The organism is Streptomyces sp. NPDC003393, assembly GCF_053589015.1.
In genome coordinates this window covers 1-105,618 of the sequence record NZ_JBSFRB010000029.1, presented here as the reverse complement: position 1 = coordinate 105,618, position 105,618 = coordinate 1, and the positions used below count along the sequence as shown (strand labels likewise).

General features: G+C 73.0%; 94 protein-coding genes, 1 tRNA gene and 3 pseudogenes. 46 read left to right on the top strand and 52 right to left on the bottom strand.

The annotated features are described in order from the left end of the window. Positions 1-137 precede the first annotated feature (137 nt). From mshC to ACWDUZ_RS25580, 4 genes are all read right to left on the bottom strand, one after another. Positions 138-1,367 (bottom strand): cysteine--1-D-myo-inosityl 2-amino-2-deoxy-alpha-D-glucopyranoside ligase, encoded by a 1,230-nt coding sequence (mshC, locus tag ACWDUZ_RS25595; RefSeq protein WP_451634143.1) that lies wholly within the window; start codon positions 1,365-1,367, stop codon positions 138-140. 112 nt (positions 1,368-1,479) lie between these two features. Beyond that, complete coding sequence (locus tag ACWDUZ_RS25590) at positions 1,480-2,340, bottom strand: SCO1664 family protein (RefSeq protein ID WP_451634142.1); 861 nt, start codon at positions 2,338-2,340, stop codon at positions 1,480-1,482. Beyond that, complete coding sequence (locus ACWDUZ_RS25585) at positions 2,304-2,894, bottom strand: DUF3090 domain-containing protein (protein WP_451634141.1); 591 nt, start codon at positions 2,892-2,894, stop codon at positions 2,304-2,306. Before ACWDUZ_RS25585 ends, ACWDUZ_RS25590 begins: the two co-directional genes overlap by 37 nt. Before the next feature lie 191 nt (positions 2,895-3,085). Continuing rightward, on the bottom strand, positions 3,086-3,772 hold the full coding sequence (locus tag ACWDUZ_RS25580; protein WP_451634140.1) for a histidine phosphatase family protein: 687 nt from the start codon (positions 3,770-3,772) through the stop codon (positions 3,086-3,088). 61 nt (positions 3,773-3,833) lie between these two features. Here ACWDUZ_RS25580 and corA point away from each other — a divergent pair, with 61 nt between their 5' ends. Further along, entirely contained in the window at positions 3,834-4,835 is a 1,002-nt protein-coding gene (gene corA, locus ACWDUZ_RS25575) for a magnesium/cobalt transporter CorA (protein ID WP_451634139.1), read from the top strand. An 86-nt stretch (positions 4,836-4,921) separates the two neighbouring features. Here corA and ACWDUZ_RS25570 read toward each other — a convergent pair whose 3' ends face one another. Both ACWDUZ_RS25570 and ACWDUZ_RS25565 read right to left on the bottom strand, forming a co-directional pair. After that, positions 4,922-5,710, bottom strand: a complete 789-nt coding sequence (locus ACWDUZ_RS25570) for a ferritin-like domain-containing protein (RefSeq protein ID WP_451634138.1) — start codon at positions 5,708-5,710, stop codon at positions 4,922-4,924. A 295-nt stretch (positions 5,711-6,005) separates the two neighbouring features. Then, positions 6,006-7,061: an LLM class F420-dependent oxidoreductase gene (locus ACWDUZ_RS25565; protein WP_451634137.1), complete on the bottom strand. Its 1,056-nt coding sequence runs from the start codon at positions 7,059-7,061 to the stop codon at positions 6,006-6,008. Between the two features lie 177 nt (positions 7,062-7,238). Between ACWDUZ_RS25565 and ACWDUZ_RS25560 the strand changes: the two genes are divergently transcribed. Both ACWDUZ_RS25560 and ACWDUZ_RS25555 read left to right on the top strand, forming a co-directional pair. Further along, positions 7,239-8,222 carry an aldo/keto reductase gene (locus tag ACWDUZ_RS25560; RefSeq protein WP_451634136.1) on the top strand — a complete coding sequence of 328 codons (984 nt, stop codon included), beginning with the start codon at positions 7,239-7,241 and terminating at the stop codon, positions 8,220-8,222. Continuing rightward, positions 8,219-10,618 carry a helix-hairpin-helix domain-containing protein gene (locus tag ACWDUZ_RS25555; RefSeq protein WP_451634135.1) on the top strand — a complete coding sequence of 800 codons (2,400 nt, stop codon included), beginning with the start codon at positions 8,219-8,221 and terminating at the stop codon, positions 10,616-10,618. The genes ACWDUZ_RS25560 and ACWDUZ_RS25555 overlap by 4 nt, the downstream gene beginning before the upstream one ends. Before the next feature lie 74 nt (positions 10,619-10,692). Here the strand turns inward: ACWDUZ_RS25555 and ACWDUZ_RS25550 are convergent, their stop codons facing one another. Continuing rightward, complete coding sequence (locus tag ACWDUZ_RS25550) at positions 10,693-11,481, bottom strand: hypothetical protein (protein ID WP_451634134.1); 789 nt, start codon at positions 11,479-11,481, stop codon at positions 10,693-10,695. Between the two features lie 47 nt (positions 11,482-11,528). Here ACWDUZ_RS25550 and ACWDUZ_RS25545 point away from each other — a divergent pair, with 47 nt between their 5' ends. Beyond that, complete coding sequence (locus ACWDUZ_RS25545; protein WP_027758838.1) at positions 11,529-11,717, top strand: DUF5703 family protein; 189 nt, start codon at positions 11,529-11,531, stop codon at positions 11,715-11,717. A gap of 127 nt (positions 11,718-11,844) precedes the next feature. Here ACWDUZ_RS25545 and ACWDUZ_RS25540 read toward each other — a convergent pair whose 3' ends face one another. From ACWDUZ_RS25540 to ACWDUZ_RS25530, 3 genes are all read right to left on the bottom strand, one after another. After that, positions 11,845-12,666 carry a chaplin gene (locus tag ACWDUZ_RS25540; protein ID WP_451634133.1) on the bottom strand — a complete coding sequence of 274 codons (822 nt, stop codon included), beginning with the start codon at positions 12,664-12,666 and terminating at the stop codon, positions 11,845-11,847. A 194-nt stretch (positions 12,667-12,860) separates the two neighbouring features. Then, positions 12,861-13,094, bottom strand: a complete 234-nt coding sequence (gene chpH / locus ACWDUZ_RS25535; protein WP_451634132.1) for a chaplin ChpH — start codon at positions 13,092-13,094, stop codon at positions 12,861-12,863. A 158-nt stretch (positions 13,095-13,252) separates the two neighbouring features. After that, complete coding sequence (locus ACWDUZ_RS25530) at positions 13,253-14,578, bottom strand: M20/M25/M40 family metallo-hydrolase (RefSeq protein WP_451634131.1); 1,326 nt, start codon at positions 14,576-14,578, stop codon at positions 13,253-13,255. A gap of 265 nt (positions 14,579-14,843) precedes the next feature. On the opposite strand from ACWDUZ_RS25530, the gene ACWDUZ_RS25525 reads away from it, so the two are divergent. Further along, positions 14,844-14,928: transfer RNA gene (locus ACWDUZ_RS25525), tRNA-Leu, on the top strand. Positions 14,929-15,024: 96 nt separating this feature from the next. On the opposite strand, the gene ACWDUZ_RS25520 is transcribed toward ACWDUZ_RS25525, so the two are convergent. Next, positions 15,025-16,332, bottom strand: coding sequence for a phosphoribosyltransferase family protein (locus ACWDUZ_RS25520; RefSeq protein ID WP_451634130.1), 1,308 nt, complete (start codon positions 16,330-16,332; stop codon positions 15,025-15,027). 12 nt (positions 16,333-16,344) lie between these two features. Continuing rightward, entirely contained in the window at positions 16,345-16,656 is a 312-nt protein-coding gene (locus tag ACWDUZ_RS25515; protein WP_451634129.1) for a dsRBD fold-containing protein, read from the bottom strand. 178 nt (positions 16,657-16,834) lie between these two features. Here ACWDUZ_RS25515 and ACWDUZ_RS25510 point away from each other — a divergent pair, with 178 nt between their 5' ends. Further along, positions 16,835-17,209 carry a YchJ family protein gene (locus tag ACWDUZ_RS25510; RefSeq protein ID WP_451634128.1) on the top strand — a complete coding sequence of 125 codons (375 nt, stop codon included), beginning with the start codon at positions 16,835-16,837 and terminating at the stop codon, positions 17,207-17,209. A gap of 78 nt (positions 17,210-17,287) precedes the next feature. Here the strand turns inward: ACWDUZ_RS25510 and ACWDUZ_RS25505 are convergent, their stop codons facing one another. After that, positions 17,288-17,989, bottom strand: coding sequence for a FadR/GntR family transcriptional regulator (locus ACWDUZ_RS25505; protein WP_451634127.1), 702 nt, complete (start codon positions 17,987-17,989; stop codon positions 17,288-17,290). A gap of 142 nt (positions 17,990-18,131) precedes the next feature. Here ACWDUZ_RS25505 and ACWDUZ_RS25500 point away from each other — a divergent pair, with 142 nt between their 5' ends. The 4 genes from ACWDUZ_RS25500 (at position 18,132) to ACWDUZ_RS25485 (ending at position 21,980) form a co-directional block, all read left to right on the top strand. Then, complete coding sequence (locus ACWDUZ_RS25500; protein WP_451634126.1) at positions 18,132-18,677, top strand: gluconokinase; 546 nt, start codon at positions 18,132-18,134, stop codon at positions 18,675-18,677. 73 nt (positions 18,678-18,750) lie between these two features. Continuing rightward, positions 18,751-20,148 (top strand): GntT/GntP/DsdX family permease, encoded by a 1,398-nt coding sequence (locus tag ACWDUZ_RS25495; RefSeq protein WP_451634125.1) that lies wholly within the window; start codon positions 18,751-18,753, stop codon positions 20,146-20,148. Positions 20,149-20,167: 19 nt separating this feature from the next. Then, positions 20,168-20,932 (top strand): SDR family oxidoreductase, encoded by a 765-nt coding sequence (locus tag ACWDUZ_RS25490; RefSeq protein ID WP_451634124.1) that lies wholly within the window; start codon positions 20,168-20,170, stop codon positions 20,930-20,932. Between the two features lie 22 nt (positions 20,933-20,954). Then, entirely contained in the window at positions 20,955-21,980 is a 1,026-nt protein-coding gene (locus tag ACWDUZ_RS25485) for an L-idonate 5-dehydrogenase (RefSeq protein WP_451634123.1), read from the top strand. 7 nt (positions 21,981-21,987) lie between these two features. On the opposite strand, the gene ACWDUZ_RS25480 is transcribed toward ACWDUZ_RS25485, so the two are convergent. From ACWDUZ_RS25480 to ACWDUZ_RS25465, 4 genes are all read right to left on the bottom strand, one after another. Beyond that, positions 21,988-22,614 (bottom strand): cytochrome b/b6 domain-containing protein, encoded by a 627-nt coding sequence (locus ACWDUZ_RS25480; RefSeq protein ID WP_451634122.1) that lies wholly within the window; start codon positions 22,612-22,614, stop codon positions 21,988-21,990. Further along, positions 22,598-23,323: a molybdopterin-dependent oxidoreductase gene (locus ACWDUZ_RS25475; RefSeq protein WP_451634121.1), complete on the bottom strand. Its 726-nt coding sequence runs from the start codon at positions 23,321-23,323 to the stop codon at positions 22,598-22,600. The genes ACWDUZ_RS25480 and ACWDUZ_RS25475 overlap by 17 nt, the downstream gene beginning before the upstream one ends. Positions 23,324-23,431: 108 nt before the next feature. Beyond that, a complete protein-coding gene (locus ACWDUZ_RS25470) occupies positions 23,432-24,979 on the bottom strand; it encodes an APC family permease (RefSeq protein ID WP_451634120.1) in 1,548 nt (515 codons plus the stop codon). Between the two features lie 63 nt (positions 24,980-25,042). Then, positions 25,043-25,993, bottom strand: coding sequence for a hypothetical protein (locus ACWDUZ_RS25465; RefSeq protein ID WP_451634119.1), 951 nt, complete (start codon positions 25,991-25,993; stop codon positions 25,043-25,045). 494 nt (positions 25,994-26,487) lie between these two features. On the opposite strand from ACWDUZ_RS25465, the gene ACWDUZ_RS25460 reads away from it, so the two are divergent. From ACWDUZ_RS25460 to ACWDUZ_RS25445, 4 genes are all read left to right on the top strand, one after another. Then, positions 26,488-27,381 (top strand): DMT family transporter, encoded by an 894-nt coding sequence (locus ACWDUZ_RS25460; protein ID WP_451634118.1) that lies wholly within the window; start codon positions 26,488-26,490, stop codon positions 27,379-27,381. A gap of 113 nt (positions 27,382-27,494) precedes the next feature. Further along, the gene (locus ACWDUZ_RS25455) at positions 27,495-27,998 is read left to right on the top strand and encodes an NUDIX hydrolase (protein ID WP_451634147.1); all 504 of its coding nucleotides are present in this window, start codon (positions 27,495-27,497) and stop codon (positions 27,996-27,998) included. Positions 27,999-28,007: 9 nt separating this feature from the next. Continuing rightward, positions 28,008-28,400, top strand: coding sequence for a YidH family protein (locus ACWDUZ_RS25450; RefSeq protein WP_451634117.1), 393 nt, complete (start codon positions 28,008-28,010; stop codon positions 28,398-28,400). Position 28,401: 1 nt separating this feature from the next. Next, positions 28,402-28,767 carry a DUF202 domain-containing protein gene (locus ACWDUZ_RS25445; RefSeq protein ID WP_451634116.1) on the top strand — a complete coding sequence of 122 codons (366 nt, stop codon included), beginning with the start codon at positions 28,402-28,404 and terminating at the stop codon, positions 28,765-28,767. A 22-nt stretch (positions 28,768-28,789) separates the two neighbouring features. On the opposite strand, the gene ACWDUZ_RS25440 is transcribed toward ACWDUZ_RS25445, so the two are convergent. The 3 genes from ACWDUZ_RS25440 to ACWDUZ_RS25430 are packed head-to-tail and all read right to left on the bottom strand — an operon-like array spanning position 28,790 to position 31,843. Next, positions 28,790-29,383, bottom strand: coding sequence for a TetR/AcrR family transcriptional regulator (locus ACWDUZ_RS25440; RefSeq protein WP_451634115.1), 594 nt, complete (start codon positions 29,381-29,383; stop codon positions 28,790-28,792). Positions 29,384-29,411: 28 nt separating this feature from the next. Next, positions 29,412-31,082 carry a class I adenylate-forming enzyme family protein gene (locus ACWDUZ_RS25435; protein ID WP_451634114.1) on the bottom strand — a complete coding sequence of 557 codons (1,671 nt, stop codon included), beginning with the start codon at positions 31,080-31,082 and terminating at the stop codon, positions 29,412-29,414. Continuing rightward, complete coding sequence (locus tag ACWDUZ_RS25430) at positions 31,079-31,843, bottom strand: SDR family oxidoreductase (protein ID WP_451634113.1); 765 nt, start codon at positions 31,841-31,843, stop codon at positions 31,079-31,081. Before ACWDUZ_RS25430 ends, ACWDUZ_RS25435 begins: the two co-directional genes overlap by 4 nt. A 211-nt stretch (positions 31,844-32,054) precedes the next feature. On the opposite strand from ACWDUZ_RS25430, the gene ACWDUZ_RS25425 reads away from it, so the two are divergent. Beyond that, on the top strand, positions 32,055-33,302 hold the full coding sequence (locus ACWDUZ_RS25425; RefSeq protein ID WP_451634112.1) for an exo-beta-N-acetylmuramidase NamZ family protein: 1,248 nt from the start codon (positions 32,055-32,057) through the stop codon (positions 33,300-33,302). 114 nt (positions 33,303-33,416) lie between these two features. Beyond that, positions 33,417-34,733: a serine-threonine protein kinase gene (locus ACWDUZ_RS25420; protein WP_451634111.1), complete on the top strand. Its 1,317-nt coding sequence runs from the start codon at positions 33,417-33,419 to the stop codon at positions 34,731-34,733. Positions 34,734-34,769: 36 nt separating this feature from the next. On the opposite strand, the gene ACWDUZ_RS25415 is transcribed toward ACWDUZ_RS25420, so the two are convergent. Then, the gene (locus tag ACWDUZ_RS25415) at positions 34,770-37,565 is read right to left on the bottom strand and encodes a penicillin acylase family protein (RefSeq protein WP_451634110.1); all 2,796 of its coding nucleotides are present in this window, start codon (positions 37,563-37,565) and stop codon (positions 34,770-34,772) included. Positions 37,566-37,864: 299 nt separating this feature from the next. Between ACWDUZ_RS25415 and ACWDUZ_RS25410 the strand changes: the two genes are divergently transcribed. Both ACWDUZ_RS25410 and ACWDUZ_RS25405 read left to right on the top strand, forming a co-directional pair. After that, positions 37,865-38,467, top strand: coding sequence for a hypothetical protein (locus ACWDUZ_RS25410; RefSeq protein ID WP_451634109.1), 603 nt, complete (start codon positions 37,865-37,867; stop codon positions 38,465-38,467). 59 nt (positions 38,468-38,526) lie between these two features. Further along, the gene (locus ACWDUZ_RS25405; protein ID WP_451634108.1) at positions 38,527-39,267 is read left to right on the top strand and encodes a 3-keto-5-aminohexanoate cleavage protein; all 741 of its coding nucleotides are present in this window, start codon (positions 38,527-38,529) and stop codon (positions 39,265-39,267) included. A gap of 18 nt (positions 39,268-39,285) precedes the next feature. Here ACWDUZ_RS25405 and soxR read toward each other — a convergent pair whose 3' ends face one another. Continuing rightward, positions 39,286-39,753, bottom strand: a complete 468-nt coding sequence (gene soxR, locus ACWDUZ_RS25400) for a redox-sensitive transcriptional activator SoxR (RefSeq protein ID WP_451634107.1) — start codon at positions 39,751-39,753, stop codon at positions 39,286-39,288. A 110-nt stretch (positions 39,754-39,863) separates the two neighbouring features. Between soxR and ACWDUZ_RS25395 the strand changes: the two genes are divergently transcribed. Then, the gene (locus ACWDUZ_RS25395) at positions 39,864-40,325 is read left to right on the top strand and encodes a MaoC family dehydratase (protein ID WP_451634106.1); all 462 of its coding nucleotides are present in this window, start codon (positions 39,864-39,866) and stop codon (positions 40,323-40,325) included. A 46-nt stretch (positions 40,326-40,371) separates the two neighbouring features. Here the strand turns inward: ACWDUZ_RS25395 and ACWDUZ_RS25390 are convergent, their stop codons facing one another. The 3 genes from ACWDUZ_RS25390 to ACWDUZ_RS25380 form a co-directional block, all read right to left on the bottom strand. Next, positions 40,372-40,995 carry a TetR/AcrR family transcriptional regulator gene (locus tag ACWDUZ_RS25390; RefSeq protein ID WP_451634105.1) on the bottom strand — a complete coding sequence of 208 codons (624 nt, stop codon included), beginning with the start codon at positions 40,993-40,995 and terminating at the stop codon, positions 40,372-40,374. A gap of 83 nt (positions 40,996-41,078) precedes the next feature. After that, positions 41,079-41,366 carry a YiaA/YiaB family inner membrane protein gene (locus ACWDUZ_RS25385; protein ID WP_030186598.1) on the bottom strand — a complete coding sequence of 96 codons (288 nt, stop codon included), beginning with the start codon at positions 41,364-41,366 and terminating at the stop codon, positions 41,079-41,081. 59 nt (positions 41,367-41,425) lie between these two features. Next, entirely contained in the window at positions 41,426-42,577 is a 1,152-nt protein-coding gene (locus ACWDUZ_RS25380; RefSeq protein WP_451634146.1) for an acyl-CoA dehydrogenase family protein, read from the bottom strand. A 142-nt stretch (positions 42,578-42,719) separates the two neighbouring features. Here ACWDUZ_RS25380 and ACWDUZ_RS25375 point away from each other — a divergent pair, with 142 nt between their 5' ends. The 3 genes from ACWDUZ_RS25375 (at position 42,720) to ACWDUZ_RS25365 (ending at position 45,280) form a co-directional block, all read left to right on the top strand. Next, positions 42,720-43,370, top strand: a complete 651-nt coding sequence (locus ACWDUZ_RS25375) for a TetR/AcrR family transcriptional regulator (protein WP_451634104.1) — start codon at positions 42,720-42,722, stop codon at positions 43,368-43,370. Positions 43,371-43,429: 59 nt separating this feature from the next. Then, positions 43,430-44,152: an ArsR/SmtB family transcription factor gene (locus ACWDUZ_RS25370; protein WP_451634103.1), complete on the top strand. Its 723-nt coding sequence runs from the start codon at positions 43,430-43,432 to the stop codon at positions 44,150-44,152. Between the two features lie 165 nt (positions 44,153-44,317). After that, entirely contained in the window at positions 44,318-45,280 is a 963-nt protein-coding gene (locus tag ACWDUZ_RS25365) for a DMT family transporter (protein WP_451634145.1), read from the top strand. 52 nt (positions 45,281-45,332) lie between these two features. On the opposite strand, the gene ACWDUZ_RS25360 is transcribed toward ACWDUZ_RS25365, so the two are convergent. The 8 genes from ACWDUZ_RS25360 to ACWDUZ_RS25325 all read right to left on the bottom strand — a co-directional run bounded on the left by ACWDUZ_RS25360 (position 45,333) and on the right by ACWDUZ_RS25325 (position 55,354). Further along, positions 45,333-46,415: a Zn-dependent alcohol dehydrogenase gene (locus tag ACWDUZ_RS25360; protein WP_451634102.1), complete on the bottom strand. Its 1,083-nt coding sequence runs from the start codon at positions 46,413-46,415 to the stop codon at positions 45,333-45,335. 14 nt (positions 46,416-46,429) lie between these two features. Beyond that, on the bottom strand, positions 46,430-47,818 hold the full coding sequence (locus ACWDUZ_RS25355; RefSeq protein ID WP_451634101.1) for an aldehyde dehydrogenase family protein: 1,389 nt from the start codon (positions 47,816-47,818) through the stop codon (positions 46,430-46,432). Positions 47,819-48,001: 183 nt separating this feature from the next. Continuing rightward, positions 48,002-49,351: an ABC transporter ATP-binding protein gene (locus tag ACWDUZ_RS25350; protein ID WP_451634100.1), complete on the bottom strand. Its 1,350-nt coding sequence runs from the start codon at positions 49,349-49,351 to the stop codon at positions 48,002-48,004. Between the two features lie 236 nt (positions 49,352-49,587). Then, positions 49,588-50,325, bottom strand: coding sequence for a class F sortase (locus tag ACWDUZ_RS25345; RefSeq protein WP_451634099.1), 738 nt, complete (start codon positions 50,323-50,325; stop codon positions 49,588-49,590). Beyond that, complete coding sequence (locus ACWDUZ_RS25340) at positions 50,312-50,995, bottom strand: hypothetical protein (RefSeq protein ID WP_451634098.1); 684 nt, start codon at positions 50,993-50,995, stop codon at positions 50,312-50,314. The genes ACWDUZ_RS25345 and ACWDUZ_RS25340 overlap by 14 nt, the downstream gene beginning before the upstream one ends. Positions 50,996-51,171: 176 nt before the next feature. Then, a complete protein-coding gene (locus ACWDUZ_RS25335) occupies positions 51,172-53,403 on the bottom strand; it encodes a molybdopterin oxidoreductase family protein (protein ID WP_451634097.1) in 2,232 nt (743 codons plus the stop codon). A 201-nt stretch (positions 53,404-53,604) separates the two neighbouring features. Then, positions 53,605-54,282 carry a TetR family transcriptional regulator gene (locus tag ACWDUZ_RS25330; RefSeq protein WP_451634096.1) on the bottom strand — a complete coding sequence of 226 codons (678 nt, stop codon included), beginning with the start codon at positions 54,280-54,282 and terminating at the stop codon, positions 53,605-53,607. A gap of 82 nt (positions 54,283-54,364) precedes the next feature. Then, positions 54,365-55,354 (bottom strand): hypothetical protein, encoded by a 990-nt coding sequence (locus tag ACWDUZ_RS25325; protein ID WP_451634095.1) that lies wholly within the window; start codon positions 55,352-55,354, stop codon positions 54,365-54,367. A gap of 157 nt (positions 55,355-55,511) precedes the next feature. Between ACWDUZ_RS25325 and hmgA the strand changes: the two genes are divergently transcribed. From hmgA to ACWDUZ_RS25305, 4 genes are all read left to right on the top strand, one after another. After that, a complete protein-coding gene (hmgA, locus tag ACWDUZ_RS25320; RefSeq protein ID WP_451634094.1) occupies positions 55,512-56,858 on the top strand; it encodes a homogentisate 1,2-dioxygenase in 1,347 nt (448 codons plus the stop codon). Positions 56,859-56,884: 26 nt separating this feature from the next. Beyond that, the gene (locus ACWDUZ_RS25315) at positions 56,885-57,634 is read left to right on the top strand and encodes a GntR family transcriptional regulator (RefSeq protein WP_451634093.1); all 750 of its coding nucleotides are present in this window, start codon (positions 56,885-56,887) and stop codon (positions 57,632-57,634) included. 43 nt (positions 57,635-57,677) lie between these two features. After that, positions 57,678-58,853, top strand: coding sequence for a type ISP restriction/modification enzyme (locus tag ACWDUZ_RS25310; RefSeq protein ID WP_451634144.1), 1,176 nt, complete (start codon positions 57,678-57,680; stop codon positions 58,851-58,853). A 130-nt stretch (positions 58,854-58,983) separates the two neighbouring features. After that, positions 58,984-60,180: a CaiB/BaiF CoA transferase family protein gene (locus ACWDUZ_RS25305; RefSeq protein WP_451634092.1), complete on the top strand. Its 1,197-nt coding sequence runs from the start codon at positions 58,984-58,986 to the stop codon at positions 60,178-60,180. Positions 60,181-60,286: 106 nt separating this feature from the next. Here ACWDUZ_RS25305 and ACWDUZ_RS25300 read toward each other — a convergent pair whose 3' ends face one another. The 3 genes from ACWDUZ_RS25300 to ACWDUZ_RS25290 all read right to left on the bottom strand — a co-directional run bounded on the left by ACWDUZ_RS25300 (position 60,287) and on the right by ACWDUZ_RS25290 (position 62,071). Then, positions 60,287-60,553, bottom strand: coding sequence for a hypothetical protein (locus tag ACWDUZ_RS25300; RefSeq protein ID WP_030178883.1), 267 nt, complete (start codon positions 60,551-60,553; stop codon positions 60,287-60,289). 115 nt (positions 60,554-60,668) lie between these two features. Next, a complete protein-coding gene (locus ACWDUZ_RS25295) occupies positions 60,669-61,535 on the bottom strand; it encodes an anti-sigma factor (RefSeq protein ID WP_451634091.1) in 867 nt (288 codons plus the stop codon). Beyond that, on the bottom strand, positions 61,532-62,071 hold the full coding sequence (locus ACWDUZ_RS25290; RefSeq protein ID WP_451634090.1) for a sigma-70 family RNA polymerase sigma factor: 540 nt from the start codon (positions 62,069-62,071) through the stop codon (positions 61,532-61,534). Before ACWDUZ_RS25290 ends, ACWDUZ_RS25295 begins: the two co-directional genes overlap by 4 nt. A 205-nt stretch (positions 62,072-62,276) precedes the next feature. On the opposite strand from ACWDUZ_RS25290, the gene ACWDUZ_RS25285 reads away from it, so the two are divergent. From ACWDUZ_RS25285 to ACWDUZ_RS25270, 4 genes are all read left to right on the top strand, one after another. Then, the gene (locus ACWDUZ_RS25285; protein WP_451634089.1) at positions 62,277-63,818 is read left to right on the top strand and encodes a DUF4331 domain-containing protein; all 1,542 of its coding nucleotides are present in this window, start codon (positions 62,277-62,279) and stop codon (positions 63,816-63,818) included. Positions 63,819-63,924: 106 nt separating this feature from the next. Next, positions 63,925-65,433 (top strand): tetratricopeptide repeat protein, encoded by a 1,509-nt coding sequence (locus tag ACWDUZ_RS25280; protein ID WP_451634088.1) that lies wholly within the window; start codon positions 63,925-63,927, stop codon positions 65,431-65,433. Further along, a complete protein-coding gene (locus ACWDUZ_RS25275) occupies positions 65,430-66,911 on the top strand; it encodes a nickel transporter (RefSeq protein WP_451634087.1) in 1,482 nt (493 codons plus the stop codon). Before ACWDUZ_RS25280 ends, ACWDUZ_RS25275 begins: the two co-directional genes overlap by 4 nt. Before the next feature lie 27 nt (positions 66,912-66,938). Then, entirely contained in the window at positions 66,939-68,567 is a 1,629-nt protein-coding gene (locus ACWDUZ_RS25270) for a protein kinase domain-containing protein (RefSeq protein WP_451634086.1), read from the top strand. A 4-nt stretch (positions 68,568-68,571) separates the two neighbouring features. Here ACWDUZ_RS25270 and ACWDUZ_RS25265 read toward each other — a convergent pair whose 3' ends face one another. After that, positions 68,572-69,378: an SGNH/GDSL hydrolase family protein gene (locus ACWDUZ_RS25265; RefSeq protein ID WP_451634085.1), complete on the bottom strand. Its 807-nt coding sequence runs from the start codon at positions 69,376-69,378 to the stop codon at positions 68,572-68,574. Positions 69,379-69,661: 283 nt separating this feature from the next. Here ACWDUZ_RS25265 and ACWDUZ_RS25260 point away from each other — a divergent pair, with 283 nt between their 5' ends. The 6 genes from ACWDUZ_RS25260 (at position 69,662) to ACWDUZ_RS25235 (ending at position 78,055) form a co-directional block, all read left to right on the top strand. Further along, a complete protein-coding gene (locus ACWDUZ_RS25260) occupies positions 69,662-70,099 on the top strand; it encodes a hypothetical protein (RefSeq protein WP_451634084.1) in 438 nt (145 codons plus the stop codon). Position 70,100: 1 nt separating this feature from the next. Beyond that, the gene (locus ACWDUZ_RS25255) at positions 70,101-71,195 is read left to right on the top strand and encodes a GNAT family N-acetyltransferase (RefSeq protein ID WP_451634083.1); all 1,095 of its coding nucleotides are present in this window, start codon (positions 70,101-70,103) and stop codon (positions 71,193-71,195) included. Between the two features lie 390 nt (positions 71,196-71,585). Beyond that, positions 71,586-72,407, top strand: coding sequence for a glycosyltransferase family 2 protein (locus tag ACWDUZ_RS25250; protein WP_451634082.1), 822 nt, complete (start codon positions 71,586-71,588; stop codon positions 72,405-72,407). Then, a complete protein-coding gene (locus ACWDUZ_RS25245) occupies positions 72,404-73,414 on the top strand; it encodes a glycosyltransferase family 2 protein (protein WP_451634081.1) in 1,011 nt (336 codons plus the stop codon). The genes ACWDUZ_RS25250 and ACWDUZ_RS25245 overlap by 4 nt, the downstream gene beginning before the upstream one ends. After that, the gene (locus tag ACWDUZ_RS25240; protein ID WP_451634080.1) at positions 73,411-74,214 is read left to right on the top strand and encodes a polysaccharide deacetylase family protein; all 804 of its coding nucleotides are present in this window, start codon (positions 73,411-73,413) and stop codon (positions 74,212-74,214) included. Before ACWDUZ_RS25245 ends, ACWDUZ_RS25240 begins: the two co-directional genes overlap by 4 nt. Next, positions 74,207-78,055 carry a lipopolysaccharide biosynthesis protein gene (locus ACWDUZ_RS25235; RefSeq protein ID WP_451634079.1) on the top strand — a complete coding sequence of 1,283 codons (3,849 nt, stop codon included), beginning with the start codon at positions 74,207-74,209 and terminating at the stop codon, positions 78,053-78,055. Before ACWDUZ_RS25240 ends, ACWDUZ_RS25235 begins: the two co-directional genes overlap by 8 nt. A gap of 40 nt (positions 78,056-78,095) precedes the next feature. On the opposite strand, the gene ACWDUZ_RS25230 is transcribed toward ACWDUZ_RS25235, so the two are convergent. Then, positions 78,096-79,523, bottom strand: a complete 1,428-nt coding sequence (locus ACWDUZ_RS25230; RefSeq protein ID WP_451634078.1) for a GH39 family glycosyl hydrolase — start codon at positions 79,521-79,523, stop codon at positions 78,096-78,098. A gap of 203 nt (positions 79,524-79,726) precedes the next feature. Between ACWDUZ_RS25230 and ACWDUZ_RS25225 the strand changes: the two genes are divergently transcribed. Further along, a complete protein-coding gene (locus ACWDUZ_RS25225; protein ID WP_451634077.1) occupies positions 79,727-80,821 on the top strand; it encodes a DUF5925 domain-containing protein in 1,095 nt (364 codons plus the stop codon). Positions 80,822-80,916: 95 nt separating this feature from the next. Further along, positions 80,917-81,696 (top strand): DUF72 domain-containing protein, encoded by a 780-nt coding sequence (locus tag ACWDUZ_RS25220; protein ID WP_451634076.1) that lies wholly within the window; start codon positions 80,917-80,919, stop codon positions 81,694-81,696. Between the two features lie 16 nt (positions 81,697-81,712). Here ACWDUZ_RS25220 and ACWDUZ_RS25215 read toward each other — a convergent pair whose 3' ends face one another. Continuing rightward, the gene (locus tag ACWDUZ_RS25215; protein ID WP_451634075.1) at positions 81,713-82,081 is read right to left on the bottom strand and encodes a GntR family transcriptional regulator; all 369 of its coding nucleotides are present in this window, start codon (positions 82,079-82,081) and stop codon (positions 81,713-81,715) included. Positions 82,082-82,263: 182 nt separating this feature from the next. Between ACWDUZ_RS25215 and ACWDUZ_RS25210 the strand changes: the two genes are divergently transcribed. Together ACWDUZ_RS25210 and ACWDUZ_RS25205 are read left to right on the top strand one after the other, a co-directional pair. Continuing rightward, on the top strand, positions 82,264-83,193 hold the full coding sequence (locus ACWDUZ_RS25210) for a GNAT family N-acetyltransferase (protein WP_451634074.1): 930 nt from the start codon (positions 82,264-82,266) through the stop codon (positions 83,191-83,193). After that, a pseudogene (locus ACWDUZ_RS25205) lies at positions 83,174-83,718 on the top strand (DUF402 domain-containing protein). Before ACWDUZ_RS25210 ends, ACWDUZ_RS25205 begins: the two are co-directional and overlap by 20 nt. A 24-nt stretch (positions 83,719-83,742) precedes the next feature. Here the strand turns inward: ACWDUZ_RS25205 and ACWDUZ_RS25200 are convergent. Then, a complete protein-coding gene (locus ACWDUZ_RS25200; protein WP_451634073.1) occupies positions 83,743-84,369 on the bottom strand; it encodes a class I SAM-dependent methyltransferase in 627 nt (208 codons plus the stop codon). A gap of 139 nt (positions 84,370-84,508) precedes the next feature. Here ACWDUZ_RS25200 and ACWDUZ_RS25195 point away from each other — a divergent pair, with 139 nt between their 5' ends. Together ACWDUZ_RS25195 and ACWDUZ_RS25190 are read left to right on the top strand one after the other, a co-directional pair. Next, positions 84,509-84,646: a hypothetical protein gene (locus ACWDUZ_RS25195; protein WP_358870447.1), complete on the top strand. Its 138-nt coding sequence runs from the start codon at positions 84,509-84,511 to the stop codon at positions 84,644-84,646. A gap of 469 nt (positions 84,647-85,115) precedes the next feature. Beyond that, on the top strand, positions 85,116-86,156 hold the full coding sequence (locus ACWDUZ_RS25190; protein WP_451634072.1) for a lytic polysaccharide monooxygenase auxiliary activity family 9 protein: 1,041 nt from the start codon (positions 85,116-85,118) through the stop codon (positions 86,154-86,156). 76 nt (positions 86,157-86,232) lie between these two features. Here the strand turns inward: ACWDUZ_RS25190 and ACWDUZ_RS25185 are convergent, their stop codons facing one another. From ACWDUZ_RS25185 to ACWDUZ_RS25160, 6 genes are all read right to left on the bottom strand, one after another. Then, positions 86,233-87,132, bottom strand: coding sequence for an esterase/lipase family protein (locus ACWDUZ_RS25185; protein ID WP_451634071.1), 900 nt, complete (start codon positions 87,130-87,132; stop codon positions 86,233-86,235). Between the two features lie 465 nt (positions 87,133-87,597). Beyond that, positions 87,598-88,566: a DNA polymerase Y family protein gene (locus ACWDUZ_RS25180; RefSeq protein WP_451634070.1), complete on the bottom strand. Its 969-nt coding sequence runs from the start codon at positions 88,564-88,566 to the stop codon at positions 87,598-87,600. Next, positions 88,563-92,150, bottom strand: coding sequence for a DNA polymerase III subunit alpha (locus ACWDUZ_RS25175; protein WP_451634069.1), 3,588 nt, complete (start codon positions 92,148-92,150; stop codon positions 88,563-88,565). Before ACWDUZ_RS25175 ends, ACWDUZ_RS25180 begins: the two co-directional genes overlap by 4 nt. A 227-nt stretch (positions 92,151-92,377) precedes the next feature. Then, the gene (locus ACWDUZ_RS25170; RefSeq protein WP_451634068.1) at positions 92,378-93,457 is read right to left on the bottom strand and encodes a S1 family peptidase; all 1,080 of its coding nucleotides are present in this window, start codon (positions 93,455-93,457) and stop codon (positions 92,378-92,380) included. A gap of 398 nt (positions 93,458-93,855) precedes the next feature. Then, positions 93,856-94,761: a S1 family peptidase gene (locus tag ACWDUZ_RS25165; RefSeq protein ID WP_451634067.1), complete on the bottom strand. Its 906-nt coding sequence runs from the start codon at positions 94,759-94,761 to the stop codon at positions 93,856-93,858. Between the two features lie 549 nt (positions 94,762-95,310). Then, entirely contained in the window at positions 95,311-96,585 is a 1,275-nt protein-coding gene (locus tag ACWDUZ_RS25160) for a DUF5685 family protein (protein ID WP_451634066.1), read from the bottom strand. A gap of 289 nt (positions 96,586-96,874) precedes the next feature. Here ACWDUZ_RS25160 and ACWDUZ_RS25155 point away from each other — a divergent pair, with 289 nt between their 5' ends. Continuing rightward, a complete protein-coding gene (locus tag ACWDUZ_RS25155) occupies positions 96,875-97,312 on the top strand; it encodes a cell division protein SepF (RefSeq protein WP_451634065.1) in 438 nt (145 codons plus the stop codon). Between the two features lie 55 nt (positions 97,313-97,367). Here the strand turns inward: ACWDUZ_RS25155 and ACWDUZ_RS25150 are convergent, their stop codons facing one another. Further along, positions 97,368-98,600: an acyl-CoA dehydrogenase family protein gene (locus ACWDUZ_RS25150; protein ID WP_451634064.1), complete on the bottom strand. Its 1,233-nt coding sequence runs from the start codon at positions 98,598-98,600 to the stop codon at positions 97,368-97,370. Positions 98,601-98,744: 144 nt separating this feature from the next. After that, the gene (locus ACWDUZ_RS25145; RefSeq protein ID WP_451634063.1) at positions 98,745-100,355 is read right to left on the bottom strand and encodes an MFS transporter; all 1,611 of its coding nucleotides are present in this window, start codon (positions 100,353-100,355) and stop codon (positions 98,745-98,747) included. A gap of 282 nt (positions 100,356-100,637) precedes the next feature. Here ACWDUZ_RS25145 and ACWDUZ_RS25140 point away from each other — a divergent pair, with 282 nt between their 5' ends. Together ACWDUZ_RS25140 and ACWDUZ_RS25135 are read left to right on the top strand one after the other, a co-directional pair. Continuing rightward, positions 100,638-101,933 (top strand): hypothetical protein, encoded by a 1,296-nt coding sequence (locus ACWDUZ_RS25140; protein WP_451634062.1) that lies wholly within the window; start codon positions 100,638-100,640, stop codon positions 101,931-101,933. Positions 101,934-102,187: 254 nt separating this feature from the next. Then, on the top strand, positions 102,188-103,213 hold the full coding sequence (locus tag ACWDUZ_RS25135; protein WP_451634061.1) for a phosphatase PAP2 family protein: 1,026 nt from the start codon (positions 102,188-102,190) through the stop codon (positions 103,211-103,213). 28 nt (positions 103,214-103,241) lie between these two features. Here ACWDUZ_RS25135 and ACWDUZ_RS25130 read toward each other — a convergent pair whose 3' ends face one another. Further along, positions 103,242-103,457 (bottom strand): I78 family peptidase inhibitor, encoded by a 216-nt coding sequence (locus ACWDUZ_RS25130; RefSeq protein WP_451634060.1) that lies wholly within the window; start codon positions 103,455-103,457, stop codon positions 103,242-103,244. 223 nt (positions 103,458-103,680) lie between these two features. Between ACWDUZ_RS25130 and ACWDUZ_RS25125 the strand changes: the two are divergent. After that, positions 103,681-104,175: pseudogene (locus tag ACWDUZ_RS25125) on the top strand (IS110 family transposase). A 56-nt stretch (positions 104,176-104,231) separates the two neighbouring features. Here the strand turns inward: ACWDUZ_RS25125 and ACWDUZ_RS25120 are convergent. The 3 genes and pseudogenes from ACWDUZ_RS25120 to ACWDUZ_RS25110 form a co-directional block, all read right to left on the bottom strand. Beyond that, a complete protein-coding gene (locus ACWDUZ_RS25120) occupies positions 104,232-104,990 on the bottom strand; it encodes a transposase (protein ID WP_451634059.1) in 759 nt (252 codons plus the stop codon). Between the two features lie 124 nt (positions 104,991-105,114). Beyond that, positions 105,115-105,287: pseudogene (locus tag ACWDUZ_RS25115) on the bottom strand (helix-turn-helix domain-containing protein); the annotation flags it as partial. Positions 105,288-105,347: 60 nt separating this feature from the next. After that, positions 105,348-105,618, bottom strand: a 271-nt coding sequence (locus tag ACWDUZ_RS25110) for a BBE domain-containing protein (RefSeq protein ID WP_451634058.1), incomplete at its 5' end; no start/stop codon positions are given.

Here is a 105,618-nt window from a genome sequence, read left to right as displayed (position 1 = left end):
GGGGCGATCACGTCCGCCGTGCCCGGAGCAGGTGCCTTCACCATGCTCTGTCCTTTCTCCTCTCTACGGGGTTTCGCGCTGTGCAGCGCGCCGCCCCTGATGGCGTGACCGGCCGGGTGCCGACTGCCGCAGAGCCGTCAGACGGCCACGCCCAGCAGGGCGTCCACGGCTCGTGAGACCAGGCCGGGCGCGCCGGTGTCGGTGCCGCCCTGCTCCTGCTGGAGCGCCACCCAGCGGTCGACCGCGGCGAGCGCGGCCGGGGCGTTCAGGTCGTCGGCGAGGGCGTCGCGGATCTCCTCGACCAGCGCGTCGGCGGACGGCCCGTCGGGCCGGGAGACGGCGGAGCGCCAGCGGCCGAGCCGGGCCACGGCGTCCCGCAGGACCTGGTCGGTCCATTCCCAGTCGGAGCGGTAGTGGTGGGCGAGGAGCGCCAGCCTGATGGCTGCGGGGTCCACGCCGTCGCGCCGCAGCTGTGAGACGAAGACCAGGTTCCCCTTGGACTTGGACATCTTCTCGCCGTCCAGCGCGACCATGCCGGCGTGGACGAAGGCCTTGGCCATGGGGAACTCGCCGGTGAGCACCTGGGCGTGCGAGGCGCCCATCTCGTGGTGCGGGAAGGCAAGGTCGGAGCCGCCGCCCTGGACGTCGAAGCCCATGCCGAGGTGGTCGAGGGCGATGGCGACGCACTCGATGTGCCAGCCGGGCCGGCCGCGGCCGAGCAAGCCGCCCTCCCAGCTGGGCTCGCCCTCACGGGCGGCCATCCACAGGATCGGGTCGAGCGGGTTCTTCTTGCCGGGGCGGTCGGGGTCGCCGCCGCGCTCGGCGGACAGCAGCCGCATCGCGGCGGCGTCCAGCCGGGAGACTTGGCCGAAGTGCGGGTCGGACTCGACGGAGAAGTAGACGTCACCGTCGAGTTCGTAGGCCGCGCCCAGTTCTCGCAGCCGTTCGACCAGCGGGACGATGCCGGGTATCGCCTCCACGGCGCCGATGTAGTGCTTCGGCGGCAGCATCCGCAGGGCGGTCATGTCCTCGCGGAACAGGGCCGTCTCCTGCTCGGCCAGCTTCACCCAGTCGACGTCGTCACGCTGCGCCCGCTCCAGCAGCGGGTCGTCGACGTCGGTGACGTTCTGGACGTAGTGAACCTGCCGCTTGGTGTCGAGCCACACGCGCTGCACGAGGTCGAACGCGTTGTAGGTCGCCGCGTGACCCATGTGGGTCGCGTCGTACGGCGTGATGCCGCAGACATAGATACGGGCGACGGGACCGGGCTGGAGGGTGACCAGACCCCCGGTCGCTGTGTCGTGGATCCTCAGGTCGCGGCCCTGACCTGGCAGGGCGGGGACCTCGGAAGCGGGCCAGGCATGCATGTCATGAGCGTAACCGGACCGTGGTCCCGTCTACGAACCGGACCGCTCCGGATGACCGGTAAGGCGCTCTTGCGGGATCCCGGCGCGTGTGCTGGGCCACGCGCCGGGGACCCTACACCGGTGGCCAGGGGATGGCCGGCCAGTCGCCGTTCGGTCCGGGGTGGGTGCCGGAGGCGAGGAGGGCCTCCACGCGCGCACGGGTGGCGTCGATCTCGGCCGGGGTGACCAGGTCGGCCAGCCGCAGGGCGAGACGGCCGCCGTCGCCCAGGGCGTCCTTGAGGCCCTTGAGCACGCCGAGGGCCTCCGCGGGCAGGGGCTCGCCCGCCCAGCCCCACAGCAGGGTGCGCAGCTTGTTCTCGACGTTGAAGGTGACGCCGTGGTCGATGCCGTACAACCACCCCTGCGCGGTGGGCAGCAGGTGGCCGCCCTTGCGGTCGGCGTTGTTGATCACCGCGTCGAGCACCGCCAGCCGGCGCAGCCGCTCGTCGTCGGCGTGCACGAGCAGCGCCGTGCGGCCCTCGCCGACCTCGGCGAGGCCGATCGCCTTCCAGCCGGGTCCGGGTTCCTCGGCGTCGACCAGCGCGAGCAGCCCGGCGTCGCCGTCGCCCTCACCGTCGCCGTCGGCGGCCGTCTCGATCCACAGCTGGACCATGCCCTCGCCGTACGGGCCGTCGCGCAGCACGGTGGGCGGGACCAGACCCCAGCCGGTCGCCTCGGAGACCTCGTAGGCCGCCACCTCGCGGCCGGCCAGGGTGCCGTCGGGGAAGTCCCACAGCGGGCGTTCCCCGGCGACCGGCTTGTACACGCAGGACGCCTCACGGCCGTCGTGGGCGATCGTGCAGAACAGCGCCGCGTTCGAGGCATCGCGGATGCGGCCGCGCACGGTGAGCTCGCCGTGGGAGAGCAGCTCGACGGAGGCCGCGTGGGTCGCGGGCGTCACGCTCCGCGGCGGTATCCGTTCTGGCGCGGACATACGTGTCCTTCCGGGTCCAGGGGCAGGCTGCACAGCGGGCACGGCGGCCGCCCGGCGTTGACGACGTCGAGGGCGCGTTTGGCGAAGGCTCTCGCCTGGGCGCCGGTGAGGCGGACCCGCAGCATCGGCGGGCCGTTCTCCTCGTCCTGGAGCAGCCGCTCCTCGGCCTCCGCGAGGTCCTCCTCGGACTCGGCGTCGAGCTCAACGAGGGCCTGCGCCTCGACGATCATGCGCTGCTCCTCGCCGTCCCAGGCGAGGGCCATGGTGCCGACGCGGAACTCCTCCTCGATGGGGGTGTCCAGCGGAGCGGAGTCGCTGATCTCGGTGGGCGCCACCGCGGGGACGGCGGCGTTGCCCCCGCTGCGGCGCACGACCTCGTCGAGCAGTTCGTCCATGCGCTCGGCGAGCGCGGCGACCTGGGTCTTCTCCAGGGCCACACTGGTCACCCGGGAGCCGGCGGTGGCCTGGAGGAAGAACGTACGGCGCCCGGGCAGTCCGACCGTGCCGGCCACGAAACGGTCCGGGGGGTCGTAGAGGAACACCTGACGGGACACGTCCTGTCTCCATGGGAATCGTGGGAATCGCGGAATCTGGGAATCGCCGGAATCAGGGAAGGCGATCGGGAAACGACGGAAAGGCACTGACGGGGGCGAGGAGGGTGAAGGTGACCGTCGCTGCGGGAGCGGGCGGACGTTTCGGGGTCGAATGGCCGACGGGGACCGCTTCACCCTACTGCGGCCGACGATCACGGTGCGCCCGCGCCGCCTCCGACCGGTGCGTCGTCACCGGGCGGCTGCTCGCGTGGCACCAGGGACCCGAAGTCACCGGTGTCGCCGAGCCGTACGAGGAAGGGCCGCAGCCGGGTGTAACGGATCGCGGTGACCGAACACGGTTCGACGGAGATCCGCTGGAAGAGGTCGAGGTGCAGACCGAGCGCGTCCGCGACGAGGGACTTGATGATGTCACCGTGGGAGCACATCAGGAATACCGCGTCGGCGCCGTGGTCGCGCTCCACGCGCTCGTTCCACTCGCGCACGGCCTCGGCGGCGCGGGTCTGCATCGCGCGCAGGGACTCGCCGCCGGGGAAGGCCGCCGCCGAGGGGTGCGCCTGCACCACCTCCATCAGCGGCTCGTCCTTGAGCTCGCTGAGCTTGCGTCCGGACCAGTCGCCGTAGTGGCACTCCCCGATCCGCTCGTCGGTGTGCACGGTCAGGCCGGGCCGGGCGTCCAGGAGCGGCTGTACGGTTTCCTGGCAGCGTTGCAGCGGACTGGTGACGACCTCGGCGATCGGCAGCCCGTCGAGCCGGGCGGGCAGTGCGGCGGCCTGCTCGGCGCCGCGTTCGTCGAGGGCGACGCCGGGCGTCCAGCCGGCGAGCAGGCCCGCGGTGTTGGCGGTGGAACGTCCGTGCCTGACAAGGATCAGCGTGGGCATGCCGCCAGAGTAGGCGTACGCGCGGCTCCGGCGTCGGCCGGACGAAAGGAGAACACACTCCGTGATCGTCGACTGTGGCATCTACCGTGACGGGCAGCGCACCGAGGGCCCGCGGGACTTTTCCGACGCCCTGGACGAGGCGCGGACGGCCGGGGGCTTTGTGTGGATGGGCCTGCACGAGCCGGGCGCGGAGGAGTTCGACCTGGTCAGCGCGGAGTTCGGACTGCATCCGCTGGCGGTGGAGGACGCGCTGAAGGCCCATCAGCGTCCCAAGATGGAGATCTACGACGACTCGCTGTTCGTGGTGCTGAAACCGGTGGTGTACGAGCCGCGCAGCGACGCCGTCTCGACCGGCGAGATCATGATCTTCCTCGGTGACGCGTTCGTGGTGACGGTCCGCCACGGTGACGATGTCGGGCTGAGCGCCGTACGGCGCCGCCTGGAGCGGGAGCCGGAGTTGCTCGGCAAGGGCCCGACGGCGGTGCTGTACGCGATAGCCGACTCGGTCGTCGACCACTACCTGGACGTGGCGACCGAGTTGCAGACCGACCTGGAGGAGCTGGAGGCGGAGGTCTTCTCCCCCGACCGGGGCAGCTCCCGGCACACCGCGTCCGGGATCTACAACTTCAAGCGCCAGATCACCGAGTTCCGGCGGGCCACGGGCCCACTGGCGCTGCCGATGTCCCGGCTCGGCGTCACGGGCCAGAGCGCCTTCGCCACGGCCGTCCCGTTCGTCGACGACAAGGCGCGGCCGTTCTTCCGGGACGTCAGCGACCACCTCACCCGCGTCAACGAGTCCGTGGAGAGCCTGGACCGGCTGGTCTCGGACATCCTGTCGGCGCATCTGGCGCAGACCAGCGTCCAGCAGAACGACGACATGCGGAAGATCTCCGCGTGGGCGGCCATGGCCGCGATTCCCACCATGATCGCCGGAATCTACGGCATGAACTTCGAGCACATGCCCGAACTGCACTGGATCTGGGCGTATCCGGCGGTGATCGCCGTGATGGCGGTCCTGGAGGTGCTGCTGTACCAGATGTTCAAGCGGCGGGGCTGGCTGTGACGGCGGGGACTGCCGTGACAGCAGGGATGTGTGTGACGGCGGGACCGCTGTGACGGCGGGGCAGGACGGAACCGTGGCGGCCGTGTTCAGGCGTACTCGGGCGCCGGGGTGCGGGGACCGCCGAGGGCGTCGCGCCGCTCGGGCATCGTGAGGGCGACCATGCGGTGCCAGCCGGCGAGGCGTTCGTGGACGTACATCGCGTGGATGCCGGCCGCCAGAAGGGCGGAACGCGTCCGTGACCAGCCGAGGATGCGGCCCATGTGGGCCATGACCGCCAGGCTCACGTCGCGGTGGACGCGGATCTCGGCGAGCGCGCAGGTGCGCAGGGTCCGCTGAATGGTGCGGCCGTGTCCGGCGGCGGCGAGGCGGAGCAGCTCCTCGTGGCAGTAGGCGAGGTGGTTGTCCTCGTCGCTCGCGATCACCTTCACGGCGCGGCCCAGTTCGGGATGGTCGCCGAAGTGCCGGCGCAGCAGGTCCATCTGTTCGGAGGCGCGCTGCTCGGTGACCCGGCTGTGCGCGAGGTAGACGATGACGTCGGTGTCGGTGAGCGGCCGGTCGGACCTCAGCCGGTCGTGCGCGAGGCCGATGCCCCGCCGTTCCAGGAGCATGGTGTAGTCGGTCTCGGGGGGCACCGCGACAGGGTCCAGGCCGCGTCTTCGCAGCAGGGCCCGGAAGATCCGGCCGTGTTTGTCCTCGTCCGCACCGTGGCGTGCGATCTTGGGGCCGAGTGCGCGGGCACTCTCCGGTACCAGCGCGGCGATCCGCCCGTTCTCCCAGCCGCCCTGCGCCTCTCCGCCGGCCGCGATCGAGCAGAACAGACGGAACGACTCGTCGTGCTCGAGGATCTCCCGGAACAGACCCTTGGGTGAGAGCATCGTGGGCCACCTCCCTGCCGGACCGCCGCACCGTCTGCAAAGGACGAGTCACGCCGAGTCAAGTGGGGGTGCGGGGGTGCCGCAACAGGTACGGGGGGCGGGCTGCGCCGAACGGGGCAGCGGCACTCGGGGCGGTCGCCCACTGCTGTTGCGACGGCAGGCCCCCCGGGAGCGTAACCGCACGGCCCCGAGCGCGTTGTTCTCGGTGACGGCCGTGGCGGGGAAGACCCCCGAGCCCCCACCACGGCCGCGGAAAGCCCACGGACCCGCCCCTGGACGTTCCGCTGGTCCGCCACTACGCCAGCCCCGCGCGCTCCAGGGCCTCGGTGCCGGCACGGAGCGCGGCGATCCGCTCCTCCAGGGTGAAGCCCGCGGGGGCCAGGGTGAGAGTGGTGACGCCCGCCGCCGCGTAGGCCTGCATCCGGTCCGCGATCCGGTCGACGGAGCCGAGCAGCGTGGTCTGGTCGATGAGCTGATGCGGGACGGCGGCCGCGGCGCCCTCCTTGTCACCGGCCAGGTACTTGTCCTGGATCTCGGCGGCCTCCTTCTCATAGCCCATGCGCTGGGCGAGCTGGTTGTAGAAGTTCTGCTTGCGGCTGCCCATGCCGCCCACGTAGAGCGCGGTGTAGGGGCGGAACGTGTCGGCGAGGCGGGCCACGTCCTTGTCCTCGCCGAGGGCGAGCGGCAGGGTCGGGCAGACGTCGAAGCCGTCCATGGTCTGCCCGGCCTTCTCCCGGCCGGCGCGCAGGTGCTTCAGGGCCGTCTCCTCGAGGTGGTCGGAGGAGGGGAAGATGAGCAGCGCGCCGTCGGCGATCTCGCCCGTCTGCTGAAGGTTCTTGGGGCCGATCGCGGCGATGTAGAGCGGGATGTGCTCACGCTGCGGGTGCACGGTCAGCTTGATCGGCTTGCCGGGGCCGCCGGGCAGCGGCAGCGTCCAGTGCTCGCCCTCGTAGGTCAGCCGCTCCCGGCTCATGGCCCTGCGGACGATCTCCACGTACTCGCGGGTGCGGGCGAGCGGCTTGTCGAACCTGACGCCGTACCAGCCCTCGGAGACCTGCGGGCCCGAAACGCCCAGGCCGAGACGGAACCGGCCGCCGGAGAGCGAGTCGAGCGTGGCGGCGGTCATCGCGGTCATCGCGGGCTGCCGGGCGGGGATCTGGAAGATGGCCGAGCCGACGTCGATGCGCTCGGTCTGCGCCGCGACCCAGGAGAGCACGGTGGCCGCGTCCGAACCGTAGGCCTCGGCCGCCCAGCACACGGCGTAGCCGAGCCGGTCCGCCTCCCGGGCGACGGCCAGATTGTCCGCGTCCATCCCGGCACCCCAGTACCCGAGGTTGATCCCGAGCCGCATACCGATCCCCTTACTCGCGAGTAACGTGTCCTGTGCGCCAGACACTAGCGCGTGGCCGTCGGCCGCGGCAGACCGCGACGCGGGTGTGACCGGCGCCTCGCCGGCGCGGGCGCGGGGGAAAAGCGGGTTGTCCACAGGCAACCCAAGCGCCAGTCGTGGCCAGTAATCTCGGCGTTCATGGAGCAGAGGCATCTCGGCCGTACGGGCCTGCGCGTGTCCCGCATCGGCCTCGGCACCCTGACCTGGGGCCGGGACACCGACGAGCACGACGCCGCGGACATGCTGAAGGCGTTCTGGGAGGCCGGCGGCACCCTCGTCGACACGGCCGACGTGTACGGCGACGGCGAGGCCGAGTACCTGCTCGGGCGGCTCATGGAGGGCCTGGTGCCCCGCCATGACCTGGTGATCTCGACGAAGGCGGGCAGTGTCCCGGACCCGGACCGCCGCTTCGACGGCTCCCGCGGCCATCTGCTGGCGGCCCTGGACGCCTCGCTCGCCCGGCTCGGCACCGAATACGTCGATGTCTGGCACGTGCACGCCTACGACCCGTGCACCCCGCTGGAGGAGACCCTCCAGGCCCTGGACCTGGCCGTCAGCAGCGGCCGGGTGCGCTACGCCGGGGTCTCCAACTTCTGCGGCTGGCAGCTGGCGAAGGCGGCGACCTGGCAGCTGGCCGCGCCGGGCACCCGTACCCGGCTGGCCAGCACCCAGATGGAGTACTCGCTGCTCCAGCGCGGAGTCGAGCGCGAGGTGCTGCCGGCCGCGCTCGACCTGGGTGTCGGACTGCTCCCCTCCTCCCCGCTGGGCCGTGGTGTACTCACCGGCAAGTACCGCAACGGGACCCCGGCGGACTCCCGGGGCGCCTCCGAGCACCTCGCGCCGTTCGTGGAGCCGTACCTGGACGACACCGCGAGCCGCATCGTGGACGCGGTGACCACGGCGGCGGACGGGCTGGCGGTGACTCCGCTCCAGGTGGCCCTCGCCTGGGTCCGGGACCGGCCCGGCGTGACCGCCCCGATCATCGGCGCGCGCACCACGCAGCAGCTCACGGCGGCATTGTCAGTGGAGGCGCTTAGTCTTCCTGACGAGATCTGCCGGGCGCTCGACGACGTGTCTGCGCCCGTGCACCGCTATCCCGATCACGACTGGAGCACGCTGTGAGCACGGAGCCGGAGACCACGGAGGGCACCGAGCCGGGGACCCCGGACGCCGCGTCGCAGGACGCCGCCCCGGACGACGGCCCGGCGGCGCAGGACGCCGGCCCGGCGGCCGAGGAGACCGACGCGGCGGCGGGTGACACCGAACCGTCGGCGGAGGTTCCGGACGCCGGCACCGACGGCGACGCCGGCGCCGACGAGGGCGCCGCCGGGAAGTCCGAGGCCGAGGCCGAACTCGCCGCCCAGCGGATCGAGCGGGAGCGGATCGAGCGCCGGAAGGCGGAGAAGAAGGGGCCGATCGCGAGCGGGAGCAAGCTCAGCGGCACGGCGGCCGATCTGCTCGCGGCGGTGCGGGCCGTGGAGAGCGGCGCGAAACCCGCCGCCACCCTCGCGACGCCCGAACCGGAACCGGTACGCCGCCGACCCGCCCCCGAACCGGAGCGGCGCCCCGGGCCGGTGTCGGCCGAGGCGGCGGCCACCGCGCCCACCGCGCCCACAGCCCCCGCGCCGCGGACCGTCCAGGCCGTGCGCCAGGTCCTGAGCGAGGGCGGCGCCCCGGAGGCACTGGCCCTCCCGGCGGCCGCGGCCCTCGGCGAGGGCGCCGAGGAGCGGCTGCGCGCCGACCCCTGGCAGTTGCTGCGGGTCACAGGCGTACGGCCGGAGCAGGCCGACGGCTTCGCACGGGCTGTGCTCGGCGCGGACAGCGGCCCCGACGACGAGCGACGCGGCCGGGCGTTCACCGTCTGGCTGCTGGAGCAGGCGGCCCTCGCCGGGCATACGGCCCTGGAGGCACAGGCCCTCACCGCCGCCCTGGCCCGGCGCGGGGTGCCCGACCCGGACGCGGCCCTCCAGGGCGCGGTCGCCGAGGGCGATGCCCTGGTGTTCCAGGACGCCCTCGACGAGCCGGACGCTCCCGCCGGCCGGGAGGGTGACGAGGACGAGTCGGAGGAGTCGGAGCGCCCGGTGCGGGTCCTCGTCGGCCTGGAGCGGTACGCGCTCGCCGAGGAGAGCCTCGCCGACGGGCTGGCCCGGCTGGTCAACTCGGTGCCGAAGGAGGACGGCGCGGGGGAGGACTGGGAGCGGGCCGCCGCCTCCGCCCGGGGTTCCGCCGCCGAGCTGATCCGCGCGGTCGCCGCGCACGGCCTGGTGCTGCACACCGGCGGCGAGGCGTCCCGCATCGAGCCGGCCCGCCTGCTGGACACGGCGCACCGTCTCGGGCTGCGTGCCTGGGCCGCCACCCACGGTCCGGTCGGCCGCGACGGCTTCGCGCAACTGCTTCGCCCGCGGACCGGGCGGACCGAAGGGCCCGCTCAGACCGGCGGAGGCGCGGAAGGCGGCAGGACCGGCGGGAGCGACGGGACCCCGGAGAGCTCCGGGACCGGGGACGGCGCCGGGACGGCCCGGGAGCGTGGCCCCGTGCCTGCCGACGGCCCCGCCGTCGTCACCGTGGCCGGGCTGCTGTCCGGTGCCGAGGGGCCCGGCCGGGACGCCGACGGCGCGGTCGACCTGGACCTGCTCGTCGTGCTCGACGCCCCGCAGCTGGACGTGGAGACGGCGGCGCTGCTCGTGGAGTCGCTGCCGGACGGGGCGCGGCTGGTGCTGGCCGGGGACCCGGCGGTGCTGTGGTCCGTGGGTCCCGGGCGGGTCTTCGCGGATCTGCTGGCGGCCCGGGTGTGTCCGCACGTCGCCTCGCGGGTGCCCGACCCCGGACCGCTGGGCGAGCTGGTCTCCGGCATCGGCGTCGGCGAGCTGAACCAGGTGGAGGCGCCGGGCAAGGAGGTCGTGATCGTGCCGGTGCGGGACGCCGGCGAGGCCGTGCACCGGACCGTACAGCTCGTCGCCGACTCGGTGCCGCGGGCGATCGGCGTACCGCCCGAGCAGACCGTGGTCATCACCCCCGGGCACGGCGGTGCGGCGGGCACCCGAGCGCTGAACACCGCGCTCAAGGAACGCCTCAATCCGGGACCCGGCCGTTTCGGCGGGTTCGACCCGGGCGACCGGATCGTCTACTCCCCCGTCCCCGGCCGTGTGCTGCCCGGGCAGGTGGTCGGAGCCGACGCCGAGGGCCTGCGTCTGTCGTGCTCCGGCGCCTCCGTGGTGGTGCCGAAGGAGCGCGTGGAGGGCCGGCTGCGGCACGGGTGGGCGCTGACCGCCCACCAGGCCCTGGGCGGCCGGTGGCCCGCCGTGGTCGTGGTGCTGCCCGGCGACGCGGCGAAGGCGCTCAGCCGGCCGTGGGTCTACACGGCGTTCGGCCGGGCGAGCCGACATCTGTCCGTGGTGCACGGCGTGGAGCAGGCGCTCCCGCGCGCCGTGGCCGAGGTGCCGGCCGCACCCCGCACGACCAGGCTGCCCGTCCTGCTGGGCACGCAGACGCACGCGCAGGCGCCCACGGGGGACTGAGACGAGGCAGCGCCCGGGCGTTGGTCACGGAACTCGCCTTCCGCGACCACCCCCCGGGCTCGACGCCGCCCTCCTCAGCGCTCGCGCGCCTCCAGCGGCTCCAGTTCCTCGTCGTCCAGGTCGTCGTCCTCGTCGAGTTCGGTGTCGAGGTCGTCGTAGTCCTCGTCCTCGTCGTCCTCGTCGTCCTCGACGTCGTCACCCTCGTCCGGTACGTCCTCGTCCAGGCCGTCCTCGTCCAGTTCGCCGTCGTCCTGTTCGTCGTCGAAGACCGCACTGACGTCGAAGCGGCAGACCACTCGCTGCGGATCGACGTGCTCGAAGGGTGCCTCGAGCCATTCGCCCGGCTCGGCGGGCTCGTCCGAGGCCGTGACCCACAGGGTGGAGTCGCCCTCCTCCAGGCCGAACTCCTTGTGCCGGGAGGCGATCTCGTCCGGCTCGAACTCACCGAACAGGGTGCCGAGCGCCCCGTGCACCGTGCCGGAGCCGCCCTCGCCGATGCCCGCGCCGGTCTCGGCCTCCGCAGCCTCCACACGCTGGGCCTGGGACAGCAGCCGCTGCGGCTCGACCACGGCGTAGTCGCGGCGGATCAGCACGCTGACCGCGTTCGGCTCCTCGGGCCCCGTGTACGGCGGCAGCGTGTCGTCACCGGGGATCTCGAAAGGTGTGACCTCGTCGTAGCGGTCGTAGAGCAGCTCGTCGTACGCCTCTGCGGCCGCGGCCAGCTGGTTGAACGCCTCGTAGACGGCCGGGTCGTCCTCCCCCGACCTGCGTTCGACCGCGGCGAGATGGCGGTCGAGCGCGGTCTTGACCGCCTCGGCGGCGGCGCGTACCTCGGCAGCGGTGGGCTGCGCAGCATCAGACATAGTGCAGACGCTATCCGTACCGGGCCCCAGGCCGCACAATAGATGCGATGCCGGAATACGAATTTGTCGACGTGTACGTACCTCGCGGGGTTTCCCGCAAGGAGACGACGCGTCTGCTGACGGACCACGCCGAGTACGGACACTGGGAGTTGTACCGCCTGAGCCTGCTGCGCGACGGCAGCCGCAGGGTGCGGTTGCGCCGGAGGATCATCCGCCAGGTGCGCGCCACGTGGTGAGCTGAGCAGGACCGGACGACCACAGCGGGCTCCGCGTGTGCGGAGCCCGCTGTGTCATGTACGCGCATGACGTGGCCGCCCGGGCGCGTCCGGACACCCGGCCCACCGGACCGGCGTCCTCCCGGGATCAGGCCGAGGCCCGCGCCTTGCGGTACAGCAGGGCGCCTGCCAGCAGGGCACCGGCGCCCGCCGGCAGGGCGAGGCCCATCGGCAGGTCACCGCCGGTGTGGGCGAGCTGGGCCCCGCTGCCGGGCGCGGTGACGGTCTGCGTGCCCGGCTGGTCGACCTGCGTCGAGCCGCCGGGCGTGTTTCCGCTCGTGGAGGGCGGCGTGTCCGGGGTACCGGGGTGACCCGGCGTCCCCGGGTGACCGGGCGTCCCAGGATTCCCAGGGTGGCCGGGGTGGCCGGGGTGACCCGGGTGGCCGGGCGGGTTGCCGCGGCCGCCTCCCGGAGGGGTGTGGTGCCCGCCGGAGCCGCCCGCGTTGCCGCAGTCGTCGCCCAGGGCGGCGTTGCCCACCCCGATCACGTCGACGCTGTTGCCGCACACGCTGACCGGTACGTCGACCGGCACCTGGACATGGTTGCCGGAGCCCACGCCCGGTGAATCACCGGTGTGTCCGCCGGCGTGCGCGCCGCCGCCCGAGCCGCCGCGACCGTGTCCATCGTGCCCGGAGTCGCCGTACCCACCGGACGAGCCGCTGCCACCGCCGTGGTCGCCGCACGTGTTGCCCACCGCCGGGTTGAGCAGCCCGACGACGTTCACCGTGTTGCCGCACACGTTCACCGGCACGTGCACCGGCACCTGCACCGTGTTGCCGGACAGCACGCCCGGCGAGCCGGACGCGGCACCGGCCGCGCCCGCGTCGGCGTGTGCCGCGCCGCCCGCGGCGGCGATGACGCCGGTGGCCGCGGCCACGGTCAGCAGGCCCTTACGGGTGACCTGTCGCATTTCGCTGAATCCCTGCCTTCGACTTTTCTTGCGAACCTTCCGGACCGCGCGTTCGCGTCCGGCGGGAATCCGCCGGCGTGACCGCGCGAGAAAACCGGCCGGCCCCGGAGCGCATGGCGCGCGCTCCGGGGCCGACGGGTTCAGACCCCCCACGGAGTCGATGGAGTCAGACCCTCACGGGGCGGGCCACGACGTCAGTTGTTGACGCAGGTGTTGCCGAAGGCGGGGTTCAGCAGCCCGATCACCGAGATCGTGTTGCCGCAGACGTTCACCGGCACGTGCACGGGCACCTGGATGACGTTCCCGGAGACGACACCCGGGGACTGCACGGCAGCACCCTGAGCTCCGGAGTCGGCGGCGGCCATCCCCGCGCCCGCGAGAACCAGCCCACCGGTGGCAACCGCGGCAGCGACGACCTTCTTGATCATTATTCCTCCTAGTTGGCAAAAGCGATCTCGTGTTGCTGATCGCATTACCTGTAACGAGGAGGGAGTAATGGAGCTACGAGCTTATGGTCGCATTCACCCTTACCGGTCGTGGCCGCACAGGCGGCCGATTACCGAGGTCAACTGCACGATGACCGGGGTCAGGACGCGTCGATGAACCGGTCCAGGACCCGTACGCCGAACTTCAGCCCGTCCACCGGCACCCGCTCGTCCACCCCGTGGAACATGCCTGCGAAGTCCAGCTCCGGGGGCAGCTTCAGCGGCGCGAACCCGAAGCCGCGGATGCCCAGGTCGTCGAAGGACTTGGCGTCGGTGCCGCCGGAGAGCATGTACGGCACGGCCTTGGCGGCGGGGTCCTCGGCGAGCAGCGCCGACTGCATCGCGGCCACCAGGTCCCCGTCGAAGGTCGTCTCGACGGCCTTGTCGGAGTGCACGTCCTCGCGCTTCACCCTGGGCCCGAGAATGCGGTCCAGGTCCGCCAGGAACTCCTCCTCGTGTCCGGGCAGGAAGCGTCCGTCGACGTGGGCCGTGGCCTCGCCCGGGATGACGTTGACCTTGTAACCGGCGCCGAGCTGGGTGGGATTGGCGGTGTTGCTCAGGGTCGCGCCGATGAGCTTGGCGATGCCGCCGAGCCTGGCGAGGGTCCCCTCCATGTTCTCGGGGTCGAGTTCGGTGCCGAGGGCGTCGCCGAGTTCGTCGAGGAAGGCCCGGGTGGTCCTGGTCACCCGCACCGGGAACTTGTGCCGTCCGAGGCGGGCGACGGCCTCCGACAGCTCTGTGATCGCGTTGTCCCGATGGATCATCGAGCCGTGCCCCGCCGTGCCGGCCACGGTCAGCTTCATCCAGTGCATGCCCTTCTCGGCCGTCTGGATGAGGTAGAGCCGCCGCTGCTCGCTGACGGTGAAGGAGAAGCCGCCGACCTCGCTGATGCCCTCGGTGACGCCCTCGAAGAGGTCAGGGTGCTTGTCGACCAGGTGGCGGGCGCCGTACGTGCCGCCCGCCTCCTCGTCGGCGAGGAAGGCGAGCACGATGTCCCTGGGGGGCCTGCGTCCGCTGCGCAGCCGGTCACGGACGACGGCCAGCGTCATCGCGTCCATGTCCTTCATGTCGACCGCGCCACGGCCCCATACGCAGCCGTCCGCGACCTCGCCGGAGAAGGGGTGGTGGGTCCAGTCGTCGGCGTTGGCCGGTACGACGTCGGTGTGGCCGTGGATCAACAGCGCGGGCCGCGACGGGTCCTCGCCCTCGATGCGGGCCACGGTGGAGGCCCGGCCCGGGTGCGACTCGAAGATCTTCGGCTCCAGTCCCACCTCGGCGAGCTTCTCGGCGACGTACTCGGCGGCCTTGCGCTCGCCCGGCCCCGAGTGGTCGCCGTAGTTGCTGGTGTCGATCTGGATCAGCTCGCGGCAGAGGTCCACGACCTCGTCCTCGCCGGTGACGCCCCTGGCCGTGTCCGTCTCGCTCACGCTGCTTCCTCCCGCTGTGTTCCGGCGGCCGCCCAGAGTGGCGGCGACCCGCCTCGTGTGCCGGTGGCCAGCCCATCCTCCCCCCTGCCCCGGTCCCGGCCCAAGAGCGGCCCCGTCCCGTCCCCTCCCGTTCGCCGCGGGCCCGGGGGATCCGCGGCGGTGATGCCCGGGGGATCCACCGGCGGTGATCGGTGATCGGGCACGCGCGAAAGCCTGGTAATGTTTACGTCGTCGACGCGGGGAGAACCCGCACGGCAGACACCTTGTCCGGGTGGCGGAATGGCAGACGCGCTAGCTTGAGGTGCTAGTGCCCTTTATCGGGCGTGGGGGTTCAAGTCCCCCCTCGGACACAGCGAGGAGCGGTGTCGACCGGAAACGGTCGGCACCGCTTCTGTGTGTCCGCACAGAGGCCGGCTTCCCGGGCCCGCACGGCCCGGCTCACGCGCTCAGACGTGGGCCGGCGCCATGTGATCCGTGAACCAGTCGCGGGCCAGGTCGGTCACCTGTTCCAGTGCGCCCGGCTCCTCGAAGAGGTGGGTCGCGCCGGGGACGACGGAGAGCCGGTTCTCGCAGGTCAGCTGGGACTGGGCGGTTCGGTTGAGGTCCAGCACGAGGTGGTCGGCGCCGCCGACGACGAGCAGGGTCGGAGACGTGACGACCGCCAGCCGGGGGCCGGCCAGGTCGGGCCGGCCGCCGCGGGAGACGACGGCGGCGATGCGCGCGTCCGGTTCCGCGGCCGCCCACAGGGCGGCGGCGGCCCCGGTGCTGGCGCCGAAGTAGCCGATGGCGAGCCCTTCGGCGGCGCTCTGGCCGCGCAGCCACCTGGTGGCGCCGGCGAGCCGGGCGGCCAGCAGCTCGGTGTCGAACACATTGGCCCGGTCGCGCGCCTCCTCCTCGGTGAGCAGGTCGAACAGCAGTGTGCCGAGGCCGGCCCGGTTCAGCCCGGCGGCCACGAACCGGTTGCGGGGGCTGTGCCGGCCACTGCCGCTGCCGTGCGCGAAGAGCACGACGCCGGACGCGTCGGCGGGCACGGTCAGATGCCCGCCGAGCCGTACGGCGCCGGCCGCCACCTCGACCTCCTGGTCCACCGACTCCGGGTCACCGCCGGACGCCCCCGTGGCGGAGCGCTGCCGCCGCAGGCGAGCGATGACGTCCTCGTCCTCGAGCTGGCCGAAGTCCTCGTAGAACTGGCCGACGGCGAAGAAGCCGGGCGGGGTCTCCAGGGCGATGAGCTCGTCGGCCTCCCCGCCGAGCCGTGCGGTCCAGTCCGGCGGGGCGACCGGCACCGCCAGCACCGTCCGCGCCGCTCCCCTGGCCCGTACCGTGCGGCAGGCGGCCCGAGCGGTCGATCCGGTGGCCACCCCGTCGTCGACCACCACGACGGTCCGGCCCTCGACGGGGAGCGGCGGACGCCCACTGCGGTAGCGCTCGGCGCGCCGGGCCAGTTCCTCGCGCTCGCGTTCCTCCACGCGCGCCAGCGCGCCCGGCGGCACCCCCGCCCCGCGCACGACCATGTCGTCGACGACGCGCACGCCGTCCTCGCCGATCGCGCCCATGGCCAGCTCCGGCTGCGAGGGCACCCCCAGTTTCCGTACCAGGCAGAGGTCCAGTGGTGCGCCGAGCGCGTCCGCGACCGCCGCGGCGACCGGGACTCCGCCTCGCGGCAGCCCGAGCACCACGACGTCCCGGCCGGTGAGGTGCGTGAGGCGGGCGGCCAGTCGCCTGCCTGCTTCGTCACGATTCCGAAAGAGCACCGCTGACCTCCCTCACTCCCTGGGCGACCAGAGCGGCGTGGGAGGTGTCGCTTCCGGCGCCCCCATCGCCTTGATGTCGCCCGCCGCGTTGCGCAGCAGTTCACGGCCCAGAGCGATCAGCGCCCGGCCGGCGGCGAGCTCGTCACCGATGTCCGGCACGGCCGAGTCGTAGGGGTTGCGGCGGGCCTCCGCGCAGGTCTCCACGACGTTGTCACCGGTGTCCAGGACGATCCGGGCCGTGGTCTCCGGGTCGTGCTCGGACAGGTACAGGTTCAGCCGCCACTCCTTGACGGACTGTGGCCGGCTGTCGACGGGTCGCGTCATCGTCCGTCTCCCCTCGGTTTCCCGGGGCGGGACGCGGGTGCCGGTGCGGACACCGGCACACCGTTCCGCCTCTTCCACTGTGCCTCGCACGGCCGGTGACCGCACGGGTGTCCGGCACCCGGCGCCGTGGGGCGGGGCACGGCGGCGTGCGCCCTCGGACGGCAGGCAGAATGTGGGCATGACCACGCGTCCCTGCCCGTGCGGGCGGTCCGAGCCGTACGCGAGGTGCTGCGGCCGCTACCACAGCGGTGCGGCCGCCGCGCCGACCGCCGAGGCCCTGATGCGCTCGCGGTACTCCGCCTTCGCGCGAGGGGACGCGGGGTATCTGCTGCGGACCTGGCACCCGCGGACCCGGCCCGCGCGGCTCGACCTGGATGCGGGGATGCGCTGGACGGGCCTGGAGATCCTCGGCACGACGGACGGTTCCGCGTTCCACACCACGGGCACGGTCACGTTCCGGGCGTCCTACCGGGGCGGTTCGCTGCACGAGCGCAGCAGGTTCGAGCGGGTCGAGGGGGCGTGGGTGTACGTCGACGGGGACTTCCTGGAGTAGCGCGGCGGGCCGTGGCGCCGGAACGTCCGTCGCAGCGAGCCTCCTGAGGAACGGCTACGGCTACGGCTACGGCTACGGCTACGGCGCCAGGATGTCCAGTTCGTGCAGGGCGCCGACGGTGATCTCCCGTGTCAGCCGCTCCGCCCGGTCGGCGTCGCGCGCCCGCACGGCCTCGGCGACCTGGACGTGAAGGGTGACGGCGGCCGGGTCGGGGTCCTCGAACATGACCTCGTGGTGGGTGCGGCCGGCCAGGACCTCGGCGACGACGTCGCCGAGGCGGGCGAACATCTCGTTGCCGGAGGCGTTGAGGATCACACGGTGGAAGGCCACGTCGTGGAACAGGTACTCCTCCAGCCGGTGCCCGCGTGAGTTGGCCACCATGCCGAGGGCGCACTCGGTGAGCTCGGAGCACTGCTCGGGCGTGGCGTGCCTGGCGGCCAGGCCGGCGGCGACCGGTTCGACCGCCGAGCGCAGCACGGTCAGCGAGCGCAGTTGGCGCGGGCGGTCGGCGCCGGCCAGACGCCAGCGGATCACCTGTGGGTCGTAGACGTTCCAGTCCGACTGCGGGAGCACCGTCACGCCGACGCGTCGGCGGGAGGCGACCAGGTGCATGGACTCCAGGACCCGCACGGCCTCGCGCATCACCGAGCGTGACACGTCGAAACGCTGTGCCAGCTCGTCGGTGCGCAGGACGCTGCCCGGCGGGTACTCCCCCGCGGTGATCGCGGGGCCGAGGGTGTCCAGTACGTGGCCGTGCAGCCCCCGGCCCGGTGTGCTCATGCACTCAGCGTACGGTGTGGATCACGGAACTAAAAAGTCAGACTTATACATCACAGAGTCTTGAATTTGTCCTACCTAATGGGTTTCAGTGTGGCGACGCCGGATGTCGGCGTCCCATGTCGAGGAAGACAGCGAGGCAGTGATGCGCACTCCCCACGTCGTCGTGGTGATGGGCGTCGCCGGCACGGGCAAGACCACCATCGGTCCTCTGCTCGCGGACCGGCTCGGCGTCCCGTACGCCGAGGGCGACGACTTCCATCCGCAGGCCAACATCGACAAGATGACGGCCGGCCATCCGCTCGACGACGATGACCGGTGGCCGTGGCTGGACGCCATCGGCGCCTGGGCACATGGCCGGGCGGGGCTCGGCGGGGTGGTGAGCTGCTCGGCGCTGAAGCGGTCGTACCGTGACCGGCTCAGGGCCGAGGCTCCCGGCATCGTGTTCGTCCATCTGACGGGCAGCCGGGAGCTCATCGGGGACCGGATGGCACACCGTCACGGTCACTTCATGCCGACGGCACTGCTGGACTCCCAGTTCGCCACGCTCCAGCCGCTCCAGGCGGACGAGGCGGGCGTCGAGGTGGATGTCTCGGGCACGCCCGAGGAGATCGCCACCCGCGCCCTGGCCGCTCTGGACGACCTCGACAGCTCCACGCGGCCGGCCCGGACCGAACCGTCCCCACGGTAAGGCCCGTCCCCCACGGTCACCGGCCGCCGCTCCACCTGTCCCCACCGTCCCACTTCACCCCCAAGGGAAACCCGTGACCAGACTCAGCGTCGAGATGCTGGCAGCGGACGCGCCCCCGCCGATCACCTCGGCCGGACACGCTCAGCTGGGCATCGCCGTACTGGCGGGCATCGCCGTCATCGTCCTGCTCATCACCAAGTTCAAGCTGCACGCCTTCCTTTCACTGACCATCGGGTCACTGGTGCTCGGCGCGGTCGCCGGCGCACCGCTGGACAAGGCGATCTCCAGCTTCACCGCCGGCCTCGGCTCGACGGTCGCCGGTGTCGGCGTGCTGATCGCGCTGGGCGCGATCCTCGGCAAGATGCTCGCCGACTCCGGCGGCGCCGACCAGGTGGTGGACACGATCCTGGCGAAGGCCGGGGGCCGGGCGATGCCGTGGGCGATGGTCCTCATCGCCTCCGTGATCGGCCTGCCGCTGTTCTTCGAGGTCGGCATCGTGCTGCTGATCCCGGTCGTGCTCATGGTCGCCAAGCGCGGCAACTACTCCCTGATGCGCATCGGTATCCCGGCGCTGGCCGGTCTGTCGGTGATGCACGGCCTGATCCCGCCGCACCCCGGCCCGCTGGTCGCCATCGACGCGGTCAAGGCCAACCTGGGCGTGACGCTGGCGCTGGGCATCCTGGTCGCCATACCCACCGTGATCATCGCCGGTCCGCTGTTCTCCAAGGTGGCGGCCCGCTGGGTCGACGTCCCCGCCCCCGACCGGATGCTCCCGCAGCGCCCCTCCGAGGAGCTTCAGCGGCGTCCCGGCTTCGGCGCGACGCTGGCCACCGTGCTGCTGCCGGTCGTGCTGATGCTGGCCAAGGCGCTGGTGGACATCGTCATCGACGACCCCTCCAACATGACCCAGCGCGTCTTCGACGTCATCGGCTCGCCGCTGATCGCGCTGCTGGCCGCCGTGATCGTCGGCATCTTCACGCTGGGCCGCCCGGCCGGGTTCTCCAAGGAGCGGGTCACCTCCATCGTCGAGAAGGGCCTGATGCCCATCGCGGGCATCCTGCTGATCGTCGGTGCGGGCGGCGGCTTCAAGCAGACGCTGATCGACAGCGGGGTGGGCCAGATGATCCTGGACATCTCCAAGGACTGGTCGATCCCGGCGCTGCTGCTGGCGTGGCTGATCGCGGTGGCGATCCGGCTCGCGACCGGTTCGGCGACGGTGGCGACCATCTCGGCGGCCGGTCTGGTCGCCCCGCTGGCGGCCGACATGTCCACCACGCACGCGGCCCTGCTGGTCCTGGCGGTCGGCGCGGGCTCCCTCTTCTTCAGCCACGTCAACGACGCCGGCTTCTGGCTGGTGAAGGAGTACTTCGGGCTGAACGTCGGTCAGACCATCAAGAGCTGGTCCGTCATGGAGACGATCATCTCCGTGGTGGCCGGCGGTCTGGTCCTGCTGCTGTCCCTGATCATCTAGCGGCATCGGGAGTACGACGATGACGGCTCACCCCCTCTTCGACATCGGCGGCCGTACGGCCCTGGTCACCGGCTCCTCCCGCGGGATCGGGCTGGCCCTGGCCCGCGGGCTGGCCGAGGCGGGCTGCACGGTGGTCCTGAACGGACGCGACCGCGAAAGGCTCGCCGAGGCCGCTGCCGGGCTGCCCGGCGACCGGGTGCACACGGCCGCGTTCGACGTGACCGACGGCGCCTCGGTGGCGGCCGGGATCGCGGACGTCGAGGAGCGGGTGGGCCCGCTGGACATCCTGGTGAACAACGCGGGCATGCAACTGCGCGCGCCGTTGCTGGAGTTCACGGACACGGACTGGCACCGGATCCTGGACACCAACCTCACCAGCGCGTTCCTGGTCGGCCGGGAGGCCGCCCGGCGGATGACGGAACGAGGCCACGGCAAGATCATCAACATCTGCTCGTTGCAGAGCGAGGTGGTCCGCCCCGGCATCGCGCCGTACGCGGCGACCAAGGGCGCGCTGAAGATGCTCACCAAGGGCATGTGCGCCGACTGGGGCCCGTACGGAGTGCAGGTCAACGGTCTCGGTCCCGGTTACATCGAGACCGAGCTGACCCGGCCCCTGGTGGAGGACGAGGAGTTCGGCGCGTGGGTGCGCCGCCGCACCCCGGCCGGCCGCTGGGGCCGCACCGACGACCTGGTGGGCGGGGTGCTGTTCCTCGCCTCGCCGGCCGCGGACTTCGTCTCCGGTCAGGTGCTGTACGTCGACGGCGGCATGACGAGTGTGCTCTGACGAGGCCGGGAGGGCGCGGGCGATGCGTGCGGTGGTGATCCACGGTCAGGGCGACCTGCGGGTCGAGGACCTGCCGGTGCCCGTACCCGGCGCGGGTCAGGCCCTGGTCGCCGTCCGCTACGGCGGGGTGTGCGGTTCCGACCTGCACTACTGGCGGCACGGCGGGGTCGGCGACTTCCGCCTCAAGGAGCCGATGGTGCTCGGCCACGAGGTGGTGGGCACGGTCGTCTCCTACGGCCCCGGAGCCACCGGCCCGCGGCCCGGCACGGCGGTGGCCGTGCACCCGGCGACACCGTGCGGAACCTGTCCGGAGTGCGCCGACGGCCTGCGCAACCTCTGCCGTGACACCCGCTACCTCGGCAGCGCGGCCCGTTTCCCCCATGTCCAGGGCGGGTTCGCGGGGCGGGTGGCCGTGCCCGCCGAGCAGCTGAGACCGCTCCCGGCCGGGCTGGCACCGCGCCGGGCCGCGCTCGCCGAGCCGCTGTCCGTGGCGCTGCACGCGCTGCGGCGGGCGGGCGAGGTGACGGGGCGTCATGTGCTGGTGACCGGCGCCGGGCCGATCGGCTGCCTGGTGGTCGCGGCGGCCAGGTCGGCGGGCGCCGCCCGGGTGACCGTCACCGACCTGCTCCCGCGGGCGCTGCGGTACGCCTCGGCGGTCGGCGCCGACACGGTCGTACGGGCCGACGACCCGGACGACGACGGGTGGCCGCCGGAGGTGGACGTGGCCGTCGAGGCCTCCGGGGTGGCGGCCGGGCTGGAGACCTGTCTGCGGCTCGTGCGGCGCGGCGGGGTGGTCGTCCAGCTGGGCATGCTGCCGCCCGGCCGGTCTCCGTTCGCCGGGAACCTGGTGGTCAGCCGGGAGATCGAACTGCGCGGCGCGTTCCGTTTCGACACCGAGTTCGACGAGGCCCTGCGCGTGCTGACCGCCGAACCGTCCTTCGACGCGCTGCTGAGCGCGGTGGTCCCGGTGGACGACGCCGAGTCGGCGTTCGCGCTGGCCGCGGACCGGAGCCGCTCGTGCAAGGTGCTGCTGGACCTCGGGGACTGAACGGGCCTCACCCCTTCCACAGCGGATGCTCGCTCTCCGCCCACTCCCGGCGCACCAGCCCGGTGCGCAGGCCCCGGCGGGCCTCCGGGTCGCCCATGGCCATGCCGATGTGCCCGCCGAGGACGATGCCGATGGTCAGGGCCAGCCAGTCGTGGACGAAGGTGGCGCTGGTGCGCCACTGCAACGGGGTCAGGTGGGTGAACCACATCAGCAGGCCCGTGCCGAGCATGACCAGGGTGGCCCCGGCGATCCAGGCGGCGTAGATCTTCTGGCCGGCGTTGAACTTGCCGGCCGGCCGTGCGGCGGGGCGCCGGTCGCGGCGCAGGGCGGCACCCAGCCACACCTTGTCGTGCGGGCCGAAGCGGTTGAGGAAGCGCAGGTCGGCGCGGAAGGCGCGGGAGGCCAGGCCCAGCAGGACCGGCGCCGGCAGGGCGAGCCCCGCCCACTCGTGGACACGGACGACCAGGTCGCGGCGGCCGACGAGCACGGCGAGCTGGGGGATGTAGAGGCAGGCGGCCGTGACCACGCACGTGCCCATCAGCAGGGCCGTGAGGCGGTGCACCCAGCGTTCGGCGCGGGTGAAGCGGCGGACGTCGGTGCCGGGCGGGGCCGGGGTCTCAGCTCGTAGGGGCATCGCCGCGTCCGTTCGAGCGGCCGACCCAGGCGTCGACGTCGTACCCCCGCTCCTCCCAGTAGCCGGGCTCGACCGCGTCGGTGACGGTGATGCCGGAGAGCCACTTGGCGGACTTGTAGAAGTACATGGGGGCCACATAGAGGCGGACCGGACCGCCGTGGTCGTGGCCGATGTCCTTGTCCTGCATACGCAGGGCCACCAGGACGTCGGCGCGGCGGGCCTGGGCGAGGGTCAGGCTCTCGGTGTAGGTGCCGTCGAAGCAGGTGAAGCGCACCGCCTTCGCCGTGGAGCGGACCCCGGCCGCGTCCAGCAGGCGGGAGAGACGGACGCCCTCGAAGGGCGTGCCGGGCACCCGCCAGCCGGTGACGCACTGGACGTCGCGGACCATGCGGGTCTGGGGCAGGGCTCTGAGAGCGGCCAGTGTGTACGACGTCGGGCGGTCGACCAGGCCGTCGACGGTCAGGCGGTAGTCGGTGGCGTCCTTGTGCGGGACGGAGGCGGCGACCGAGTAGTAGCGGAAGCCGCCTCCGTTGGGCAGCAGACCGGTCAGACCGGTGGGGTCCTTGCCGGAGGCGGCGCCGAGCACTCCCTCCAGTCCGCGCTGCAGGGTGGGCGCCGCGGCCACGCCGAGGGCGCCCAGGGCGAGGGTGCCGAGGAAGAGGCGGCGGCCGACGGGGCGGCCCTCCGCCTCGGACGGTTCGGGGTTCACCCCTCCATTCGAGCACCCGTGCCCCGTACAGGCCAGGGATCACGGGCGCCCGTCAGACTTTCGTCATCGTTTCCCGGGCCGCGGCGGGAGGCGCCACGACGGCGGGGGCTACGGCGCCTCCTCGGCCGCCTTCTCCAGCTGGAACGCCTCGTTGCCCTGCCCGATCCTGGCGTGGGCCTCGGGGCGGCGCGCGCGCAGGACGGCACCCTGCACCGCGCCGACCACGGCGGCCAGGCCGATGATGCCGGGCAGGACCCGGCTGAGCGCCGAGTCCGGCCCGGCGCCGACCAGGACGTCGAAGTCCTTGACCGTGTAGAAGGCGATCACCAGCAGGGCGATCCCGGCCAGCGCGGAGGTGACCAGCCGCCAGGCCTGCGCGCCCGCCGCGCCGCGCCGGGCGAAGAACACGATCACCGACAGGGAGGCCGCCGCCATCAGCAGGATCACACCGAGGGCGCCGAGGTTGCCGCCCCAGGTGAACAGGCGCAGCACGGGTGCGGTCGGGTCGCCGGCCGGCTTGCCGTCGGTGACCGCGAAGGCGACCACCACGACCAGCGAGAAGACGGTCTGCGAGAGCGAACCGGTGGCGGGGGCGCCACTGGCGCTGGAGGTCCGCCCGAACGCCGCGGGCAGCAGTCCCTCGCGGCCCATCGCGAAGGCGTACCGGGCGACGACGTTGTGGAAGCTGAGCATGGCCGCGAACATGCCGGTCACGAACAGGACGTGCAGGACGTCCGTGAAGGTGCCGCCGAGCCGTGACTCGGTGAGCGAGAACAGCAGCCCCGCGCTCTCCTTCCGCGCGGTGCCGACGACCGCCGACGGACCGGTGGCCACGGTGAGCGCCCAACTGCTGATCGCGAAGAAGACGGCCACGCCGGCCACCGCGAGGAACATCACGCGCGGCACCAGGACGTGCGGCCGGCTGGTCTCCTCCGCGTACACCGGGGCCTGTTCGAAGCCGAGGAAGGCGGCGATGCAGAAGCACAGCGCGGTGCCGATGCCGGCGCCACTGAGGGTGTCCGGGTTGAAGGCGTGCAGCGACAGGCCCTGCTCGGCGGGGTCGCCGATCGCCGCCGCGTCGAAGATCACGACGAGGACGACCTCGATCACCAGCAGCACGCCGAGCACGCGCGCGTTGACGTCGATCTTCAGCCAGCCGAGCGCGCCGACGGCGGCGACAGCGGCGAGGGCCGGTATCCACCAGGCGAGGGTGACGTCGGCGTAGGTGGCGAACAGGTTGGAGACCTCGAAGCCGAAGATGCCGTAGATGCCCGCCTGGAGGGCGTTGTAGGCGACCAGGGCGACGAGGGCCGCGCTCGCGCCGGCCGTGCCGCCCAGGCCCCGTGAGATGTAGGCGTAGAAGGCGCCCGCGTTGTGGACGTGGCGGCTCATCTCGGCGTAGCCGAGGCTGAAGAGGACCAGCACCACGCCGAGGATCACGAAGAGCAGCGGCTGGCCGACGATGCCCATCACCGCGAATGTGGTGGGCATGACACCCGCGACCACCATGAGCGGGGCGGTCGCGGCCAGGACGGAGAGCAGCAGGCCCCCCGTGCCGAGGCGGTCGGCGCGCAGTGCGCGCTCCTGCCCCTTGAAGGTGCTGATGCCGCCGCCGTCGGCGGTGGATCTGCTCGTGCTCGAACTGCCCGTCGTCATCGGGGATCGTCCTTTCGGCTTGCGGCTTGCGGCTTGCGGCTTGCGGCTTGCGAGGCCCGCGTGTCACACCGTGCCGAGCGCACTGGCGCGGGCGGTGCGGAACGCGACGACGGGGTCCCGCTCGGGGTACGCCCACGGGGCCGGGGTGGCGTGGTCCCCGATGCGGTGGAACAGGGCGGCGGCCTCGGCGCCCCGGCCCTCGCAGTACTTGGCGTGCGCGAGGTAGTTCAGGTCGACCATGTGCCGCGGATGCCCCTCTTGTCCCCACTCCAGCCACCAGTCGAAGGCGGTCTTCATCACCTGCCGGGCCCGTCGGCCGGCCCAGTGCCCGGAGGAGGCCGGGTCGGGCGGCGCCTGGCCGCCGGCGGCCAGGGCGCGGTAGCGCTCGGCGTGCGCGACCACGGGCAGGATGGCGAGCGGCGAGTCGGCGGGCGCCTGCTCGGCGGCCCAGTTGGCGAAGTCGTAGACCTCGTGCAGCGGGTCCGGGCCCGCGGCCGTGTGGCGCTCGGCGAGCGCCGCCACCATGACGTGGTGGGCGTGGTGGTGGTCGGGGTGACGCAGCCGCACCTCGTCGAAGAGGCGTACCAGTTCCTCCTCGGCGCCCAGGCCGCGCTCCAGCAGGAGCAGGCCGAGCCACGGCGTGGGGTCGGCGGGCGCCAGCCCGCTCGCCGACCGGCATGCCTCGCGGGCCCGCTCGGGACTCTCCTTGCCGCGCAGGGCGCTGTGGACCAGGCACAGGCCGAGCAGTGCGCAGGCGTCCGGGGACTCGGGTTCGGCGAGCAGCCAGTCGCGGACCCAGGGGGCGGCGTACGGCTCCTCGGCCAGGACGGTGACGCGGTGGCCGCGCCGGTCCCAGTCGTCACCGGTGCGGGCGAGCAGCGCGCGGACCGCCTGCCACCGGCCCTGAGCCAACGCGGCGCGGGCGCCGACGAGTTCGGTGTCGTCGAGAGCGGCGTCGAAGATGTGGGCCGCACGCCTGCGGCCGCGTCCGAGGGGAGGCGGGGGTGGGGACACCGCGGGACTTCCTCACGCGCTCTTTATCTGTGCCGTGTTCACACTGGGCTCATGTCGCCGCGGTGCCGTGGCCGTGTGGTGCGGTCGGTGCTCTCACCCCGGCCGTCGGCCCGCCGTCGACTGATCACGGAAAGCAAACCCTCAGCCCCTGCCCGGCGTCAAGGGCGATCGGAGCGTTACACGCGTCAACTGACCTGATCTGTACGGGAGTTGTGGCGGAACCCGCCCGACACTCGCGCCATCGGGGTGGCCGCACGATCCGCCGCGGGGCCAGCTCGCGAGCACTGCCTCACCCGTGTGGCCCACGCCATGGCGCGGGGTCCGGGGCACGTCCCACCATGGCCGTGCGGCCGTGCCGCCGCCCCCGCCCGTGGGGCACCACCGCCGGGCCTGCTGCCCGGATCCGGGTCCGTGCGGCGGCGGGCAGCGGCCCGGGAGACTACAGTCGGCCACTACGCACCCCGTGGCCCGACCGGATGATCGAGGTACGCAGCGTGTCGGTTCTGGTTCTGATTCTCGCCGTGAGCGCTGCCTGCTGCCTGGGCTTCGGATTCGTGCTCCAGCAGAACGCGGCCCAGCAGGCGCCCCTCAGCGACTTCCTCTCCCCGCGGCTGCTGCTGGACCTGGTGAAGATCCCCCGCTGGCTCGGCGGTCTCGGACTGATGATCGTCGGCATGGTGCTGGGCGCGACAGCGCTGGGCGAGGGCGAGATCTCGCTGGTCGAACCGCTGCTGGCGACGAACCTGCTGTTCGCGCTGGCGCTGTCCCGCGTACAGACCCGGCAGTCGCTGGGCCGGCAGGGCTGGTGCGGACTGGTGCTGCTCGCCGGCGGGGTGACGGCGTTCATCCTCGGGGGCCAGCCACGGGCGGGCAGCGCGGTCACCGACCCGCTGCGCCACTGGCTGATCATCGGGATCGTGGTGGGCCTGGCCCTGCTGCTGACCACCTTCGCCAAACGCTCCCGGCTCAGCTGGGGGCCGGTGCTGCTGGCGGTGGCCGCCGGACTGCTGTACGGCGTACAGGACGCGCTGACCCGGGTGAGCGGGCAGCGGTTCTCGGCGGGAGGCTGGACGGCGCTGCTGACCGGCTGGCAGCCGTACGGCCTGCTGGTCATCGGCGTTTTCGGGCTGATCCTGGTGCAGAGCGCCTTCGAGACGGCCCCGCTGCGCATGTCGCTGCCCGCGCTCACCGCCGCCGAGCCGCTGGCCGGGATCGCCTGCGGGGTGGGCTTCCTCGGCGACCGGCTGCGCACCGACGCCGGCGCGCTGACCTGGGAGGCGGCCGGCCTCGCCGCGATCGTCACCGGCATCGTCCTCCTCGGCCTGCACCCGGCCATGCCCTGCGGCCCGGCGGTGCGCGGCGAGCAGCGCGACCTCCAGCACCGCTGACCCCCGGCGCTCGCGACCTGCCTGCTGCCCTTCGCGGCGGCCACTGCTTGGATGCCGGTATGAACCCTGCGGACAGCTCTTCGGAGAATCCTGTGGAAAACCCCGCGGACGAGATGCTCGACATCGTCGACGCCGACGACCGCGTCGTGGGACGGCTCCCGCGTGGAGAGGTCTACGCCAAGGGGCTGCGCCACCGCTGCGTCTTCGTCCAGGCCCGGGACGCCGACGGCCGGCTCTTCGTGCACCGCCGCACCGCGACCAAGCTGGTCTTCCCCTCCTTGTACGACATGTTCGTCGGCGGAGTCGTCGGCGCCGGCGAGAGCTACGACGACGCGGCCCTGCGCGAGGCCGAGGAGGAGCTGGGGGTGACGGGGCTGCCCCGTCCGGAGTACCTGTTCAAGTTCCTGTACGACGACGGCGCCGGCCTCGGCTGGTGGTCGGCGGTGTACGAGGTCCGCTGCGAGCTGCCGGTGCGGCCGCAGGCCGAGGAGGTCGCCTGGCACGACTTCCTGCCGGAGGACGAGGTGGAACGCCGCCTGGGCGAGTGGGAGTGGGTGCCGGACGGCCTCGCGGCCTACGAACTGCTCAGGACCTACCGGTCCGCCCCGGCCGAGTAGGGTCCCCATGTGATCGAGTTCGTACGGAACGCCCGTCTGTGGTTCGCCCCCGAGGAGGTCAGGCAGGACGGCAGCACCCCCGACTACCGCTTCTCGCTGGCCAACGAGCGCACGTTCCTCGCCTGGCTGCGCACCGCTCTCGCCCTGATCGGCGGCGGTTTCGCGGTGGACCAGTTCCTGCCGGACCTGCGCTCGGGCTGGCGCATCGGCCTCGCGCTGGCCCTGCTGGCCGTGGGCGTGCTGTGCGCGTTGCGCGCGATCAACCACTGGGTGCGCTGCGAGCGGGCCATGCGGCGCGGCGAGGACCTGCCCACGTCCCGGTTCCCGGCCCTGCTGAGCCTGGTCGTCGCGTTCGTGGCCGTGGCCATGGTGGTGGTGGTCCTGGCCGGCTGGGCGGGCTGAGATGGGCGCGGCGGCCAGCGGCGGCGACGGGGCCGGCGGCGACGGCACGGCGTCGACGGGCGCCGTGCGGGATCCCGGGCTCCAGCCGGAGCGGACGCGGCTCGCCTGGCGGCGTACGACGCTGTCCGCCACCGTGGTGGCCGTACTGGCCGTGAAGGCGGCCCTGCACGGCGGGGTGTCTACCGCCGGTGCCGTGGTCTGCGGTCTGTGCTGTGCGCTCTGGCTGGGCTTCCTCCTGGTCGCCCAGTTCCGCATCCAGTGCCTGGCGCGGGCGGCCACCCCGCCGGCCCTGGCCCCGCGGCTCGCCACGGCGGCGGTCCTGTGCACGGCCGGCGTCGCGGTGTGCGCGGTGGCACTGATCGTCTAGATCGCGCCCCTGCGCCACGCCGTCACGGGCGCAGTGCCCGCAGCAGCAGGTCGGCCAGGTGATCGGCGACCTCCTGCGGGGAGAGCGGGCCGTCGGGGCGGTACCAGGTGGACAGGTGGTGGACGGAGCCGAAGTGGTAGTCGACCACCAGGTCAGCGGGTGTGGCCGTGGAGAAGACGCCCTGTTCCTGGCCCTCCTCGATGAGCGCGCGGAAACGCTCGTGGTAGCGCCGGCGCTCGGCGCGGACCTGCTTGTTCTTCTCCGGGCTGAGGTGGTGCATGGACCGGAAGAAGATCATCGCGTCGTCGAGGTTCTCGATGGTGGTCACCACGACGTCCGCCGCCGCGCCCCGCAGCCGCTTCTCCACCGGCGCGTCCATGCCCGCGAAGTGGTCCAGGCGCTCCTGCTGGACCCGCAGGACGCGCGCGTACACCTCGTGCAGCAGGTCGTCCTTGGAGCCGAAGTAGTGGTAGAGCGCGCCCTTGGTGACGCCGGCCGCCTCCACGATCTCCTGGACCGAGGTGCGGTCGTAGCCCTGCTCGGCGAAGAGCCGGGTGGCGGCCGCCAGGAGCCGCTGCGGCACAGGAGTCCCGGCTGAGTCCGTCGTCCTGGGCACTGCCGCCACCTGCCTTTCCGTTCTGCTGCTAGTCGTCGGTGAGGGAACGCAACTCCCGACGGAGGATCTTCCCACTCGCCGTCTTCGGCAAGTCGGGCAGTATCTCCACCTGGCGCGGGTATTTGTAGGCGGCCAGTCTCTCCTTGCAGTACGCCGCGAGTTCATCCGGGTCCGCCGTGGCGCCCGGGCGCAGGCTGATGAAGGCCTTCACGGTCTCCCCACGGTAGCCGTCCGGCACCCCGACGACGGCCGCCTCGCGCACCGCCGGGTGGGTGTAGAGCACGTCCTCGACCTCGCGCGGCCACACCTTGAAGCCGGAGGCGTTGATCATGTCCTTCTTGCGGTCGACGACGTAGAGCCAGCCCTGCTCGTCCATGAACCCGATGTCTCCGGTGCGCAGCTCGCCGCCGGGGAAGGTCTCGGCGGTGGCCTCTGGACGCCGCCAGTAGCCGGGCACGACCTGCGGTCCGCTGACGACGATCTCGCCCGGCCGGCCGAAGGGCACCTCCTGCCCCTCGTCGTCGACGATCCGTACCACGGTGTCGGGGCCCGGCACGCCGACGGCGAGCGTCCCGGAGACCGGGTCCACGGGGGCCTCCCGGCCCGGGGGCACGGAGGCGCAGGGGGCGGTGCACTCGGTGAGGCCGTAGCCGTTGCGGATGTACGGCCCGAAGCCGGCCCGGAACTTCTCCACCAGCGCGGGCGGCAGGGGCGCGCCCCCGGAGGAGATGACCCGGAAGGAGGAGAAGTGGTCGGGGGCGACGGCGGGGTGGGCGGCCAGCGCCATGAAGGCGGTGGAGGGGCCGACCGTGTAGTGCGGCCGGTGCTCGGCGAACGCGTCCAGGACCACGCCGGCCTCGAAGCGGTAGGCCAGCACCAGCGTGCCCGCGCTGTTCAGGCAGGCGCCGAACTGGCAGACCATGCCGGTGATGTGGAACAGCGGCGCCAGCGCGAAGTAGACCGGCGCCTCGGGCAGGCCGAGACCGGTGCGCTGCCGTTCGGCGTTGTACATGATGTTGGCGTGCGTGTTGGTGGCGCCCTTGGGGGTGCCGCTGGTGCCCGAGGTGTAGCTGATCAGCGCGATGTCGGCGGGGGCTGGGTCGCGGTCGGCGGGCGCCCGGTGGCCGGCGCGGGCGACGCTCGCCAGGTCGTCGGCGTCCGCCGCCCGCGGCAGCCGTTCGAAGGTGAGCACACGGGCGTCGCCGCGGGTCTGGAAGTCCAGCTCGCAGCCGGTGAGCACGATCCGCACCGGCGAGCCGGCCGCCGTGTCGCGCAGATACGACTCCCAGGCCCGGTCGGAGCAGATCAGTGCGGCCACCTCGGCGTCCTTCAGGACGTGGGCCACCTCGGCCGACTTGTACATCGGGTTGACGGGGACGACGGTGGCGCCCGCCTTCCAGGCGCCGAGGACGGCGAGCACGAAGTGCGGGGAGTTCTGGAGCATGACCGCCACCCGGTCGCCCGGCCGAAGGCCGCGCGCGGCGAGGTGGCCGGCCACCGAGTCGCTCAGCTCGTCCACCTCGCGGTAGGTGAGGCGGGCGTCGAAGTAGGCGAGGAAGGCGCGGTCCGCGGCCTCGGCGGCCGACCGGCGCAGGGCGTGCACGAGCGAGCCGGCCGGGTCGACCGGGGCGCGCTGGGCCTCGTCGAGCAGGTGCAGCCAGGGCTTCGCCGTGTAGTGGGAGGCGTTCGCGCCGGTCACCGGGTCTCCTCCCACTTCTGCTGGATGTGGTTCATGTTCGTCAGCCAGCGGTCGGGGTCGGCGGCGCGGGCCTGGTAGAAGCCGGCGACCTCGGGGTGCGGCAGGATCAGGAAGCGGTCCTCCTGGATGCCCTTGAACAGGGCGTCGGCCACGTCCTCCGGTTCGATGGCGGTCGGCTGGAGCACCAGGTCGCCGGCGCTGCCGGTGGCGGCGAGCATGTCGGTGCGCACGCCCTGCGGGCAGATCGCGTGGACCTTGATACCGCGGTGCCGGTACGTCAGCGACAGCCACTCGGCGAAGGCGTAGGCGCCGTGCTTGGTGACGCTGTAGGGGGCGGCGCCGATCATGGTGAGCAGTCCGGCGGCGGAGATGGTGGCGACGAAGCGGCCGCCGCCGCGTTCCAGCCAGGCCGGAAGCAGTGCCTCGGCGGCGCGGACGTGGGCCATGACGTTGACGTCCCAGGCGCGCGCCCAGACGTCCTCGCCCGAGGCCTCGGAGCCGCCGGAGGCGAAACCGGCGTTGGCGCAGTAGACGTCGACCGTTCCGCCGAGCGCGTCGCGGGCCTCGCTGATGATCGCTGAGGCGTCGCCGGGCAGAGCGATGCCTCCGATCTCCCCGGCCACGGCCTCGGCCCGCGCGGCGTCGAGGTCGTTGACCACGACCCTCGCACCCTCGGCGGCGAACCGGCGGGCCAGCGCGGCCCCGATGCCGCCTCCGGCCCCGGTGACGACGACTCCGGCACCTTGAACGGTTTGCACCATCGGTCTCCTTCGACACGACTGCGACACACCGACGTATCAGCCCTGCGGCGCCACACTAACCGGTCGGTATGTTCCAGGGAAGAGCCACCCGGCGCCCGGGCTCCGCCAGTGGTGTGGACCATAGACGGTGGCGACGGTTCGTTCCCAGCCACCCGGGGCGCACGCTAGCGTGCCTGCCCATGACACGTGCAGCGATCACGGAGGTCACCGCATGAAGCTGTCCAGACGGAGCCTGCTCGCCACCACCGCCGCCGTCGCGGCCGGGGCCGTCCCGGCCGCACAGGCCCAGGCGGCCCCGCAGGGCCGCGGCCGTCCGCTGCGCACCGGCTTCGAGCGCCTCGAGGCGGGCGGCTACGCGCAGCTCGCCGGGCAGCGGGTCGGCATCGTCACCAACCCGACCGGCATCACCCGGGACGTGCGGCACATCGTGGACGTCATGCACGCCGACCGCCGGGTGAACCTGGTGGCCGTCTTCGGCCCGGAGCACGGTTTCCGCGGCACCGCGCAGGCGGGCGGCTCCGAGGGACGTTACGACGACCCGGCCACCGGACTGCCGGTGTACGACACGTACAACAAGAGCGGGCAGCCGCTAGCGGACGTCTTCGCCGCCTCCGGCGTGGACACGGTCGTCTTCGACATCCAGGACGTGGGGGCACGCTTCTACACGTACATCTGGACGCTCTACGACTGCATGGAGGCCGCCGCGCTGGCGGGCAAGCGGTTCGTGGTGCTGGACCGGCCCAACCCGGTGACCGGCCGGGAGGCGCTGGGCCCGGTCATGCACAAGGAGTTCGCGACCTTCGTGGGTCGGCAGCCGATCTCCCAGGCGCACGGCATGACGGTCGCGGAGCTGGCGCGGCTGTTCAACGGCGAGTTCCTGGCCGCGCCGGTGCCGCTGGAGACCGTGCTGATGACCGGCTGGAAGCGGTCGGAGTTCTACGACGCCTCCGAGCTGCCCTGGGTGCCGCCGAGCCCGAACATGCCCACGCCGGACACCGCCCTCGTGTACTCCGGGACGTGTCTGTTCGAGGGCACCAACCTGTCGGAGGGGCGCGGCACCACCCGCCCCTTCGAACTGCTCGGCGCGGAGGGCCTCGACGGGCGCTGGGCGGACGCGGCGAACGCGCTCGGGCTGCCGGGCGTGCGCCTCCGGGAGGCCTACTTCGCGCCCACGTTCTCCAAGTTCCAGGGCAAGACCGTCGGCGGCGTGCAGATCCACGTCCACGACCGTGCCGTCTACGACCCGGTGCGCACCGGGATCGCGCTGCTGGTGACCGCCAAGCAGGTCTGGGACGGCTTCGCCTGGCGCTCGGACAACTGGATCGACAAGCTCACCGGTTCCACGCGGGTCCGCACGATGATCGACGCCGGGGCGGACACCGACGAGGTGGTCGCCGGCTGGCGGGACGAACTGGCCGCGTTCCGCAGGGTGCGCGAGGAATATCTCCTCTACCGGTGAGAGGCCGGGCAATCGCCGCGCCCGGATGAGCCGTGACGTATGGCCAACTCACCCCGTTGGCAGGACGATGCACCCCACATCGCACCGCTTCGGGGCACGAGGGGGTCGGCAGCCATGGCGGATCAGGGGATGAGCGTGGCTCCCTACTGGGAGCTGACCTTCGACGCGGACGGGGACGTGGACGGCCCCGAGCGGGACCGGCTGCTCGCCGGGGTCACCGCCCGGGGCGTGCGCGACCTGATCGTCTTCGCGCACGGCTGGAACAACGACCGCTCGGGCGCCACCCGCCTCTACAGCGCCTTCTTCGCCCCCGTCCCGCGGCTCGCGCCGGCCGCGCGGATCGGGTACGTGGGCGTGGTGTGGCCGTCGATGCGCTTCAGCGACGAGCCGATCCCCGACTTCCCGCGCGCCACCGCCGCCGAGCCGGTGGTCCGCCCGGCGCTGGACAAGGACACCCGGCACGCGCTCCTGGAGTGCTTCCCCGGCCGGGCCACGGTGGTCGACCGGCTCGTGCGAATACTGGACCAGCATCCGCGCGAGGAGGAGGGCCTGGAGGAGTTCGGGCGGCTGGTGCGCCTGCTGGTCGAGGCGGTACCCCCGGGGCCGCAGGGCCAGTTCGCGGCGGACACGGAGGCGGAGGGTGTGCCGCAGAGCGAGCCGGGGATCCTCTCGCGGCCCACAGCGGACGTCTGTGCCGAGTTCGCGCAGGCCCTCGCCCGGCTTCAGGCGCCGGACGGACGGGAGTCCTTCTCGCTGCCGAACCCGTGGGACGGCGCCAAGGAACTGCTGCGGCAGGCGACGTACTACGCGATGAAGCGCCGGGCGGGCACGGTCGGCGAGCGCGGGCTCGGCCCGGTGGTCGGCCGGCTCGCGCAGGCGGCGCCCGGCCTGCGGGTCCATCTGGTCGGGCACAGCTTCGGCGGGCGGCTGGTGTCGTTCGCGCTGCGCGGGCTGCCCGCCGGGGTGCGGGCGGTGAAGTCCGTGACCTTGTTGCAAGGGGCCTTCTCCCACTACGCGTTCGCGGCCCGGCTGCCGGACGACCCGCGCGCGGGCGGGGTGCTCCAGGGCCAGGAGCACCGTATCGACGGCCCGTTGGTGTGCTGCCACTCCCGCCACGACTCGGCTCTCGGCACGTTCTATCCGCTGGCCTCGCGCATGGCGGGCGACGACCGGTCGGTGCTGGGCGTCGACGTGGGCGACGCGCTGGGGGACAGATGGGGAGCCATGGGGTACGACGGGGCGCGGGCGGTGCCGGGCACGCGCGCGTGCACCCTCGCCGCCGCCCTGGGCGCCCCGCTGCCGGCGTCCGGGTGCGTGAACGTCGACGCGGCCGAGGTGGTCCGGCGGGGCGGGCCGCCGAGCGGCGCGCACAGCGACATCGTGCACCCGGAACTGGCACGGCTGGTGCTGGCGGCGGGCCGCGTCCGCTGACCCGCCGCCGGTCACGTCACCGGACCCGGGCCGGCCTCACCGGTGCGAGGTGAACTCCACCACCTGCTGGTAGGTGGGTCGGTTCTGCCAGCTGATCCGGTAGTGCTTGATGCCGCCCAGAGGGCGCTGGGCGATCGAGTCGGCGCACCACTGGTCGCCCGCCGAGCACTGGTCGTCGCCCGGGTAGACCTGGGCCGCCGTCATACCGGCCGCCTGCTTCAGGGTGCCGAGCAGGACGTCCCGGCAGCCGGCGAGGCTGCCGCCGCCGCAGTACTTCCGGGCGAGCGGTCCCCGCACCGGTTCGCCGAGCACCGCGCGGATGTCCTTGTCGACATAGCTCCACCAGCCGTACTGGAAGGCGCTGCCGGCGTGCGCTCCGGTCGGGCCGTGCCCGGCGGACGGCGCCTCGTCGACGGGGAGGTTGCCGGTGAAGGCGGTGTACAGGTCGCTGCCCAGGCCCGGTTCGAACTCGGCCTTCACCAGCAGCGGCCACCAGGCGTCCAGGATCCTGATCGCGTCCGCGTCGGCGTACGTCTGCGAGCCGGCGGAGGTCTCGGTGCGCCGGGCGCCCGCGGACACCCAGGACCGCAGCCTGGTCACGGCCGTCGCCGTGGCCGGGTCGGTGACCTGCGCACTGTCGATCACCTTCAGCAGCTTCGGCAGCACGTCCTCGGCGCGCAGATCCGCCAGAGCGGCGTCCGCCATGGCCTTGGTGAGCGCCGCTCTCGTCACCCCGCCGGACGCGGCCAGCTTCCGCACCCGGTCCTCCAGCAGGTTCCCCCGGTGCACCGACCCCTCGCCCCAGGGCGCGGCCGTGTAGTCCTGGGCCTGCTTGTTGTTCCAGGAGATGTAGTAGTCCTGGTCGACGGAGTTGGGGTGCGCGGAGGGCGGGGTGTACTCGGCGGTGTTGGTGGCCGGGTCCCAGTTCCGCCACTCGTACGCCGGGCGCGCCCACACCGGGAACTCGGCGTCGACGCCGCTCGCCCGCACCGGGTTGTCGCCGCTGTTGTAGTAGGCGGTGTGCCGGGAGTCGGCGTAGAACCAGTTGAACGTGAAGTTGATGTGTTGCGCGGCCTGCTGGAAGTCCTGCGGGCCCTTGACGAAGCCGGGGTCGTTGAGCATCTGGAAGCCGATGATGGAGTCGGCCTCGTGCAGATAGGAGGAGCGCAGGGTGGTGTAGGCGACCTTCTTGCCGCCGACCGTCGCGCGGTACTGGACGGGGCCGTACTTGGTGCGCCACACACGCATGGTGTACGAGCCGGCCGCCGTCCCGTCGGCGACGGTGGGCTGCCAGGCGTTCTTCCGCTCCACCTGGTCCATGGCCGTGCAGGTGCCGTCGTAGAGGTAGTGGTGGTCGTCCTGGCACAGTTCGACGGCATAGGTGTCGATGATGTCCTGGCCGGAGGTCGTGGCGCTCCACGCGTAGTCCTGGCCGCGGCCGAGCTCGACGTACATGCTCAGGCCCGCGAAGGAGGCGCCCCGGGCGCTGATGCCCGGGCCCTGGATCTCCTGGAGCAGCAGCAGCTGGGGGGCGAAGTAGCCGGTCTGCGGGCCGAAGACGGCGACCGGGTGGCCGCTCGCGGTGTGCTCGCCGCTGACGACTAGGGCGTTCGACATGCCGCGCCGGGCGGAGGACAGGGTCGTCCTCGCGGCCGTGGTGGAGGCGCTCCTGGCGGCGGAGGTCGCCGCGCTGCCGCTCCGGTCGTACACGAGCGGTTCCTGGGTCACCGAGCCGGCGTCGGGCAGCGCCTCGCCCCGGGGGCTGTCCGGCCTCGTCGCGTACGGGAAGCTCTGGCCGTCGTGGACGGTGAGGACGGCCTCGGGGTCGTTGCGCTCGCGGAAGGACTCCCAGACCCTGGTGCCCTCCTCGACGCCGTACTTGGCCTGGGCGGCCAGCAGGGAGAGGGCGTTGTTCACCTCGCCGCCCCCGCCGGAGCCGAACAGCGAGCCGACCACGGAGGCCAGCGCGACCATGTCGGTGACCTTGAAGTGCTCGATGGTGCCGGCGTTGGTGATGGCGTTCTTGTGGCCGGTCAGGACGTACTCGCCGGGGAAGTAGCGGCCGGAGTCGGAGGCGTCGATGTAGGCGTTCACGCCCGCGAGGTAGGCGTCGACGTCGGCGAGGGCCTGCTGCCCGCGCGCGCCGTTCCTCGCCACCGCGCTGTCGATCTGCGCCTGGAGGTCGGCCTCGGTGTACGGGGCGTTGCGGTAGAACTGCTGCTCGAGGCCCTGGTTGGCGGCGGCGCCGCCCGCGAAGGAGGTCAACTGGCCGCGGCCGACGTGCCGGAAGACGTCCATGAGCCACAGCCGGTCCTCGGCGGCGGCGTACCCGGCGCCGAACTCGGTGCCGTAGCGGGTGGTGCCCGTGATGTGCGGCACACCGGTCTTCTTGTCGCGGACGATGGTGACGTCACCGCGGCCGGCGGGCTTCTCGGTGGAGGCGACCTGGTCGGCCGGGACTCCGAAGGAGGCGTCGCGGAAGAAGGCGTTCACCTTGTCGTCGGTGAGCGCCGGGTAGCCCTTGGCCAGGTCGGCGTAGGGGCCGAGCTGGTCCTCCGCGTGGCCGGGCTGAGTGCCGAAGACCTGGTTGAGGAGGATCTGGGCGAGCGTGGCGTCGCCGTTCTCGCCGGGCGGCAGGATGTCGGAGCACCGGCCGCCGCAGTAGTCGTTCGCGGCCGTCGCCGCGGGTCTCGCCCCGGCCGCCACCGCTGGGGAAAGCGGTGACAAAAGACCGGCAATGAGGACGCATACGGATGCCGTCTTCAGGAACCCGGGGAATCTGCGGGGAGTTCTCACTGTGTCGAGCGCGAAGTGTGGGGTGCGCCGTGGCATGGCAGCAGCTCCTCCCGACGGGGGTGGGGAGGGACGTTACCGGCGGTATCCACGAGTTGGAAGATGAGCATGCGTCACTTTTTGGAGTCGCCTCGTGGCGGACATGACGGTCAACCAGGGCGAAGTTATGGCAGACATCGGAAATCGGATGGAGCCGGATCGCCGGTCGGCACGTCTACTCGGCGACGTCCGTACGACGACTCCGCGGGACGACTCCGTACGACGGACCGTGCGACGGGCCGTACGACGACGCCGAAGTGACCGAAGTGCAGGTGCAGGTGTGACGGAGGTGCAGGGCGATGGCCGGTTTCCGGAGTCTGGCGAGACAGGTGAGGGACCCGCGGTGCGATCTGGCACTGCGACGCTACTCACTGCGCAAGTGCCTTGAGCGGTTCGCTCCCTACGGGCACAGGGCGACCTGGGACCATCTGTGCTCCAGGGCCGGGTTCGGCCCCGAGGACCGCTCCCCCGATCCGGTGCGGCTCGTGGCCGCGCTGGAGGAGCTGGAGGAGGCGCGCACGGTGTGGCTCGACTACGAGGCCGAGTTCGCCCGTCGCCGCAGGAAGGAGAAGCACGACGGGCTGCGCAGTCCGGGCAGCGTGGACGACTGGCACCGGCTGACGTGGGGCGGTTTCGGGGTCGCCTGGTGCGACGACCCGCGGGTGCACCCCGCCGAACCGCTGGCTGAGGTGCTGCGCCGGCTGATCGCCGCACTGGAGCGCGAACCGGGTGCGGCCTGCCCGGTGTGCGCCGGGGAGCGGCTGGTCTGGAAGTACGGCCTGGACCACGAGCCGTCGACCGGGCCGGTGTGCGTGGACTGCGGCATCCTGGTGCCGCGGCCCGTCCTCACCCCCGAGGCGCTGCGGTGCGCCAGGCGGGGCGGACTGCTGGTGTCGGCCTGAGGAGCACGGCGAGGGGTGCGCAGGGGGTGCCGCACCCCTCGGAACGGGGGACCGGTCCGGTGATGCAGGTCTGTCTCAACGGGTCCCGCACGGCGGCGGACGGCGCGGTGGTGCCGCTGACGCCGGAGGCGACGGCCGCGTCGGCGGCCGGGGCCGTCGCGGCCGGGGCCACGGAGGTCCACGTCCACCCCAGGACGCCGTGCGGGCGGGAGAGCATGTCCCCGCGCGTGGTCGCGGCGACGGTGGAAGCCGTCCGGGCGCGGGTGCCGGTGCCGGTCGGGGTGACCACGGGCGCCTGGGCGGAGCCCGATCCGACGGCCCGCCGGGCGCGCGTGCGCGGCTGGACGGTGCTGCCCGACGTCGCCTCGGTCAACTGGCACGAGCCGGGGGCGGAGGAGCTGGCCGCGACGCTGCTCGAACGGGGCGTCGGCGTGGAGGCCGGCATCTGGTCCGGCACGGACGGCGCGGCCCGGTTCACGGCCTCGCCGCTGGCGTCGCGCGTGCTGCGGGTCCTGGCCGAGGTGACGGACCCGGCCCCGCGGACGGCCGCGCGGTCCGCCCGGGCGCTGCTCGCCGAGCTGGGTGACGCGCACGGGCGGCCGGTGCTGGTGCACGGCGCGGAAGGGGGCGCGTGGGCGGTGCTGCGCCTGGCCGGGCGGCTGGGGCTGGCCACGCGCATCGGCCTGGAGGACACGATGGCCCTGCCGGACGGGGAACGGGCCCGGTCCAACGCTCAGTTGGTGGCGGAGGGGTTGGCGCAGTACGGGGTGGGGCGGCGGAGGCGCCCACCAGCCGGGTGAGCGCACCCCGCCCGCCGGCTACGGCTGCTGGTTCCGTTCCACCATCAGGCGGGAGCCCACCTGGCGCCGGCCGATCGCGTCGTCGGGGTTGGAGAGCACACAGGTGTCCAGGGACAGGCAGCCGCAGCCGATGCAGTCGGTGAGATGGTCGCGCAGGCGGTTGAGCTGCCTGATGCGCTCGTCCAGCTCGGTGCGCCAGGCCTCGGACAGGCGGGCCCAGTCCTCCCGGGTGGGGGTGCGCTCCTCCGGGAGTTCGGCGAGCGCCTCGCGGATCGTGGCCAGCGGGATGCCGACGCGTTGCGCCGCCCGGACGAAGGCGACCCGGCGCAGGGTGTCGCGGGTGTAGCGGCGTTGGTTGCCCGCGGTGCGACGGCTCCGGATCAGGCCCTTGGACTCGTAGAAGTGCAGGGCGGACACGGCGGCGCCGCTGCGCGCGGACACCTGCCCGACGGTCAGCTCGTGGATCTTCTCGGGGATCTGGGGCACTCCTCAGAGCCTACCCACCGTGTCGCACTCCGTTTCCGTTGACATGGGCTACGGAGCCGAGCATGCTAAGCAGTTGCTTAGACATGATGTGCGACGCGAGAGGCCGGGACATGGCAGAGCCGAGGATCTTCACCTCCGCCGACGACCTGAAGGCGGCGGTGGGCGAGCAGCTGGGGTACACCGACTGGCTGGAGATCGACCAGAAGCGGATCGACCTGTTCGCCGAGGCGACCGGCGACCACCAGTGGATCCACGTGGACCCGGAGAAGGCCGCCGCCGGCCCGTTCGGCACCACCATCGCCCACGGCTATCTGACCTTGTCGCTGCTCCCCCTGTTCGGGCCGCAGCTGATCACGGTCGAGGGCGTGAAGATGGGCGTCAACTACGGGACCAACAAGGTGCGCTTCCCCGCCCCCGTCCCGGTCGGCTCGCGGCTGCGCGCCACCGCGACGATCAGCGGCGTGGACGACGTGCCCGGCGGGGTGCAGGTGACCGTCGCCTTCACCGTGGAGCGCGAGGGCGGGGACAAGCCGGTCTGCGTGGCGGAGTCGGTGTCCCGGTACTACCTGTAGGACCGCTCCCCGGTTCCGCCCCCGCCGGCGCGACCCGTTCGCCGGGTTACTTCGCCCCGACCATCCGCAGCACGAGGTCGGCGTAGAGCGCGCCGACCTCCTCCGGGGTGCGCGGGCCGTCCACACTGAACCAGCGGGCCACGTCGATGCACAGCGACAGCACCGCGAGGGTCGTGCCCTGCACGTCGAGCACGTCGAACTCGCCCGCGGCGACGCCGTCCTCGATGATCCCGCGCACCTCGGCGTCGACCTGGCGGCGCAGGGCGACGATCTCGGCGCGGGCCTCGGGGCCGAGCGCGTCGAGTTCGTACTGCACGATCCGCGCGGTGGTGCGCCGCCCGGCGTGCCAGCGGACGAAGGAGCTGACGGCGTCGGCCAGCCGCTCCTTGGCGCTGCCCTCGCGCTGTGCCGCGGTGCGCAGGATGTCCAGGGCCTTGTCGTGGCCGATCCGGCTGATCCGGTGGAGCAGCTCTTCCTTGGTCTTGTAGTGGATGTAGAGGGCGGCCGGGCTCATGCCGGCGCGTCCGGCGATGTCGCGGGTCGTGGTCGCGTGGTAGCCGCGCTCGGCGAAGGCCTCCACGGCGGCGACCAGCAGCCGCCGGGCCGCGTCAGGGGTGACCTCGTCCCACGGCTCCGCTTCGCCGCCGGTCGTCTCCTGCGCCGTACTCATCGCTCGCTCGCCCCTCTCGGTGACAGGAGCACCACCATACCGCCGACGGTGAGCGAGCGCTTAGTGCGGCCGTCGCAGGTCGCTCACAGCTTCTCGAAGGGGTCGTGCTCGGCGAGCAGTTTCTCCAGGCGGGCCTGGTCGACCCGGCTGACGATCTGCCCGGCCTCCTGCCGGTCCCGGATCACCTTGGCGAGGGTGAAGGCGGAGGTGACCAGGTAGAGGACGGCGATGGCGAGGAAGGCCCGCACCCAGGCGTCGGTGTTCAGCTGGTAGATGCCGACGGCGGTGGCCGACATGGCGACGGCGAAGGACGCGACGGCCTGGCCGTAGAAGGCGGCCGTGTTCTGCTGCTTGACGGGTGTGTCACTCATGACGCACAGCTTCGGCGAACGTGGCCCGCGCCACATCCGCCGAGATACTCAGACCGTACTCAGAACGCCGAGACCCCCGTCAGCGCCCGCCCGATGACCAGCTTCTGGATCTGGCTGGTGCCCTCGTAGAGGGTCATCACACGCGCGTCGCGCAGCAGCTTGCCCGCCGGGTACTCGTCGATGTAGCCGTAGCCGCCGAAGACCTGGAGGGCGTTGTTGGCGGCCCGCACGGCGGCCTCGGAGGCGAACAGCTTGGCCTTGGAGGACTCCACGGCGAACGGCTGTCCGCGCTCGATGAGGTCGGCGACCCGCCAGGTCAGCAGCCGGGCCGCGTCCACGTCCACGGCGATGTCGCTGATCAGCTCCTGGACCAGCTGGTGGTGGGCGATGGTCCTGCCGAACTGCTCGCGCTCGCCCGCGTACCTGACGGCCGCGTCCAGCGCGGCCTGGGCTATGCCGACGCAGCCGGCGGCCACCGACATTCGGCCCTTGGCGAGGGCGGACATGGCGACCGAGAAGCCCTTGCCCTCGGGGGCCAGCATCGCGGAGGCCGGGACGCGTACGTCCTGAAGCACCAGTTCGGCGGTCGCCTGGCCGCGCAGGCCCAGCTTGCCGTGGACGGTGCGGCGGGTCAGGCCGGGGGTGTCGGTGGGGACGAGGAAGGCGGTCACGCCCTTGTGGCCGGGGGCGTCGGTGGAGCGGGCGAAGAGCAGCACGACATCGGCCCAGGTGCCGTTGGTGATGAACATCTTGGTGCCGTTGACGACGAAGTCGTCGCCGTCGCGCACCGCGCGGGTGGTCAGGTTGCCCGCGTCGGAGCCGGTGCCGGGCTCGGTGAGGCCGAAGCAGCCGACGTACTCGCCGGCGGTCAGGCCCGGCAGCCAGCGCCGCTTCTGCTCCTCGCTCCCCCAGGCGGCGATCGTCTTGGCGACCAGGCCGAGCGAGACCGAGACGATGCCGCGCACGGAGGAGTCGCCGCGGCCCAGCTCCTCGGTGACCAGGCAGTACGCCAGGTGGTCCCCGCCCGATCCGCCGTACTCCTCGTCTATGGTCAGGCCCAGGAAGCCGACCTCACCGAGCTTCTTCACGATGGCGCGGTCCACTTCCTCGGCGCGGTCCCAGGCCACCACATGGGGTGCTATCTCACGCTCCACGAAGTCCCGGGCGAGCCGCCGCACCGCGGTCTGCTCCTCGCCGAGTTCCAGGTTCACCACGAGATCACCCCACAGACGACGCCGGACGACGCCCCACGGACGCCGGTCGGCGCCGGACGGACGCCGGACGACAGATCTTGAAAGCCGTACATTTAAATTAGCACTGCTAGTTTAATGTCGTAGCCCTACTATGTGCGCCATGGCCCGACCGCGCAAGCCCCTCCTCAGCACCGACCGCATCGTCGCGACGGCACGGGACCTCGTGGACGGGGAGGGCCTGGCGGCCGTCTCCACGCGCCGGCTCGCCGCCGAACTCGGCGTCAGCGGACCCTCGCTCTACAACCACTTCCGCACCAAGGACGAGATCCTGGAGGCGGTCGCGGACTCGGTGAGCGCCCAGGTCGACCTGTCGATGTTCGAGGACGGCCGCGACTGGCGCAGCGCGCTGCACGACTGGGCCGTCTCCTACCGGGCCGCCCTGCGCGACCATCCGAACATCGTCCCCGTCCTGGCCCGCGGCCCCGGCCGCCGCCCCGCCGCGCTGCGCCTGGCCGACGCGGTCTACGGCGCGATGGTCGAGGCGGGGTGGCCGCCGGCCCACGCCACCTCCATCGGCGCGCTGATGCGGTACTTCGTCATGGGCTCCGCGCTCGGCTCCTTCGCCGGGGGCTTCGTGGGCGACGCCGGCGCCTACGACCCCGCCGACTACCCCCACCTCGGCCAGGCCCACCTGCTGGCCGACCAGCAGGAGAAGATCGACGAGCGGGCCTTCGAGACGGGGCTGACCGCCCTGCTGGACGGCCTGGCACAGCAGTACGAGCAGGCCGGGCGGAGCGCGCGGGCCACGTAGCCGCACGGTGCCGGCACACTTCGGTGAACGCCGAACCGTCCGTGCCGCATGCTGGACGCATGACGACGAGGGACCGCACCCACGACCCCCGGGCGCCCGGCCTGGCGGCGCTCGCCGGGCTGATCGCCGACGAGACCCGGGCGGCCTGTCTGCTGGCGCTGCTCGACGGGCGGGCCTGGACCGCGGGCGAGCTGGCCCGGCACGCGGGCGTGGCCCCGTCGACCCTCAGCGAACACCTCGGCAAGCTCGTCGCGGGCGGGCTGCTCGGCGAGGAACGCCAGGGCCGGCACCGGTACGTGCGGCTGGCCGACGCCCGGGTGGCCCAGCTGGTGGAGGACCTGGCCGCCCAGGTCTCCCCCCGGGCCGCGCGCCGCCCCCGCTCCCTGCGGGAGTCGGCCGCCGGGTCGGCGATGGCCCGGGGCCGCACGTGCTACGACCATCTCGCGGGGCGGCTGGGCATCACGGTGACCGATGCGCTGACCGTGCGCGGACTGCTGCGGCAGGACACCGGGTTCGCGCTCACGGAGACCGGGCTGGCCTGGTTCGACTCCGCCGGCATCGGCCTCGACCGCGGCGGCCGCCGTCCGCTCGCCCGCGCCTGCCTGGACTGGACGGAGCGCCGCCCGCACCTCGCGGGGGTCGCGGGCGCGGCCCTGTGCCGGCACTCCCTCGACACCGGCTGGTGCGTACGCATCGGCTCGGAGCGCGCCGTGAAGGTGACGCCGGCCGGCGAGCGCGCCCTCGCGGACCTGCTGGGCATCGAGGCATCGGCCCTGCGCTGAACCGCCTTCGCACCCGCCCGGTTCGGTGCGGCCGGGCGGACGGGCCGCCTGGAGCACCGGGCGCGCCGCCGGCCGGTTCGGGCGTGCCGGAAGCCGCCGGGCTGCGTGTCCGAAATTCGCGAGCCCCTTGTCCCCGCCCCGCCTAGCCTAGCCTCAGGAAGCATGATGAACGTTCCCCCGTCCCGGGTGGCCACCGCCGCCGCCACCGTGACCGTAGTGTTGTGGGCCTCCGCCTTCGTGTCCATCCGCAGTGCGGGCGCCGCGTACTCGCCGGGCGCGCTGGCGCTGGGGCGGCTGCTCGCCGGGGCCGTGACGCTCGGCGCGATCTGTCTCCTGCGGCGGGAAGGGTGGCCGCCACGGCCGGCCTGGCGCGGGATCGCGATATCCGGGGTGCTGTGGTTCGGCTTCTACATGGTCGCCCTGAACTGGGGCGAGCAGCAGGTGGACGCCGGGACCGCCGCCCTGGTCGTGAACGTCGGCCCGCTGCTCATCGCCCTGCTGGGGGCGCGACTGCTGGGCGATCCGATGCCGCCGCGGCTGCTGGCGGGCATGGCGGTGTCGTTCGCGGGCGCGGTGACCGTGGGCCTGTCGATGTCCGGCGAGGGCGGTTCCTCCGTGCTCGGGGTGGCGCTCTGCCTGCTCGCCGCCGTCGCGTACGCCTCCGGGGTCGTCGCGCAGAAGCCGGCGCTGGGCCGGGCGAGCGCGTTGCAGGTGACGACGTTCGGCTGCCTGGTCGGAGCGGTGGCCTGTCTGCCGTTCGCCGGTCAGCTGGTCCATCAGGCCGCGGACGCCCCGCTGTCGGCGACGCTGAACATGGTCTATCTCGGGGTGTTCCCGACCGCGCTGGCCTTCACCACGTGGGCGTACGCCCTGGCCCGCACCACCGCGAGCCGGATGGGCGCGACCACCTACGCCGTGCCCGCGCTGGTCGTGCTGATGTCGTGGGTGGCGCTGGGCGAGGTGCCGGGACCGCTGACCCTGGCGGGCGGGGTGCTGTGCCTGGCCGGCGTGGCGGTGTCGAGGTCGCGGGCCCGGACGCGGGCGGAAACGGGGACGGCGGCGGGGGCGGCCGGGCCCGGCGCCGCGGTTCCGGAGGCGGTTCTGGAACCGCGGCCCGAGCGCACCTGAGGGTCGCCGCGAGCGGTCCTCGCCGGCGCACGTCCGCCGCGGACGACAGGGCCTAGAAGACCACCAGCGCCCTGCCGCCCTTCCCGGCCGTCATGTTCTCGAAGGCGGCCGGGATCCCGTCCAGGACGATCCGCTCGGTCACCAGCGCGCCCAGGTCCAGGCGTCCGGCTCGGACGTGTCCGGCGAGCACGGGCAGGTCCTCGGCCGGGTCGCAGTTGCCGTACACGCAGCCGGAGAGGGTGCGGCCCCAGTGGAAGATCTCCAGGGCGTTGAAGGTGACCTGTTCCTCCTTGCCCCCGATGCCCACGACCGTCGTACGGCCGCCGCGCCGCGTGGACTCCCAGGCGGCGCGGATGGAGGCCGCGCGGCCCACGCACTCCACGGAGACGTCGACGCCCTGCTTGCCGGTGAGGGCGCGGATCTCCCGGGGGGTGTTCTCGGAGGCGACGACATAGTCGGTGGCGCCCGCCCGGCGTGCGAGCTCCTCCTTCTCCGGGGAGACGTCGACGGCGACGATCTTCGCGGCGCCCGCGATCCTCGCCGCCTGGAGGGTGGCCAGGCCCACCCCGCCGGCGCCGAACACCGCCACCGTCTCGCCCGGCCGGACCCGCGCCGAGTGGTGGACGGCGCCGTAACCGGTGAGGACGGCGCAGCCGAGGAGGGCGGCGTCGGTGAGCGGGACGCCCTCCGGGAGAGGCAGGACGCAGGGGGCGGCGACTACCGTCTCCTCGGCGAAGGCGGCGACGTTCAGTCCGGGGTGCACCTCGGTGCCGTCGACGGTGCGGGCGTGGACGCCGGCGGCGCCGTTCAGGGCGTTGGCGCACAGCCAGACCTCGCCGAGCGAGCACGCGTGGCAGCCGCCGCAGGACGGCGCCCAGTTGAGGACGACGGCGTCGCCGGGCGAGACGTGGGTGACTCCTTCTCCGACGGCGACGACGGTCCCGGCGCCCTCGTGGCCGAGGACGGCCGGCACCGGCAGCCGCATGGTGCCGTTGGTCAGCGACAGGTCGGAGTGGCAGACCCCGGCGGCGGCGAGGCGCACGCGGACCTGGCCGGGGCCGGGCTCGGGCAGCTCGATCCCGGTGATCTCCAGCGGGGCGCCCACGGCGGGCAGGACGGCGGCACGTACGGCCATGGCTCGTGACTCCCTTAGAACTGGAGGGACTTGGTCTGGAGGTACTCGGTGAGCCCGTGCGTGCCGAGTTCGCGGCCGACGCCGGACTGCTTGTAGCCGCCGAAGGGGGCGAGGGGGTTGAACCGGCCGCCGTTGATGTCGACCTGGCCCGTCTCCATCCGGCGGGCGAAGGCGACCGCCTCCGCCTCGTCGCCCGCCCAGACGGCGCCGGCGAGGCCGTAGACCGTGCCGTTGGCGATGCGCAGGGCGTCCTCCTCGTCCTCGTACGGCAGGACGGCCAGGACGGGACCGAAGATCTCCTCCTGGGCGACGGTCATGTCGGGGGTGACGTCGGCGAGGACGGTGGGGCTGACGAAGTAGCCCTGCTCGCGCGGGGCTTCGGGGCCGCCGGCGACCAGCCGCGCCCCCTCGGCGACGCCCTTCTCGACGTAACCGCGCACGCGCTCCTGTTGCCGTGCGCTCACCACCGGACCGATCCGCTCGCCGTACTTGGCGGCGGCCGCAGCGGCCAGCCGGACCGCCTCGTCGTACTGGTCGCGGTGGACCAGCATGCGGGTCCAGGCACTGCACGTCTGGCCGGAGTTGGACATGACGTTGGCGACACCGACGTTCACCGCCTTGGCGAGGTCGGCGCTCGGCAGGATGACGTTCGCCGACTTGCCGCCGAGCTCCAGGGCCACCCGCTTGACGGCCCCGCCGGCGGCGGCGCCGATCCGCCTGCCCACGGCGGTGGAGCCGGTGAAGGAGACCAGGTCGACGTCCGGGTGCTCGGCGAGTGCCTGTCCGGCGACCGGTCCGAGGCCGGTGACCAGGTTGAAGACACCGGCCGGGAGCCCGGCCTCGTGCACCGCCTCGGCGAAGAGCCGGGCGGTGAGCGGGGTGTCCTCGGCGGGCTTGAGGACGACGGTGCAGCCCGCCGCGAGCGCCGGGGCGACCTTGGCGACGATCTGGTGCAGGGGGTAGTTCCAGGGAGTGATGGCGCCGACCACGCCAACCGGCTCGTGCAGGACGGTGGAGTTGCCGACCCGCTCCTCGAAGGCGTACGTGGCCGCCAGGTCGGCGTAGGAGCCGGCGACCGCGATGGGCACGCCCGCGTGCACGGTCTGCGAGAACGCGAGCGGGGAGCCCAGTTCGGCGGTGACCGTCCCGGCGATCTCGTCCTTGCGCGCCACCAGTACGTCCCGGAGGGCGGCCAGCCGGTCGGCCCGCTCCGCGGGCGGGGTGGCGGCCCAGCCGGGGAAGGCGGCGCGAGCGGCGCGCACCGCCGCGTCGACGTCCTCGGCGGTGCCGGCCGGGACGGTGGCGATGACCTGCTCGTCGGCCGGGTTCACCACCTCGATGACGTCCGGGCCGGCGGCGGGGCGCCAGGCGCCGCCGATGTACATGCCGTCGTATGCCTTCATCGTGCTGGTGCTCCTCCGGGGCGGGGGCGTCCTCCGCGTCCCCACGCGGGCCACGGGCGTGTGGTCCGGGGCGCGTCGTCACGCGTCACAACCTACCGACAGCCACATAAACTAGCGTCGATAGTTTTTCCGCACCAGACGTCCCGGCACCGCAGGCCGCCGCCCGGCCGGCACCGGCCCGGCTCACTCCTCCAGGTCGGGGACGCGGTCAGGGGCCGGGCAGATGCGGTCGCCGTGCTGGTCGAAGACGAACAGGTGGGCGAGGTCGACGAGGAGCGGGACCTGCATGCCGTGGCGAAGCTGGATGTCGGGGGTGGTGCGGACCACCAGGTCGCCGGGCAGCCGCGGTTCGGTGGCGGAGGCGAGGTCCGGCACGGCGACGGCGCCGGTGGGGCGCTCGAGCAGGCCCACCGAGCCGGCGCGCAGCGCGACGGCCCGTTCGCGCAGACGGTCCAGCACCGTGGAGTCCCGGCGGCGGCGCCGGTCCGGGCGGCCGGCGGGGCGCGGCGCCTCCAGGTCCGGTACGACGGCGGGCTGGGAGCCGGTGTTGAAGTGGACGAGGACTTCGTGGCCCTGGAACTCCAGGTGCTCCACCAGTCCGGTGATCGGCACCTCGCCGGGCCGGGCGGCGTCGGGCTTGGCGATCCGCACGGCCTCCGAGCGCAGGCCCACGATCACCTCGCGGCCCTGCTGCACGCGGAGCATCTGATGATCCAGGGACAGGGGTTCGGGCAGGCGGAGGAACTGCTTGCCGAGGCTGATCGTCATGGCGCCGCCGAGCGGGGCGCGGACCAGGCCGCGCAGCAGGTTGATACGCGGGGTGCCGATGAACGCGGCGACGAAGACGTTGCGGGGCAGCGCGTAGACGGCGCGCGGGGAGCCGACCTGCTGCAGGACGCCTCCGCGCAGGACGGCGACCCGGTCGCCCAGGGACATGGCCTCGGACTGGTCGTGGGTGACGTAGACCGTGGTCACGCCCAGTTCCCTGGTGAGCTGGGATATCTCGGCGCGGAGATGGTTGCGCAGCTTGGCGTCCAGGTTCGACAGCGGCTCGTCCATCAGGAAGGCGGAGGGGTGGCGGGCGATCGCCCGGCCCATGGCGACGCGCTGGCGTTCGCCGCCGGAGAGCTGGCCGGGAAAGCGGTCGAGGAGGTCCTCGATGCCCAGCATCCGGGCGGTGGCGTCCACCCGGTCGCCGGGGTCGACACCGGGGGACTCGATGCGCAGCGGGAAGCCGATGTTGTTGCGGCTGGTCATGTTCGGGTACAGCGCGAAGTTCTGGAACACCATCGCCATGTCCCGCCCGGCGGGCAGCAGATCGTTGGCGTACTCGCCGTCGAGCAGCAACTCCCCCTCGGTGATCTCCTCCAGGCCGGCGATCATCCGCAGTACGGTCGACTTGCCGCAGCCCGAGGGCCCGAGCAGCACGAGGAACTCGCCGGGCGCTATGTCGAGCGAGAGCCGGTCCACCACACGGGGGCCCTTGCTGGAGTACGTCTTGCTCACGTCGTGCAGAGAGATGGCGCGTGTCATGTGATGCCTTCGGGGGACTCACCGGGAGCGCTGGGACTGCGCGTGTCGAAGACCTCGTGCGGGTCACGGGGCGTATGAGTCACGGAAGTTAACGGAGTGTAGGCACCCGGGGGAAGACATCCGACACCTTCGAATATTTTCGTCCAGCGGGCGGGAAAGCGGACGGTCGCGTTCACCGGCGGGCGGGCGGTCCGCGGCCGCCGGCCCCGGACCGGGCCGCCGCGGTCCCGTCCGCATCATTTCGTCGACGTCAGATGGGCGAAGACCACCACGTTGCTGGAGTAGCCGGCGCGGCGGGTGTAGAGGCCGCCGCAGGTGATGAGGTGCAGTTCGGGGCGGCGGGCGGGGCCGTACACCTCCTTGTCGGGGAAGCGGTCCTTGTCGAAGACCGACACCTTGTCGACGGTGTAGACGGCGCTACGGCCGTCCGCGCGCCGGACCTCGATGCGGCGGCCCCGTTCGACCTGGCCGAGCGCGGCGAAGACGGCGGCGCCCGTCTTCGTGTCGCGATGCCCGACCGCGATCGCGGTACCGGGCTCCCCCGGCGTGGGACCGTCCTCGTACCAGCCGACCAGCTTCGGCTTGTCGACCGGCGGCGTCCGGAGCTGCCGGTCGGCGCCCAGCCCGATGCCGATGACGGGCGCGTCGATCCCGAGCGAGGGGATGCGCAGGGAGGTCGCGCGGGAGCGGGGCAGCGGTGTGGGAGGCGGTGCGGGAGACCCCTTGCGGCCGGGGCCGTCACCGTCAAAGCCGTCACCGTCCGCGCCGCCGCCCGAACCGCGGTCGTCCGGCCCGCCGCCCGAGGCGCGGCCGGCCGCCTCGGCGTCGGCGGCCTTGTGCGTCGTGGGGTGCCCGTGGTGTCCCTCGCACCGGACCCCCGCCGTCACCAGGACCGCCGCGAGCACGGTCGTGCGGGCGAGACGGTAGGCGCGGGTCCGGTACCAGGGCCTGCGTCTGCGCCTACGCGGCGCCATGGGGGCGCCGGCGGATCAGCCGGACGTACGCGGCCGCGCTGACCACGACCAGCCCGACGGCCGCCGCCCCGGCCACCGGGGAGAAGGCCTGAGCCGTGTCGGCCAGGCCGCCGCCGCCCGCGTGCACGCCGCCCCTCGGAGGCAGGGGGTCGCCGCGGTCCGCTCCGGGGCCACCGTGCTGGTCGTCGCGGCCCGGGGCGCCGAACCCGTTGGCGCCCTGTCCGCCGTCGTGGCGGTTGTCGTCATGGCAGTTGACGCGGAAGATCTTCTCCGTCGGGGTGGGGATCGTCTGCGTCGGGGGGGAGGGGAAGGTGAGCCGGTACTGACCGTTGGCCAGTCCCAGCGGCTCGGTGTGGCCGACACCGCCCGCGAGCGTGATGGAGCCGTTGTAGCCGTCCCCCGTAGGCAGCGGGGGCTGCGGCTCGATCCGGTACGTGATGCTCATTTCGTCACCGAAGTTGGTGGCCTCCAGATAGAACCGGCAGACCACAGGGTCGTCCTTCGGGACGCCGAAGGGGACTCCCAGGCGGTGGATCCTGATGTCGCCGTTGGTCTGGGCCACGGCGGACGGCGCCCCCAGCCACGGGGCACCCACCACCGTCAGGGCCGTGGCGGCCGCGGCGGCGCCGACGCGGGAGCCGAGGATGCGTGGGAGTGTCAGAGTGGGCATGCGCATTCCTCCGAGTCAGACGATTTTCATACAAATCGCACTTTCATCTGACTCTCTTTCACGCCCTCTCCCGCGAGCGCCCCACCCCCGTCCGACGCGCCGTCAGGTGTCCCTCGCCCGGCGCAACCGCGCGCCGCCGTTCAGGTCCCCGCTCAGGTCCGAGGCATCACGGGTCATCATGTCGCGGTGAGTTCGACGGGCACTCCGTTGAGGACGGCGTTGCCGCTGAGCGGGTCCAGCATGCTGCCGTCCAGCAGCTGGTTGACGTTGACGCCGGGGTCGGTGGCGGCGTGCGTCAGCCGGGTTCCGGGGCGGTCGTGGCCCCAGCCGTGCGGCAGGCTCACCACGCCGGGCCGTACGGCGTCCGTGACCTCCGCCGGAACGGTCACCTCTCCCCCGGCACCCTTCACCCGCACGGGCATCCCGTCGGTGACGCCGAGCCGCTGGGCGTCCTCGGGGTGGACATGCAGGGTGCAGCGGTTGGAACCGCCGGTGAGGGCGGGCACGTTGTGCATCCAGCTGTTGTTGGAGCGCAGATGGCGGCGGCCGACCAGGACCGGCCCGGCGGCCGGGCGCTCGCGCAGGGCCGCGCGCAGCCGTGGCAGATCGTCGGCGATGGGCCGCGGCAGCAGCTCGACCTTGCCGGAGACGGTCCTCAGCGGCTGGGGCAGCCGGGGCCGCAACGGGCCGAGGTCGATGCCGTGCGGATGGGCGAGCAGCTGCTCCAGGCTCAGCCCGTCGGGCCGGAGGCCGAAGCCGTCGCCGTAGGGGCCGAGGCGCAGCATCATGTCCAGGCGCCGTTCGGGGCCGCCGTCGCCGGTGAGCCGCTGCGCCAGCTCGCTCGGGTCGCGGCCGTGCACGGGCGAGTGCGGCTCCTCGACCGCCTTGGCGAGGGTCTGCCCGATGACCATCTCGTCGACGGCGGCCGGGTCGGTGCCGTGCAGACCGGTGGCGGCGAGGATCAGCCGGGCGAGGATCTCGGTCTCGGCCATCCTGCCGGGTGCCAGCGGGACGGCGGCGCGCGTGTAGCGGACCTGGTTGCGCACGGCGAGGGTGTTGAAGGCGAAGTCGTGGTGCGGGCTCTGCGCGGGCGGGGGCGGCGGCAGCACGACGTGGGCGTGGCGCGAGGTCTCGTTCAGGTACGGGTCGACGCTGACCATGAAGTCCAGTGACGCAAGGGCCTTGTCGAGGCGGTCGCCGTCCGGGGCGGACAGCACCGGGTTGGCGGCGACGGCGATCAGGGCGCGGACCGGCTCGCCCTGCGGCGTCGCCGTGTCGATCTCCTCGGCGAGCGCGGAGATCGGCAACTCCCTCTTGGCCTCGGGGTGTCCGCTCACCCGGGAGTGCCAGCGGCCGAGCGCGAAGCCCCGGCCGGGCCCGGCCGGCCGGGGCGTCCTGTCGGTGGCGGCCTGCGGGAAGAGGGCGCCGCCGGGACGGTCCAGGTTGCCGGTGAGGACGGTGAGGACGTCGACGAGCCAGCTGGCCAGGGTGCCGTGCGGGACGGTGCAGGTGCCGATGCGGCCGTAGACGGCGGCGGTGGGGGCGGCGGCGAGGTCGCGGGCGAGGGTGCGGATCACGGCGGCGTCCACGTCGCACGCGGCGGACACGACCTCGGGCGTGAAGTCCCGCAAGGCCCGGCGCAGTTCCTCGACACCCTGGACGTGCGGGGCGAGGTGCGCGAGGTCGGTCAGGCCCTCTTCGAAGAGAACGCCGGCCATGGCCGCGAGCAGCAGGGCGTCGCCGCCGGGCCGGATCGCCACGTGCCGGTCGGCGAGCGCGGCGGTGCGGGTGCGGCGCGGGTCGACGACGGTGAGGGTGCCGCCGCGCGCCTTGAGCGCCTTGAGCCTGCCGGGGAAGTCGGGGGCGGTGCACAGACTGCCGTTGGACTCCAGCGGGTTGGCGCCGATGAGGAGCAGGTGGTCGGTGCGGTCGAGGTCCGGCACGGGGATGGCGTTCGCGTCGCCGTAGAGCAGTCCGCTGGAGACGTGCTTGGGCATCTGGTCCAGCGTGGAGGCGGTGAACAGGCTGCGGGTGCCGAGGGCGGAGAGCAGCACCGGCGGGTAGAGGGCGCCGGCCACGGTGTGCACGTTGGGGTTGCCCAGGACCACGCCGACCGTGTGCGGTCCGTACCGCTCGACGACCGGCCGGATCCCGGCCGCCACCGCGTCGAACGCCTCCTGCCAGGTGGCCTCGCGGAGCTCACCGTCCCGGCGCACGAGCGGGCCTCGCAGCCGGTCCGGGTCGCCGTCGACGGCCCCGAACGAGGCTCCCTTCGGGCAGATGAACCCCTTGCTGAACACGTCCTCCCGGTCGCCTCGGGCGCCGGTGACGCGAGTGCCGTCGACGGTGAGCGTCAGCCCGCAGGTGGCCTCGCACAGGGGACAGATTCGCAGGGCGGTGCGGGACACGGGTCCTCCCGGGATCGCGGTCGGTCGCGGCGGGTCGCGGTGACGGCGCCGTACGGCACACGGCGTATGACACCTGGCGTACGGCGCGCGCCGCGCGCCAGCCGTCCGTCGACGCACGCCGGTTGACGCACGCCGCAGGGCGTGGCGCACGGACCCGACGCGAGCATACCGAGCGGTATGCCCCGTGGCGAGCCCCGATTCTCAGTCCAGCACGCGGCCGAGATACGCCCGCAGCAGCTCCCGCGCCTCCTCGATGATCTTCTGGTCGCCCTCCGGATCGACCCGGAAGGCGAGTTGGACGAGGGTGTCGGCGGTTTCGACGGCCACCAGGAAGACGCGGCGCAGGTCGTCGTCCGGTTCACGGCGCAGGTGGCCGGAGAGCAGGTCGACGAGACGGTCGGTGACGCGGTGGTTGGGCCCGGCGTGGCGGGTGCCGAGCGGGATCTGGTTGCCGAAGTCGACGAGGGAGAAGCCGGGGGCCGTCCGCCTCATCTCCAGGTACTCGTCGAGCACGGCGTCCATGGCCACGCGCCAGCCCACGCCGGCGAAGCCCTCGGAGGCCCCTGCCACCGGTCCGTCCGCCGCATCGGCGGCCGTCTCCTTCGGGCGCCCCGTCAGACGCTCCTTGACGCGCTCGGTGTACTGCTCGAGGTTGCGCTGGGCGAGGGCGTCGGCCATCGCGCGCTTGTTGCCGAAGAAGCGGTAGACGGAGCCGATGGGCACGCCCGCGCGCCGGGCGACGGCACGTGTGCTCAGGGCGTCGTAGCCGACCTCGTCGAGGAGGTCGGCGCAGGCGTCGAGGATCCTGGTCAGCCGTTCGGCGCTGCGCCGCTGTACGGGTGCGCGGCGCAGCGGGGTCGCATGGTGCACGGACGCCATGATGCCGCTCCCCGCCGGTCCGGTGAAGCGCGCCCTCCCTCACCGGGACCGGAGCCACCGGGACCGGCGGCCGTCCGGTGCGTCACGACACGGCCGGCCGCACACCGGCACCGGCACCGGCACCGGCACCGGCACCGGCACCGGCCAACGCGCACCCGCTGTCCGGTGCGCCGGGCGGGGTGACGGCGAACGTGCAGGTCCCGAAGACCGCGTCGGCGGCACCGCCCGCGCCGGCCGTGGTGACGACCGCGGACGCCCTGGTGACGGGGCCGGCACCGCTCACGGCGGCCGGGACGGCGGAGCCGACGGCAGGGGCCGCGGCGGCGGCGCCCACCGGACCCGACGCTCTCGCCACGCTCGCGGTGGCGGTCGGACAGGGGAGGCCGGGTGTCGTGACGGTGAAGGCGGTGGCGCCCGCCCGGTCCGCCCCGATCGCCGTACCGACGGCACCCGCCCGGCCCGCCGCGGTTGCGCTGCCGCCCTCCCCCACCCGGTCCGCCACGCCCGCCGCGCTCGCCGTGCCGGTCGGGCAGACGGCGGGCAGGTCGGGGGTCGCCGGTGTGCCGGGACTCGGGGCCGACGCCGTTATGTCGGCGGTGCTCTGGACCGGCTTGCCGGCGACCGCCCAGACCGTGCCGTCGTCGGCGTACAGCCGGGCGGTGACGTGGTGGGTGCCGCGCGGGACCAGGCGGGCGGAGAGGCGGAACTCCGGGGCGCGCAGGCGGCCGACGAGCCGGCCGTCCACCAGCACGTGGGCCACGCCCCGGCCGACCGTGGCGTGCGCCGCCGTGCCCGCCGGCGAGAAACGGAAGCGGCGTACGGTCAGGCGCACGTCCCAGTTGCCGCCCGCGTCGGGCCGCACCTCGACGCCCACCTCGGGCGCGGCCTTCCTTTCCACCTCACGGTAGGGCCGCCCCTCCTCGTCCGTGTGGTCGATGAGCTTGCCCACGGGTGTGGGCGATTCCTCCTGCGTACTCCCCCGCGCACCGCTCCCGCCGCAGCCCGCCGCCCCGGCGAGCAACAGGACACAGATCGCGAGCGCGGCGCGAGACCGGCGCGTCCACGACGTCATGGTGCGGAGCGTAGAACAGCCCGCCGCCGGCCGGATCCCTCTCAGGTCTGGTTCTCCCCCCTCCCCCGGAAGGAGGGCTTCAGGCCCTCTTGCGTGCGGGAAAACGCAATCCTACGGTGTTCCATAGGAATAAGGGCCGGTGCGCAAGGGAGCGACGATGAGCAGCGGGGACGCACGCAAGACCGCCGAAGGACTGACCTACCTCCACGGTTTCGGCAACGAGCACAACTCGGAGGCGGTGCCCGGCGCGCTGCCCGAGGGCCGCAACTCGCCGCAGCGCGCCCCCCTCGGGCTGTACGCGGAGCAGCTCAGCGGTTCGGCGTTCACCGAGCCGCGGGCGCACAACCGCCGCTCGTGGCTGTACCGCATCCGCCCCTCGGCGGCGCACCCGGCGTTCACCCGCACCGGCAACGGCTCGCTGCGCACGGCGCCCTTCACCCAGGCGGTGCCCGACCCCAACCGGCTGCGCTGGAACCCGCTGCCCGAGCCCGGGCCGGAGACGGACTTCCTGGCCGGCCTGTGGACCCTCGGCGGCAACGGCGACGTCACCCAGCGCACCGGCATGGCCGTGCACCTGTACCACGCCAACCGCTCGATGGAGCGGGTCTTCAGCGACGCGGACGGCGAGCTGCTGATCGTGCCGGAGCGCGGCGGGCTGCTGCTGCGCACGGAGTTCGGGCTGCTGCACGCCGAGCCGGGTCATGTGGCGCTGATCCCGCGCGGGGTGCGTTTCCGCGTCGAACTCCTCGACACCGAGTCCGATGGCGGGCAGATCCCGACCGCGCGCGGCTACGTCTGCGAGAACTACGGCGCCCCCTTCCGCCTGCCCGACCTCGGCCCCATCGGCGCCAACGGGCTCGCCAACGCCCGTGACTTCCGCGCGCCCGTCGCCGCCTACGAGGACGTCGAGGGTGCGGTGGAGGTGGTGAACAAGTTCTGCGGCAACCTCTGGACGGCCACCTACGACCACTCTCCGCTCGACGTCGTCGCCTGGCACGGCAATCATGTGCCGTACGTCTACGACCTGCGCCGCTTCAACGTGATCGGGACGATCTCCTACGACCACCCGGACCCGTCGATCTTCACGGTGCTGACCTCTCCCTCCGACACCCCTGGCCTGGCGGGCGTGGACTTCGTGGTCTTCGCGCCGCGCTGGCTGGTGGGCGAGGACACCTTCCGGCCGCCGTACTTCCACCGGAACGTCATGAGCGAGTACATGGGCCTGATCGAGGGCGCCTACGACGCCAAGGCCGAGGGCTTCGTGCCCGGCGGCGGCTCGCTGCACAACATGATGTCGGCGCACGGCCCGGACCGGGAGACCTTCGACCGGGCGAGCGCCGCGGAACTGAAGCCGCAGAAGATCGACGACGGGCTGGCCTTCATGTTCGAGACCCGCTGGCCGGTGACGCTCACGCCGCACGCGCTGCGCGCCGAGCACCTGCAACAGCGCTACGACGACGTCTGGCAGGGGCTGGAAGGGCACTTCCGCCGCCCCTTGCACTGACGATTCCCGCCAGGTACGGATGGCCCGTGACCTCCTTCGCTCCGGATTCGATCGTCCTGAACCGCAAGCTGCCGCTGTGGTACCAGGTGTCGCAGTCGCTGCGCGCCTCGATCCTCGGCCGCTCGCCCCGCGACCCGCTGCGGCTGCCCACCGAGGAGCAGCTGGCGGGCCACTACGGGGTGAGCGTGCTGACCATGCGGCAGGCGCTGAAGGAGCTGGAGGACGAGGGGCTGATCACCCGCCACCGGCGGCGCGGCACGTTCATCGAACCCGCGGCCACCCGCAGCTCCCCGGTGCGGCTGCTCGGTTCGGTGGACGCGATCGTGGCCCAGCAGTCCGGGATGACGACCGAACTGCTGGACCACGGCCCGGCGCCCGTCCCCGGCGAACTCGCCGAGTTCTTCCCGGATCTGGACGAGGTGGCGACGTACCACCGGCTGCGCAGCGACGAGAAGAGCGGCGAGCCGACCAACCACGCCCGCAACTACGTCCGTCCGGAGCTGGCCGCCCGCATATCGCCGGACGATCTCGCGCGCTGGCCCATGACGAAGGTCCTGCGGGACGTGGTGGGCGCGGGCATCAGCCGGATCACGGACACGGTGGAGGCGCGGCTGGCCGACCCCGAGACGGCACGCCTGCTGGACGTGCCCCTGCTCAGCCCGATCCTGCACTACACGGGCATCACCTACGACACGGCGGGACGTCCCCTGGACGTGGCGGTCATCCACTACCGCGGCGACCGCTTCTCCTTCACGGTGACGCTGGATGCCACCTGAGCCGCCCGCGCACCGCCCCTGGGAGTCCGCACCCCGTCGTACGATGCCGGGCGTGACGCTCGACGACGCTCCGCTGCTCGCGGACCTCATGCCGTGGTCCGTCGCACCGCCGCGGCTCGGCCGCGGGTGGCCGGCGGCCCCCGATGCCGCCTGTCTGAGGGCCCGTTGGGACGCGCTGCTCAAGGCCGAGGGCCCTGATCGCGAGGCGTTGTTCGAACCGACGCGTGCGCGCACGCCGTACACCGCGGTCGGGCAGCTGCCGGGCGTGGCCGGCGGCACGGAGAAGCTGGTCCGCGCCTCGGGGCCGTGCCCGGAGCCCGTGCGGGTGCTGGCGGCCCCGTTCGACGAGCAGTGGCTGATCCCCGACCACCGGCTCATCGACGCGGCCCGTCCGGAGCTGTGGCGGGTGGCGGACGCCCGGCAGGTGTTCACGGTGGAGACGGCGGCCGCGGCGGGCGCCCCGGAGCCGCCCCTGCTCGCGACGTCCCTGCTGCCGCTGCTCCGCCCGGGCCGCGTCCGTCCCCTCTACCGCCGTCCCGGCGCCGAGGAACCCAACCTGGCTCCCGGCCTGCCGGAGCATCTGGCCGCCCGTCTCGGGAGCGCCCCCGACCCGCTGGACCTGCTCGCCTGGATCCTGGCGGCGGCGCGTCCCGGGCCGGACGGCCTGGCCGTCCCGCTCACCGGGGACGCGGGGCTCTGGGCGGAGGGCGTGGAGGCGGGCCGCCGGATGCTGTGGCTGATGCGCCGCGACGGCGACCGGCCCAAGCTGCCCGGGGGCCGCCGTCCCTACGTCCGCGCCCCGCTGCCGGCCCGCCCGCTCACCCTGCACTACGACCGCGACGAGGAAGCCCTGCACCTCGGCGAGGGACGGATCTCACCGGTACCCCCCGAGGCCTGGGACTTCGAGTGCGGTTCGGTCCGGGTCCTGGAGCAGTGGTTCGCGGCCCGGACCGGGGAGGGGGAACCGGGCACGCTCGCCGCGATCCGCCCGGCCGCCTGGCCGCAGGCGTGGACCTCGGAGCTGCTGGAGCTGATCACCGTCCTGGCGCTGCTGGCCGAACTGCGGCCCCGGCGCGAGGCGCTGACCGTCACCGACCCGGTCACCGCGACCGAGCTGCGGTCCGCGGGAGTCCTGCCGGTCCCGGCCACGGCGCGCCGCCCGGCCTCCGTCCTCGACCATCAGGAGGAGGGCCCGGAGGGCCAGTTCGCCCTGCTCTGAGCGGAGGGCCCGGAGGTCCGGTCCGCCCTGCTCCGAGCGCCACCGGGCCGGTCACCCGCGGCACGCCGACATGTCCGCCTCCGGGCGGCGGTGCTGACAAGGCAGCCGCCGGCGGGTCATGATCCACGACATGGACCGGTTTCCCCTGCCCCTGGAGGGCATCACCGTCGTCGCCGTCGAGCAGGCCGTCTCGGCGCCGTTCGCGACCCGGCAGCTCGCCGACCTCGGCGCGCGGGTCGTGAAGGTGGAGCGGATCGACGGCGGCGACTTCGCCCGCGGCTACGACGCCGCCGCCGGAGGGCTCGCCTCCCACTTCGTGTGGTGCAACCGGGGCAAGGAGTCCATAGCCGTGGACCTGAAGGACCCGCGGGGGCGGGCCGTGGTGCGGCGGCTGGTGGCGGACGCGGACGTGTTCGTGCAGAACCTCGCCCACGGCGCGGCGGCCCGGCTCGGCCTGGACGCGGCCACGCTGTGCGCGGCGCACCCGCGCCTGATCGCCGTCGACATCTCGGGATACGGCTCCGTCGGCCCGTACGCCGGCAAGCGGGCGTACGACATGCTCGTGCAGTGCGAGGCGGGGCTGGTGTCGGTGACCGGGACGCCGGAGCAGCCGGTGAAGGCGGGCATCCCGGCGGCGGACATCGCGGCGGCCATGTACGCCTTCTCGGGCGTCCTGGCGGCCCTGCTGCGGCGCGCCACGACCGGGCGCGGCGGGCCGGTCGAGGTGTCGATGCTGGAAGCCCTCGCGGAGTGGATGGGGCATCCGCTGCACCATGCGATGCACGGCGGGTCCGCCCCGGCGCGCACCGGTCTCGCGCACGCCGTCATCGCGCCCTACGACGCCTACGGGACGGCCGACGGCGGACGGGTGCTGCTGTCGGTGCAGAACGACCGGGAGTGGCGGCGGCTGGCCGAACAGGTACTGGACCGGCCCGGGCTGGGGACGGATCCGTCCTTCGCCACCAACGCGGCCCGGGTCGCGAACCGCGAGCGCACCGACGCACTGGTCGCGGAGGCCCTGGGCGCACTGGCCGCCGACGAGGCGCTGGCGCGGCTGGAGGGCGCCGGCATCGCGTGTGCGCGGCTGCGGGACGTGCACGAGGTGGCGGAGCATCCGCAACTGGCGGCGCGGGAGCGGTGGCGGGAGGTGGGGACGCCGGTCGGGCCGCTCAGGGCGCTGCTGCCGCCGATCACCCTGCCGGGCGGGGCCGAGCCGCGCATGGGAGAGGTGCCGGCGCTCGGACAGCACACCGGGATGCTGCTGCGAGCCGTGGGGATGACGGAGGACGAGATCGCAGCGCTGCGCCGGGACGGTGTGGTGGCCTGAGCGCGCGGCCTGGTGAGCCGGTGAGCGGTTCCGGGGACGCCGGTCGGCGCCCTCGGCCGTCACAAGAGGACGGCGGTCCTGGGCCGTGCGGGGACGCCGGCCGTGCTCAGCGGCCGCCGAACAGCGAGCGGCGCAGCCGGCGCAGCGGCGCGAACAGCGACACCCGGCGCATCCGGTCGCCCCTGCCCGTGCGGTCGTGCGCGTCACGCGCGATCAGCTCGCGCATCAGCGACGTCGCCTCGGCCGCCTCGCGCTGGGGGACGGCGGGGCCGCCCAGCACCGCCAGATGGCGGTCGAGGCGCGAGCTGGTCGCACTGCTCCCGCAGGTGATCGCAGGGACCCTGGCCCTGCTGCGCACTGTTATCTGCTCCATGTCACTCCCCACCCGTACGAGTCCACCCGGCCCAGGCAGAGTAACCCTATCGCCCCAGCCGGGCATGCGTGTATCACGGTCACAGGATTCACCTTCCCCGTAAGGGTGTTGACGACTACTCTCCGAATCCGACCGATTTCAAGGCGAGTTGGACAATGGGCTGGCCAGTGGGCCGCGCCGAGCCCCCGTCGGGTTCGACGGTCACGGCGAGTGACACCGCGGACCGGTCGAGACCGGAGACGGCCAAGGGCGTGTCACCCGCGAAGAGCCCCAGGGACCGCGGCTGTGCGCCGGGGCGCATGAGCCAGAGCTGCCGTACCCGGCCCGGGGGCGGGGAGGAGTATCCGCTCAGGGTGACGACGGCTCGGCCCTCAACTGCGGAAGCGATCACTCCGATTCTGCGCCCCCGGGCGTCGTGGCCGGTGGTGGCGCGCGCGTCGGGCGCGCCCAGAACGTGGGCGATCTCACGCGCCCCGTCCCGCTGGGCGTCCAGCCGGTCCTGGGTCCGCTCCGCCTGGACCGCGAAGAGGGCGGCGACGACGAGGGCCGCTGCGGCGGTCGCCGTGGCGAACGGGACGAGCAGGGGGCGCGGCCGCGGCGCACGGGTGCGTGCGGGCGGCGGCTCGGCACCCCAGACGTGCGGCGGCAGTTGGGGGGTGCGCCCACGGGCGGGGGCCCGCTCCCGCGAGGTGTTCCGTCCGTCGCCCGGGACGTCGCGAGCGGCGGGCGCCGGGTCCTGCGGGGTGTCGCGCACGGCGGCCAGCACCCGGTCGCGCAGTGCGGGGGGCGGCGGTGCCGCGGCGGACCAGGCCAGTCGCACCGCGTCCTCGGACAGCGCGCGCACCTCGGCGGCGCAGCGCGGGCAGCGTGCCAGGTGCCGCTCGAAGCGGATCCGCTCGGCCCCCTCCAGCGCGTCGAGGGCGTAGGGCGCGGCCAGGGAGTGCAGGTCCTCGCGGCGCAGGAGGCGGTCGAGGAGGCTCACGCGGCACCTCCCAGGCACTGGCGCAGCCGGGTCAGTCCGTCGCGCATACGGGTCTTGACGGTGCCCAACGGCAGGGACAGCCGCTCGGCCACCTCACGGTAGGTGTAGCCGTCGTAGTAGGCCAGGGTGACGGACTGGCGTTGCAGGGTGGTGAGGCGGTCCAGGCAGCGGCGCACCCACTCCCGTTCCAGGCCGGCCTCGACCTCCTCGGTGACCTGGTCGAAGTCCGGCCCGGCGCGCAGTGCCTCGCGCCGCTCGCGTTCGCCGGCGGCGCGGGCGCTGCGCACCCGGTCGACGGCGCGGCGGTGGGCGAGGGTGAGGACCCAGGACAGGGCGCTGCCGCGCGCGGGGTCGAACCTCGCGGCGGAGCGCCACAGTTCGAGCAGCACCTCCTGGGTCACCTCCTCCGACTGCGCCAGATCGCGGACCACGCGCCGCACCAGCCCGTACACGGGCCCGGACACCAGCCCGTACAGCTGCTCGAACGCCTTCTGGTCACCACCGGCCACGAGCAGCAGAAGCTCGTCCGCCTCCACGCGATCCCCCTCTCGTCGGCCGCATCCGGACCGTCCCGTCACATCCGGCACTCGCAAGGAACGCACCTCCGGACGGAGTTACGGATCGGCCGCCCCGAAACGCGGGTCGGGCGGACGGAAAAAGAAAACTCCCTCGGCACCAATCCGTCCCGGCGCCGTCTCCGAATCCCGGACGTCAGGCAAGTCGGCACCGAGGACGGACGGCATGACACCTCTTATCTCCAGGAGTGGTGCGGGACGCAAGGGCCTCGTCACGCTCATCTGTGGTGCGCTGGCCGCCGGGGGGCTCGCAGCCGCCGGTGTGGCCACGCTGGAACCGGGGGCGGCCTCCGCCTCCTCCCACCGGGAGGCCCCGCTGATCTCGGGGACCCCGCAGTACGACAACACGGACGTGTACGCGTTCGTGAGCCCGGACAAACCCGACACCACGACGATCGTGGCGAACTGGATCCCCTTCGAGGAACCGGCCGGCGGGCCGAACTTCTACACGTTCGCGGACGACGCGCAGTACGACATCCACATCGACAACAACGGTGACGCGCAGGGCGACCTGCTCTTCCGCTGCACCTTCACCACGCACCGGAAGAACGGCGACACCTTCCTCTTCAACACCGGCCCGGTGACCAGCCTGGACGACCCGGACCTCAACATCACGCAGACGTACGACATCGATCTGATCAGGCTGAAGAACCAGCACGTGATGTCGAGGACGAAGCTGGCGGACGACGTGCCGGCCGCGCCGTCGAACGTCGGCAGGGCGTCGATGCCGGACTACACCGAGCTGCGCCACCAGGCCGTGCACAGGGCGGCGGGCGGCGCCCGGACCTTCGCCGGCCAGGCCGACGACCCGTTCTTCCTGGACCTGCGGGTCTTCGACCTGCTGTACGGCGGGAACCTCTCCGAGGTCGGCAACGACACGCTCAAGGGCTACAACGTCAACACGATCGCCCTCCAGGTGCCGAACGACCTGATCCGCGAGTCGGCGCACCAGCCGGTCGTCGGCATCTGGTCCACGACCCAGCGCCGGAACGCGCAGGGGTACTACACGCAGGTCTCCCGCCTGGGCAACCCGCTCGTCAACGAGGTCGTGAACCCGCAGAAGGACAAGGACAGGTTCAACGCGTCCTCGCCCTGGCACGACGCGCGGTTCCTGAAGAACGTCACCAACCCCGAGCTGCCCAGGCTGATCGAGGCGATCTACAAGATCAAGGCACCGGCCGAGCCGCGCGACGACCTGGTCGACGTGTTCCTCAAGGGTGTCAAGGGCCTCAACCAGCCGCCGCACGTGCGTCCGGCGGAGGAACTGCGCCTGAACACCTCGATCAAGCCGAGCATGCACCCCAAGCGACTGGGGGTCCTGGACGGCGACAACGCGGGCTTCCCGAACGGCCGCCGCCTCACCGACGACGTGATCGACGCCGCGCTCCAGGTGGTGGAGGGCGAGCTGGTCGGTGCCAAGAACGACCTGGGCGACGCCGTCGACGCGAACGACAAGAAGTTCGAGAAGTCCTTCCCCTACGTCGCCGAACCGACGTCCGGTTCGCGCGGTCCGCTCGCCAAGGGCACGACCGGCGGCGCGGACGTGCGCAGCCAGATCGGCGACGCGCTGAAGCCGGCCGGCGCGTCGTCCGGCGGCTCCGGCGACACGGTCCTGATCGCCGCCTCGGCAGCCTCGGGCGCGGCCGGGATCCTGCTGATCGGCAGCGCCCTCGCGTGGTGGCGCCGCCGGATGCAGCGTCCGTACTGACCCGCGACCGCACCCCACCGACCGGCGCGGCCCGCATCTCCCCGTTCCCCCACGGCGCGGGCCGCGCCGCCCCGAGCGAGCACCACCCGGCGACCGAGGAGAGGGCATGTCCCCGCCCACGAACGACAACGAGCCCACCGGGCACCCCGCGGACACGGACGAGGGCGCTCCGCCGCGGCCCGGTCCGGCGCCCGCGGACGCCGGGCACGACGGCCCGGAACCTGACGGCCACGACGCCCCGGAGCCCGACGAGCGCGTCGCCGCGGTGCGCCGGCTCGGCGCCGCCGGGCACCGATGGCGGGCCGCCCGGCTCACCGCTTGTGCCGCTCTGCTGGCCGTCGCCCTCACCGGCGGGGCCATCGCGGCCGGGGCCGCGCGGGACGGGGCGCCCGCGGTCGCGGCGGCGGCGTCCGGCACCGTCTCCCCGGCCCTGCTGAACGGCGGGGACCTCGACGCGAGCGTCGCCGCCCTCCAGGCCGGTCTCCGGTCGCAACCGCGGGACGTCGGCGGCTGGGCCACCCTGGGACTGGCCTACGTGGAACAGGCGCGGACCAAGGGGGACCCGTCCCGCTACCCGCAGGCGGAGCAGGCGCTCGAGCACGCGCTCCGGCTGGCCCCGGACGACGACCGGGCCCTGGCCGGCCGGGCCGCGCTGGCCGCCGCCCGGCACGACTTCACGGGCGCCCTGACCTACGCGGACCGGGCCCTGGAACAGAACCCGTACAGCGAACGCGCCCTGTCCTCCCGGATCGACGCCCTGGTCGAACTGGGCCGGTACGACGAGGCGTCGAAGGCCGCCGACACCGCCGACACACGGCGTCCCGGGGTGCCGGTCTTCACGCGGTACGCCTACGTCCACGAACTGCGCGGAGAAACCGGTACCGCCCGGCGCGTCCTGGAGCGGGCGCTGTCGAGCGCGACCTCGCCCGGCGACGTGGCGTACGTCGCCTCCCAGCTCGGCCGGCTCGCCTGGAACCAGGGCGACTACCCGACCGCGCTGGCCTGTTACGGCCGCGCGCTGGCCGCCGACGACACCTACCTCCCCGCCCTGGAGGGCCGCGCCCGCGCGCAGGCCGCGCGCGGCGACCTGGCCGGCGCCGTCAAGGGCATGGAACGCGTCGTCTCCCGCTACCCGCTGCCCGGCCCCCTCGTCGCGCTCGGCGAGTTGTACGAGGCGCGTGGGGGGCGGGGCGACCGGGCGCGGGCCCATGAGCAGTACACCCTGGTCGACGCCTGGATCGCCCTCGCGCGGGCCAACGGCGTCGACGCCGATCTCGACACCGCGCTCGCCGCGGCCGACCACGGGAACAAGAGCGACGCGCTGCGCGCGGCCCGCGCCGAGTGGGCCCGCCGCCACACCGTGCACACGGCGGACGCCCTCGCCTGGGCCCTGCATGTCAGCGGCAAGGACCGGGAGGCGCTCCCTTACGCCCGCCGGGCCACGGCCGCCGGTTACCACGACGCGTCCTTCCTCTACCACCGCGGCACGATCGAGCTCGCCACCGGCCACCGCGAGGACGGCCGCGCCCTGCTCACGGCGGCCCTGAAGCTGAACCCCGGCTTCTCGCCCCTGGGCGCGACGCGGGCCCGCACGGCACTGGAGGCGGCGAAGTGAGACTCCGACGACCGCTCGCCGCTGCCGCCGCCGTGCTCACGGCGGCCTGCGCGCTCGTGCTCGTCCCCGCCGCGCACGCCGGGGCGCACCCCCTCGGCAACTTCACCGTCAACCGCTACGACGGGCTCGTGGCCGCTCCGGGCCGGCTGCGCGTCGACCACGTCGAGGACCTGGCGGAGATTCCGGCCACCCAGGCCCGGCCCGGCATCGAGCGGCTGGGCATGTCCGAGTGGGCCCGGCGGCGGTGCGCCTCGGCCGCCGGGGGCAGCAGGCTCACCGTCGACGGGCGCCCGGCCGTGCTGTCCGTCCGCGACAGCCACGCGCTCACGCGCCCCGGGCAGGCCGGGCTGAGCACCCTCCGCGTGGAGTGCCGGTTCACCGCCCCGCTGCCCGACGGCGACAGCGTGGTGCTGCGCTTCCGCGGCGCGGGCGCGTCCTCGGGTCCGGGCTGGCGGGAGATCACCGCCCGCGGCGACCGGATGACGCTCGCCGCCACGGACGTGCCGAAGGAGTCCGTCTCGCACGAACTCACCGGCTACCCCGGCGAGTTGCTCTCGTCCCCGGCCGACACAGCCACCGCGTCCCTGCGCGTGCGCCCCGGCGGCCCCGCTCTCACCGAGGAGCACCGGGCCGCCCCGGCCGCCTCCGTGCTGCCGCGCGGCGCCGACCGCTGGACCCGTGCCCTGGACGGCCTCGTCGCCCGCCACGACCTCACGCTCGGCTTCGCCGCCCTCGCCCTGGTCATCGCGATCGGACTGGGCGCGGCGCACGCCCTCGCCCCCGGTCACGGCAAGACGCTGATGGCCGCCGCGGCGGCCGCCCGCGGCGGCCGGGCCCGTCCGACGGACGTGCTGCCGCTGGCCGCCTCGGTGACGGTCACTCACACCCTGGGCGTGGTCGCCCTGGGGCTGCTCGTCACAGCGGGCTCGGCGGCCGCGCCCTCGGTGATCGCGTGGCTGGGCACGGTCAGCGGTGTCCTGGTCGTCCTCGCGGGCGCGAGCCTCGCGCGACGCGCCTGGCGCCACCGCGTGCGCGGGCACACCCACCACCCACACCACGACCACCGTCACGGCGGACACGCGCACGCCGTGGAGCACACCCACGGTGGGCTCACCCACACCCATCCCGCCGGCCCCACCCTGCGCGGCACGATCCTGCTGGGATTCGCCGGGGGGCTCGTGCCCAGTCCCTCCGCGGTGGTGGTCCTGGTCGGCGCGGCGGCGCTCGGGAAGGCCTGGTTCGGACTGCTGCTCGTCGTCGCGTACGGCGCGGGACTCGCGCTCACCCTGACCGCCGCCGGGTTCGCCGTCGTCAGGCTGGGCGGCGCGGCGGCCCGGGTGATGCGCGGAAGCCCCCAGTGGGCCACCCACCCGGTGCCGGCCCTGGTGCGCCGCGCCCTGCCCTTCGCCTCCGCACTGGTCGTGGTGGCCCTGGGCGCCGGATTGCTGTTCAGGGGGGCGGCATCCGCGCTGGGCTGAGCTACTTTTGTGAGGAATTCACGCGAGATGCCGTGGGGGGCGCCCGTGTCCGACGAACCGGGCCGTGAACGTGTGATCGCAGGCCGCTACCGCCTGCTGTCCCCGCTCGGCGAGGGCGGCATGGGGACCGTGTGGCGGGCCCGCGACGAGGTGCTGCGCCGCGAGGTCGCCGTCAAGGAGGTGCGGGCGCCCGCCGGACTGCCGGGCCCGGACGTCGAGCGGATGTACGCCCGCCTGGAACGGGAGGCGTGGGCCGCGGCCCGGGTCGCGCACAGCAACGTGGTGACGGTGTACGACGTGGCGATGGAGGGCGGCCGGCCGTGGATCGTCATGGAGCTGATCCGCGGCCTGTCCCTGGCGGACCTGTTGGAGGCGGAGGGGCCGCTGCCCGCGCGGCGCGCCGCGCACATCGGTGCCGAGGTGCTGGCCGCGCTGCGCTCCGCGCACGAGGCCGGGGTACTGCATCGGGACGTGAAGCCGGGCAACGTGCTGATGGCGAACGACGGCCGGGTGGTGCTCACCGACTTCGGCATCGCCATGGTGGAGGGCAGTTCCGCGCTGACCATGACCGGCGAGGTGATCGGTTCGCCCGAATTCCTCGCTCCGGAGCGGGCGCTCGGGCGCACGCCCGGTCCCGAGTCCGACCTGTGGTCCCTCGGCGTGCTGCTGTACGCGGCCGTCGAGGGCAGCTCTCCGTTCCGGCAGGACACTCCGCTCAGCACCCTGCGCGCGGTCGTCGACGACGAACTGCCGCCGCCCCGCCGGGCCGGGCCGCTCGCGCCCGTCATCGAGGGCCTGCTGCGCAAGGATCCCGCCGAGCGGCTGCCGGCCGGCCTGGCCGAGCGGGACCTGCGGCTCGTCGCGGCCGGCGACGCGCCGCGCACCGGCACGGCGCCCGTGTCGTCGTACGCGCCGACGATCACGGACCGGCGCCAAAACCCTTCGGCGACACCGCCGCTGCCTGTCCCGGAACCGTTCACGGAGCCACGCACTCCGTCCGGCCCGCCACGGCGCGACCGCCGTGCCGCCGCCGTTCTCGTCGCGGGGCTGGTCGCCGTGGCTCTCGCGCTCGCGGGGCTGACGTACGCGCTGCTCGGCCGCGACCACGGCGGCGGAGGCGACGACGCGGGCGCGCCCGGCGGCAGCCGGGCGGCGAGCAGCCCGAGTTCCCCGTCCCCCTCAGGCGCCGGCGGCTCGCGCACCGGCGGCTCGCGCACCGGCGCTCCCCCGCCCGCCCCGGACAGCACCCCGGCCGGCGGCACACCCGCCCAGACCGTGCACGTCACACTGACCGGTACGCACACCTCGTACTCCGGGACGTGCCCGCCGCCGACCGGCCATGCGCCCGCTTTCACGGCGGAGTTCACGGTGGGGCGGCTGCCCGCGCAGGTGACGTACCGGTGGGTGACGGCGAAGGGGTCGGTCTCCGACCCGGGGTGGAAGACGCTGTCGTTCCCGGCGGGCGGGGGACGGACCAGGCAGGACCGGTTGATCGTGACGACGTACTCCAAGAGCGGGACGGTGGAGAACGCGATCAGCGTGGAGGTGCGCGCTCCGGTGCGTACGACGTCCGACTCGGTGCCGTTCTCGGTGAGCTGCTCGCCGACGGAGACCCCGACGGACGGGGCCTCCGCTTCGCCTTCGGCGTCGCCGTGACGGCTCAGGCCGCGGCGGTGAGCACCGGCAGATAGCCGCCGGACTGGCCGGAGGCCTTCGGGTGGTACGACTCGCCGAGGTTGAACCAGCTGACGCTGTGCAGCCAGGAGCTGCCGGAGCAGATCTCGTGGCCGCTGAAGGTGGTGCGGACGTCGCCGAAGGTGAAGCCGTGGTTCGCGGCGGCCTTGGCGATGGCGGTGTCGAGGTGGTCGGCGGCGTCGTCGATGGCGGAGCGCTTGGTCTCGGAGAGGCCGAGGCAGAACTGTCCGAGCAGGTAGAAGCGGGGGTAGCCGAGCACGACCACGTGGGCGTTCGGCGCCTTGCCGCGGATCACGGAGTAGAGGTTGTCGAGCTTGCCGGGCAGCGTCGTGTCGACGTACGCCTCGGCGGTGGCGATGCGGGACAGACAGCCGCTGTCGGACTGGAGCACACAGGTCGTCATGACGTCGGCGAACCCGGCGTCGTTGCCTCCGATGGTGATCGAGACGAGGGACGTGGCGGAGTCGAGGGGGCCGAGCTGGTTCGCCAGGACATCGTCCGTCCGGGCGCCCGAGCAGGCGGTGAAGGCGAACGACGAGGGTGAGTGGGCGGCGTTCCAGAGGTAGGGGTACGCCTTCGTGCTGCGGTCGCAGTCGCCGCTGGAGCCGATGTAGCTGCCGGCCCCCACTCCGGAGGAGTAGGAGTCGCCGAGGGCCACGTACCCGCCGCTGACGGCCTGTTCGGACGCCTGCGCGGAGGCCGCCCCGGTGAGGGCCAGGCCGACGGTCAGGAGGAGGGAGCCGACGTATGCGGCAATTCGGGAACGTCTCATGGAACCTCCCTTTAGCAGGATCTCTGCACCATCTGTCGTAGCAGCTACGCGTGTTGACTGGAAGTGTCCATGCCAAGAACGTTTGCGATCCTCAACCAGTGCCGCGACGGGGGGAGATCGAATACTGACGGCTTGTCAGCCGAACGGGTGAGGTCAGATCCGGTGAAGGCTGGTTCAAAGTCGGACAAGAACCCGTATGCGGGGCTTGCGCGTCTTGACGGCCCCCTGAAGGCTGCGCGACATTGAAGCCCGGCATCCGGCGCTTCGGGGGGCAAAGTCGCCAATGCAGACCATCCGTATCAAGACAGCTTCAACAGATGCTTCGAGAGGCGGTGCCGAGCGGGCGCGGTCAGGGCCGGGGAGGGACCTGTCGCCGCTGCTCGCGGGCGCCGCGACGGCCGTCGCGGGGGCCGGCGCGCTGCTCTCGCTCACCGAGTCGGGCTCTCCGCTGCGGGGTCCGCTGACGCTCCTCTTCCTGCTCGCGGCGCCCGCCGCCGCCATCGCGGCCTGGCTGCGCGGGCTGGATCCCTTCGGCCGCACGCTCGCCGCACTGGCGGGCGCGGTCGTCCTCGACATGGTGGTGGCCCAGGGAATGCTGGCCGTGCACCGGTGGTCGGTCCACGGGGGCGTCGTGGCCGTCACCGTGTTCAGCTCCCTCGTTCTCCTGCTGGTGTCCGTACGGCGCTCGCGCGGCCGTACGGCGAGAAGACAGGGCTCCTGACGTGGACATCAGCGTGTACCGCCCCGGCGAGCTGAGCGAGGCCGACCGGGCGGCCTGGACGGCGATGCAGTCCAAGGCCCACCTGCACGGCTCGGAGGAGCTGGCGAACCCTTTCCTCTCGCCCGAGTTCGCGCTCGCGGTCGGCAGGTGCAGACGCGGGGTGCGGATCGCGGTGATACGCGAGGACGGGGAGCCGGCCGCGTTCTTCCCGTTCCACAGATCCCCCCTCGGCGTCGGCCGGGCCATCGGGCTCGGCGTCTCCGACTGCCAGGGTCTGGTGCACCGCCCCGGCTTCGCCTGGGACGCCCGCGAGCTGCTGCGGGCCTGCGGGCTCGCCGTGTGGGAGTTCGACCATCTGGTGGCGGGCCAGCGCCCGTTCGAGGCGGCCGCCTCGGCCACCTTCCCGTCCCCGGTCATGGACGTCGACCAGGGATACGACGCCTATCTGCGCGAACTGCGCGCACGGTCGCCCAAGTTCACCCGCACCACGCTCGCCAAGGAGCGCAGGCTCGGCCGTGACGCGGGAGAGGTGACCTACGTCCACGACGAGCGCGACCCGGCCGTGCTGCGGACACTGATGGCCTGGAAGTCCGCGCAGTACCGGCGGACCGGGCGCAGCGACCGCTTCGCGCACGAGTGGATCACCGCTCTCGTCACCCGCCTGTTCCACACCCGCTCCGAGCCGTTCGCCGGGATCCTGTCCGTGCTCTACGCGGACGGCCGGCCGATCGCCGCGCATCTCGGGCTGCGCACCGAGCGTGTGCTGGCGTGCTGGTTCCCGGCCTACGACCCGGCGCACGCCAAGTACTCCCCCGGGCTGATCCTGCATCTGCGCATGGCCGAGGCCGCCGCGGCCGACGGCATCGCCTATCTCGATCTCGGCCGGGGCCAGAAGGAATACAAGGATTCCCTCAAGACACGAGAACTCGCCGTGTCGGAGGGATGGGTGACCAGGCGTCACCCGGTCGCGGCCGGACACCGGGCACGCCGCGCCCCGATCAGGGCGTTGCGCAACGCGGTGCAGTCCCGGCCGGAACTGTTCGAACCGGCGGACAGAATTCTCAAACAGATGGGAAAAATCCGTTCCAAGCGGTGAATACCCGCTACGTATCCGTGTAACGGAAAACCGACAAAAACGTGAGGTTCCTATCCGAACCTTGCCATACTGGTTCCATCATCAATACCGTCGTACATCTCACCCGCATCGGTGACGTCCGCACTCGGTTCCAGGGGAGGGCTTTGAACCGGGACGTCGCGGAGCGGGGCGCGGTAGGGGGGTGCCGTGCCCGGTGACCTCGACAATCACCGGGCCGTGCCGCGCGACCGGCTGCCGTTCTTCGGCAGTCCGGCAGCTTTGCCAGCTCACCCGGCGTGCACGGAGATCTGATCTCCGTCGTGCCCCGCGTGAGAGCCCCCCTTTCGAACCGGACACACAGCCGGACCGCCCGGGGGCGGGCGGTCCCGCCGGACGAGAGGGACTTGACTGATGAGCTCCGTTCTCCACCCGCCGTCCTCGGACCGAGATCCGTTCGTGGACGCCCAGTACCGGCCGATCTCCTCTCACCTGGCCATCGCGCCACCGGTGAGCGTGGTGATTCCCGCCATGAACGAGGCGGAGAATCTGCCCTACGTCTTCAAGACACTTCCGGACTGGATACACGAAGTCGTTCTCGTCGACGGCAATTCCACCGACAAGACCGTCGACGTCGCCCGTGAACTCCGGCCGAACGTCAAGGTCGTCCCGCAGCGGGGAAGGGGCAAGGGCGACGCCCTGATCACCGGATTCGAGGCGTGCAGCGGCGACATCATCGTGATGGTCGACGCGGACGGCTCGGCCGACGGCGGCGAGATCGTCTCCTACGTCTCCGCACTGGTCTCGGGCGCCGACTTCGCCAAGGGCTCGCGGTTCGCCAACGGCGGCGGCACCGACGACATGACCTTCATCCGCAAGCTCGGCAACCGGGTGCTGTGCGCGGTGGTCAACCGCAAGTTCGGCGCCCGCTACACCGACCTGTGCTACGGGTACAACGCGTTCTGGCGTCACTGCCTGGACAAGATCGAGCTGGACTGCACCGGCTTCGAGGTCGAGACGCTGATGAACATCAGAGTGGTCAAGGCCGGACTGAAGGTGCAGGAGATCCCCAGCCACGAGTACCTGCGCATCCACGGCACCAGCAATCTACGGGCCGTGCGGGACGGGCTGCGGGTGCTGAGGGTGATCCTGAAGGAACGCTCCAACCGGCGTGAGCTGCGCCGCCAGGAACGCCACTCCCCGCTGCTCGCCTCCTACCCGGGAGAGGTGTCTTGAGCGGTCCCGGCGTCTCCGTCGTGATCTGCGTCTACACCGAGGACCGCTGGCAGGACATCCTCGCGGCGGTCTCCTCGGTGCGGGCGCAGTCCCGCCCGGCCCTGGAGACGCTGCTGGTCGTCGACCACAACCCGGCGCTGCTGGAGCGTCTGGCCGGGGAGTACAAGGAGGCCGGGGACGTGCGGGTGCTGCCCAACGCGGGCCCGCGCGGCCTGTCCGCCGGCCGCAACACCGGCATCGCCGCCTCCCGTGGCGAGGTCGTCGCCTTCCTCGACGACGATGCCGTGGCCGAACGCGACTGGCTGCGCCGCTTCGCCGAGGGGTACGCGGACCCGCGGGTGATGGCGGTGGGCGGCCGGACGATGCCGGTCTGGGCCTCGGGCCGGCGGCCCGCCTGGTTCCCGGAGGAGTTCGACTGGGTGGTGGGCTGCACCTACCGGGGCCTGCCGCCGGGCCGGGTCCGGGTGCGCAACGTCCTCGGCGGCAACGCCTCCTTCCGGCGTACGGCGTTCGACGCGGCCGGCGGCTTCGCCACCGGCATCGGCCGCGACGGCGACAGACGTCCGCTGGGCTGCGAGGAGACGGAGCTGTGCATCCGGCTGACCCGGGCCCGGCCGGACGCGATCCTGCTGATCGACGACCGCGCGGTCATCCACCACCGGGTGCCCGGCGTCCGTGAGCGCTTCCGCTACTTCCGCGCCCGCACCTACGCCGAGGGTCTGTCCAAGGCGCTGGTGGCACGCAGCGTCGGCGCGGACAAGGGGCTGGAGTCCGAGCGCCGCTACACCACCCGGGTGCTGCCCTCCGGGGTGGCCCGCGGGCTGCGCGACGCGCTGCTGGCCCGGCCGGGCGGCGCGGGCCGGGCCGCCGCGATCGTCGCCGGGGTGCTCGCGGCCGCGGGCGGCTACGCCGTCGGCAGCGTCCGGGCGCGCCGGGGCGGCGCCCGCTTCCGGGTCGTGGAGATCGAGGACCGCCAGGGCGCGACGAAGGGGGGAGGAGCCGTATGAACACACCCGTGCCGGTGCTCATGTACCACGCGGTCGCCCGGGAACCGAACGCGGCCACACGGGGTCTGTCCGTGTCACCCGAGGCGTTCGCGGAGCACCTGAAGGTGCTGGAGGACCTGGGGCGCCGCCCGGTCAGCACCGCGGAACTGGCGGCCCACTGGCGGGCGCCGGGCGCCACGCCGCTGCCGCCGGACCCGGTGCTGATCACATTCGACGACGGCTACGAGGGCGTGCACCGGCACGCCCTGCCGGCGCTGGCCCAGCACGGCTTCACGGCCACGTTGTTCGTCTCCACCGGCTGGATCCGGGGCGCGCACGACACGGGCGGCGGCCTGGACGCGATGCTCGACTGGGACCAGGTGCGCGAACTGGCGGCCGGCGGCGTCGAGATCGGCGGACACAGCCACACCCACCCGCAGCTCGACCAGCTCGACGACGACACGCTGTGGTCGGAGCTGATCCGCTGCAAGGAGATCGTCGCCGGGGAACTGGGCGCCGTACCCGCCTCGTTCGCCTACCCCTACGGCTACTCCAGCCGCCGGGTGCGGGCGCGGGTGCGGGCGGCCGGGTACGCGCAGGCGCTCGCCGTCGGCAACGGTCTGGCCCGCCGCACCCAGGGCCCGTACGCCCTGCAACGCCTCACCGTGCGCCGCTCCACCACCACCGAGGAGTTCGAGCGGCTCGTCCAGGGCCGGGCCATCGCCCGGAACTTCGCCAGGGACCGCGCCCTCACCAAGGGCTACGCCATGGTCCGCAGAGCCCGACAGGTCCGCCGGAAGGCCATCCGTACCCGTGTCTGACACGACGACCACCACCGGGGCATCGGCCACCGAACCTCAGGCGCCCGAGCGACCGCGGCGCCGGCTGCGGCTGCGGCTGCCCGGACGCGGCCGGGCCGGCGGCGGCAGCCAGCTGTTCCGCAACGCCTACGCGCTCATGCTCAACACCGGGATCTCCGCGGTGCTGGGCCTCGGCTTCTGGCTGGTCGCCGCCCGCCACTACGCCGAATCCGCCGTGGGCCAGGGCTCGGCCGCGATCGCCGCCATGAAGTTCCTCGCCGGGCTCACCGCGGTGACGCTCACCGGTGCCCTGGCCCGCTTCATCCCGGTCTCCGGCCGCGCCACCGGACGGCTGATCGCCCGTACGTACGCGGGCAGTTCGCTGATCGTGGCGGGCGCGGCGGCGGTCTTCCTGCTCACGCTGGACACCTGGGGGCCGTCGTACCGCTTCCTGCACGGGGCGGTCAACGGGCTGGGTTTCGTCCTGGTCGTGATGGCCTGGAACCTGCTCACCCTCCAGGACGGGGTGCTGACCGGGCTGCGCAGCGCACCCTGGGTGCCGGTCGGCAACACCGTGTTCTCGGCGGTGAAGCTGGCCCTGCTGGTGGGGCTGGCCGCCGCGATCCCCACGACCGGGGTGTTCGTCTCCTGGGGCCTGGCGATCTCCACCTCGATCGTGCCGCTGGGCTGGCTGGTGTTCCGGCGGCTGGTGCCCCGGCATGTGACGGCCACCGAGGAGCACGCCCGGCCGCCGTCGGCGGGGGAACTCGGGCGGTTCCTCGCGGGCGACTACACCGGCTCGCTGTTCTCCCTGACCGTGGTCTACCTGGTACCGGTGATCATCGCCTCGCAGGTCAGCTCCGAGGACAACGCCTACTTCTACATCACCACCACCATCGGCGGCACGGTCAACCTGCTCGCCATCAACATGGGCGCCTCGCTGACCGTGGAGGGCTCCCACGACCCGGCGCGGCTGGCCGCCAACACCCGGGCGGCGCTCAAGCGGATGGCCCGGATCATGGTGCCGATCTGCGGTCTGCTGTTCCTGCTGGCGCCGCAGATCCTGCACGTCTTCGGCGACGGCTACGCCCAGGCCGCCACCCCGCTGCTGCGCTGGTTCGCGGTGGGCGCGCTGCTGCGGGTCGTGATGGAGACGTACTTCGCGGTGCTGCGCGCGCAGAGCCGCACCGCCGGACTGGCCTGGCTGCAGGGCCTGCTGTGCGTGCTGGTGCTGGGGCTGACACTGCTGCTGCTCCCCCGGATGGGGCTGACCGGTGCGGGTGTCGCGGAGATCTCCAGCCTGGCCGTGATCGTCGCGATCGCCTCACCCAGGCTGGTGCGGACCGTCCGGGCCGCACCGGCCGCCGCCGTCCCCCAGGACGCGGCACCCGACGGAGACCTCGCCGACCTGGGGGCGGGCGAGGTCCCCGCCCGGACCGCACCCCTGCGGCGGCCGGCGTGGGCGACGGAGCCGGACACCCTCGCCCTGGGCCTCCACGTCGACTTCGACCACGTGGAGCGCCGGCCGGACATACGTCCCGGACCGGGCACCCCGCCCGCGGGCACCGCCCTGCCGGGAGCCGACGGGCCGGTGGAATGGACGCTCGGGCTGCTGCGGCAGGACCCTCCCGGGCTGCCCGTCGAGGGCCGGGAGCCCGGCTCGGAGACCTCCCCGGGGCCGGCCGACCGGGTGGTGGACGCGCCGTTCGCGGCCGAGGAACGGGCGGTGCCGCCGGACGCGCCGGCATCGGCCGCCGTGCCGGAGGAGGAGGCCGACGCGGCGTCGGCCTCCGCAGCGGCGCCGGCGGCGGATGCGCCGCCGCGCTCCTGGCGGGAGCGCCTGACACCCACCCGGCCCGGAGTCGTCCTCGCCTCTCTGCTGACCGCCGCGCTGCTGCTGTACTGGGTGCCCGCGCTGCGTCTCGACGACGCCGCCCTCGACCGGATGGGCGGGCTCGGCCTGATCTCGGTGCTGCCGCCGCCGACGCTGGTCGGCGCGGCCCTGCTGGTCACGGTGTTCGCCGCGCTGCTCCGGCTGCGCCGCGAGCACCGGGCGCTGCTGCTGCTCACCCTGCTCGCCACCGTGGTGTCCCTGCACGCGCTGCCCGCGGTGATCGAGACCGAGCCGCGGTTCGCGACGGCCTGGCAGCACCTGGGGTTCATCGACTACATCGACCGCACCGGGGCGGCCGTACCGGACCTGGACGCGCGCTGGAGCTGGCCGGGTTTCTTCGCGGTGGCCGCGTTCGTCGCGCGGGCCTGCGGGCTGAGCGACTTCACCGAGGTGATCCGCTGGTGGCCGCTGACCGTCCAGCTCCTGTACCTGGCTCCGATGTTCCTGCTGACCCGCTCGCTGCGGGCGAGCTGGCGGGCCAGGTGGACCGGCGTGTGGATCTTCGTGCTCGGCGGCTGGGTGGGTCAGGACTACTTCTCCCCTCAAGGCTTCACCTACCTGCTGTACCTGGCCTTCGTGGCGATCCTGCTGGTCTGGTTCCGGGCGCCGCGCGTGCTGTGGGCCCAGGCACGCCCCGGCGAGGCGGAGGTCGAGCCGGCCGGCCGGCGGCAGCGGGCCGTGCTGCTCCTGGTGGTGATCGGCCTGTTCGCCGCGAGCGTCCCGGCCCACCAGCTCACGCCGTTCGTGATGCTGGGTGTGCTGGCCGTGCTGGTCCTGGTCGGCCGGTCCGAACTGCGCGGGCTGCCCGTGCTGTTCGCGGTGCTGGTGATGTTCTGGCTGGGCTTCATGGCCGAGCCGTACTGGTCGGGGCACTTCGACGAGCTGTTCGGCGGGGTCGGCGGGGTCGGCAGCAATGTGTCGACGTCCGTCTCCGGCCGCATCCAGGGCGGCGACCCCACGCACAAACTGGTGCTGTACACACGGGTGCTGCTGGCCGGATCGGTCATGATGTTCGCCTGCTGGGGCTGGTGGCGGCGGCGCCGGCACCAGTACCGGGAGCGCTCGCTGCCGGTCCTGACCTTCGTGCCGTTCCTGGGCTTCGGCATGCAGTCCTACGGCGGCGAGATGGCGCTGCGCGTCTTCATGTTCGCGCTGCCCGGGGCCGCTCTGCTGGCCGCCCTCGCGCTGTTCCCGCGCGCCGGGGTCACCGCCCAGGAACGCGAGCGGGACCGGGTGAGCCTCGCACCGGTCGCCGCGCTGCTGGCCGGGCTGCTGCTCATGGGCGGCTTCCTGGTGGCCCGCTGGGGCAACGAGCCGTTCGAGCGGATCCGGCCGGGCGAGGTCGCGGCCATGGACTACGTCTACGCCCACGACCGGCCGACCGTACGGCTGCTGTGGCTGAGCAACGACCCGGCCACCAACGTCACTCCGGCCATGCCGTGGGGCGCGCGGGACATGGAGCGCGTCAACTACGTGCCGACCCTGGCGCCGGCCGACCCGGTGCTGGTGTCCGGCCTGGTCAAGGCGCTCAAGGACGCGGGCCCCCACTCGTATCTGATGATCAACGGGAGTCAGGTCACCTATCTGCAGATGGACGTCGGCTACCCGGCCACCTGGCCCTCCCGGCTGGTCGAGAACCTGGACGGCCGGCGGGAGCTGAAGAAGGTCCTCACCAACGCGGACGCGACCCTGTACACGCTGCGCGAGCAGCCCGCGGGGGCGGTGCCGACACCCGATCCGGGGCCGATCGGGCCGAGGGTGACCTGGACACCGTGGTCGGTGGTCGGCGGACTGGCCGCGCTCGCCCTGGTCCTGATGCTCACCGCCCGGGAGATCGTCCGGGTCGCGATCCGGCCGAGCGTGCGCCGGCTGCGGTGGCTCCAGGGCAGCTTCTGGTTCTCCCTGCCGCTGCTGGCGGTGCTGCTCGCCTCGCTGGTGCAGCGGTTCATGACGATGGGGAGGGGCTGAGCGGAGGCGGCGCGGTCGCCGGTGACGTGGCTCGGGCGGTCTACCGTCCGAGCCACTTCACTTCGTACGCCGCCATGTCGAACCGCCTGCCGTCGATCCGCGCGCTGATCGGCCGGTCCAGGGTGTTGACCACCAGGACGGTCGTCGCGCTCGCCAGGACCTCGACGTTGGGCACGTCGTCCGGGGCGATCGACACCGTCCGGTAGGAGGTGCCGGGCGGGAAGGCCCGGCCGAAGCGGGAGAGCAGGTCGTACATGGGCAGCGCCCGGCCGCCGGCGGCGCTGTCGGTGGGCGTCCACAGGCAGCCGGGGCAGTCGGTGCCCTCCTCCTCCTCCTCGGGGTTCCAGTAGAAGCCGGAGGAGGCCCCGCCCTTGACCATGGCGATCAGCCCGGCGGCGTGGACGGCGACCCGGTGCGCCTCGGACCAGCCCTTGCGGTCGTCGTTGCCGTCGGCGGGCTCGACGTAGTACTCGGCCCACCACAGCGGCAGTCCACGGGTCCGCTGCCGCACCCACCGGCCGACCGCCGTCAGCTTGTCGGTCGCCGCGAACTCGTTCGGCAGCAGTTCGTCGTCCTTGGTGTAGCTGGAACCGTCCACCACCACGAAGTCGGCGCCCGCCTTGTGGGTGTTCCAGTAGTCGAAGGCGTCCAGGACCCGCTGGTCCATGGCTCCCCACGGGCCGCGCAGGGCGGTGGAGGCGTTGTCCTTCTGCCGTGGGTCGACGCTGTCCATGACGAGGTACGGGCCGCCCACCATGATCGTGGGATCGACCTTCTTGAGCGCCCGGTAGACCAGGTTGTACAGCTGGGTGTAGCCCTCGTAGTCCCAGCGGGCCCGGGCGTTGTTCCAGAAGCCCTTGAACTCGTTCCAGACCAGGAAGTGGCGTACGTCCGGGTAGCGCCTGGCGACGGTCGCGGCGAGCGCGGCGTAGTCCTTGAAGTGGTCGGGCGTCGGGGCGGTCTCCAGGGCGGACTGGCTCCAGTCGGTGTTGCCGACACCGGCCCTGCCGCCCTTCATCCAGTCGGGGGCGCAGCACAGCGTGATCACCGGGACGCCGCCGGACCTGCGCATGAAGTCGACACGGCGGTCCAGGGCAGCGAAGTCGTAACGTCCCCTGACCGGCTCGGGGTTGTCGGCGCCCCAGCCCATGATGGCCTGGTTCTGCGGTGCTCCGCCGCTCCTCGACAGCAGGTCCGCGACGCGGTCCGTGGCGGCGGCGCTGCCCTCGTCCGCGCTGAACTGGGTGTGGGTGAACCCCCAGCCGACGTACGGCTCGTCCGCGTCCCGGGGGGTCGCGGGCGTGCCGTGCACCTTGGCGCCGTCCGGTGTGGTGCCCTCGCTGCTCGCGCCGCCACCGGGCAACGCGTTGACCAGGACCACCACCAGGGCCACGACGGCCGCCCCCACACCGAGCAACGCGGTGAGCCGCCACCGCCCCGCCCCCGAATACCACCCATGACGTCCCATCAAGGACAACAGTACGGGCGGAATTCGACCCTCCGTGAGGGTTTGCACAGGCTCGCCCGACGACCGGGGGAACTTCCCTGCCGAGGACCGGGAGCGGGAGTCCGGACGACAGGACCCGGCCGGGCCCGGCGGGCAGCGCCGACACGTGCGGCGCGCGCCGGAAACGGGGTGCGTCCGGCGGTCCGGTGACGGATCATGGCGGCATGTCTGCGAACCCACACGACGCTCTGCCGATCCGGCTCAACGTCGACGACTCCGACTCGCCGTCCGACGTCGTCGACGCGCTGTTCCTCGGCCGCTTCGCGACGGGCGAGCAGCCGTACTCGCACGCGGCGAACATCGACCGGGTGCGCTCGGGCGCCACCCTGCTGCCCGACGACGCCCGGGTGCTGCGGGTGGCCCGGGACGACGACCGCAGCGCGACCCTCGCGGAGGGCGACGGCTGGACCCTGCTGGTCTCCCGCTGGAACCGCGGCGCCGACGTCACGGTCACGGCGACCAGCGCCGATCTGGCCAAGAAGGTCCTCGACCAGGCCACGGACGGCGCGGCGGACGAGCCTGAGCCGCAGCCGGAGAACGTGACGATGGGCTTCTGGTACGTCTCGCCGCGGCGCGGCCCGTACCGCACCACACGGCAGATCTCGGCGGGCACCTGGGACGAGGTCCGGGCCAACTACACGGCGCCGGTCGCGAACGCCATGGAGCGTCTGATGAAGACGACCCCGCAGGACATCGCCGGCCGGCTGCTCCTGCTGCACGGCCCGCCGGGCACCGGCAAGACCTCCGCGCTGCGCACGCTGGCCCGCTCCTGGCGCGACTGGTGCCAGGTGGACTGCGTCCTGGACCCCGAGCGCCTCTTCTCCGACGTCGGGTACCTGATGGACATCGCCATCGGCGAGGACGACTCGGCGGGCAAGGGCCGCTGGCGGCTGCTGCTGCTGGAGGACTGCGACGAACTGATCCGCGGCGAGGCCAAGCACACGGCCGGCCAGGCCCTTTCCCGGCTGCTGAACCTCACCGACGGGCTGCTCGGCCAGGGCCGCAACGTGCTGGTGGGCGTGACGACGAACGAGGACCTGGAGCGTCTGCACCCGGCGGTGGTCCGCCCGGGCCGCTGCCTGGCCCGCATCGAGGTCGGGAAGCTGACCCGGCGGGAGGCGGTGGACTGGCTCGGCGCCGAGGAGGGCGTCGGCCGCGAGGGCGCCACCCTGGCGGAGCTGTACGCGCTGCGCCGGGGGACGTCTCCCACGGCCCTTCCGGAGCCGCGCGAAGGAGCGGACGCGGGGCTGTACCTGTAGCCGGACGCGGGGCGGTACGTGTCGCCGGGAGCGGGGCGGTACGTGCCGCCGGGCGCTGTGATGTTCGACGCGCCCGGTGGTGTTTTGATGGGCGTATGACCCTGTTCGTCGGGACGTCCGGCTGGCAGTACAAGGACTGGCGGGGGGTGCTGTACCCGGAGGGCTGCCCCACCCGGCTGTGGCTGGAGGAGTACGCGGCCGCGTTCGCCACCGTGGAGATCAACAACGCCTTCTACCGGCTGCCGGAGCGGGAGACCTTCGAGTCCTGGCGGGAGCGGGTGCCGCCGGGCTTCGTGGTGGCGGTCAAGGCGAGCCGCTATCTGACGCACATCAAACGGCTCAAGGACCCCGGGGAGCCGGTGCACCGGCTGATGTCGCGGGCCGCGGGCCTCGGCGACCGGCTCGGGCCGGTGCTGCTCCAGCTGCCGCCCACGCTGCACGCCGACCCGGGGCTGCTGGACGCCTGTCTCGCCTGCTTCCCGTCCGGCACCCGGGTCGCGGTCGAGCCGCGCCACGACTCGTGGTGGACGCCCGAGATCCGCCGGGTCCTCCAGCTGCGGGGCGCGGCCCTGTGCTGGGCCGACGCGTACGCCCGCCCGGTCACACCACTGTGGCGCACCACCGGCTGGGGCTACGTCCGCTTCCACGTGGGCCGCGCCCGGGCCTGGCCGCACTACGGCCGGCGGTCCCTGGAGACGTGGGTCGACCGGATCGCGACGGGCCGGCCGGACGGGCAGGACGTGTACGCGTACTTCAACAACGACCCGACGGGAGCGGCGGTCCAGGACGCGGTGGTCTTCGCGCGGGCCGCGCGGCGGGCGGGCCTGACGGTCACCCGCACACCGGACCGGATGTCCGTGCGGAGCCGGGTCTGAGGCCCCCGGGGGCGGCTCACCGCTCGTAGGCCGCCCGCAGCGCGTCGCGCGCGGCGGCGAGCGCCGCGTCCTCGTCCAGCCCCAGCCGCCGTACGCGCTCCGCGTAGGCCTGGGCGGCCGTCGCGGCCTCGCGCTCGGCGGCCGAGCCCGCGGCGGCCACGAACGTGCCGTTGCGCCCCCGGGTCTCGATCACCCCGTCCGCCTCCAGCGCCCGGTAGGCCTTGGCGACGGTGTTCGCGGCGAGCCCGAGCGACTCGGCCAGTCCGCGCACCGTCGGCAGCCGGTAGCCCACCGGCAGCGCCCCCGACCGCGCCTGCTCGGAGATCTGCGCCCGCACCTGCTCGTAGGGGGGCGCGCCGTCGTCGATGTGGATCTTCAAGGTCACCTGGTGATTGTCCCGCACCCCCGGGAGCCGACACGAGCCCGCACGAGCCGGGCGGACGGCCCCTGCCCGCGCGCCGCCGGTCGTCCGCCGGACGGAGGGACCCCGGAAGGCGGACCGCCGGAAGACCGGCCGCCGGAAAATGGGAGGCGCCCGGCGGACTCCGCGCCGTAGCGTGCGCCCCCATGACTGTGATCGTTCGTGACCTCCGCGCCGACACGCCAGGCGACCTGGAGGGCTTCGCCCGCGTACGGCACCTCGCGCTGCCGTACATACTGTCCACCCCGCAATCCCTCGCCCACGACCTCGCCCATATGCATCCCGACGCCCACTACCGTCCCCTCGTCGCCGTGGCGGACGGCGAGGTGATCGGCACGGCGCAGGTGCACCTGACCCGCGAGAGCACCGAGCCCGGCCAGGGGAATGTGAACGTGTACGTGCACCCGGAGCACACCCGTCGGGGCGCCGGCACCCTGCTGGTGCGGGCCGCCGAGGAGCACCTGGTGGCCCACGGGGCGGTCAGGCTGCACGCCTGGGTGCTGGACGAGCGGGGCAACCGCGCCTTCGCCGAGCGGCACGGCTACAAGAGCAGCCGCTCCGCCCACTTCCTCCGTCTGGACCTGGCGTGCGGCACGCTCCCGCCGCTCCAGGACCCGCCACCGGGCGTGGAACTGCGCCGGGGCTCGGACTTCGCCGACGACCCGCGCCCGCTGTTCGAGCTCGACGCGGAGACGACGGCCGACGAACCCAGCGACGTGGAGTTCGAGTTCACCGACTACGAGGCCTGGCTCGCGGAGACCTGGCGGCATCCGCTGTTCGACGCCGAGCTGACGTCGGTGGCGATGGTGGACGGCCGCCCCGCCGCGTTCTCGGCGGCCCGCACGGACGGCGCCACCCGGTACGGCACGGTCATGACGGGCACCGCCCGCGCCCGCCGCGGTCGGGGCCTGGCCAAGCTCGCCAAGAACGACTCGCTGCACCGCGCCCGGGCCGCCGGGTACACGGAGGCGTTCACGGGCAACGACACGGGCAACGGGCCGATGCTCGCGATCAACAGGTGGTTCGGGTACGAGGTGTGCGCGACGGAGGTGCGGTATGTCCGTGAGCTCGGCTGACGCCGCGGGAACGGCGGGGGCGCCGGTCACCGTGGTGCTCGTCAAGGCGGGCCGTACGAAGCTCAGCTACCCGGGCGAACTGCTGGCCGACGACGGCGCACGGATCGCCGTCCGGGCGCGCTGGGCGGGCGAGGGCGTACGGGACTTCGGCTTCGTGCGCTTCGAGCCCGGTGACGTGTTCACCGAGTACTACTGGCGCGACCTCCCCCACTGCCTCAACGGCGTGGGTGGTACCCCCAGTACTCGATCAAGGAGGTCCGCGACGGTGGGGGCCGACTCAAGGGCTGGTACTGCGACATCACCCGCCCGGCCGAGTTCTCGGGTGCGGAACTGGTCGCCGAGGACCTCGACCTGGACCTGTGGCGCTCCGCGGACGGCACGGAGGTACGGCGCCTGGACGAGGACGAGTTCGCCGAGAGCGGCCTCGCCGAGCGCGAGCCCGAAGCGGCCGTCCGCGCCGTGGCCGCGCTCGACGAGTTGGAGACGCTGGCCCGCGAGGGTGGCTTCACGGCCCTGCTGACCTGACGGTCCCGGCCTCACAGTCCGGCCTCACACGGTCGCCACCACCGCGTACCGCTCGTCGTCCACGGCCTTGCCCCACAGGCGCCCGTCCGGCGAGAGGCGCTCCACACGGGTGTGCTCCGTGAGAGGTGCGAGAAGAGTGAGGAGACGTTCCGTGGGTATGCCGACGGGGGTGACCGTGCCCCAGACGCCCTCGACCAGGATCAGCCGCCCGGAGGGTCGCAGCAGCTCCCGCCAGCGCCGTAGGGCGCCGGCGGGGTCCGGCAGTGCCCACAGCACATGGCGGACGAGGACGACGTCGAAGCGGCGCTCGCCCACCGGCGGGCTCGCCGCGTCGCCGACCAGGAACACCGCGTCCCGGCCCGCGAGCTTGGCGCGGGCCCGCTCCAGCATGTTCGGCGAGAGGTCCACGCCGGTCACCCGGTGTCCGCGCTCGGCGGCGAGGAGCGACAGACTGCCCGTGCCGCAACCGAGATCGAGGACCTCGCCCGGGGTCCCGGGCAGCCAGCCGTTCAGGCGCTCGGCCCAGGCGGCGCGCACCAGCGGGTCGCGCAGCCCGTGATCCGGCTCGTCGTCGAAGACGGCCGCCTGCGCGTCCCAGTCCACGGGCGCCGGGCTCGTCGGGTCCTGGTGGGTCGTGATCGGTTCGCTCATGCGGCCAAGGGTGACACCCGCCACTGACAGCCGAATCGTGACAGCCGCCACAGACAGACCCGCACCGATGAGGAACTCTCGCCCGCAAGGTCTACCTCCGTGAGAACACGGAACCCGGTAGGCGTCGAAGGAGGCAGCGATGCGCCGTACGACAGTGCAGAAGCCCCTGAGGAAGACGGACCCGCGCCGCCTGCGTGGCGAGGAGGCCGACGAGCGCCCGGGCGGACGACCGGAGGTCCGCAAGGACATCGCGCGGACGTGGTGGCCCGACGGATGACCTGCGGACCGGCCGACGGACCGGTCGACGGACCGGCCCAGGATCTTCTGGTTCTCCCCCATCATGGCGTTCGTGCAGAGCCTGACCTCCTTCAGCCCCAGCGCGCGAGCGCGGGTGTCCACGAAACGGAGCAGCCGCCGTCCCCCTTCCCGTGCCGTCTACGTCGGGGTGGACGGCGATGCCGGATGCGCTCGATGTAGGCCCGGTGGGCCGCGTCGATGACGGCCCGCAGGCCGGTACGTCGGCGGCGCCCGCCGCCCCGATCTCCTCGCCGGTCCGCTCGCTGCGCATGCCGGGCACGCCACCTACCTGAGCGCAGTCTCAGCACCGCCTTAACGCGAGCATAAGGATCTCCCTACGCCGCCCTCAGCAGCCGATCCGGCGGTTCTCCGGGGCTAGTTTCGGACCACCCCCACGGGATCCGTCCTCCCGTACCAGGACCGTCCGGACCGCCTCCGAGGAGTTCCCCATGCCCGCACGCCGCAAGGCCGTCGCCCTCGCCGCCCTCGGTCTGGCCCCGCTCGCGCTGACCGCCCTCGCCGCCGCGCCCGCCTCCGCGCACGGCTCCATGGGCGACCCGGTCAGCCGGGTCTCCCAGTGCTACGCCGAGGGCCCCGAGAGCCCGCGGTCGGCGGCGTGCCGGGCGGCGGTCGCGGCGGGTGGCACCCAGGCCCTGTACGACTGGAACGGGATACGGATCGGCGACGCGGACGGCCGGCACCGGGAGCTGATCCCGGACGGCAGGCTGTGCAGCGCGGGCAACGAGGAGTTCAAGGGCCTCGACCTGGCCCGCACGGACTGGCCCGCGACCGCGGTGCGCAGCGGCTCCTACCGGTTCAGGTACCGGGCGACCGCCCCGCACAAGGGCACCTTCACCGTCTACATCACCAGGCCCGGCTACGACCCCGCCAAGCCGCCGGCCTGGGCCGACCTGGACCTGGAGCATCCGGTGGCCAAGGTCACGGACCCGGTCGCCTCGGGCGGCTTCTACACGTTCTCCGGGACGCTGCCCGAGCGCACCGGGCGGCAGCTGCTGTACGCGGTCTGGCAGCGCTCGGACAGCCCGGAGGCGTTCTACTCCTGCTCCGACGTCGCGTTCGGCGGGAGCGGGGACGGCGGCGGGGCGGCGAGCGGTTCCTCGCCGGCACCGACGGCCTCCGCGCCGACCGAGCGGCAGATCGAGGACGGTGCCGGCAGGTCGACGGTCGAGCACCACGGCCACGGGGACGCCGACGCCCGTACCACCACGGACCCGGCGCCGGACTCGACGACGCACCGGGCGACGCACCCGTCGGCGCCCGCGTCCAGGGCCCCCGCGCCCGCGGGCGCCGCCCGGCCCGGGGCCGCCGCCGACGTACGGACGCGGCACGCCGGGCTCGCCGAGACCGGCGGCGACGGCGGCACCCCCTATGTGGCGATCGGCGGCGCGGCCGCCCTGGCGCTCGGCTCGGCGGCGCTGTTCGCCTCGGTCCGGCGGCGCGGCGCGCACGACGGCCGGCGGGGCCGCTGAGGCGGTCGGAGCAGACGCGGGGCCTGCCCGGCGGCTCAGGCCGGGCAGGCCCCGCGGGTGCGCGTAGGTCCCGCCGTCAGTCGAAGACGGACGCGCAGGTGGTGCGGGTGGCGTGCGGCGGGTCGAGGGCGTTGGCCACCTCGTGGAAGGCGACGCGGTCGAAGAGCCCGATCGCCAGGTGCTCGGACAGGTCGATCGGGCACAGGTCCTGCAAGAGGACGTTGCGGACGTCGGAGCCCGTGAGGTACTGGCTCCGCCAGGGGGTGGCCACCTCGTCGTACTTGGTGGCGATGACCGTGTAGTGCACTCCCGGCACGGTGTCGCCTCCCTGGTTGAGCCTGGTGAGGAAGTCGGAGCCGACGATCTGGTCGGCGAGGCCGGGGGTGGTGGCCTTGAGCAGGTCCTCGGCGCCGGGGAAGTACGGCAGCAGCTTGGTCAGGCCGCTGAGGGTGGTGCCGTGGTTGTCGGGCGCGAGGCCGACGAGGGCGTTCACCTTGGCGGCTCCGCCGAGGAACTTCAGGTAGTAGCGGGGCATCATCCCGCCCTGCGAGTGGCCGACGAGATCGGCCTTCGCGGCACCGGTGGCGGCGAGCACCTTGTCGACGAAGGCGGACAGCTGCCCGGCCGACGTGTCGATGGGGCCGAGGCCGTGGAAGAACGGCACTCCGGGCAACTGCCCGTAGTCGAGCGAGAAGACGCAGTACCCGCGGTGCTTCAGGTACGGCGCGAGGGACAGCCAGTTGTCGACGGAGTTGCCGAAGGTGCCGTGGACCAGGACGACGGGGCGGGGGTGGGCGGCGGACGGCCGGCAGGTGTAGTCGTTCCAGCCTCCCCCAAGCTCTCGGCTTCCCTCGAGCAGGGGGGACCCCCAGGTGGGCGCGTCGGAGGCGTGGGCGGTGGCGGCCGGGACGGTGGCTAGGGCGGCGGCCAGGACGAGGGCGGCCAGATGTCTCAGGGCGCGCTTGACGGGCAGCATCGTGTGATCTCCTTGCGGGTCAAGGGAGGTGCGACGGCACTGCGCCCTGTGATCCGGATCACGAGGATGCTGTTCACTCGTCAAGTTACGGACGAGTAGTCCAGGTGTGAAGTTACGCGTCAGTAAAAACTTCCAGTGATAACCGGCGGGGACCGACGAGTGTGAGGTAGTGCGGCTGGCGAACCATCACCAAGCGGGCTGAAACAGGCATTCGGCTGCGATCCGTGCCGGCCGTTCCCCCGGTGCGGGCACTTCCCCCGGCACATGCGCCTCCCTGGCGCAGGCAGCCCCTCGACCCACGCGCCCACGACGCCGGCCCGGTCTCCGCCTCCGCGCACGCATGCGCGCCCGCTCCTGACCGTGCCGACACGACCAGCCGCCCCCGCGTGCGCCCGGGACACGACCGCCCCGCGCTCCCCCACGCCTGCGGCATGCGACCGTCGGCCGGGCACCCCGGCCGCCCGGTCACGCGGCCAGGGTGCCCGGAATCACGGCCCTGGGGCCGAACCTGGCTCGCGCGCGGTCCGCGACCTCCTCGATGCGGCGGACCTTCTCGTCGACCGGGTCGAAGGTGAGCTGGTAGGACGCCTGTTCGGCGGAGTCCAGCCCCTCGGCGCGCAGGGCGAGGGCACGGACCCGGGCGCGCTGGAGGCCGAGGGCCTCGTACATGCCGTACGCGGCCCTGGTCAGCGCCGTGGTGTGAGCCGTGGGTTCCGGCAACGTGCGGCTGCGGACGGTGGCCGACCGGTCGGCGTAGCGCACGGTGAGGGTCAGGGTGCGGCAGACCTTGTCGAGGGCGCGCAGCCGGGCGCCCAGTTCCTCGGTGGCCGACAGCAGCGCCCTGCGGTGACGGTCGGGGTCCAGCTCGTCGCGCTCGAAGGGGCGTTCGGTGGCCAGGGAGCGGGAGACGGCGTTGGGAACGACCCGGCCGCGGTCGACGCCGTTCGCCTTCTCGTGCAGTTCACGGCCGGTCTTCGCGCCGACCAGGCGCTGCAGCGTGGACAGGGGCGCGGCGGCGACCCGGTCCAGGGTGTCCAGGCCGTACTCGCCCAGGGTGCGGGCCGTCGCGGTACCGACTCCGGGCAGCGCGGTGACGGGCCTGCCGGCGAGGAAATCGACGACGCCGTCCTCGGGCACCGCGCACGTCACCCCGGGCCGGGCGTCGTACAGGGCCATGCGGGCCAGCATCGGGCCCGGCCCCGCGCCGATCAGGCAGTCGACGCCGTACCGGGCGAGCGCGCGGACCCGGAGCACCGAGGCCAGCTCGACCGCGTCGCGCCCGAAGTACCGCTCGGCGCCCCGCAGATCGGCCAGCGCGCCGTCGGGCGGCAGCGCCTCGATCACCGGGGTGAACTCCTCCAGCAGCCCGAGCAGCCCCGGCAGGGCCGCCTCGTGCATCGTGGGCAGCTGGAAACGTACGCAGAGGATGGTCATCCCGCGCTCCCTGGAGACTGGTGCCACAACTTCCTTCCGCTCGCGGGCCCTTCGCCCGCCGGGCGCAGATCCGCCCATGGGTGCATCTCGTAGCCGGTGGACATGCGGATCCGGCGGTCGCCGGCCCGGGCGGCCTCCATCGGGTCCTGGGCCGCGGAGCCCGCGGGCGCGGGCCGGCCGTCCGAACCGGCGAGCCGGGCCCGCCGCGCACCGGCGCCGTCGCCGTCCTGAGCGCCCTCCGGCGGCCCGCCGGGCCGGGCCAGCCGGGCCGCCACCTCCTCCAGGCCGCCCTCGGCGCGCAGTTCGGCCAGTTCGGCGAGGTTCCAGGCGGCGGCTCCCACCACGCTGAGGCTGCGCGGGCCGCGCCGCTGCACCACACCGCGCACCAGCAGCAGCCAGGAGTGGAAGACGGTGTGCGCGCAGGCGTCGTGGGAGTCGTCGAAGAAGGCCAGGTCGACCAGGCCGGTGCCGTCGTCCAGCGTGGTGAAGATGACCCGCCTGCCGGACCGGATCGGCGGGGTCTGGGTGGCCGCCTTGGCGCCCGCGACCAGCACCGTCTCGCCGTGCCGGGCCTCGCGCAGCCGGCGCGCGGAGACCACGCCCAGCTCGTCGAGGAACGCCCGGTGGTCGTCCATCAGGTTCCGTGAGGTGTCCATGGACAGTACGCCCAGTTCGGCGCTGAGCCGCTCGGCGTCGGACAGGTCGGGGAGCCCGGCCGCGGCCGTCTTCCGGCCGCCGGTCAGGGGCAGTTGGCCGCCGCCCCCGCCCCGGGCGCCCCGGTGCAGCTCGGTCAGGTGCAGTTGCAGGTCGCGGCGGTTGGCGCCGAACGCGTCCAGCGCACCCACCTGAGCCAGCCGGCCGGCGATCGGGCGGCTCGGCCGGGCCCGCTCCCAGAAGTCCAGCAGCGAGGCGTACGGCTGCCCGTCCGCGATCCGCGCCGCCCCGGCCTCGCTGATGCCGTGCACGTCGGAGAGCGCCAGCCGGAGTCCCCAGACACCGGACGGACCGGACGGAGCACCGGAGGAGCCGGACGAACCGGGTGAACCGGACCTCGACTCAGACACCAGTTCGATACGGTGTGCGACTCCCGACCTGTTCACGTCCAACGGCAGGATCGGCACCCCGCGCCGCCGCGCGTCCGCCAGCAGCAGCCGCTTGGGGTACATCCCGGGGTCGTGCGTGAGCAGCCCGGCGTAGAAGGCGGCCGGGTGATGGGCCTTCAGCCACGCCGACTGGTACGTCGGCACGGCGAAGGCCACCGCGTGCGCCTTGCAGAAGCCGTACGACCCGAAGGCCTCGACGATCTCCCAGGTCCGCCGAATCGTTTCCGCGTCGTACCCGCGCGCCGCCGCCTGCTGGGCGAACCACACCTTGATCCGCCCCTGCGACTCCGGGTCGGACAGCCCGCGCCGCACCCGGTCCGCCTCGTCGCGCCCGCATCCGGTCATGATGTGCACGATGTGGATGATCTGCTCGTGGAAGACGACCACCCCGTACGTCTCCTTCAGCGCCTTCTCCAGGTCCGGGTGCGGGTAGCGCACCGGCGCCCGCCCGTGCCGGGCCTCGATGAACGGCCGCACCATGTCGGCGGCGACCGGACCGGGCCGGAAGAGGGAGATGTCGACGACCAGGTCGTGGAAGGTCGCCGGCTGGAGGCGGCCCACCAGGTCCCGCTGGCCCGGCGACTCGATCTGGAAGCAGCCGAGGGTCTCGGTGGAGCGGATGAGCCCGTACGTCGCCGGGTCGCCCTCCGGCACGGAGTCCAGGTCGACCCGCTCCCCCGTGGTCCGCTCCACCTCCGCGACCGCGTGCGCCATCGCCGACTGCATCCGCACGCCCAGCACGTCCAGTTTGAGCAGTCCGAGGTCCTCCACGTCGTCCTTGTCGAACTGGGACATGGGGAAGCCCTCACCGCTGGTGGGCATGACCGGGGTACGCGCGAGCAGGGAGGCGTCGGACAGGAGCACTCCGCAGGGGTGCATGGCGACCCCGCGCGGCAGGGCGTCCAGGGCCTCGACCAGCTCCCACAGCCTGCCGTACCGCTCCTTCTCCCCCGCGAGCGCCTTCAGCTCGGGCAGCTCCTGAAGGGCCGCACGGGCGTCGCGGGCGCGGATGTGCGGGAAGGACTTGGCGATGCGGTCGATCTCGGCGGGGTCCATGGACAGGGCGGCGCCCACGTCCCGGACGGCGTGGCGGACGCGGTACGTCTCCGGCATGGCGACCGTCGCGACCCGCTCGGTGCCGAACCGGTCGATGATCGCGCGGTAGACCTCGAGCCGGCGCGCGGACTCCACGTCGATGTCGATGTCGGGCAGGACGAACCGCCGCCTGGACAGGAAGCGCTCCATCAGCAGCCCGTGCTCGACCGGGTCGGCGTGGGCGATGCCGAGGAGGTGGTTGACGAGGGAGCCCGCGCCGGAGCCGCGGGCGGCGACCCGGATGCCCATCCTCCGCACGTCGTCCACGACCTGGGCGACGGTGAGGAAGTAGGAGGCGAAGCCGTGGTACGCGATGACGTCCAGTTCGTCGTGCATCCGCTCCCAGTAGTCGCGCCGGCCGGCGTAGCCGCGCAGCACCATGCCGGCCGCCGCCCGGGAGGCGAGCGTGCGCTGGGCGGTGCGGCGGGCGGCGCCGACGAGGTGCGGCTCGGGGAAGTGGACGGTGCCCAGGCCGAGGTCGTCCTCCGGGTCGACCAGGCACTCGGCGGCCGTGGCCCGGGTCTGCTCCAGCAGGCGGTGGGCGGCCTCCCGCCGGAAGCCCGCGGCCTCGACGATCCGCTCGGCCGCGTGCAGCATGACGGCCGGGTCCTTCAGCCAGGCCTCGCCGGAGTCCAGCTCCTTGGTGGGGTCGATGGGGACCAGGCGGCGGGCGGCGTCCAGGACGTCGGCGACCGGCCCCTGGCCGGGGTCGGCGTAGCGGACGGCGTTGCTCAGCACGGGCCGGATCCGCTGCTCGGCGGCGAAGCCGACGGTGCGGGCGGCCAGCCGCAGCGAGCCGGGTCCCGTGCCCGCGCGGCCGTGCCAGACGGCCTCCAGGCGCAGCGCGTCGCCGTAGGTCTCGCGCCAGGGGACGAGGAGCGCCGCGGCCCGGTCGGGGCGGCCCGCGGCCAGTGCCCGGCCCACGTCGGAGTCGGGGCCGAGCAGCACGGTCAGTCCGTCGGCGTGGTTGTCGGGCCAGGACAGCAGGGGGGTGTCGGGCGCCGTGTGGGCGGCGGTGACCAGGCGGCACAGATCGGCCCAGCCGCGGGCGCCGTCCCGGGCGAGGAAGGTGGCACGGGGGGTCGACTCGTCGATGAAGGCGCCGCCGCGCACGGGGGTGCGGCGCCGCTCGCCCCTTTCCCCTCGGGCCGCTCCTTCCCGCCGTCGCGGCCCGTCCACCGCCAGTTCCGCGCCGAACAGCGGGCGGACGCCCGCCGCCGCGCAGGCCTTGGCGAAGCGGACCGTGCCCGCGACGGTGTCCCGGTCGGTGAGGGCGAGGGCGTCCATGCCCCGCTCGGCGGCACGCTCGGCCAGCCGTTCCGGGTGCGAGGCGCCGTAGCGCACGGAGAACCCGGAGACGGTGTGCAGATGCGTGAAACCCGGCACACGCACCTCCCGCACTCGTGAGCCGTCGGCGGCTCTCGAACATCAGTTCCCAACTCTCACCCCCACCATAAACCAATTCCCGAACATCTGTGCGACATCCGTTCGAGCGTGTCCCACCTGCGCAAACGCATGCGCCGGCCGGCCGCGCGGTCGTGCGGCGGCCCCACGCGGCACGGCCCCGCCCCCTCACGCGCGAGGGCGGGGCCGTGCCGGAGCAGGCGGAGCGATCAGCCGATCCGGGTGCCGGTGGCCGAGAGCGCCTCGGTGACCGGCTGGAAGAAGGTCTCGCCGCCGGAGGCACAGTCGCCGCTGCCGCCGGAGGTGAGGCCGATCGCGGTGTCGCCGTCGAACAGCGAACCGCCGCTGTCACCGGGCTCGGCGCACACATCGGTCTGGATCAGGCCGCTGACCGTGCCCTCGGAGTAGTTCACGGTGGCGTTCAGACCGGTGACCGTGCCGGTGTGCACATGGGTCGTCGAGCCGCTGCGGGTGACCTTCTCGCCGACGGCGGCCTCGCCCGCCCTGGTGATCGTCTGCGTGGAGCCGTCGTAGAGGTCGACGGCGCTCGGGTGGTCGACGTTCGCGGTGTACTCGACCAGGCCGAAGTCGTCGCCCGGGAAGCTGGACCGCTCGTTGCTGCCGATCACCGTGCCACTGGAGTCCGACCAGGTGGAGATGGCCTCGGTGCAGTGGCCGGCGGTGAGGAAGTACGGCCGGCCGTCCTTGACCACGTTGAACCCGAGCGAACAGCGGCCGCCCGAGCCGGTGATGGCGTCCCCGCCCGCGACGAAGGGCTTGAACTCCCCTTTGGAACGCTTGAGTTCGGCCTTGCCGCCGAGGCCGTCGACGACCTTGGAGAGCGTGGCCCACTCGGACGCCGAGACCGTCCGGTCGGCGGTGACCACGACCTTGTTCGTGACCGGGTCGGTCGCCCAGGAGGTGCCGGGGACGGACGCGTCCTTCGTCAGCGTCGTCCGGGCCGCGTCCAACTCGGCGAGGGTGTTCTCGACGACTCTGGCCCTGGCCCCCGCCCGCTGGACCGTCCTGGCCGCGGTCCGGTCGAGCACGTTGACCACGAGGGTCCTCGACTTGGCGTCGTAGTACGTCCCGGCCGCGTCGCCGCCGAGGTCCTTCAGCAGCGTCGAGGCGAGACTTCCGGCCGCCGAGGCCGAGAGGGTACGAGCCTCGGAGGTCTTCGCGGACTCGCTGGCGTTCGCACTCTGGAAGGTGAGCCCCGCGGCGACGAGTGCGGCAATACCCGCACCCGCCACGGCGATTCGGCGCCTGGGTATGCGTCGGTGCTTCAACTGACGTCCTCCTGTGGGGGGATCGGCCACGCGAGGTTGTGGGGACCTCACGGACCGGAAGGCGGTTGAACGGCGCCTACTATTCCGAGGCTCACAGGGGGCACACAAGGTCGAGTTCTGGACGCGTATACGTCAACCGGCGTACGTCCCTCGCCGCTTGACCGTCCGAGGTCACACCGCCTCGTTCGCGCTGCAAACGTTACGCGCGAGTAACCAACGGGCGTTTCCGCGCGGTTCGGCCCTGTCCTGATCCCGCCCCTGCGCAGCCCCGTCCGGACCGGCCCTTCACCCCCTCCGCACAACGGGAAGCCCCCGTACGCCTGTCGCGTACGGGGGCTCCACCTGCTGCCGGCTGCGGGTACGGTCCGGGCCGTGCGCACGGCCCGGGGGTCGGGACGTCAGTAGACGTGGACCCCGTAGGCGCTCAGCGCCTCGGTGACCGGCTGGAAGAAGGTCGTGCCGCCGGAGCTGCAGTTGCCGCTGCCGCCGGAGGTCAGACCGTAGGCGACGCCGCTGCTGGAGTACAGCGGACCGCCGGAGTCGCCGGGCTCGGCACAGACGGTGGTCTGGATGAGGCCGTAGACGATGTCGCCGCCACCGTAGTTGACCGTCGCGTTGAGGGCGGTGACCCGGCCGCTGTGGATGCCGGTGGTGGAGCCGCGGCGGTAGACGGTGGTACCGACGGACGGCGTGGCCGCGCTCCTGATGTCCACGCTGCCCACGGTGCCGGACTTGGTCACCGAGCCGTTGGTGTAGCGCACGATGCCGTAGTCGTTGCCAGGGAAGGAGGAGCCCGCGGTGGTGCCGAGCGTGGTGGAGTGCGACGAGTTCGACCACCAGGTGCCCGCCCCGTCGGTGCAGTGACCGGCGGTCAGGAAGTAGTAGTTGCCGCTGTTGTCCTGGACGTTGAAGCCCAGTGAGCAGCGCCAGCTACTCGCATAGATGGCGTCGCCGCCGGAGGTCAGCTTGTTGAACCGGCCCGGTGTGCGCTTGATGGTCAGGGCACCGGAGCTGGTCCCCGCCTGCTGTCTGATCCGGTCGATCTGCGCCTGGGAGACCCGGCTGTCGACGGTGACGACCACCCGGTTCGACTTGCTGTCGACCGCCCAGGCGGTGCCCGGCACGTCGGCCTTGAGCACCGAGTCGCTCGCCTTGGTGAGCTGGGCGGCGCTGAAGGTGTCGGTGTCGGACGCGTTCGCGCTGGGGACCGCGAACGCGGCAGCGGCCACGAGCCCGGAGGCGATGGCGATCAGCCGGGTCCGTCTCGCGATACCGCTGCGGGGGGCAGTGCGCTTGATCCTCACTTTTCGTTCCTCCACAAAGGAAGTCGGGGGCCCGCGTGGGGTCGGGGCCCGGTGAGGCGCAGCCAGGGCACGGACATCCGGATTCACGGACACGTTGTGACCCTGACAAGCGCTGAGGGGGAGTATTCGGCCGAACGACCGGTCGGCGCAAGGGTGCCTTTCGGCCGCGCGCCTCTGTGCGATTCGAGTGAACCGTGCGCGATCGGGGGTATTTGACAGCCGGTCAGCCGAACGCGGTGCGCTCCCCCGCGGCTGTCGCGAGGTCCAGAGTGCGCCCGGGCGTCCGCAACCGGTCCGATGCCGGCGCCGAGCCGTACCTGACCGGCCAAGAACCCTCCGCTCACGGTCGGTCCGTCCTCCGCCGGCAAAGAGCACGACCGCGTCGCCGTCGGGCGCCCGGATCACGGGTCTGTCCGGAAGTCGACCGTCCGGACAGTCCTCGAACCATAACGTTCCGGTACGTGGGTCTGCGCCCGGCACACCGGGAGCACGCACCGGATGCCGCAGAGCCCGCCCTTCGGGCGGACGACGCGAGTTCGACGACAGGATCTAGCAGTCGCAACCGCAGTCGCAGCCGTCGCAGCAGTTCCCGCAGCAGTCACAGGAGCCACAGCAGTCTGGGCAGTCGTCGCAGGGGTCGCAGTCGCAGCTGCTGCACCAGCCCTCACGCCGCTGCCGCGACCACGGCCCCTCGAACTCGTCTGCGCAGCACATCCGGCAGGTGCAGCACAGTCCGACGGCGACCGCGCAGCCGGTGAGGAAGCCCCGCTTGCCGGGCCGCGGGGGTTCGGGGCCGAAGGGGTTGCCGCCGCCGGGGTGCGGGTGGTTCGGGTCGTACGGGGTGTGCGGTGCCCGGGGGTCCTGGGGTGCGTACGGGCCCTGAGGTGGTCCGAAGGCGCCGCGCGCGGCGCCGGCCTCGGTGGCCCGGGGCCCGTGCCCGCACGTCTCGGTTCCGAAGGCGCGGTCCACGGAGCGCGCGAGTTCGTGGACGAGCAGCAGATGGGCGAGCCGGCCGTCCGTGAACTCCACGTCGCGCAGGGCGAGCCGGATGCCGTGCACCGCGTCATCGGCGAGCCGGCGGGCCTCGGTGAGCGAGGTGCCGGTCGCGGTGAGCGGGTTCCAGGCCCCGCGGGCGGCGTCGGCCTCGCGGTCCTCCACCGCGTCCAGGAGGTGGGCGAGCCGTCCGAACAGGCGCCCGACCTCGGCGAGCGGTTCGGCGTTGCCCGGCCGGCCGGCGAGGACCGCGGTGTGGGCGAAGGCGGCGGCGGTCGCGGTCTCGGTCGGCTCGGTGACGGTGAGGAGCGGGGTGCCGGGCCCGGCCAGCGTCTCGATGCCGACCTGCCGGTCCACCGCGTCGACCAGGACGGCGGTGTCGAAGCCGACGTCGGCTCCGGTGCGGGCGCCGGCCCGTCCCCAGCTGTCGGCGACCTTGCGCGCGGCGAGCGCCACCGGCCGGCGGGCCAGCAGCCCGTCGCCGTCGGCGACATGGTCGCGCACCTTGGCGGAGGCGAGTACCAGGGAGACGGCCGCCGCGAGGCGTGCGCCCTCGCCCTGCGCCACGGACGCGGTACGCATGCCGCGCAACGGGCACGGTCCGGCCGTACGCCGCCCCGCCCCGCGCCCGCCGCCCTTGCCGTCCGGTACGGCGAGCGCCTGAGCCTCCGTCAGGACGGATATGAGAAGGCCGTCGTAGTTCGTCACGACCCGGGCGAACTGGCCATGATCGCCGCGCAGCGCGAGGCACAGCCCGCACAAGTGGGCCATCCACTGGGTGGCGAGACGGTCACCGAGCCGGTGACGGCAGGGCCTGACGATTCCGAACACGACGATCCCCCGTGGTGTGGACGACGCTGAGCGGCCGCATCGTATAGGCCGCTTCGTTCACCCGTACGCACTGTCCCTCACCCGTGTGCCGGGGACAATCATATTTCGCCCTCAGTCAGCAGCCGTGTAGGCCATCACCCTTGGGGCACAAGGCTCTCGACGGATCCGCTGTGCACCAGTACCGTCACAAACCCCCCGCGCGGCGTCTATCCACTTGGCGCGCCGTCCGCATCATGGATGACCATAGGGACGCGGAAAGCATGAAAGACCGCTGTGAGAGGAGGCGTCCATGGGATCGGTACGCAAGGCGAGTGCGTGGCTCGGCCTCGTCGACGACAACGAAGACGAGCGTTACTACGACGACGACTACTCCGAGGGCACCGAGTCCGGGGACGCCTGGGTCACCGACCCCCGGGTGAGGGTGGCCACGGACACGGCCGAGGAGAAGGGCCGCCGGATCGGCACCGTGACCCCGGACAGCTTCCGGGACGCGCGCGCGATCGGCGAGCTGTTCCGGGACGGCGTGCCCGTCATCATGAACCTGACGGCGATGGAGCCGGCCGACGCCAAGCGCGTGGTCGACTTCGCGGCCGGGCTGATCTTCGGCCTGCGCGGCTCCATCGACCGCGTGTCCACCCGGGTGTTCCTGCTCTCGCCCGCCGACACCGAGATCGTCAGCGGGGACCCGGGGGCGCACCGCTCGGACGGCTTCTTCAACCAGAGCTGAGGCAGGGCCGCACGCCGGCCCTGCCCTGCCCGGGCCTCACCGAAGGCTCCGGGGCTCACCGGAAGGCGTCGAGACCGGTGAGCGCCTTGCCCAGCACGAGCTGGTGCATCTCGACGGTGCCCTCGTAGGTGAGCACCGACTCCAGGTTGGTCGCGTGCCGCATCACGGGGTACTCGAGGGAGATCCCGTTGGCGCCGAGGATCGTCCGCGCCGTGCGGCAGATCTCGATCGCCTCCCGTACGTTATTGAGCTTGCCGAAGCTGACCTGCTCGGGACGCAGGCGGCCGGCGTCCATGCGCCGCCCCAGATGATGGGCGAGCAGGATCCCCTTGTGCAGTTCGACCGCCATGTCGGCGAGCTTGGCCTGGGTGAGCTGGAAACCGCCGATGGGCCTGCCGAACTGTTCGCGCGACCTCGCGTAGTCCACGGCGGCCTCGAAGCAGGAGCGGGCCGCGCCCATGGCTCCCCAGACGATGCCGTAGCGGGCGTGGGACAGACAGCTGAGCGGTCCGCGCAACCCGGTGACCTCCGGCAGTACGGCGTCGGCGGGCAGCCGTACGTCGTCGAGCACGAGCTCGCTGGTCACGCTGGCCCGCAGGGACCACTTGTGCTTGATCTCGGGCGCGGAGAAGCCGGGGGTGTCCGTCGGCACGACGAAGCCGCGGATGCCGTCCTCGGTCTGCGCCCAGACGACCGCCACTTCGGCCACGGACCCGTTGGTGATCCACATCTTGCGTCCGTTCAGCACCCAGTCTCCCCCACTCTCGCCTCCGCTCGAGCGGGAGGTGCCCCCAGCGTCGCGCTTGGCGTGGGTGCGCATGGAGGCGGGGTCGGAGCCGTGGTCGGGTTCGGTGAGGCCGAAGCAGCCGATCGCCTCGCCGGCGGCCATGCGTGGCAGCCAGTGCCGCTTCTGCTCCTCGGAGCCGAAGCGGTGGATGGCGTACATGGCGAGGGAGCCCTGCACGGAGACCAGGGAGCGGATGCCGGAGTCGGCGGCCTCCAGCTCCAGACAGGCGAGCCCGTACTGCACGGCGGTGGCCCCCGCGCACCCGTACCCGCTCAGCGACATCCCGAGCGCCCCGATGCTTCCGAGCTCGCGGGCCAGTTCCCGGACCACCGGCAGCTCGCCCCTCTCGTACCACTCGGCGACATGGGGCAGCACGCGGTCGGCCGCCCAGTCGCGCACGGTGGCGCGGACGGCCAGGTCCTCCGGGTCCAGCAGATCGTCGATCCCGAGCGGGTCGGTGGGGTCGAAGGGGGGCGGCGACGACTTCGGGGACGGGGACATGTGGGCACCCTCCGGGACGGCGACTGAAAACTAGCAGCGCTAGTTACGTGGCTCTGGCCCGACGGTACGACGCGGCGGTCGCCGCGTCCAGCCCGACGGTGATCATGTCGGCTGCGTCAGTGATCACATCCGTCCCGTCGAGGCTCACACGGACACGCTCGAGCGGGCGACCTCCCGCTGGGCGGGCAGCTCCACCGCCGCCTCGTCCGCCTCGCCGCACTGCATCGCCCGCGGCAGGCGCAGCGCCGCCACCGCGCCCAGCAGCAACAACGCCGCGCTCACCACCAGCGTCACATGCAGCCCGTGCACGAAGGAGTCCCGGGCCGCGCGCCGCAGGGAATCCCCCGCCGGACCGCCCAGCCGCCCGGCGACCTCGTAGGCCTCCCCCAGCGAGTGCGACGCCGCTTCCGACGCCTGCGCCGGAACCCCCGGCACATGCGCGAGTCCGGGGGCGTAGGCGCCGTTCATCACCGTGCCCAGCAGGGCGATGCCGATGCCGGCGCCCAGTTGGTAGGACGTCTCGCCGATCGCCGCCGCCCCGCCGGCCCGTTCGGCCGGCGCCTCGCTCAGCATCGACTCGTACGCCCCGAACAGGGTCGTCTCCAGGCCGAAGCCCAGCAGCACGAAGCCGGCCAGCAGCAAACCGGCGTCGTCCCGGCCGCCCATCGCGGTCAGCACCACCACCGCGGCGGCCGTCAGACAGAACCCGGCGCACACCATCCGCCGCGGCCCGAACCGCCGCAGGATGCGTGCCCCCAGCAGCCCGGCCGCCATCGCGGCGAACGTCAGCGGCAGCAGCCGCAGTCCCGTCTTCAGCGGAGAGAGCCCCAGCACCAGCTGCAGATACTGCGCCGCGATCAGCTCCAGGCCGACCAGCGCCAGCATCGCCAGCACGATGCAGCCCACCGCCGTGCTGAACGCCGGCCGCGCGAACATCCCCAGGTCCACCAGCGGATGCGTGCGGCGCCGCTGCCGCCGCACGAACCCCACCAGCAGCGCCACGCCCACCACCAGCGGCCCCAGGGTGAGCACGCTCAGCATCGGCTCCTCGCCGCCCAGCCGCTTCACCCCCAGCACCGTCCCGAACAGCCCGGCCGCCGCCATCAGCGCGCCGACCACGTCCCAGGGGCCGTCCCGCTCGCCCGTCGACTCGGGCAGCAGCAGCCGGCCCACCGGCAGGCTCACCAGCATCAGGGGGATGTTGACGAGAAAGACCGAACCCCACCAGAAGTGCTCCAGCAGGAAGCCGCCGAGCAGCGGCCCGACCGCCGCGCCCACCGCCGCGACCGCGCTCCAGACGCCGATCGCCAGCGCCCGCTCCCGGCGGTCGGGAAAAACCTGCCGCAGGATCGACAGCGTGGCGGGCATGATCATGGCCCCGCCGACCCCGAGCAGCGCCCGGGCGAAGATCAGCGTCTGGGGGTTGGGCGAGAAGGCCGCCACCGCGGAGGCGACGCCGAAGAGGCCGTAGCCCAGCAACAGGATCCGTCTGCGGCCCACCCGGTCGCCCAGCGTGCCGAACAGGATCAGCAGCGAGGCGCAGACGAGGGGGTAGGTGTCGACGATCCAGAGCAGCTCGATGGCGCCGGGCCTGAGGTCCTCGGTGACGGCGGGCACCGCCACGTGCAGGACGGTGGCGTCCACCGCGACCAGCAGCAGGCTGACACAGAGCACGACCAGGACGACCCAGCGGTTGGCACCGGCCCCGGCCGCCCGACGGCGCAGCCGAGCGGCGGCCGCGGTCGTCCCGGACATGTACGTACCTCCCAGATGAACCCTCGCCGTCGGCGGGCCCTCGGGGTGGGGACTCCCCGCGGCCCGGCCGGAGCGGAGCGGTGGTCTCCGGCCTGCGCGACGATGTGCGAGTGACTCGTCAGCGTACGCCAGTCCGATCCGGTGCCGAGTGGCCCACCTCTCAGACTTCTCGCCAACCCGTGTGGCGTACGCCACTGTCCTCCCGTCCGGCAAGGCCCGCCGCGCGACGGGTCGCGGGCCCGGCAGGCCGGCCCGCGGGGTGCCCGGTCGATAATCGAGTCCGTGACCGATCTTGCAACGCGTGCGGCGGTGGCCCGCCCCACGGCCCTGCGCCGGGCCGCCCCGGCGCTCCTCGGCTACGCGGCCGTCCGCGCCCTGAGCCTGGTGGCTCTGGCCGTCTGGAGCGCGGCGCGCGACAAGAGCGCGTACACCCTGCTGACCGCCCGCTGGGACTCCCTCTGGTACGCGAGGGTCGCCGGGGGCGGCTACGGCTACGAGGTGCGACTGCCCAACGGGGACGTCCACTCCGACCTGGCCTTCTTCCCGCTGCTGCCGTGGCTGGAGCGGCTGCTCGCCTCGGTGGGGCCGCTGTCGTACGCGGACGCGGGCTTCGCCGTGAGCCTGCTCGCCTCGCTCGCCGCGGCCTGGGGGATCTTCGCGGTGGTCGACCATGTGTACGGCCGAACGGAAGGGCGTGCCGAGCACGGCCTCGGCAGGGTGGTGCCGGGAGACGGGCGGGCCGGCCTCTGCGCGGTGCTGCTGTGGGCCGTGCTGCCGGTCGGGATCGTGCAGTCGATGGCGTACAGCGAGTCGCTGTTCACGGCGCTCGCCGCCTGGTCGCTGTACTGCGTGCTGACCGGGCGCTGGGTGGTGGCGGGTGGTCTGGCGCTGACGGCGGGGCTGACCCGGCCGGTGGGGCTCGCCGTCGTGGCCGCGGTGTGGGTGGCGGCGGTCACCACGTTCGTGCACGACCGAGGCACGTTCGTGCACGACCGAGGCACGTGCGCGCGCGGGCGGAGCGCGGCGCCGGCGAACGGCGCCCGGCAGGCGGCACACGCCTCCGCCGTCCCCGGCCACGCTCCCTCCCGCCTCCTCCTCGGCATGCTGCTCGCGCCGCTCGGCGCCGCCGGTTACGTCCTGTGGGTGGGCCACCGCACCGGCGGGGGCGTGCTCGGCTACCTCGATGTGCAGGCCGGCTGGCGCAACGGCTTCGACGGCGGATACGCCTTCGCGCGCTTCGTCGCCGACAAGTTCACCTCCTTTCCCTCGGCCCTGGCGGGGCTGGGGCTGATCGCCGGGGTGGCCGCGGTGATCTGGCTGTACGTCATCGGCGTACGGCAGGGACAGCCGCTGCCGCTCCTGGTGTACTCGGGCGTCGTCACCGCGCTCGCGCTGTGTGCGTCGAGCTACTTCGGGTCCAAGCCGCGCCTGCTGCTGCCCGCCTTCCCGCTGCTGCTGCCCCTGGCCCTCGCGCTCGCCCGGGCGCGCGCCCCACGGTCGGCGCTGGTGCTCGGCACGGTCGCGGTGGCCTCGGCGCTCTACGGGGCGTTCTGGCTGAACGGCTCCGGCCCCCCGTGACCGCCGCGGTCGCCCACCGATCGGCGCTCGTCCGATGAGCAGACGGGTCATCAGATCCGAGCTTCCGGTTAACGAATTCATAAGCGGGATATAAGCAAGTTCCGGAATCATCGAAGGTAATGCGCTCCGGAAGGGCCCCGGATTGCGTAATCCACGGAAATAAAGGCCCGTTGAGAGCAATCCCACATCACATCGTCATCACAACCCCCGTGATTCGTCGGGGAACTGAGCTGACCCACGGTAACGTCGATTAGGTGCGTACCGAAGGAACCGTCACCCGCCTGGACCGGGTGTTCGCCAGGCTGGACCGTGAGCCGCAACGGCCGGCGCACATCGACATGCCGAGAATGAGCCGGCACCGGGTCGTTCTCTTCTCGGCGACCCTGGCCTTCTACCTGGCGATCGTCTGGGCCGTGGTGACCACCTCCTGGCTGGTCCGCCTGGACTGGCAGGTCATGTTCTTCCGGCCGTACCAGCAGTGGCCGCAGATCCACGCGTTCCTCGACTACTACGTGGTGCTTGGCCAGCGCGGCCCCACCGCCGTGATGGTCGCCGCCTGGCTGGGCTGGCGCTCCTGGCGGCAGCACACCCTGCGTCCGCTGCTCACCCTCGCCGCCTCCCTGCTGCTGCTGAACCTCACGGTCGGCGCCGCGAAGCTCGGCATGGGACGCCTCGGACCGCACTACGCCACCGTCATCGGCTCCAACGAGATGGGCATGGGCGGCGATATATTCCCCAGCGGCCACACCGCCAACGCCGTGGTGACCTGGGGCATCCTGGCCTATCTGGCCTCCACCCCGAGAGCGCGCCGCTGGCTGTCCGCCCTGTCCGCGGTGACCGCGCTCGGCGTCGGCCTCACCACCGTCTACCTGGGCACGCACTGGCTCAGCGACGTACTCCTCGGCTGGGCCGCCGGTCTGCTGATCATGCTGGCGCTGCCGTGGTTCGAGCCCCTGATGGCCAGGGTCGAGACGGCCCTGTTCGACCTGCGCGACCGCTGGCGCGCCCGCCGTGGCCAGCGCGCCCCGGTGCCCGTACCGGCCCATCCCGTGGGGTCCCCGGCGCTGCTCAAGCCGCGTGCCACCGCCGCGGACGAGGGCGCCGCGGCCCGCGAGCCGATCGCCGCGAGCCGCTCGGCCTCACGGAACGCGGTGCACCTCGCCCCAAGCCGTCCGCACCTGACCCGTTCGGAGCGCACACCGGTCACCCCGGCCGGCAGTCGCCGCCCGCCGCACCTCGAGCGCGTCCCCCGCGGCACGACCTCGGCGGCCCGCCCCTGACGGCACGCGACGGCGCCCGGCCGCCGCGTCAGCCCTTCCAGGCGCGGGCCACCCGGCCGTCCGCCACCTCGAAGTTCAGCCGCCCGAACCGGTACTCCATGGTGATGATCGCGCCCGGCGGCAGGGACCTGACCGTCGACCAGCCGCGTTCCCTCGCGCGTTGCTCGGCCCGTGCGGCCTCGAGGCCGACGTACGTCTCCGGATTGTCCTGCGGCTCCGCGGGCGGAGTGGGAGTCGGTGCCATACGGCCATGCTAAGGGCTGTCCTACCTTGAAGACGTGGGTCTGGTCTGGTCATTCGTAAGATCGGAGGACCTCGAGGGCTCCGGGTATGGCTGTAAAGGCTGAGCCGCGGGATGGCTTACGGGACTTGGCCGCCCGGAGCCCCGCCACGACTCGACCGCTGATTGGGAGACGCGACTCGATCGCTGCTGTAGGACAACGCCGGCGAGGTCGTCTGCGGGATCGATGTACGACGAGCTGGCGGAGGGGAATGTGGCCGAGGTCTGGGCCGGGGTGGACATCAGGAAGACTCATCACCACGCCGTGGTGATCAATATGGAGGGCGAGAGGCTGCTGTCGCGCCGTGTCCGGAACGACGAGACCGAGTTGCTCGCACTGCTCGGCGACGTGCTGGCGATACGCGGCGACGTGCTGTGGACGGTCGACCTCAACCATGGCCGTGCCGCCCTGCTGATCGGCCTGCTCACCGCCCGCGGTCAGTCTGTCGCCTACCTCACCGGCCTGGCAGTGCACCGGGCCTCGCACCTACCGGGGTGAGGAAAAACCGACGCGAAGGACGCCTTCGTCATTGCCGACCAGGCCCGTATGCGCCGGGACCTGGGGCTGCTCAGGCCGAGGGACGAGATCGCCGTCGACTTGCGCACCCTGACCACGCGGCGCCTGGACCTCGTCTTCGACCGTACCCGCCAGATCAACCGCCTCAGGGCTCAACTGAGCTGACCCCGGTTTCGTGGGTCTGATGTGTCCCGGCTTGCATGGAGTCGAGTTGCTGGATTCTAGGCGATCGAGGGGGTTTTCCTCAGTTCGAACTCGACGGGTGTGAGCATGCCGAGTGCTGAGTGCCGGCGTTGCCGGTTGTGGAAGATCTCGAGGTATTCGAAGATCGCGTTGGCCAGTTCCAGGCGGGTGCGCCATCGGCGGCGGTTGAGCAGCTCGGTTTGCATCCGACCCCAGAACGATTCGATCATGGCGTTGTCGTAGCAGTCGCCGATCGTGCCCATCGAAGGGACCAGGCCAGAGACCCGGGCCCGTTCGGTGAAGGCCCAGGACGTGAACTGAACTCCGTGGTCGGAGTGGGCCAGGACGAGGACGCCGTCGATGTCCACGATCACTTGCCCGTCCGCGTCCGGCGCCGCAGCCCCGGCCAATCGCCAGACGCGTTCGCGCACTTCGGCGCGGGCGGTGCGCAGCGCGGCCAGGACCCGCTGGCCGCCCGACGCCAGCTTGCTGATCAGCCGGGAGACCGTGGGGTCGGAGGCCACCGGCCCGAACACGGCCGACTCGGCCCGCAACATGCCCACATCGGCCAGGCAGTCCCCGCCGAGTGCCACCGCGAGCGCGACATCCAGCAGGATCTTGCCCGGATCGTGCACCGCCCGCGGCTTGCGCCACGGCTCAAGCGCCGCCGATATCGCCGCATCCAGACCGGACTTGCGGACCGTCTCGACCAGCAGCACCGGACCGGCCTGCGAAATCACCCCGCGACCGCCGCCCTCAACGCGGACACACGGATAGGACCCGATACGCTTCTTCACCTGGAAAGTGCCTCCGACGGTGGCGGGAACAAGGACCTCAGCAATCCTCATTCTCGCTGGTCAGAGGCACTTTCTGCTTTCTTGATCACCAGCTGGACAGCCCACCTCGTGAAAGCGCGAGGCCAAGGGCCCGGGGCCCGTTCTGCGACCAGGCTCTGCGCCACCGCTGAACCGACCGGACGCTGACCCGCAGGTCGTGAGCGATGACCGCGTTCTCGTCGCCCTGCCTGGACCGCTCGGCTTCTCGCGGAAGACCTGCCGTTCGTCGGTCAGTCCGCCCCCTTGCGCATACCTCATGTGGTCGGCATACCGCAGCGATCATGAGGCGTCAGCCCCTACGACGCCACGCTTTGAAGGTCAGTAGGCGGCAGTGATGGTGTGGTTCATGCGGAAGAGGTGGTACGGGTCGTATTTCTGCTTGATGGAGACGAGCCGGTCATAGCGCTGGTTCCCGTAGACGGCTCGCAGCTCCTGCGGGGTTATGCTCCGCGCAGGAAGAAGGTTGACCTGCATCTCCTGCTGCGTCCAGGGTGTTAGCCTCGATCTTGCATGACGGTCCGCCGACGGAGTCGGTGGACTGTTTCGCTTTCTGTGGCTGATGGTGGGCATGCTGGCGGCCCGGGTGTCG

Coding starts and splice junctions, on each gene's coding strand:
- mshC (WP_451634143.1), bottom strand. CDS start 1,367: ATGCATGCCTGGCCCGCTTCCGAGGTCCCCGCCCTGCCAGGTCAGGGC.
- ACWDUZ_RS25590 (WP_451634142.1), bottom strand. CDS start 2,340: ATGTCCGCGCCAGAACGGATACCGCCGCGGAGCGTGACGCCCGCGACC.
- ACWDUZ_RS25580 (WP_451634140.1), bottom strand. CDS start 3,772: ATGCCCACGCTGATCCTTGTCAGGCACGGACGTTCCACCGCCAACACC.
- ACWDUZ_RS25570 (WP_451634138.1), bottom strand. CDS start 5,710: ATGCTCTCACCCAAGGGTCTGTTCCGGGAGATCCTCGAGCACGACGAG.
- ACWDUZ_RS25565 (WP_451634137.1), bottom strand. CDS start 7,061: ATGCGGCTCGGGATCAACCTCGGGTACTGGGGTGCCGGGATGGACGCG.
- ACWDUZ_RS25560 (WP_451634136.1), top strand. CDS start 7,239: ATGGAGCAGAGGCATCTCGGCCGTACGGGCCTGCGCGTGTCCCGCATC.
- ACWDUZ_RS25550 (WP_451634134.1), bottom strand. CDS start 11,481: ATGTCTGATGCTGCGCAGCCCACCGCTGCCGAGGTACGCGCCGCCGCC.
- ACWDUZ_RS25545 (WP_027758838.1), top strand. CDS start 11,529: ATGCCGGAATACGAATTTGTCGACGTGTACGTACCTCGCGGGGTTTCC.
- ACWDUZ_RS25540 (WP_451634133.1), bottom strand. CDS start 12,666: ATGCGACAGGTCACCCGTAAGGGCCTGCTGACCGTGGCCGCGGCCACC.
- chpH (WP_451634132.1), bottom strand. CDS start 13,094: ATGATCAAGAAGGTCGTCGCTGCCGCGGTTGCCACCGGTGGGCTGGTT.
- ACWDUZ_RS25515 (WP_451634129.1), bottom strand. CDS start 16,656: ATGACGCGACCCGTCGACAGCCGGCCACAGTCCGTCAAGGAGTGGCGG.
- ACWDUZ_RS25510 (WP_451634128.1), top strand. CDS start 16,835: ATGACCACGCGTCCCTGCCCGTGCGGGCGGTCCGAGCCGTACGCGAGG.
- ACWDUZ_RS25505 (WP_451634127.1), bottom strand. CDS start 17,989: ATGAGCACACCGGGCCGGGGGCTGCACGGCCACGTACTGGACACCCTC.
- ACWDUZ_RS25500 (WP_451634126.1), top strand. CDS start 18,132: ATGCGCACTCCCCACGTCGTCGTGGTGATGGGCGTCGCCGGCACGGGC.
- ACWDUZ_RS25490 (WP_451634124.1), top strand. CDS start 20,168: ATGACGGCTCACCCCCTCTTCGACATCGGCGGCCGTACGGCCCTGGTC.
- ACWDUZ_RS25485 (WP_451634123.1), top strand. CDS start 20,955: ATGCGTGCGGTGGTGATCCACGGTCAGGGCGACCTGCGGGTCGAGGAC.
- ACWDUZ_RS25480 (WP_451634122.1), bottom strand. CDS start 22,614: ATGCCCCTACGAGCTGAGACCCCGGCCCCGCCCGGCACCGACGTCCGC.
- ACWDUZ_RS25470 (WP_451634120.1), bottom strand. CDS start 24,979: ATGACGACGGGCAGTTCGAGCACGAGCAGATCCACCGCCGACGGCGGC.
- ACWDUZ_RS25455 (WP_451634147.1), top strand. CDS start 27,495: ATGCTCGACATCGTCGACGCCGACGACCGCGTCGTGGGACGGCTCCCG.
- ACWDUZ_RS25445 (WP_451634116.1), top strand. CDS start 28,402: ATGGGCGCGGCGGCCAGCGGCGGCGACGGGGCCGGCGGCGACGGCACG.
- ACWDUZ_RS25430 (WP_451634113.1), bottom strand. CDS start 31,843: ATGGTGCAAACCGTTCAAGGTGCCGGAGTCGTCGTCACCGGGGCCGGA.
- ACWDUZ_RS25425 (WP_451634112.1), top strand. CDS start 32,055: ATGAAGCTGTCCAGACGGAGCCTGCTCGCCACCACCGCCGCCGTCGCG.
- ACWDUZ_RS25420 (WP_451634111.1), top strand. CDS start 33,417: ATGGCGGATCAGGGGATGAGCGTGGCTCCCTACTGGGAGCTGACCTTC.
- ACWDUZ_RS25415 (WP_451634110.1), bottom strand. CDS start 37,565: ATGCCACGGCGCACCCCACACTTCGCGCTCGACACAGTGAGAACTCCC.
- ACWDUZ_RS25410 (WP_451634109.1), top strand. CDS start 37,865: ATGGCCGGTTTCCGGAGTCTGGCGAGACAGGTGAGGGACCCGCGGTGC.
- ACWDUZ_RS25395 (WP_451634106.1), top strand. CDS start 39,864: ATGGCAGAGCCGAGGATCTTCACCTCCGCCGACGACCTGAAGGCGGCG.
- ACWDUZ_RS25390 (WP_451634105.1), bottom strand. CDS start 40,995: ATGAGTACGGCGCAGGAGACGACCGGCGGCGAAGCGGAGCCGTGGGAC.
- ACWDUZ_RS25385 (WP_030186598.1), bottom strand. CDS start 41,366: ATGAGTGACACACCCGTCAAGCAGCAGAACACGGCCGCCTTCTACGGC.
- ACWDUZ_RS25375 (WP_451634104.1), top strand. CDS start 42,720: ATGGCCCGACCGCGCAAGCCCCTCCTCAGCACCGACCGCATCGTCGCG.
- ACWDUZ_RS25370 (WP_451634103.1), top strand. CDS start 43,430: ATGACGACGAGGGACCGCACCCACGACCCCCGGGCGCCCGGCCTGGCG.
- ACWDUZ_RS25365 (WP_451634145.1), top strand. CDS start 44,318: ATGAACGTTCCCCCGTCCCGGGTGGCCACCGCCGCCGCCACCGTGACC.
- ACWDUZ_RS25360 (WP_451634102.1), bottom strand. CDS start 46,415: ATGGCCGTACGTGCCGCCGTCCTGCCCGCCGTGGGCGCCCCGCTGGAG.
- ACWDUZ_RS25355 (WP_451634101.1), bottom strand. CDS start 47,818: ATGAAGGCATACGACGGCATGTACATCGGCGGCGCCTGGCGCCCCGCC.
- ACWDUZ_RS25350 (WP_451634100.1), bottom strand. CDS start 49,351: ATGACACGCGCCATCTCTCTGCACGACGTGAGCAAGACGTACTCCAGC.
- ACWDUZ_RS25345 (WP_451634099.1), bottom strand. CDS start 50,325: ATGGCGCCGCGTAGGCGCAGACGCAGGCCCTGGTACCGGACCCGCGCC.
- ACWDUZ_RS25340 (WP_451634098.1), bottom strand. CDS start 50,995: ATGCCCACTCTGACACTCCCACGCATCCTCGGCTCCCGCGTCGGCGCC.
- ACWDUZ_RS25330 (WP_451634096.1), bottom strand. CDS start 54,282: ATGGCGTCCGTGCACCATGCGACCCCGCTGCGCCGCGCACCCGTACAG.
- ACWDUZ_RS25325 (WP_451634095.1), bottom strand. CDS start 55,354: ATGACGTCGTGGACGCGCCGGTCTCGCGCCGCGCTCGCGATCTGTGTC.
- hmgA (WP_451634094.1), top strand. CDS start 55,512: ATGAGCAGCGGGGACGCACGCAAGACCGCCGAAGGACTGACCTACCTC.
- ACWDUZ_RS25310 (WP_451634144.1), top strand. CDS start 57,678: ATGCCGGGCGTGACGCTCGACGACGCTCCGCTGCTCGCGGACCTCATG.
- ACWDUZ_RS25305 (WP_451634092.1), top strand. CDS start 58,984: ATGGACCGGTTTCCCCTGCCCCTGGAGGGCATCACCGTCGTCGCCGTC.
- ACWDUZ_RS25300 (WP_030178883.1), bottom strand. CDS start 60,553: ATGGAGCAGATAACAGTGCGCAGCAGGGCCAGGGTCCCTGCGATCACC.
- ACWDUZ_RS25285 (WP_451634089.1), top strand. CDS start 62,277: ATGACACCTCTTATCTCCAGGAGTGGTGCGGGACGCAAGGGCCTCGTC.
- ACWDUZ_RS25280 (WP_451634088.1), top strand. CDS start 63,925: ATGTCCCCGCCCACGAACGACAACGAGCCCACCGGGCACCCCGCGGAC.
- ACWDUZ_RS25270 (WP_451634086.1), top strand. CDS start 66,939: ATGCCGTGGGGGGCGCCCGTGTCCGACGAACCGGGCCGTGAACGTGTG.
- ACWDUZ_RS25265 (WP_451634085.1), bottom strand. CDS start 69,378: ATGAGACGTTCCCGAATTGCCGCATACGTCGGCTCCCTCCTCCTGACC.
- ACWDUZ_RS25260 (WP_451634084.1), top strand. CDS start 69,662: ATGCAGACCATCCGTATCAAGACAGCTTCAACAGATGCTTCGAGAGGC.
- ACWDUZ_RS25250 (WP_451634082.1), top strand. CDS start 71,586: ATGAGCTCCGTTCTCCACCCGCCGTCCTCGGACCGAGATCCGTTCGTG.
- ACWDUZ_RS25240 (WP_451634080.1), top strand. CDS start 73,411: ATGAACACACCCGTGCCGGTGCTCATGTACCACGCGGTCGCCCGGGAA.
- ACWDUZ_RS25230 (WP_451634078.1), bottom strand. CDS start 79,523: ATGGGACGTCATGGGTGGTATTCGGGGGCGGGGCGGTGGCGGCTCACC.
- ACWDUZ_RS25225 (WP_451634077.1), top strand. CDS start 79,727: ATGTCTGCGAACCCACACGACGCTCTGCCGATCCGGCTCAACGTCGAC.
- ACWDUZ_RS25220 (WP_451634076.1), top strand. CDS start 80,917: ATGACCCTGTTCGTCGGGACGTCCGGCTGGCAGTACAAGGACTGGCGG.
- ACWDUZ_RS25210 (WP_451634074.1), top strand. CDS start 82,264: ATGACTGTGATCGTTCGTGACCTCCGCGCCGACACGCCAGGCGACCTG.
- ACWDUZ_RS25200 (WP_451634073.1), bottom strand. CDS start 84,369: ATGAGCGAACCGATCACGACCCACCAGGACCCGACGAGCCCGGCGCCC.
- ACWDUZ_RS25195 (WP_358870447.1), top strand. CDS start 84,509: ATGCGCCGTACGACAGTGCAGAAGCCCCTGAGGAAGACGGACCCGCGC.
- ACWDUZ_RS25190 (WP_451634072.1), top strand. CDS start 85,116: ATGCCCGCACGCCGCAAGGCCGTCGCCCTCGCCGCCCTCGGTCTGGCC.
- ACWDUZ_RS25185 (WP_451634071.1), bottom strand. CDS start 87,132: ATGCTGCCCGTCAAGCGCGCCCTGAGACATCTGGCCGCCCTCGTCCTG.
- ACWDUZ_RS25180 (WP_451634070.1), bottom strand. CDS start 88,566: ATGACCATCCTCTGCGTACGTTTCCAGCTGCCCACGATGCACGAGGCG.
- ACWDUZ_RS25155 (WP_451634065.1), top strand. CDS start 96,875: ATGGGATCGGTACGCAAGGCGAGTGCGTGGCTCGGCCTCGTCGACGAC.
- ACWDUZ_RS25150 (WP_451634064.1), bottom strand. CDS start 98,600: ATGTCCCCGTCCCCGAAGTCGTCGCCGCCCCCCTTCGACCCCACCGAC.
- ACWDUZ_RS25145 (WP_451634063.1), bottom strand. CDS start 100,355: ATGTCCGGGACGACCGCGGCCGCCGCTCGGCTGCGCCGTCGGGCGGCC.
- ACWDUZ_RS25130 (WP_451634060.1), bottom strand. CDS start 103,457: ATGGCACCGACTCCCACTCCGCCCGCGGAGCCGCAGGACAATCCGGAG.